The 115,343-nt window shown below is 70.4% G+C and carries 97 protein-coding genes, 1 tRNA gene and 3 pseudogenes (1 of these 101 cut by a window edge); 63 read left to right on the top strand and 38 right to left on the bottom strand.

Features of this window, described 5'->3' with window-relative positions; translation table 11 throughout:
• Positions 1 to 30 precede the first annotated feature (30 nt).
• The 15 genes from ACIRP2_RS30930 to ACIRP2_RS30860 all read left to right on the top strand — a co-directional run bounded on the left by ACIRP2_RS30930 (position 31) and on the right by ACIRP2_RS30860 (position 19,113).
• Complete coding sequence (locus ACIRP2_RS30930; protein WP_404256030.1) at positions 31 to 1,557, top strand: sugar ABC transporter ATP-binding protein; 1,527 nt, start codon at positions 31 to 33, stop codon at positions 1,555 to 1,557.
• Positions 1,554 to 2,603 carry an ABC transporter permease gene (locus ACIRP2_RS30925; RefSeq protein ID WP_404256028.1) on the top strand — a complete coding sequence of 350 codons (1,050 nt, stop codon included), beginning with the start codon at positions 1,554 to 1,556 and terminating at the stop codon, positions 2,601 to 2,603. The genes ACIRP2_RS30930 and ACIRP2_RS30925 overlap by 4 nt, the downstream gene beginning before the upstream one ends.
• Positions 2,604 to 2,726: 123 nt before the next feature.
• On the top strand, positions 2,727 to 3,764 hold the full coding sequence (locus ACIRP2_RS30920; RefSeq protein ID WP_404256026.1) for a substrate-binding domain-containing protein: 1,038 nt from the start codon (positions 2,727 to 2,729) through the stop codon (positions 3,762 to 3,764).
• 68 nt (positions 3,765 to 3,832) lie between these two features.
• The gene (locus ACIRP2_RS30915) at positions 3,833 to 5,071 is read left to right on the top strand and encodes a Gfo/Idh/MocA family protein (RefSeq protein ID WP_404256024.1); all 1,239 of its coding nucleotides are present in this window, start codon (positions 3,833 to 3,835) and stop codon (positions 5,069 to 5,071) included.
• 12 nt (positions 5,072 to 5,083) lie between these two features.
• Positions 5,084 to 6,088 carry a sugar phosphate isomerase/epimerase family protein gene (locus ACIRP2_RS30910; RefSeq protein WP_404256022.1) on the top strand — a complete coding sequence of 335 codons (1,005 nt, stop codon included), beginning with the start codon at positions 5,084 to 5,086 and terminating at the stop codon, positions 6,086 to 6,088.
• 349 nt (positions 6,089 to 6,437) lie between these two features.
• A complete protein-coding gene (locus tag ACIRP2_RS30905) occupies positions 6,438 to 10,166 on the top strand; it encodes a ThuA domain-containing protein (protein WP_404256020.1) in 3,729 nt (1,242 codons plus the stop codon).
• A 152-nt stretch (positions 10,167 to 10,318) separates the two neighbouring features.
• Positions 10,319 to 11,437, top strand: coding sequence for an inositol-3-phosphate synthase (locus tag ACIRP2_RS30900; protein ID WP_404256018.1), 1,119 nt, complete (start codon positions 10,319 to 10,321; stop codon positions 11,435 to 11,437).
• Entirely contained in the window at positions 11,434 to 12,429 is a 996-nt protein-coding gene (locus ACIRP2_RS30895; RefSeq protein WP_404256016.1) for an SCO3242 family prenyltransferase, read from the top strand. The genes ACIRP2_RS30900 and ACIRP2_RS30895 overlap by 4 nt, the downstream gene beginning before the upstream one ends.
• Positions 12,426 to 13,283: a sugar phosphate isomerase/epimerase family protein gene (locus ACIRP2_RS30890; protein WP_404256014.1), complete on the top strand. Its 858-nt coding sequence runs from the start codon at positions 12,426 to 12,428 to the stop codon at positions 13,281 to 13,283. The genes ACIRP2_RS30895 and ACIRP2_RS30890 overlap by 4 nt, the downstream gene beginning before the upstream one ends.
• A gap of 28 nt (positions 13,284 to 13,311) precedes the next feature.
• Positions 13,312 to 13,971 (top strand): EboA domain-containing protein, encoded by a 660-nt coding sequence (locus ACIRP2_RS30885; protein ID WP_404256260.1) that lies wholly within the window; start codon positions 13,312 to 13,314, stop codon positions 13,969 to 13,971.
• Positions 13,971 to 14,819, top strand: a complete 849-nt coding sequence (locus ACIRP2_RS30880) for a TatD family hydrolase (RefSeq protein ID WP_404256012.1) — start codon at positions 13,971 to 13,973, stop codon at positions 14,817 to 14,819. Before ACIRP2_RS30885 ends, ACIRP2_RS30880 begins: the two co-directional genes overlap by 1 nt.
• Before the next feature lie 4 nt (positions 14,820 to 14,823).
• Positions 14,824 to 15,999, top strand: coding sequence for a metabolite traffic protein EboE (gene eboE, locus ACIRP2_RS30875; protein WP_404256010.1), 1,176 nt, complete (start codon positions 14,824 to 14,826; stop codon positions 15,997 to 15,999).
• Positions 15,996 to 17,393: a nucleotide pyrophosphatase/phosphodiesterase family protein gene (locus ACIRP2_RS30870; RefSeq protein WP_404256008.1), complete on the top strand. Its 1,398-nt coding sequence runs from the start codon at positions 15,996 to 15,998 to the stop codon at positions 17,391 to 17,393. The genes eboE and ACIRP2_RS30870 overlap by 4 nt, the downstream gene beginning before the upstream one ends.
• 49 nt (positions 17,394 to 17,442) lie before the next feature.
• The gene (locus ACIRP2_RS30865; protein ID WP_404256006.1) at positions 17,443 to 18,594 is read left to right on the top strand and encodes a sugar phosphate isomerase/epimerase family protein; all 1,152 of its coding nucleotides are present in this window, start codon (positions 17,443 to 17,445) and stop codon (positions 18,592 to 18,594) included.
• Positions 18,595 to 19,028: 434 nt separating this feature from the next.
• Positions 19,029 to 19,113, top strand: a tRNA-Leu gene (locus tag ACIRP2_RS30860).
• A gap of 405 nt (positions 19,114 to 19,518) precedes the next feature.
• On the opposite strand, the gene sph is transcribed toward ACIRP2_RS30860, so the two are convergent.
• Positions 19,519 to 20,499 (bottom strand): sphingomyelin phosphodiesterase, encoded by a 981-nt coding sequence (sph, locus tag ACIRP2_RS30855; protein ID WP_404256004.1) that lies wholly within the window; start codon positions 20,497 to 20,499, stop codon positions 19,519 to 19,521.
• A 647-nt stretch (positions 20,500 to 21,146) separates the two neighbouring features.
• Here sph and ACIRP2_RS30850 point away from each other — a divergent pair.
• A complete protein-coding gene (locus ACIRP2_RS30850) occupies positions 21,147 to 22,109 on the top strand; it encodes a hypothetical protein (RefSeq protein WP_404256002.1) in 963 nt (320 codons plus the stop codon).
• Between the two features lie 62 nt (positions 22,110 to 22,171).
• The gene (locus ACIRP2_RS30845) at positions 22,172 to 24,289 is read left to right on the top strand and encodes a PQQ-dependent sugar dehydrogenase (RefSeq protein WP_404256000.1); all 2,118 of its coding nucleotides are present in this window, start codon (positions 22,172 to 22,174) and stop codon (positions 24,287 to 24,289) included.
• Between the two features lie 520 nt (positions 24,290 to 24,809).
• Here ACIRP2_RS30845 and ACIRP2_RS30840 read toward each other — a convergent pair.
• A complete protein-coding gene (locus ACIRP2_RS30840; RefSeq protein ID WP_404255998.1) occupies positions 24,810 to 25,133 on the bottom strand; it encodes a hypothetical protein in 324 nt (107 codons plus the stop codon).
• Between the two features lie 471 nt (positions 25,134 to 25,604).
• Between ACIRP2_RS30840 and ACIRP2_RS30835 the strand changes: the two genes are divergently transcribed.
• The 8 genes from ACIRP2_RS30835 to ACIRP2_RS30800 all read left to right on the top strand — a co-directional run bounded on the left by ACIRP2_RS30835 (position 25,605) and on the right by ACIRP2_RS30800 (position 35,998).
• A complete protein-coding gene (locus tag ACIRP2_RS30835; protein ID WP_404255996.1) occupies positions 25,605 to 26,621 on the top strand; it encodes a LacI family DNA-binding transcriptional regulator in 1,017 nt (338 codons plus the stop codon).
• Positions 26,618 to 28,192 (top strand): sugar ABC transporter ATP-binding protein, encoded by a 1,575-nt coding sequence (locus tag ACIRP2_RS30830; RefSeq protein WP_404255994.1) that lies wholly within the window; start codon positions 26,618 to 26,620, stop codon positions 28,190 to 28,192. The genes ACIRP2_RS30835 and ACIRP2_RS30830 overlap by 4 nt, the downstream gene beginning before the upstream one ends.
• Positions 28,182 to 30,155, top strand: a complete 1,974-nt coding sequence (locus tag ACIRP2_RS30825; RefSeq protein ID WP_404255992.1) for a substrate-binding domain-containing protein — start codon at positions 28,182 to 28,184, stop codon at positions 30,153 to 30,155. The genes ACIRP2_RS30830 and ACIRP2_RS30825 overlap by 11 nt, the downstream gene beginning before the upstream one ends.
• A gap of 40 nt (positions 30,156 to 30,195) precedes the next feature.
• Positions 30,196 to 31,116: a ribokinase gene (locus tag ACIRP2_RS30820; RefSeq protein ID WP_404256258.1), complete on the top strand. Its 921-nt coding sequence runs from the start codon at positions 30,196 to 30,198 to the stop codon at positions 31,114 to 31,116.
• The gene (gene rbsD, locus ACIRP2_RS30815; RefSeq protein WP_404255990.1) at positions 31,113 to 31,502 is read left to right on the top strand and encodes a D-ribose pyranase; all 390 of its coding nucleotides are present in this window, start codon (positions 31,113 to 31,115) and stop codon (positions 31,500 to 31,502) included. The genes ACIRP2_RS30820 and rbsD overlap by 4 nt, the downstream gene beginning before the upstream one ends.
• A gap of 249 nt (positions 31,503 to 31,751) precedes the next feature.
• Positions 31,752 to 33,065, top strand: a complete 1,314-nt coding sequence (locus ACIRP2_RS30810) for a sensor histidine kinase (RefSeq protein WP_404255988.1) — start codon at positions 31,752 to 31,754, stop codon at positions 33,063 to 33,065.
• Positions 33,005 to 33,649 carry a response regulator gene (locus ACIRP2_RS30805; RefSeq protein ID WP_404255986.1) on the top strand — a complete coding sequence of 215 codons (645 nt, stop codon included), beginning with the start codon at positions 33,005 to 33,007 and terminating at the stop codon, positions 33,647 to 33,649. The genes ACIRP2_RS30810 and ACIRP2_RS30805 overlap by 61 nt, the downstream gene beginning before the upstream one ends.
• Positions 33,650 to 33,826: 177 nt before the next feature.
• Positions 33,827 to 35,998, top strand: coding sequence for an MMPL family transporter (locus ACIRP2_RS30800; RefSeq protein WP_404255984.1), 2,172 nt, complete (start codon positions 33,827 to 33,829; stop codon positions 35,996 to 35,998).
• A gap of 272 nt (positions 35,999 to 36,270) precedes the next feature.
• On the opposite strand, the gene ACIRP2_RS30795 is transcribed toward ACIRP2_RS30800, so the two are convergent.
• From ACIRP2_RS30795 to ACIRP2_RS30775, 5 genes are all read right to left on the bottom strand, one after another.
• Positions 36,271 to 37,383 (bottom strand): ABC transporter substrate-binding protein, encoded by a 1,113-nt coding sequence (locus ACIRP2_RS30795; protein ID WP_404255982.1) that lies wholly within the window; start codon positions 37,381 to 37,383, stop codon positions 36,271 to 36,273.
• 374 nt (positions 37,384 to 37,757) lie between these two features.
• Positions 37,758 to 38,390: a class F sortase gene (locus ACIRP2_RS30790; protein ID WP_404255980.1), complete on the bottom strand. Its 633-nt coding sequence runs from the start codon at positions 38,388 to 38,390 to the stop codon at positions 37,758 to 37,760.
• 201 nt (positions 38,391 to 38,591) lie between these two features.
• Positions 38,592 to 38,999: a hypothetical protein gene (locus tag ACIRP2_RS30785; protein WP_404255978.1), complete on the bottom strand. Its 408-nt coding sequence runs from the start codon at positions 38,997 to 38,999 to the stop codon at positions 38,592 to 38,594.
• 123 nt (positions 39,000 to 39,122) lie between these two features.
• Positions 39,123 to 41,243, bottom strand: coding sequence for a sensor histidine kinase (locus ACIRP2_RS30780; protein WP_404255976.1), 2,121 nt, complete (start codon positions 41,241 to 41,243; stop codon positions 39,123 to 39,125).
• On the bottom strand, positions 41,230 to 41,955 hold the full coding sequence (locus ACIRP2_RS30775; protein WP_404255974.1) for a response regulator transcription factor: 726 nt from the start codon (positions 41,953 to 41,955) through the stop codon (positions 41,230 to 41,232). Before ACIRP2_RS30775 ends, ACIRP2_RS30780 begins: the two co-directional genes overlap by 14 nt.
• A gap of 357 nt (positions 41,956 to 42,312) precedes the next feature.
• Between ACIRP2_RS30775 and ACIRP2_RS30770 the strand changes: the two genes are divergently transcribed.
• Positions 42,313 to 43,131 (top strand): maleylpyruvate isomerase family mycothiol-dependent enzyme, encoded by an 819-nt coding sequence (locus ACIRP2_RS30770; protein WP_404255972.1) that lies wholly within the window; start codon positions 42,313 to 42,315, stop codon positions 43,129 to 43,131.
• 87 nt (positions 43,132 to 43,218) lie between these two features.
• Here ACIRP2_RS30770 and ACIRP2_RS30765 read toward each other — a convergent pair whose 3' ends face one another.
• From ACIRP2_RS30765 to ACIRP2_RS30755, 3 genes are all read right to left on the bottom strand, one after another.
• A complete protein-coding gene (locus ACIRP2_RS30765) occupies positions 43,219 to 44,091 on the bottom strand; it encodes a DUF4184 family protein (RefSeq protein ID WP_404255970.1) in 873 nt (290 codons plus the stop codon).
• Positions 44,092 to 44,203: 112 nt separating this feature from the next.
• A complete protein-coding gene (locus ACIRP2_RS30760) occupies positions 44,204 to 45,106 on the bottom strand; it encodes a hypothetical protein (protein ID WP_404255968.1) in 903 nt (300 codons plus the stop codon).
• A complete protein-coding gene (locus ACIRP2_RS30755; RefSeq protein ID WP_404255966.1) occupies positions 45,103 to 45,429 on the bottom strand; it encodes a PadR family transcriptional regulator in 327 nt (108 codons plus the stop codon). Before ACIRP2_RS30755 ends, ACIRP2_RS30760 begins: the two co-directional genes overlap by 4 nt.
• 423 nt (positions 45,430 to 45,852) lie before the next feature.
• Here ACIRP2_RS30755 and ACIRP2_RS30750 point away from each other — a divergent pair, with 423 nt between their 5' ends.
• Positions 45,853 to 47,988 carry a tetratricopeptide repeat protein gene (locus tag ACIRP2_RS30750; RefSeq protein ID WP_404255964.1) on the top strand — a complete coding sequence of 712 codons (2,136 nt, stop codon included), beginning with the start codon at positions 45,853 to 45,855 and terminating at the stop codon, positions 47,986 to 47,988.
• Positions 47,989 to 48,048: 60 nt separating this feature from the next.
• Here ACIRP2_RS30750 and ACIRP2_RS30745 read toward each other — a convergent pair whose 3' ends face one another.
• Together ACIRP2_RS30745 and ACIRP2_RS30740 are read right to left on the bottom strand one after the other, a co-directional pair.
• Positions 48,049 to 49,377: a hypothetical protein gene (locus ACIRP2_RS30745; protein WP_404255962.1), complete on the bottom strand. Its 1,329-nt coding sequence runs from the start codon at positions 49,375 to 49,377 to the stop codon at positions 48,049 to 48,051.
• Between the two features lie 554 nt (positions 49,378 to 49,931).
• Positions 49,932 to 50,081 (bottom strand): hypothetical protein, encoded by a 150-nt coding sequence (locus ACIRP2_RS30740; RefSeq protein ID WP_404255960.1) that lies wholly within the window; start codon positions 50,079 to 50,081, stop codon positions 49,932 to 49,934.
• Between the two features lie 274 nt (positions 50,082 to 50,355).
• Between ACIRP2_RS30740 and ACIRP2_RS30735 the strand changes: the two genes are divergently transcribed.
• Positions 50,356 to 52,005 (top strand): hypothetical protein, encoded by a 1,650-nt coding sequence (locus tag ACIRP2_RS30735; RefSeq protein ID WP_404255958.1) that lies wholly within the window; start codon positions 50,356 to 50,358, stop codon positions 52,003 to 52,005.
• Positions 52,006 to 52,058: 53 nt separating this feature from the next.
• Here ACIRP2_RS30735 and ACIRP2_RS30730 read toward each other — a convergent pair whose 3' ends face one another.
• Complete coding sequence (locus ACIRP2_RS30730) at positions 52,059 to 52,181, bottom strand: hypothetical protein (protein ID WP_404255956.1); 123 nt, start codon at positions 52,179 to 52,181, stop codon at positions 52,059 to 52,061.
• A gap of 270 nt (positions 52,182 to 52,451) precedes the next feature.
• On the opposite strand from ACIRP2_RS30730, the gene ACIRP2_RS30725 reads away from it, so the two are divergent.
• The 3 genes from ACIRP2_RS30725 (at position 52,452) to ACIRP2_RS30715 (ending at position 55,753) form a co-directional block, all read left to right on the top strand.
• A complete protein-coding gene (locus tag ACIRP2_RS30725) occupies positions 52,452 to 53,711 on the top strand; it encodes an esterase/lipase family protein (RefSeq protein WP_404255954.1) in 1,260 nt (419 codons plus the stop codon).
• Positions 53,712 to 53,735: 24 nt separating this feature from the next.
• Positions 53,736 to 54,797, top strand: a complete 1,062-nt coding sequence (locus ACIRP2_RS30720) for an alpha/beta fold hydrolase (RefSeq protein WP_404255952.1) — start codon at positions 53,736 to 53,738, stop codon at positions 54,795 to 54,797.
• Positions 54,798 to 54,928: 131 nt separating this feature from the next.
• On the top strand, positions 54,929 to 55,753 hold the full coding sequence (locus ACIRP2_RS30715; protein WP_404255950.1) for an SAM-dependent methyltransferase: 825 nt from the start codon (positions 54,929 to 54,931) through the stop codon (positions 55,751 to 55,753).
• 197 nt (positions 55,754 to 55,950) lie between these two features.
• Here ACIRP2_RS30715 and ACIRP2_RS30710 read toward each other — a convergent pair whose 3' ends face one another.
• Positions 55,951 to 56,484, bottom strand: coding sequence for a GNAT family N-acetyltransferase (locus ACIRP2_RS30710; protein ID WP_404255948.1), 534 nt, complete (start codon positions 56,482 to 56,484; stop codon positions 55,951 to 55,953).
• A gap of 77 nt (positions 56,485 to 56,561) precedes the next feature.
• Positions 56,562 to 56,894, bottom strand: a complete 333-nt coding sequence (locus ACIRP2_RS30705) for a hypothetical protein (protein WP_404255946.1) — start codon at positions 56,892 to 56,894, stop codon at positions 56,562 to 56,564.
• A gap of 435 nt (positions 56,895 to 57,329) precedes the next feature.
• On the opposite strand from ACIRP2_RS30705, the gene ACIRP2_RS30700 reads away from it, so the two are divergent.
• Entirely contained in the window at positions 57,330 to 57,878 is a 549-nt protein-coding gene (locus ACIRP2_RS30700) for a hypothetical protein (RefSeq protein WP_404255944.1), read from the top strand.
• A gap of 30 nt (positions 57,879 to 57,908) precedes the next feature.
• Here ACIRP2_RS30700 and ACIRP2_RS30695 read toward each other — a convergent pair whose 3' ends face one another.
• The gene (locus tag ACIRP2_RS30695) at positions 57,909 to 58,334 is read right to left on the bottom strand and encodes a transposase (RefSeq protein ID WP_404256256.1); all 426 of its coding nucleotides are present in this window, start codon (positions 58,332 to 58,334) and stop codon (positions 57,909 to 57,911) included.
• Here ACIRP2_RS30695 and ACIRP2_RS30690 point away from each other — a divergent pair.
• Positions 58,330 to 58,772 (top strand): annotated as a pseudogene (locus ACIRP2_RS30690) (transposase); the annotation flags it as partial. The gene ACIRP2_RS30695 and the pseudogene ACIRP2_RS30690 overlap by 5 nt on opposite strands.
• A gap of 72 nt (positions 58,773 to 58,844) precedes the next feature.
• Here ACIRP2_RS30690 and ACIRP2_RS30685 read toward each other — a convergent pair.
• From ACIRP2_RS30685 to xylB, 6 genes are all read right to left on the bottom strand, one after another.
• The gene (locus tag ACIRP2_RS30685; RefSeq protein WP_404255942.1) at positions 58,845 to 59,279 is read right to left on the bottom strand and encodes a VOC family protein; all 435 of its coding nucleotides are present in this window, start codon (positions 59,277 to 59,279) and stop codon (positions 58,845 to 58,847) included.
• A gap of 79 nt (positions 59,280 to 59,358) precedes the next feature.
• Positions 59,359 to 59,895: a DUF4232 domain-containing protein gene (locus ACIRP2_RS30680; RefSeq protein WP_404255940.1), complete on the bottom strand. Its 537-nt coding sequence runs from the start codon at positions 59,893 to 59,895 to the stop codon at positions 59,359 to 59,361.
• Positions 59,896 to 60,092: 197 nt separating this feature from the next.
• Positions 60,093 to 61,460, bottom strand: a complete 1,368-nt coding sequence (locus ACIRP2_RS30675; RefSeq protein ID WP_404255938.1) for a cytochrome P450 — start codon at positions 61,458 to 61,460, stop codon at positions 60,093 to 60,095.
• 262 nt (positions 61,461 to 61,722) lie between these two features.
• A complete protein-coding gene (locus ACIRP2_RS30670; RefSeq protein ID WP_404256254.1) occupies positions 61,723 to 62,577 on the bottom strand; it encodes a hypothetical protein in 855 nt (284 codons plus the stop codon).
• Positions 62,578 to 62,579: 2 nt separating this feature from the next.
• Positions 62,580 to 63,857: a VWA domain-containing protein gene (locus ACIRP2_RS30665; RefSeq protein WP_404255936.1), complete on the bottom strand. Its 1,278-nt coding sequence runs from the start codon at positions 63,855 to 63,857 to the stop codon at positions 62,580 to 62,582.
• Positions 63,858 to 63,991: 134 nt separating this feature from the next.
• On the bottom strand, positions 63,992 to 65,473 hold the full coding sequence (gene xylB / locus ACIRP2_RS30660; protein ID WP_404255934.1) for a xylulokinase: 1,482 nt from the start codon (positions 65,471 to 65,473) through the stop codon (positions 63,992 to 63,994).
• Between the two features lie 281 nt (positions 65,474 to 65,754).
• Here xylB and xylA point away from each other — a divergent pair, with 281 nt between their 5' ends.
• On the top strand, positions 65,755 to 66,924 hold the full coding sequence (xylA, locus tag ACIRP2_RS30655; RefSeq protein ID WP_404255932.1) for a xylose isomerase: 1,170 nt from the start codon (positions 65,755 to 65,757) through the stop codon (positions 66,922 to 66,924).
• 235 nt (positions 66,925 to 67,159) lie between these two features.
• Here the strand turns inward: xylA and ACIRP2_RS30650 are convergent, their stop codons facing one another.
• The 4 genes from ACIRP2_RS30650 to ACIRP2_RS30635 form a co-directional block, all read right to left on the bottom strand.
• Complete coding sequence (locus ACIRP2_RS30650; protein WP_404255930.1) at positions 67,160 to 68,407, bottom strand: ROK family protein; 1,248 nt, start codon at positions 68,405 to 68,407, stop codon at positions 67,160 to 67,162.
• Between the two features lie 198 nt (positions 68,408 to 68,605).
• A complete protein-coding gene (locus tag ACIRP2_RS30645; protein WP_404255928.1) occupies positions 68,606 to 69,247 on the bottom strand; it encodes a DUF305 domain-containing protein in 642 nt (213 codons plus the stop codon).
• Positions 69,247 to 69,894, bottom strand: coding sequence for a DUF3105 domain-containing protein (locus ACIRP2_RS30640; protein WP_404255926.1), 648 nt, complete (start codon positions 69,892 to 69,894; stop codon positions 69,247 to 69,249). The genes ACIRP2_RS30645 and ACIRP2_RS30640 overlap by 1 nt, the downstream gene beginning before the upstream one ends.
• 84 nt (positions 69,895 to 69,978) lie before the next feature.
• The gene (locus ACIRP2_RS30635) at positions 69,979 to 70,407 is read right to left on the bottom strand and encodes a hypothetical protein (RefSeq protein ID WP_404255924.1); all 429 of its coding nucleotides are present in this window, start codon (positions 70,405 to 70,407) and stop codon (positions 69,979 to 69,981) included.
• 141 nt (positions 70,408 to 70,548) lie between these two features.
• Here ACIRP2_RS30635 and ACIRP2_RS30630 point away from each other — a divergent pair, with 141 nt between their 5' ends.
• Entirely contained in the window at positions 70,549 to 71,157 is a 609-nt protein-coding gene (locus ACIRP2_RS30630) for a GNAT family N-acetyltransferase (protein ID WP_404255922.1), read from the top strand.
• A 154-nt stretch (positions 71,158 to 71,311) separates the two neighbouring features.
• On the opposite strand, the gene pcaB is transcribed toward ACIRP2_RS30630, so the two are convergent.
• Positions 71,312 to 72,694 (bottom strand): 3-carboxy-cis,cis-muconate cycloisomerase, encoded by a 1,383-nt coding sequence (gene pcaB, locus ACIRP2_RS30625; RefSeq protein WP_404255920.1) that lies wholly within the window; start codon positions 72,692 to 72,694, stop codon positions 71,312 to 71,314.
• 264 nt (positions 72,695 to 72,958) lie between these two features.
• The gene (locus ACIRP2_RS30620) at positions 72,959 to 73,726 is read right to left on the bottom strand and encodes a VOC family protein (protein WP_404255918.1); all 768 of its coding nucleotides are present in this window, start codon (positions 73,724 to 73,726) and stop codon (positions 72,959 to 72,961) included.
• Positions 73,727 to 73,899: 173 nt separating this feature from the next.
• Between ACIRP2_RS30620 and ACIRP2_RS30615 the strand changes: the two genes are divergently transcribed.
• The 10 genes and pseudogenes from ACIRP2_RS30615 (at position 73,900) to ACIRP2_RS30570 (ending at position 84,785) form a co-directional block, all read left to right on the top strand.
• On the top strand, positions 73,900 to 75,609 hold the full coding sequence (locus tag ACIRP2_RS30615; protein WP_404255916.1) for an FUSC family protein: 1,710 nt from the start codon (positions 73,900 to 73,902) through the stop codon (positions 75,607 to 75,609).
• On the top strand, positions 75,606 to 76,112 hold the full coding sequence (locus tag ACIRP2_RS30610; RefSeq protein WP_351085938.1) for a MarR family transcriptional regulator: 507 nt from the start codon (positions 75,606 to 75,608) through the stop codon (positions 76,110 to 76,112). Before ACIRP2_RS30615 ends, ACIRP2_RS30610 begins: the two co-directional genes overlap by 4 nt.
• Before the next feature lie 100 nt (positions 76,113 to 76,212).
• Positions 76,213 to 76,383 (top strand): annotated as a pseudogene (locus tag ACIRP2_RS30605) (Chromate resistance protein ChrB); the annotation flags it as partial.
• Between the two features lie 675 nt (positions 76,384 to 77,058).
• Positions 77,059 to 77,805 carry a DUF4344 domain-containing metallopeptidase gene (locus tag ACIRP2_RS30600; RefSeq protein ID WP_404255914.1) on the top strand — a complete coding sequence of 249 codons (747 nt, stop codon included), beginning with the start codon at positions 77,059 to 77,061 and terminating at the stop codon, positions 77,803 to 77,805.
• A gap of 864 nt (positions 77,806 to 78,669) precedes the next feature.
• Positions 78,670 to 80,289: an ATP-binding protein gene (locus ACIRP2_RS30595; RefSeq protein WP_404255912.1), complete on the top strand. Its 1,620-nt coding sequence runs from the start codon at positions 78,670 to 78,672 to the stop codon at positions 80,287 to 80,289.
• Entirely contained in the window at positions 80,286 to 80,693 is a 408-nt protein-coding gene (locus ACIRP2_RS30590) for a roadblock/LC7 domain-containing protein (protein WP_351085931.1), read from the top strand. The genes ACIRP2_RS30595 and ACIRP2_RS30590 overlap by 4 nt, the downstream gene beginning before the upstream one ends.
• Positions 80,690 to 81,061, top strand: a complete 372-nt coding sequence (locus ACIRP2_RS30585) for a DUF742 domain-containing protein (protein ID WP_404255910.1) — start codon at positions 80,690 to 80,692, stop codon at positions 81,059 to 81,061. Before ACIRP2_RS30590 ends, ACIRP2_RS30585 begins: the two co-directional genes overlap by 4 nt.
• Positions 81,042 to 81,656, top strand: a complete 615-nt coding sequence (locus ACIRP2_RS30580; RefSeq protein ID WP_351085927.1) for an ATP/GTP-binding protein — start codon at positions 81,042 to 81,044, stop codon at positions 81,654 to 81,656. Before ACIRP2_RS30585 ends, ACIRP2_RS30580 begins: the two co-directional genes overlap by 20 nt.
• Before the next feature lie 67 nt (positions 81,657 to 81,723).
• Positions 81,724 to 83,289, top strand: a complete 1,566-nt coding sequence (locus ACIRP2_RS30575; protein ID WP_404255907.1) for a cytochrome P450 — start codon at positions 81,724 to 81,726, stop codon at positions 83,287 to 83,289.
• Positions 83,290 to 83,438: 149 nt separating this feature from the next.
• Positions 83,439 to 84,785: a 6-phospho-beta-glucosidase gene (locus ACIRP2_RS30570; RefSeq protein ID WP_404255905.1), complete on the top strand. Its 1,347-nt coding sequence runs from the start codon at positions 83,439 to 83,441 to the stop codon at positions 84,783 to 84,785.
• 46 nt (positions 84,786 to 84,831) lie between these two features.
• Here the strand turns inward: ACIRP2_RS30570 and ACIRP2_RS30565 are convergent, their stop codons facing one another.
• The 4 genes from ACIRP2_RS30565 to ACIRP2_RS30550 all read right to left on the bottom strand — a co-directional run bounded on the left by ACIRP2_RS30565 (position 84,832) and on the right by ACIRP2_RS30550 (position 90,155).
• Positions 84,832 to 85,209 (bottom strand): hypothetical protein, encoded by a 378-nt coding sequence (locus ACIRP2_RS30565; protein WP_404255903.1) that lies wholly within the window; start codon positions 85,207 to 85,209, stop codon positions 84,832 to 84,834.
• A complete protein-coding gene (locus tag ACIRP2_RS30560; RefSeq protein WP_404255900.1) occupies positions 85,206 to 88,823 on the bottom strand; it encodes a DUF4132 domain-containing protein in 3,618 nt (1,205 codons plus the stop codon). The genes ACIRP2_RS30565 and ACIRP2_RS30560 overlap by 4 nt, the downstream gene beginning before the upstream one ends.
• A gap of 439 nt (positions 88,824 to 89,262) precedes the next feature.
• Positions 89,263 to 89,703: a hypothetical protein gene (locus tag ACIRP2_RS30555; RefSeq protein ID WP_404255898.1), complete on the bottom strand. Its 441-nt coding sequence runs from the start codon at positions 89,701 to 89,703 to the stop codon at positions 89,263 to 89,265.
• Entirely contained in the window at positions 89,697 to 90,155 is a 459-nt protein-coding gene (locus ACIRP2_RS30550; protein ID WP_404255896.1) for an ATP-binding protein, read from the bottom strand. Before ACIRP2_RS30550 ends, ACIRP2_RS30555 begins: the two co-directional genes overlap by 7 nt.
• A 207-nt stretch (positions 90,156 to 90,362) precedes the next feature.
• Between ACIRP2_RS30550 and ACIRP2_RS30545 the strand changes: the two genes are divergently transcribed.
• From ACIRP2_RS30545 to ACIRP2_RS30535, 3 genes are all read left to right on the top strand, one after another.
• Positions 90,363 to 91,223: a helix-turn-helix domain-containing protein gene (locus tag ACIRP2_RS30545; protein ID WP_404255894.1), complete on the top strand. Its 861-nt coding sequence runs from the start codon at positions 90,363 to 90,365 to the stop codon at positions 91,221 to 91,223.
• Complete coding sequence (locus ACIRP2_RS30540; RefSeq protein ID WP_351072796.1) at positions 91,223 to 91,459, top strand: DUF397 domain-containing protein; 237 nt, start codon at positions 91,223 to 91,225, stop codon at positions 91,457 to 91,459. The genes ACIRP2_RS30545 and ACIRP2_RS30540 overlap by 1 nt, the downstream gene beginning before the upstream one ends.
• 93 nt (positions 91,460 to 91,552) lie before the next feature.
• On the top strand, positions 91,553 to 92,362 hold the full coding sequence (locus ACIRP2_RS30535) for an SAM-dependent methyltransferase (RefSeq protein WP_404255892.1): 810 nt from the start codon (positions 91,553 to 91,555) through the stop codon (positions 92,360 to 92,362).
• A 371-nt stretch (positions 92,363 to 92,733) separates the two neighbouring features.
• On the opposite strand, the gene ACIRP2_RS30530 is transcribed toward ACIRP2_RS30535, so the two are convergent.
• On the bottom strand, positions 92,734 to 93,150 hold the full coding sequence (locus tag ACIRP2_RS30530) for a cupin domain-containing protein (protein WP_404255890.1): 417 nt from the start codon (positions 93,148 to 93,150) through the stop codon (positions 92,734 to 92,736).
• Positions 93,151 to 93,202: 52 nt separating this feature from the next.
• Here ACIRP2_RS30530 and ACIRP2_RS30525 point away from each other — a divergent pair, with 52 nt between their 5' ends.
• Together ACIRP2_RS30525 and ACIRP2_RS30520 are read left to right on the top strand one after the other, a co-directional pair.
• Complete coding sequence (locus tag ACIRP2_RS30525) at positions 93,203 to 94,168, top strand: GlxA family transcriptional regulator (protein WP_404255888.1); 966 nt, start codon at positions 93,203 to 93,205, stop codon at positions 94,166 to 94,168.
• Between the two features lie 29 nt (positions 94,169 to 94,197).
• Positions 94,198 to 94,653 (top strand): YchJ family protein, encoded by a 456-nt coding sequence (locus ACIRP2_RS30520; RefSeq protein WP_404255886.1) that lies wholly within the window; start codon positions 94,198 to 94,200, stop codon positions 94,651 to 94,653.
• Between the two features lie 25 nt (positions 94,654 to 94,678).
• Here the strand turns inward: ACIRP2_RS30520 and ACIRP2_RS30515 are convergent, their stop codons facing one another.
• Positions 94,679 to 96,754 (bottom strand): MDR family MFS transporter, encoded by a 2,076-nt coding sequence (locus ACIRP2_RS30515; protein ID WP_404255884.1) that lies wholly within the window; start codon positions 96,752 to 96,754, stop codon positions 94,679 to 94,681.
• A gap of 58 nt (positions 96,755 to 96,812) precedes the next feature.
• Complete coding sequence (locus tag ACIRP2_RS30510) at positions 96,813 to 97,640, bottom strand: hypothetical protein (protein ID WP_404255882.1); 828 nt, start codon at positions 97,638 to 97,640, stop codon at positions 96,813 to 96,815.
• Between the two features lie 79 nt (positions 97,641 to 97,719).
• Between ACIRP2_RS30510 and ACIRP2_RS30505 the strand changes: the two genes are divergently transcribed.
• Positions 97,720 to 98,973 (top strand): cytochrome P450, encoded by a 1,254-nt coding sequence (locus ACIRP2_RS30505; protein WP_404255880.1) that lies wholly within the window; start codon positions 97,720 to 97,722, stop codon positions 98,971 to 98,973.
• A gap of 36 nt (positions 98,974 to 99,009) precedes the next feature.
• Here the strand turns inward: ACIRP2_RS30505 and ACIRP2_RS30500 are convergent.
• The 3 genes and pseudogenes from ACIRP2_RS30500 to ACIRP2_RS30490 form a co-directional block, all read right to left on the bottom strand.
• A pseudogene (locus tag ACIRP2_RS30500) lies at positions 99,010 to 99,237 on the bottom strand (acyl-CoA dehydrogenase family protein); the annotation flags it as partial.
• A gap of 36 nt (positions 99,238 to 99,273) precedes the next feature.
• Entirely contained in the window at positions 99,274 to 99,537 is a 264-nt protein-coding gene (locus tag ACIRP2_RS30495) for a hypothetical protein (RefSeq protein WP_404255878.1), read from the bottom strand.
• 244 nt (positions 99,538 to 99,781) lie between these two features.
• Positions 99,782 to 100,996 carry a helix-turn-helix domain-containing protein gene (locus ACIRP2_RS30490; RefSeq protein WP_404255876.1) on the bottom strand — a complete coding sequence of 405 codons (1,215 nt, stop codon included), beginning with the start codon at positions 100,994 to 100,996 and terminating at the stop codon, positions 99,782 to 99,784.
• 1,023 nt (positions 100,997 to 102,019) lie between these two features.
• Here ACIRP2_RS30490 and ACIRP2_RS30485 point away from each other — a divergent pair.
• The 12 genes from ACIRP2_RS30485 to ACIRP2_RS30430 all read left to right on the top strand — a co-directional run.
• A complete protein-coding gene (locus tag ACIRP2_RS30485; protein ID WP_404255874.1) occupies positions 102,020 to 102,952 on the top strand; it encodes a hypothetical protein in 933 nt (310 codons plus the stop codon).
• Between the two features lie 508 nt (positions 102,953 to 103,460).
• Positions 103,461 to 104,129 (top strand): hypothetical protein, encoded by a 669-nt coding sequence (locus ACIRP2_RS30480; RefSeq protein WP_404255872.1) that lies wholly within the window; start codon positions 103,461 to 103,463, stop codon positions 104,127 to 104,129.
• Positions 104,130 to 104,622: 493 nt separating this feature from the next.
• Entirely contained in the window at positions 104,623 to 106,104 is a 1,482-nt protein-coding gene (locus ACIRP2_RS30475; RefSeq protein ID WP_404255870.1) for a DUF6801 domain-containing protein, read from the top strand.
• Between the two features lie 739 nt (positions 106,105 to 106,843).
• Positions 106,844 to 107,839 (top strand): ABC transporter ATP-binding protein, encoded by a 996-nt coding sequence (locus ACIRP2_RS30470; RefSeq protein WP_404255868.1) that lies wholly within the window; start codon positions 106,844 to 106,846, stop codon positions 107,837 to 107,839.
• Positions 107,836 to 108,696 carry an MlaE family ABC transporter permease gene (locus tag ACIRP2_RS30465; protein WP_404255866.1) on the top strand — a complete coding sequence of 287 codons (861 nt, stop codon included), beginning with the start codon at positions 107,836 to 107,838 and terminating at the stop codon, positions 108,694 to 108,696. The genes ACIRP2_RS30470 and ACIRP2_RS30465 overlap by 4 nt, the downstream gene beginning before the upstream one ends.
• A 3-nt stretch (positions 108,697 to 108,699) precedes the next feature.
• Entirely contained in the window at positions 108,700 to 109,503 is an 804-nt protein-coding gene (locus ACIRP2_RS30460) for an MlaE family ABC transporter permease (RefSeq protein ID WP_404255864.1), read from the top strand.
• A complete protein-coding gene (locus ACIRP2_RS30455) occupies positions 109,503 to 110,816 on the top strand; it encodes an MCE family protein (RefSeq protein WP_404255862.1) in 1,314 nt (437 codons plus the stop codon). Before ACIRP2_RS30460 ends, ACIRP2_RS30455 begins: the two co-directional genes overlap by 1 nt.
• The gene (locus ACIRP2_RS30450; RefSeq protein WP_404255860.1) at positions 110,813 to 111,844 is read left to right on the top strand and encodes an MCE family protein; all 1,032 of its coding nucleotides are present in this window, start codon (positions 110,813 to 110,815) and stop codon (positions 111,842 to 111,844) included. Before ACIRP2_RS30455 ends, ACIRP2_RS30450 begins: the two co-directional genes overlap by 4 nt.
• On the top strand, positions 111,841 to 112,860 hold the full coding sequence (locus tag ACIRP2_RS30445; RefSeq protein WP_404255858.1) for an MCE family protein: 1,020 nt from the start codon (positions 111,841 to 111,843) through the stop codon (positions 112,858 to 112,860). The genes ACIRP2_RS30450 and ACIRP2_RS30445 overlap by 4 nt, the downstream gene beginning before the upstream one ends.
• Position 112,861: 1 nt before the next feature.
• The gene (locus tag ACIRP2_RS30440; RefSeq protein ID WP_404255856.1) at positions 112,862 to 113,980 is read left to right on the top strand and encodes an MCE family protein; all 1,119 of its coding nucleotides are present in this window, start codon (positions 112,862 to 112,864) and stop codon (positions 113,978 to 113,980) included.
• A complete protein-coding gene (locus ACIRP2_RS30435; RefSeq protein ID WP_404255854.1) occupies positions 113,977 to 115,119 on the top strand; it encodes an MCE family protein in 1,143 nt (380 codons plus the stop codon). Before ACIRP2_RS30440 ends, ACIRP2_RS30435 begins: the two co-directional genes overlap by 4 nt.
• Positions 115,119 to 115,343 carry the beginning of an MCE family protein gene (locus ACIRP2_RS30430; RefSeq protein WP_404255852.1) on the top strand. Its footprint extends 1,038 nt past the window's final position, so the window shows 225 of its 1,263 coding nt (coding positions 1-225); it begins with the start codon at positions 115,119 to 115,121; the stop codon falls past the right edge of the window. Before ACIRP2_RS30435 ends, ACIRP2_RS30430 begins: the two co-directional genes overlap by 1 nt.

Below are 115,343 nucleotides of genomic sequence, written 5' to 3'. Positions count from 1 at the left end.
GGGAGAACCCACTCGCCGAGGGGATTCGCCATGGCACCAGAACCACCCCTGCTCACCATGTCCGGCATCACCAAGTCGTTCCCCGGAGTGCGCGCCCTCGACGGCGTGGACCTGGAGGTCCAGGCCGGCGAAGTCCACTGTCTCCTCGGGCAGAACGGCGCCGGCAAGTCCACTCTCATCAAGGTGCTCGCCGGGGCCCACCAGCCCGACGGCGGCGAGATCACCTGGCACGGCGCGCCGGCCGTGCTCAAGTCGCCCATGGCCGCGATGCGCCTGGGCATTGCCACCATCTACCAGGAACTCGACCTGGTCGAGGGCCTGTCGGTCGCCGAGAACGTCTTCCTCGGCCATGAACCCACCACCGCCCGTTTCGTCGTCCGCACCCGGGAGGGCCGCACCGCGGCGGCCGCGCTGCTGAGGCGTCTCGGTCATCCGGAGATCGACCCGGCCAGGGCCGTCGGCGAGCTGTCCGCAGCACAGCAGCAGATCGTCTCCATGGCGCGGGCGCTCTCCCACGACGTCCGGCTCATCGTGATGGACGAGCCGTCCGCCGCACTCGACCCCGACGAGGTCGACAACCTCTTCCGCATCGTCGCCTCCCTCACGGCCGACGGGGTGGCCGTCGTGTACATCTCGCACCGCCTGGAGGAGATCCGCAGGATCGGCGACCGGGTGACCGTGCTCAAGGACGGCCGCGCCGTCGCCGTGGGGCTGCCCGCCAAGTCCACGCCGACGCGCGACATCGTCGCGATGATGACCGGCCGCAATGTCGAGTACGTCTTCCCGCCGCGCACCACGGACGGCGCGGCAGCGGCGGCGACGGAGCCGGTACTGAAGGTCGTGGGGCTGACCAGGAAGGGGGAATTCGACCCGGTGGACCTGGAGCTCCGGCCCGGTGAGATCGTCGGCCTGGCCGGACTCGTGGGATCGGGGCGCTCCGAGATCCTGGAGACCGTCTACGGCGCCCGCAGGCCGAGCGCCGGACGTGTCACCGTGGCCGGCACACCGCTCAGGCCCGGCAGCGTGCGCGCGGCCGTCGCCGCCGGGATCGGACTCGCCCCCGAAGAACGCAAGGCGCAAGCCCTGCTGATGCTCGAATCGGTCACCCGCAACGTCTCCGTCTCCTCGATGTCGCGCTTCTCCCGGGCCGGCTGGATGGACCGCGGGGCCGAGCGCCGGGCGGCGCGCGCCGCCACCCGCGAACTCTCCTTGCGCCCCGACAACCCGGACACCCCCGTCCGCACGCTCTCCGGCGGCAACCAGCAGAAGGCGGTCCTGGCCCGCTGGCTGCTGCGGGGCTGCCGGGTCCTGCTCCTCGACGAACCGACCCGCGGTGTCGATGTCGGCGCCCGCGCCGAGCTCTACGCCGTGATCCGACGGCTGGCCGACGAAGGCCTCGCCGTCCTGCTCGTCTCCAGCGAGGTGCCCGAAGTGCTGGGCCTCGCCGACCGGGTGCTGGTGCTCCGCGAGGGCCGCGTCGTGCATGCGGCGGATGCCCGGGAGCTCGACGAGCACCGCGTACTCGACCTAGTGATGGAAGGGAGTCCGACGTCATGACGCAGCCCGTCTCCTCGACGCAGCAGGGCGGGCCGGACGGGGGAGCCGCCCCCGCCCCGGTCGCCGGACCACGGAGCAAGGACGGACCTTCGCGCGCGTTCGGCCTGCGCGCGGACGTCCGCAACCTCTCGCTCCTGGGCGTCCTCGCCGCACTGATCGTGGTCGGTGGAATCACCGAGCCCGATGCCTTCCTGGACACCGGGAACCTCCAGCTGATCCTCACGCAGTCGTCCGTCATCGGCGTCGTCACCGTGGGCATGACCTTCGTCATCACCAGCGGCGGCATCGACCTGTCGGTGGGGGCGATGGTCGCGCTCGCCTCCGTCTGGGCGACCACGCTCGCCACCCAGGAGTACGGTTTCGCCGGAATCCTGTTCACCGCGGTGATCGTCGGACTCGGTGCCGGGCTGGTGAACGGACTGCTCATCGCGTACGGCCGCATGGTGCCGTTCATCGCGACGCTGGCCATGCTCGCCTCGGCCCGCGGGCTCGCCCTGCAGATCACCGACGGCAAGACCCAGATCGTCACCGTCCAGTCCGTACTGGACCTGGGTCTGCCCGACTCCTACGTCCTCGGTATCCCGCCCCTGGTCATGATGTTCGCCGCGGTGACCGTCATCGGCTGGCTGGTGCTGAACCGCACGACCTTCGGACGGCGTACGGTCGCGGTCGGCGGCAACGCGGAAGCGGCCAGGCTCGCCGGCATCGACGTACGGCGGCAGCGGCTCTACCTCTATCTGCTCTCCGGGCTGTGCTGCGGCATCGCGGCCTTCATGCTGATCGTCCTGTCCGGCTCGGGGCAGAACACCAACGGCAATCTGTACGAACTCGACGCCATCGCCGCCGCGATCATCGGTGGGACGCTGCTCAGCGGCGGGCGCGGCACGATCGTCGGCTCCGTACTCGGCGTCCTCGTCTTCACCACCATCACCAACATCTTCGCGCTCAACAATCTGCAGAGCGATGTGCAGCAGATCGCCAAGGGCGCGATCATCGTCGCCGCCGTCCTGGTCCAGCGCCGCACCTCCGCGCACGGGGAGACCTGAGGCCCGGCGGATCAGGCCCGGACGGGCCGCACCCCGTCCCCGTCGGCTCCGCCACTCCGTCCCACGCACTGCCCCGAACGCCACCTGTGACATGTCACGCATCGGATGAAGGGTTTGACAGCCATGCCAGAAACCAGCCGCAGACGACTGCTCCTCGGCTCCGCGGCCGTCTCCGCGGGCGCCCTGCTCACCGCCTGCACCAGCAACGACCCCAAGACCAAGGACACCGCGCAGAGCAGCGTCCCCGTTGCCGACGACAAGCCCGGCAAGCCCGTCACCATCGGCTTCGCCGGCCCGCAGGCCGACCACGGCTGGCTCAACGCCATCAACGAGAACGCCAAGTCGCGAGCGGCGAAGTACTCCGAGGTGACGCTGGAGACCACCGAGGGCTCCAATGACACCGCCGCCCAGATCGGCCAGGTCAAGACCCTCATCAACAAGAAGGTCGACGTCCTCGTCATCCTTCCCGCCGACGGCAAGGCACTGACCCAGGTCGGCCTGGAGGCCATGCGGGCCGGCATCCCCGTCATCAATCTGGACCGGATCTTCGCCTCCCCGCAGGCCTACCGCTGCTGGGTCGGTGGCGACAACTACGGCATGGGTCTCAACGCCGGTACGTACATCGGTGAACAGCTCAAGGACAAGGCGGACGCCAAGGTCGTCGAGCTGGCCGGCATCGACAACCTGGAGCTCACCAAGCAGCGCAGCCAGGGCTTCGCCGACGCGTTGAAGAACTACCCCAACATCAAGCTGGTGGCACGTCAGGCCGCCGACTTCACCGTCGAGTCGGGCCAGGCCAAGATGGCCCAGCTGCTGCAGGCGCAGAAGAAGTTCGATGCCCTGTGGAACCACGACGACGACCAGGGTGTGGGCGCGCTGCGTGCCATCCAGCAGGCGGGCCGCGACGAGTTCCTGATGGTCGGCGGCGCCGGTGCCAAGTCCGCGATGGACGCCATCAAGGCCGACAACAGCGTGCTGAAGGCCACCGTGCTCTACCCGCCGACGATGGCCGCGTCCGCCATCGACCTGGCCCGCGCCCTCGGACAGGGCAAGGGCCTCGGTGGTCTGGCCGAGCTGGAGATCCCGACCAATCTCACCCTCTACTCGGCCGTGGTCACCAAGGAGAACATCGACCAGTACCTGCCGACGGGCTTCAACTGATCGGCCCCGCGGGAGGGCGCTGACCCTCCTGCCACCCCCATCGAACGACCGACGAGGAGGAAGCCCGGATGGCCCGTAGGGAAGATACGGATCAGGAGGCCGCAGCGCCGCCGACGGACCGGCCGACGACGAGTGTGCCGGTGCTCGGAGTCGGCATGGTCGGATACGCGTTCATGGGCGCCGCCCACTCACAGGGCTGGCGCACCGCGGGACACGTCTTCGAACTGCCCATGAAACCGGCTCTCGCCGCGATCTGCGGACGCGACCGGGCAGCGGTCGACGCGGCAGCGGCCCGCCATGGCTGGGCGGCGGCGGAGACCGACTGGCGGGCCCTGATCGACCGGGAGGACGTACAGCTCGTCGACATCTGCACCCCGGGCGACAGCCATGCCGAGATCGCCATCGCCGCCCTGGAGGCCGGCAAGCACGTGCTGTGCGAGAAGCCGCTCGCCAACACGGTCGCCGAGGCCGAGGCCATGGTCGAGGCCGCGGAACGCGCGGCGGCCCGCGGCCAGGTCGCGATGGTGGGCTTCAACTACCGCAGGGTGCCCGCGATCACCTATGCCAGGAAACTGATCGCCGACGGCCGGATCGGCACCCTGCGACATGTCCGCGCCACCTATCTCCAGGACTGGCTCGTCGATCCCGAATCACCGCTCACCTGGCGGCTGAAGCGGGAACACGCGGGCTCGGGAGCGCTCGGCGACCTGGGGGCGCACATCGTGGACCTCGCCCAGTTCCTGGCGGGGGAGCCGCTGGTCGGGGTGTCCGCGGTCAGCGAGACGTTCGTGCGCGAACGGCCGGTGCTCGCCGGGTCCGTGGCCGGGCTCTCCGGAGCCGCGGACCCGGGCGCGCGGGGCGCGGTGACCGTCGACGACGCGGCGCTGTTCACCGGCCGGCTCGCGTCCGGGGCGCTGGCCTCGTTCGAGGCGACCCGGATGGCGGCCGGACGGAAGAACGCGCTGCGACTGGAGATCAACGGGGAGCGCGGCTCGCTCGCCTTCGATCTGGAACGGCTCAACGAGCTGTCCTTCCACGACCACACCGAGGCCGCCACCACGGCGGGATTCCGGCGCATCCTCGTCACCGAGCCGCAGCACCCCTACCTGGAGGCGTGGTGGCCGCCGGGTCACGCCCTCGGCTACGAGCACACCTTCGTCCACCAGGCCCGTGACCTCGTGCGGACGATCGCCGAGGGGACCGCCCCCGCACCGTCGTTCGCCGACGGCCTGCAGGTGCAACGGGTGCTCGCCGCGGTGGAGGAGAGCGCCGAGAAGAACTCCGTACACACCCCCGTAGTCCTCTAGGAGGTCCCGCGCATGCCCCGTCCCTTCACACTCTTCACCGGTCAGTGGGCCGACCTGCCGCTGGAGGAGGTCTGCCGGCTCGCCCGGGACTTTGGCTACGACGGACTCGAACTCGCCTGCTGGGGCGACCACTTCGAGGTCGACAAGGCGCTGTCCGACCCCGGCTATCTGGACGGGCGGCGGCAGCTGCTCGACAAGTACGGGCTGAAGTGCTGGGCGATCTCCAACCACCTCGTAGGCCAGGCCGTCTGCGACAACCCGATCGACGAACGGCACCAGGGGATCCTGCCCGCGAGGATCTGGGGCGACGGCGACCCCGAAGGGGTACGTCGCCGGGCGGCCGAGGAGATCAAGAACACCGCCCGCGCGGCCGCCGCCTTCGGGGTGCGTACCGTCATCGGATTCACCGGTTCCTCGATCTGGCACCTGGTCGCGATGTTCCCGCCGGTCCCGCCGCACATGATCGAGCGGGGCTACGAGGACTTCGCCGAACGCTGGAACCCGATCCTGGACGTCTTCGACGCGGAGGGCGTGCGGTTCGCCCACGAGGTCCACCCGAGCGAGATCGCGTACGACTACTGGACCACGCACCGCGCCCTGGAGGCCGTCGGCCACCGGGCGGCGTTCGGGCTGAACTTCGACCCGAGCCACTTCGTCTGGCAGGACCTCGACCCGGTCAACTTCCTGTACGACTTCCGGGACCGGATCTACCACGTGGACTGCAAGGAGGCACGCAGGCGCCTGGACGGCCGGAACGGACGTCTCGGTTCCCACCTGCCGTGGGGCGACCCGAGGCGCGGCTGGGACTTCGTCTCCGCCGGACACGGCGACGTGCCCTGGGAGGACGTCTTCCGGATGCTCCGGTCCATCGCGTACGAGGGGCCGGTGTCCGTGGAGTGGGAGGACGCCGGGATGGACCGGCTGGCGGGTGCGCCGGAAGCGCTTGCCACGCTGAAGCGGTACGACTTCGAGCCACCGTCGGCGTCGTTCGACGCGGCGTTCGGGGGAGGGGACTGAGGGGTCCGTCCGGGGGCGCCGCCCCCGGACCCGGCTCCTTCGTCGTCGGAGGAGTCCGAATCCGGCCGAGCGCCGGTTCGGCAGGGGTGGGCCGGGAGCGGGAGCCCGCGGCCGTCCCGCGCTCAGCCCTGCCCTCATCCCACTTTGTCCTGGGGCAGGAAAAAGTTCGACACGACCGTTGCGCAAGGGCTTTCCGTCCCGGACGAACAGGTCTACCGTCCACAACGTGTACATGACATGACCTGGGTCACAGGCGCCCCATCGGCCCCGTATGACCTGCGCGGCAGTCCCCGCGCAGAACGGCACGGCAGCACCCGCCCGTACAACCGGCACTCTCCGGAGGACACTCGTGCACAGAACAAGAGCCAGAAGCAGGAACCGAACGCGGCTCCGCGCCCGCAAATCCCTCGCGCTGCTCACCGGCGGCCTGCTCGCGGCGGCGACCCTCGCCCTGGGCGCCTCGCCCGGAGCGGCTGCGACGGGACCGTCCTCGCCGGCCGCCGCCGACGCGGCGGCGGAGGAATTCCAGCAGGTCACCCTCGCCAAGGGCGCAGCCGAGACCGGCGAGCCCATGACCCTCGCCGTCCTTCCCGACCGCAGTGTGCTGCACACCTCGCGCACCGGCGAGCTGCGTCTCACCGACAGCGGCGGGAACACCCGCGTGGTGGGGTCCGTCCCCGTGTACTCGCACGACGAGGAGGGGCTCCAGGGCGTCGCCATCGACCCCGACTTCAGCAAGAACCGGGCCATCTACCTCTACTACGCGCCCCCGCTGGACACCCCCTCCGGGGACGCCCCCGAGAACGGCACGGCCGCCGACTTCGCCAAGTTCGACGGCGTGAACCGCCTGTCGCGCTTCGTCCTGAAGGACGACGGCACTCTCGACAACGCCAGCGAGAAGAAGATCCTCGACATCCCGACCTCGCGCGGCATGTGCTGCCACGTCGGCGGCGACATCGACTTCGACGCCCAGGGCAATCTGTACCTGTCGACCGGTGACGACACCAACCCGTTCGCCTCCGACGGCTACACCCCGATCGACCAGCGCCCCGACCGCAACCCGGCGTTCGACGCCCGGCGCAGCGCGGGCAACACCAACGACCTGCGCGGCAAGATCCTCCGGATCAAGGTCGCCGACGACGGCTCGTACACCATCCCCGACGGGAACCTCTTCGCACCCGGTACGGACAAGACCCGTCCCGAGATCTATGCGATGGGCTTCCGCAACCCGTTCCGCTTCTCCGTCGACAAGGCCACCGGCATCCTCTACGTCGGCGACTACGGGCCCGACGCGGGCGCGGCCGATCCCAAGCGGGGCCCGTCGGGCCAGGTCGAGTTCGCCCGGGTGACCGAGCCGGGCAACTTCGGCTGGCCGTTCTGCACCGGGAACAACGACGCGTACGTCGACTACGACTTCGCGACGAAGACGTCCGGCGCTTCCTTCGACTGCGCCGCCCCGAAGAACACCTCTCCGCACAACACCGGTCTCGTCGACCTCCCGCCCGCCCAGCCCGCCTGGATTCCCTACGACGGCGGATCCGTACCCGAGTTCGGCACCGGATCCGAGTCGCCCATGGGCGGACCCGTCTACCACTACGACGCCGACCTCGACTCGCCCGTGAAGTTCCCCGAGTCCTACGACGGCCAGTTCTTCGCCGGGGAGTTCGGCCGGCGCTGGATCAAGGCCATCGAGCACGACGCCGACGGCACCGTCCGGTCCATCAACCCCGTCCCGTGGACCGGGACCCAGGTGATGGACATGGCCTTCGGACCCGACGGGGCGCTGTACGTACTCGACTACGGCACCAGCTGGTTCGGCGGCGACGAGAACTCCGCCCTCTACCGCATCGAGAACGCCACCGGCGGGCGCTCTCCCAACGCGGTGGCATCGTCCGACAAGACCTCCGGCACGGCACCGCTCAAGGTGAACTTCTCCTCGGAGGGCACCGTCGACCCCGACGGCGATCCCCTGACGTACGCCTGGAACTTCGGTGACGGCGGCACCTCGACGGCCGCCAACCCCAGCTACACGTACAAGAAGAACGGCACCTACACGGCGACCGTCACCGCCAAGGACCCGACCGGTCGGACCGCCTCGGCGAGTGTCCATGTCACGGTCGGCAACACCGCGCCGAAGGTGGAGCTGAAACTCCCCGGTGACGGGCAGCTGTTCAGCTTCGGCGACGACATCCCGTTCAAGGTGACCGTCACCGATCCCGAGGACGGCACGATCGACTGCTCCAAGGTCGAGGTCCGCTTCGTCCTCGGCCACGACAGCCACGGCCACCCCATCACCACCGTCAACGGCTGCTCCGGCACGATCAAGACCGCCGTCGACGGCGGCCACGACCCGAACGCCAACATCTTCGGGGTCATCGACGCCTCCTACACGGACGGCGGAGGCGGCGGTCAGGCATCCCTGTCCGGCCACGACCAGGCCCAGCTCCAGCCGCGGCACCGCCAGGCCGAGCACTTCAGCGCCTCGTCGGGGATCAAGGTCTACGACAAGGCGACCGCCAACGGCGGCAAGACCGTCGGCGACATCCACAACGGCGACTGGATCTCCTTCAAGCCGTACATCCTCGGCGACTCCAACAAGCTCACCGCCCGCATCGCGTCCGGTGGCAGCGGAGGCTTCCTGGAAGTCCGGGCAGGCTCGGCGACCGGTACGCTCCTGGGCTCGACCCCGGTGCCGGTGACCGGCGGCTGGGAGAACTTCCAGGACGTCGACGTATCGTTGCGAAACGTTCCCAAGAAGGCCACCGAGCTCTTCCTCGTCTTCAAGGGAGGCGACGGGGCGCTGTACGACGTCGACGACTTCGAGCTCACCCACAGCACCACCGGCAAGGCCGCCAAGCGGGTCCTGGTCTTCTCGAAGACCGCCGGCTTCCGCCACGACGCGATCCCCGACGGCATCGCCGCGCTGAAGGAGCTCGGCAAGGGCAGCGACATCACCGTCGACGCGACCGAGGAGGCCCGCCAGTTCACCACCGCGAACCTGGCGCGCTACGACGCGGTCGTCTTCCTCTCGACGACCGGTGACGTGCTCGACGCCGATCAGCAGAAGGCGTTCGAGAACTACGTGGCCAACGGCGGCGGCTACATGGGCGTACACGCGGCGGCGGACACCGAGTACGACTGGCAGTTCTACGGCGGACTCGTCGGCGCGTACTTCTCCTCGCACCCCGCGATCCAGCCCGCCACCGTCCGCGTCGAGGACCACAAGCACCCGGCGACCGCCCACCTCGACGACGAGTGGAACCGCACCGACGAGTGGTACAACTACCGCACCAACCCGCGCGGTCAGGCCAAGGTCCTCGCCACACTCGACGAGACGACCTACACCGGCGGCACCATGAAGGGCGATCACCCGATCACCTGGTGCCAGAGCTACCAGGGCGGCCGCTCCTTCTACACCGGGCTCGGCCACACCAAGGAGTCCTACGCCGAACCGGCCTTCCGCCAACTCCTGCTCGGCGGCATGCGGTACGCGGCCGGCCAGGTGAAGGCCGACTGCAAGCCCGACACGGGCTACCGGTCGATCTTCAACGGCAAGACGCTCGAAGGGTGGAAGCAGGCCGGCCCCGGGAAGTTCGACATCGTCGACGGTGAACTGCGGTCCCAGGGCGGCATGGGCCTGCTCACCTACCAGGCCAAGGAACTCGGGTCCTACTCGCTCAAGCTCGACTGGAAGCTGGAGGGCGACGACAACTCCGGTGTCTTCGTCGGCTTCCCGGAGTCCGACGACCCCTGGTCCGCGGTGAACAACGGCTACGAGGTCCAGATCGACGCCACCGACGCACCCGACCGCACCACCGGCTCGATCTACACCTTCAAGGCGGCGGACATCCAGGCCCGGGACCGGGTCCTGCGACCGCCCGGCCAGTGGAACAGCTACGAGATCAAGGTCCAGGGAGAGCGGCTTCAGGTCTTCCTCAACGGGGTGAGGATCAACGACTTCACCAACACCGATCCGGTGCGGAGCCTGAAGAACGGATACATCGGCCTGCAGAACCACGGTGCCGACGACCACGTGTCCTTCCGCAACATCCAGTTGAAGGAGCTGCCCTCCGCGTAGGGCGGTGCACCCGGCCGACGGCGGGCGGGGAAGACCCTTCCTCCCCGCCCGCCGTCACCACGCGAGACCAAGAACCCTCGTCGATCCCGTCCCCTCGTCGCACAGCGCCACCCGCTCTGCCCAGCCAGGATCCCCAGCCAGGGAGGCAGCCAGTGACAGCACCCGCCGTTCGCACCGGAGTCTGGTTCATCGGAGCACGCGGCTCCGTCGCCACCACCGCCACGGCGGGGTGCGCGGCGGTCGCGGCGGGGCTCCATCCGGCGGCAGGCATGGTCACCGAGACCCCGCCGTTCGCGGCCAGCGGGCTGCCCGCCCTCACCTCACTGGTCTTCGGCGGGCACGACACCGTCGGCTGTCCGCTGCCCAAACGCGCCGAGGCACTGGCCGCCGGCGGAGTCCTGCCGTACGGCCTTCCCGCGGCCGTACGCTCCGAACTCGACGCCGCCGACGCCGAGATCCGGCCCGGCGGACCGCTGCCCGGCGACACCCGCGGCGACGAGGCGCTCATCACCGCCTTCGCCGCCGACCTCACCGACTTCGGACAGCGGCACGGCCTGGCCAGGACGGTCGTGGTCAATGTCGCCTCCACGGAACCCGTCCCGGCCCCCGGCGACGGGCGGCTGCCCGCCAGCTCGCTGTACGCCGCGGCGGCGCTCCGGGCCGGCTGTCCGTACATCAACTTCACCCCCTCCACCGGGCTGCGCACCCCCGCCCTCCAGGACACCGTCGCGGACTGCGGACTTCCTCACGCGGGCCGCGACGGCAAGACCGGTCAGACGCTGCTGCGCTCCGTGCTCGCCCCGATGTTCGTGCAACGGGCCCTGCCCGTACGGGCCTGGTCCGGCACCAACCTGCTGGGCGGCGGCGACGGAGCGGCACTGGCCGACCCGGGCGCGGCCGCGGCCAAGAACGCCGGCAAGGAACGCGTCCTCGCCGACACGCTGGGAACCGCGCCCGAGGGCGAGGTCCACATCGACGACGTGCCGGCACTCGGCGACTGGAAGACGGCCTGGGACCACATCGCGTTCGACGGATTCCTCGGGGCGCGCATGGTGCTCCAGACGACCTGGCAGGGCTGCGACTCCGCACTGGCCGCACCACTGGTCCTCGACCTGGCCAGACTGGTCGCCCGGGCCCACGAGAAGGGACTGACCGGCCCGCTGCCCCAGCTCGGCTTCTACTTCAAGGATCCGGACGGCGGGCCGGCCTCGCTCTTCGAGCAGTACACGGCGCTGCTCGCCTTCGCCGAGACGCTGCGGGGGGAGAAGTGACGGTACGGGCCTGGGCGGAACTGCTGCGGGTGTCGGCGCTGTTCACCGTCCCCGGGGACGCGCTGGCGGGGGCGGCGGCGACGGGCCTGCGTCCGGACCGCGGTACCGCGCTCGCCGTCGGCGCCTCGCTCTGTCTGTACGAGGCCGGCATGGCGCTCAACGACTGGGCCGACCGCGACGAGGACGCCGTCGACCGCCCGCACCGCCCGATCCCCTCGGGACGGATCGCTCCCGGCGCGGCCCTCGCGGCGGCGGGCACGCTGACGGCCGCGGGCCTGGGCCTCGCCGCCCGCGCGGGCCGCCCCGCCCTCGCCGTCGCCGCGGGACTGGCGGCGACGGTCTGGGCGTACGACCTCCGCCTCAAGCACACCCCGGCGGGACCGGCGGCGATGGCGGCGGCGCGAGGTCTGGATCTGCTGCTCGGTGCCACCGCCACCGCGGCGGCGACGACGGGGGCGCCGGGCCCGGCCTCCGCCGCGGATTCCGCATCGCGTGGCCTCGTTCGCGGTGCCTTCCCGGCGGCCGGTCTGCTCGGGGCACATACCTATGCCGTCACCGCCGTCTCACGGCACGAGGCGCAGGGCGGATCCACCATCACCCCCCTCACCGCGCTCGCGGCCACCGCGGCCGTGGGCGCCGCGGCCCTGCGAGGGCGGCGGGAGCCGCACGGATCCGACGGCGTGCCCACGGCCGCGGGACGCGGAAGTAGGGCAGCGACCACGCACCGGCCGTCGGTCACCCGCACCGCCCCCCGCCTCCTTCTCACCGGCCTCACCGGCGCCTACTTCCGCACCGCCGCAGGGCCCCTCCTCCACGCCGCCCTCAACCCGTCCCCACCGCTCACCCAGCGCGCCGTCGGCGGCGGCATCCGGGCGATGATCCCGCTCCAGGCCGCTCTGGCCGCCCGCGCCGGAGCAGCCGGAACAGGGCTCGCCGTCATGGGACTGGTCCCACTCGCCCGCACCCTCGCCCGGAAGGTGAGCCCCACATGACGATCCGCTTCGGCTACGGCACCAACGGGCTGACCGACCTCCGCCTGGACGACGCCCTCGGACTCCTTGCCGATCTCGGTTACGACGGGGTCGGCCTGACCCTCGACCACATGCACCTCGACCCCCTCGCCCCGGATCTCGCCGCCCGCACCCGCAAGGTGGCCTCCAGGCTCCGGGAGCTGGGCCTGGGCGTCACCGTCGAGACCGGTGCCCGCTACGTCCTCGACCCCCGTCGCAAACACGGTCCGTCCCTCCTCGACCCGGACCCGGAGGCCCGCGCCGCCCGCACACGGCTGCTCGTCCGCGCCGTCGACGTGGCCGCCGACCTCGGCGCCCACGCCGTGCACTGCTTCAGCGGCATCACCCCGCCGGACACCACCCCCGACATCGCGTGGCAGCGGCTCACCGACTCCCTCGCGCCCGTCCTGGACGCCGCCGACCGCTCCGGCATCCCCCTGGCGATCGAACCCGAACCCGGGCACCTCCTCGCCACCCTCGCCGACTTCCACCACCTGCGCGTCCTCAGCGGCGATCCACCGCCTCTCGGACTCACCCTCGACATCGGCCACTGCCAGTGCCTGGAACCGGCCGCGCCCGTCGACTGCGTCCGCGACGCCGCCCCCTGGCTGCGGCACGTCCAGATCGAGGACATGCGCCGGGGCGTCCATGAACACCTCCCGTTCGGCGAGGGCGAGATCGACTTCCCGCCCCTTCTCGAAGCGCTCGACGCCCTGCCGGACTCCGGCTACCGCGGCCTCGTCGTCGTCGAACTCCCCCGGCACTCCCACGCCGGTCCCGAACTCGCCCGCACCTCGATCGAGTTCCTCCGCAAGCACAGCCCGTCGAGCCGTTGAAACCGCCGAAGGGAGCAACGCCATGCCGATGACCCCGACGACCACCCCGCTGCTGACCCGCGAGGAACTCGACGCACAGCTCGGCGGAGCCACGCGCGCCTGGCTCGACGAGGCCTTCGCGGAGGCCGAGCACGCCGCCGCCCACGAGGGCACCGAACAGCCCGGCGGCCCGTACGCCGTACCGCCCTGGGAGCTGCGGTACGCCGCCGCCGGCCGCCACTGCGGACTCCAGCACGCCGATTCCGTACGGGTCCTCCTGCTCATCGAGGCCCGCGCCGCGCTGCCCGCCCTGACCAGACTCTACGAGCAGGGCACGGCCGCCGAACGACGTGCCGTCCTGCTCGCCCTGCACCGGCTCGACCTCGGCCCCACCGCCCTCCCGCTCGTCGAGGACGCACTGCGCACCAATGACACCCGGCTCGTCGCCGCGGCCGTCGGACCGTACGCCGCCGCCCATCTCGACACGCACAACTGGCGTCACGCCATTCTCAAATGCCTCTTCACCGGCGTCCCCGTCGACGCCGTCGATCAACTGGCACGCCGCTCCCGCGGCGACGCCGAACTCGCCCGGATGCTGGGCGACTTCGCGGCCGAACGCATCGCGGCGAACCGCGACGTCCCCGCCGATCTCACCCGCGTTCTCCACCTCACCACACCCGGCGCCGCCGCCCCCACGGAGGAGTCCTGATGCGTATCTTCGACCCCCACATCCACATGACCTCCCGCACCACGGACGACTACCGGGCGATGTACGACGCGGGCGTCCGCGCCCTCGTGGAACCCTCCTTCTGGCTCGGCCAGCCCCGCACCTCGCCCGCCAGCTTCTTCGACTACTTCGACGCCCTGCTCGGCTGGGAGCCCTTCCGTGCCGCGCAGTACGGCATCGCCCACCACTGCACGCTCGCCCTCAACCCCAAGGAGGCGAACGATCCCCGCTGCACCCCCGTCCTGGACGCGCTGCCGCGCTATCTCGTCAAGGACTCCGTCGTCGCCGTCGGCGAGATCGGCTACGACTCCATGACCCCCGCCGAGGACACCGCCCTGGCCGCCCAGCTCCAGCTCGCCGCCGACCACGGCCTGCCGGCGCTCGTGCACACCCCGCACCGCGACAAGCTCGCCGGTCTGCACCGCACCCTCGACGTGATCCGCGAATCCCACCTCCCCCCGGAGCGGGTCCTGCTCGATCACCTCAACGAGACGACCGTGAAGGACGCCACCGACAGCGGCTGCTGGGCCGGCTTCTCCATCTACCCCGACACCAAGATGGACGAGGACCGCATGATCGCGGTCCTCAGGACCCACGGCACCGAGAGGATCCTGGTCAACTCGGCCGCCGACTGGGGCAGGAGCGACCCGCTCAAGACCCGCAAGGTGGGCGACGCGATGCTCGCCGCCGGGTTCGACGAGGACGACGTCGACCAGGTGCTCTGGCGCAACCCCGTCGCCTTCTACGGGCAGAGCGGCCGGCTCCAGCTCGACATCGCCGCGCCGGAACCGCTCCACGAGGGCAACTCCATCCTGCGCGGCGGGGAGTGAGGCCATGCGCTTCCGCCACCCCGACGGCTCGACCGTCCACCTCTCGTACTGCACCAATGTCCACCCTGCGGAGACTCTCGAAGGGGTCCGCACCCAACTGCGCGACCACTGCGAACCGGTCCGCAAGCGCCTCGGCCGCGACCGGCTCGGCATCGGCCTGTGGCTCGCCGGGGACGCCGCCCGCAGCCTGATCAACGACCCGTCCCAGCTGCGCTCCCTGCGCGCCGAACTGGACCGCCGGGGCCTGGAAGTCGTCACCCTCAACGGCTTCCCGTACGAGGGCTTCGGCGCCGACGAGGTCAAGTACCGGGTGTACAAGCCGGACTGGACGGACCCGGAGCGGCTCGCCCACACCACCGACCTCGCCCGCCTCCTGGCAGGGCTGCTCCCCGACGACGTCACCGAAGGAACCATCTCCACCCTCCCGATCGCCTGGCGCACCCCGTTCGACTCCGACGCCGAGGCCGCCGGTCTCGCACACACCGCGCTCACCACCCTCGCGGAACGCCTCGACGCGCTGGCCGAGCTCACCGGCAGGTCCATCCGCATCGGCCTCGAACCCGAGCCCGGCTGCACCGTCGAGACCACCGCCGACGCCGTCGCACCGCTCACCGCCGTCGGACACCGGCGCATCGGCATCTGCATCGACACCTGTCACCTCGCGACCTCCTTCGAGGATCCCGACACCGCAGTCGACGCACTCGGTGCCGCCGGCGTCCCGGTCGTCAAGGCACAGCTCTCCGCCGCACTGCACGCCGAACACCCCCACCTCCCCGAGGTGCGCGCCGCGCTCGCCGCCTTCGCCGAACCCCGGTTCCTCCACCAGACCCGCACCAGCACCGCTGCCGGACTGCGCGGAACCGACGACCTCGACGAGGCGGTCACCGGGCGTGCCCTGCCCGACGGAGCCCCGTGGCGTGCCCACTTCCACGTCCCGCTGCACGCACCCCCCGCACCGCCGCTCACCTCCACCCTTCCGGTGCTCCGGTCCACGCTGACCCGACTGGTCGGCGGGGCCCGGCCCCTCACCAGGCACCTGGAGGTCGAGACGTACACCTGGCAGGCGCTGCCCGCCGAACTGCGCCCCCGTACCCGCCCCCAGCTCGCCGACGGCATCGCCGCCGAACTCACCCTCGCCCGCGACCTCCTGGTCGACCTCGGTCTCAAGGAGCTCCCATGACCCAAGCCGGGCAGCACACGACACCCACCCCCCTCCTCGTCCTCGACGTCGTCGGCCTCACCCCGCGGCTCCTCGACCACATGCCGCACCTCAAGGCCCTCGGGCGGTCCGGCACCCGCGCCCCCCTCGGCACCGTGCTGCCCGCCGTCACCTGCGCCGCCCAGTCCACCTTCCTCACCGGCACCACCCCCGCCGAGCACGGGATCGTTGCCAACGGCTGGTACTTCCGCGAACTCGGCGACGTGCTGCTCTGGCGACAGCACAACGGTCTGGTCGCCGGTGACAAACTCTGGGACGCCGCCCGCCGCGCCCACCCCGGCTACACCGTCGCCAACATCTGCTGGTGGTACGCGATGGGCGCCGACACCGACATCACCGTCACCCCCCGTCCCGTGTACTACGCCGACGGCCGCAAGGAACCCGACTGCTACACCCGGCCGCCCGCCCTGCACGACGAACTCACCGCGAAATTCGGCACCTTCCCCCTCTTCCACTTCTGGGGCCCCGGAGCCGACCTCGTCTCCTCGCAGTGGATCATCGACGCGACCCGGCACATCCTCGACACCCGCCACCCCGACCTGGCCCTGTGCTACCTCCCGCACCTCGACTACGACCTGCAGCGCTACGGCCCCGACGACCCCCGCTCGCACCGGGCCGCGGCCGATCTGGACCGGGCCGTGGCGCCGCTCCTGGACGACGCGCGCCGCGAAGGCCGCACCGTGGTCGCCCTCTCCGAGTACGGCATCACCCGCGTCGACCGGCCCGTCGACATCAACCGGGCCCTGCGCCGCGCCGGCCTCCTGGAGGTCCACACCCAGGACGGCATGGAGTACCTCGACCCGATGGCCTCCCGTGCCTTCGCCGTCGCCGACCACCAGCTCGCCCATGTCTACGTACGCCGTCCCGAGGACCTGGAAGCGACGCGCGACGCCCTCCAGGACCTCCCGGGGATCGAGCAGCTCCTGGACGACGAGGGAAAGAAGGCCCACGGCCTGGACCATCCGCGCTCCGGCGAACTGGTCGCCGTCGCGGACCCCGACGCCTGGTTCACGTACTACTACTGGCTCGACGACGCCCACGCGCCCGATTTCGCGCAGCTCGTCGAGATCCACCGCAAGCCCGGCTACGACCCGGTCGAACTGTTCCTGGATCCCCAGGACCCGTACGTCCGGGTCAAGGCCGCCGCGGCCGTCGCCCGCAAGAAGCTCGGGATGCGCTACCGCATGGCGGTCGTCCCGCTGGACCCCTCACCCATTCGCGGCAGCCACGGCCGCCTTCCCGCGAGCGACGAAGAAGGGCCGCTCATCCTGTGCTCCACCCCCCACGCGTTCACCGGACCCGTCCGGGCCACCGAGGTGAAGTCCCTGCTCCTCACGCTTGCCGGCCTCGCATGAGATCGGTCCGTGTACAGCGTTTCGAGCATCTTCGAGAAAGAGAGAGACCGTGACCGCGTACAACGACGAATCCGGAACGGACGGCGCCCTGCGCCGCAGCCTCGGCATCAGCCGCCGCCGCTTTCTGAGCACCTGCACGGCCGCCGCGACAGCGGCGATCGCCGCGCCCGCCTTCGGCGCGTCGCCGGCCCTGGCCCAGACCGCATCCGGCAAGGGGCAGGGCGTCGGCCAGGCGCTGGTCCCGGCGGAGAAGCGAGGAATCATCCTGTACACCGTGCGCGACGCCACGGGCCGGGATCCGCTCAGCACCGATCTCCCCTCGGGCTTCCGTGGGGTCTTCGGGGAGCTCGCCCGCTACGGCTACCGGCAGGTCGAGTTCGCCGGGTACGGTCAGCACGCCAACGCACCCGGCGGAAGCAACCTCGAATCGGTGGAGGGCGCGAAGCTGCTGCGCTCGTGGCTGGACGAGTACGGCCTGCGCGCCCAGGGCAACCACGGCTTCATCCCGTCGTCCTGGCCGCTGAGCCAGAGCGATCTGGACCAGTTCAAGCGCCACCTCGAAATAGCGAACATCCTCGGCATGGAGCACATGGGCACCGGTGGCGACCCCACCGGCAGCGCGTACCGTGCCGACTGGGACGTGGCCGCCGACAAGTGGAACACGCTGGGACGGATCGCTCAGGGCGCCGGCATCAAGCTGTACACCCACAACCACGACGCGGCCTACGGCTTCCTGCTCGACGGCGGTCCGCTGGACGCCCAGGACCGCCCCACCCGCAGCTCCGGCATCCGTAAGCTCGAATACTTCCTCCAGGTCACCGACCCGAAGACGGTATGGCTGGAGATGGACATCTTCTGGGCGCACGTCGCCCAGTACAAGTTCCACACCTACACCGCGCACGACGGATCCCAGCAGGAGAACATCTTCGATCCGGCGGCGCTGGTCCGCTGCAACAACAAGCGCTACCCGCTGTTCCACGCCAAGGACGGCATCGTCAACACGACCAACGGCCAGGGCTACGACATGGTCCCCTTCGGTACCGGCGTCATCGACTACCGGACGTTCTTCCGCCGCGTCGGGGCGAAGAACTACCACAACCCGATGGTCGAGCAGGACAACGCACCGAGCTCGACCGTCCCCGCGCAGTCCCTGAACCACGCGCGGACCGGCTACGACAACCTGGCCGCGCTGCGCAAGTAGGCCGACCGACGCCGCCGGAGGGGCGGTCCGCGGCTCACCCCGGTCTCCTGACGACCGAGGAGGAGAGCGAACGCCCGCCCGGTGACGTCGGGCACCGTACGCTCCACGGCGGCCATCAGGAGCGTACGGTGCCCGACCGGCACCCGGTACTGCGCGGCCGGATCCGGGGCCGCCGCCGGCCGGAGCACGGGCACCGTCGCAGCCCGACGCCTCGACCACCGTGGCACCGGGACCAGGCTCTGATGCCCTGCCCCTCTGCGACACCTTTCGTAGTCGGACCGCTACGGTGCGCGCATCCGGCGCGTCCATGTCCGCCGGATCGGTCCGACGGCGTCCGGCGCACCGCACTGACCACCGGAAACGCGGGTGAGAGGCACCCCGAACCCCTGGTATTGTTTTCCATGTCGCCGCGGGAAACCGGGGCCGACCACCTGGTCCGGGTGGCGGAATGGCAGACGCGCTAGCTTGAGGTGCTAGTGCCCTTTATCGGGCGTGGGGGTTCAAGTCCCCCCTCGGACACAAGCTGAGACCCCAGTGCATCTGGGGTCTTTTGCCGTTTCCGGACGGTGTGCGAACCGCACGCGTACGACGCCGGCGGAGCCGCTCGACGGCCGCGCGTCCCGGCGGCACCGGACATGGAATCGTGCCTCGTCGTCCAGCTCGATTCCACGTACGCACCTGCCGGGGGGTGCGGCGAGCCGAGTGCCGAGCATGCGGCAGGACCGACGAGGCGATTCCGTCGGGCAGCAGGCGAAACGGCTGGTGTGCGTGGACCAGGAGGGCCCCTTCGGGGCGGATCGTCGCCGGGTGCGTCGATGAGGCGGAGTGCCGGGCGTGCGGCACTCCGCCTCGCGACATCCGATGGTCCGCCGACGGTGTTCGAGTGGGACGATCGGGGTGACGGGTGTGCGGGGCTCGGATCCGCTACCGGGCGGAAGCGGCCAGCGGGTAGTGGTCGGAGAGGTTCGTGTACGTGTACTTCGTGCCCCAGCTGGAGACGGTCCAGGGCGCGCTCTGCTCCTTGACCACCTCGTTCGTCCAGCCGGACGGCTTCGCGTGCCCGGCGCGGTGCAGGACGTAGTCGAGGTCCTCGCGGGGGTCGTCGGGGTAGCGGTCGGCGGCGATCGAGTTGTCCCGGGTGTCGAAGGAGTAGGCGTGCCCGGTCCGGGCATCGGCTCCGGTCAGTCCGGCATCGGCGAGCATCGACGCGTACTCGGGGGAGTGGGAGTCGACGTTCATGTCGCCTGCCACGATGACCTGTTCGGAGGCCGGGATGTTCTTGGCGTCGAGGAAGGCGTCGATCTGCCTGAACTGCCGGCTGCGCATCTGCGCCGCCTCACCGGCCTTGCATCCGGAGTCGGTCGACTGCGCGTGGGTCCCCACCACATGGACCCTGGTGCCGTCGACGTTCAGTTCGGCGTAGACGAAACCCTTGTTGGACCACCAGTCGCTGCCGCAGGCGTCCTTGTAGATGTACTGCTCCTTGCGGACGATCGGCCACTTGCTCAGGACGGTGACCCCACCGTCCTCCGGAGTGGTGGCCGAGTAGGCGCCACCCGTGGCATCCCAGCCGTTCTTGCTCCTGCCCACCACCGGTGTCTGATAGGGGTATTGAGCCGAAGCGTTCCGTGCGAGTGCGTCGGAGGCGGAGTTGTCGAACGCCTCCTGGAGTACGACCACGTCATGGCCCTGGAAGAAGGACGCCTTCGGTATCTCGGCCGCTCGGTGGTCCTGTCCCCAGTTCGGGTAGAGGTTCTTGCTCATGAGGAACGTGTTGTACGTGAGCACCCGCAGGGACGGGGTGTCGGCCGCGGATGCCTGAGGGGCGTCGACGAGCAGTGTGACGGCGGCGAGCGCGGCGGACAGCGTCACGCCGGAGGTGCGGCGGAGCGCGGTGAACGGCATGGGGGTCTCCTGCTTCTGCTGATGGGGGTGGAACAGGCGACACACATCCAATCAGCGGGAGTTACCCGTGGGTAGACATCAGGTGCCGGGATTCTTTCCTTGGGCGTACCAACGAATCGGACCTGGTCCGTGCGTATGCATGCGTGCGGCTCACGGTCCGGCTGTGCGGGCGTGAAGGCATGGGCTGGAAGTCGTCGGTGGGCCGTGGTGGGGCGTCGGGGCGCCCGTTCGTCTCACCCGAGGCGCGCGTCCGGCCGGAGCGGTCGCGATCGGGTTTGCTGCCAACTGGCCTGTTCCCGTGCCGACGTGAGGCCGGAGAGTGATGTGGTCCGTCGTGCGCCTGCACCTGCGCGGTCGCGCATCGGGCTGCTTCGCGCACCTGCCGCACCCGCCCGCACCCGGGCGAGCAGCTCGTACGCCGCCGTGAGTCGGCGGCGTCCGCGCCCCGACGGGCCGCGCTCGGGCCGTTTCCTCGTTCGCGAGGAGGTCCGCGCCGCCGCGGAAGGGTGCTCGAAAAATTGGCGAGTACACGCCCATTGTCAGGGCCGTCGCGAGGGAGTTACATGGTCGTTGCACGCGGACGAAAGCGCTTTCTGTCGACCGGGAAACCCCGGTCGACCGTCCCTTCGCTGCCGCTGGGAGGCTGTATGAGACCGTCCCGCACCAGACGCCACTCACTCGCCGTCGCCGCACTCGCCGCGACCGCCTCGCTCGCCGCCGCCACGTTTCCGGCCCAGGCGGCCCGCCCCTCGACCGCTCACACATCGCTACGGTCCCAGGCCGTGGCGGCGTACGACTTCGGACACCCGGACCCCGCCGACCCCGGTCGCGAGCAGGACATCGGACGTTCCGGCACCACGCTCAGCCTGATCAACGGCGGCTCCGCGATGCGCGTGGCCGACGAGGCGTACCCGGGTGCTTCGCCCGCCCTGCAGGTACGCCAGCAGAATCCGGCCACCGCGGGCAACGACGACTGGAAGGCCGGGGCCTGGGACGCCGAGGGCATGACGTCCCTCGGGGCCTTCAACGGTGCCCGTGGCGCCACCGTCATGGGCTGGTTCAAGATGACGGGCGACAATCCCGCCCTCAACTCCAACACGGCCGACCCGGGCGACCGCTACAACGCGATCGGGCTGGCCGGCGTACTGTCCGGAACCTCTGACGGCCACGCGGTACGGGCACTGCTCGAACTCATCCAGGTCAAAGGTGAGTTGAAGCTGGTCGCGCTGGGCAGGCGCCTGGACGGCGGCGCCTCCCAGACCTTCGCCGCCGACGCCCCCTGGGAAGAACTGCTGCCCGTCGGTGAATGGGTCCACCTGGCCGCGACGTTCGACTTCCGTGACGGCACCCTCGCCCTCTACCGCGACGGCAAGCCCCTGGACGGGTTCTACGTCACTCCGGGCGACCCCTGGGAACTCGCCACCACGCCTGCTCCCCACCGCGCCTCGCCCACCGATCCCCGTGGCATCAAGATCGGCGGCAGCTTTCCCCAGAACACCCGTGAGGGCAATGCCTGCGACTGCCGCATGGACGACCTCCTGTTCCTGAACCGCCCGGTGCCGGCCGGAGCGGTGGCGGCGGAGTACCGGCGCATGACGCGGGGCCACTGACCGTTCTCGTCCCCGGACCGTCCTTTCCCACTTCCTTGTCGAGCCAGCCCGAAGGATTCCGCATGGCCTCACGACGTACCCATCGAAAGAGCTGGGCGGCCGTGGCCGTCGTCGCAGCCCTCGCTGTCGGCGGTCTCGCCGCGCCCTCCCATGCCGACGAGCCCGCCGCTACGACGGCCGCCCTGACCGACCCGATTCCGCAGCAGCCCGTCCAGTCCAGGACGGGCCTCGTCCTGCAGGAGTTCGCGCAGTTCCCCGAGTCGGAACCCGTCCCGGCGCCGACGGATCCGCGTCTGGTGCGCCACGCGCGGATCAACACCATCAATGAACTCCCCGACGGTTCGGGCCGGATGGCGACCCCCGACCTCAACGGCACCCTTTATCTCACCGACCCCGGCGCCGCGACGCGGAAAACAGGGGGCACCCCGCACCCCTACCTGGACGTCAAGGCGGCGTTCCCGCACTTCTTCTCGGGCCGCGGTCTCGGCCAGGGCCTCGGGTACGCCGCATTCCACCCGGAGTTCGCAGCGAACGGGCGGTTCTACACCGTCCACACCGAGCTCGCCTCGCAGGCCACCGAGACCCCCGATTACCAGCAGGCGGGCACGCTCACCTATCACGGCATCGTCACCGAGTGGACCGCCGACGACCCCTCCGCAGCCGTCTTCCACGGCACCCGTCGCGAGGTGCTGCGGATCGGATTCTCGGGCCAGGTCCACGGCATCCAGCAGATCGACTTCAATCCGACGGCCAAGCCCCACGACAAGGACTACGGCCTTCTCTACCTCGCGGTGGGCGACGGAGGGCAGGGCGTCGGCAACAGCGAGCCGCAGAACCTGACGCTCCCGCACGGCAAGCTTCTGCGGATCGACCCCGCAGGCCGTGACAGCGCCAACGGCCGGTACGGCATCCCCGCGTCCAACCCGTTCGTCGGTGAGCCCGGTTCCCTCGGGGAGATCTACGCCATAGGCATGCGGGACCCGCACCGCTTCAGTTGGGACACGGGCGGCAGCCACCGCATGTACCTCGGTCACATCGGCGAGCACGCCATCGAGTCGGTGTACGAGGTCAAGGCCGGTGACAACTTCGGCTGGAGCGAACGCGAGGGCCCCTTCGTGTTCGACAAGAAGACCACCGACCCGTGCGCCCGTATCCTCCCCCTCCCCGCCGACGACGCCCGGTACGGCTACACCTACCCGGTCGCCGCCTACGACCACGACCCGGGACCCGACTGGAACTGCCGGTCCGACGTGGGCCGCGCCATCGCCGGAGGCTCCGTCTACCGCGGCAAGGACGCGCCGGCGCTGCGCGGAAAGTACATCTTCGGCGACCTCGTGGATGGCCGGATCCTGGCCGCGGACACCCGGGACATGCGCCGCGGCGCCGGGCTCGCGCCGCTGGAGCAGCTGATGCTCTTCGACAAGTCCACCGGGAAGACGGTCACCATGCGCGACCTCGCCGGGGACCAACGTGTCGACCTGCGCTTCGGCTCCGACCGCAGCGGCGGCCTGTACATCGTCTCGAAGGCCAACGGCAAGGTCTGGAAGGTGACCGGGACCCGCACCTTCGCCGACTGCGAGGTCGGCAACACCCCCACCACCCACACCACCGGCCCCGACAACTGGGCGCCGTTCACCCCGGCCAAGTGGGCCTACACCGAACGCGAGACGATCCTGACCGAGCCGGGCGTCGCCCACCCCGGACCCCGGCGTCCCTTCGAGTACGCCGTCCTGACCGCCGGTCCGCGCTACTCCTCCGTCACCGTCGAGGCGGAGGTGCGCATCGACACTCCCGTCGAGATCACCAACCGTGACGTCATTCTCATCTGGGACTACCAGTCGGACACCCGGTACCAGTACGCGCACCTGTCGAGCGACAACAGCATCTACCCGCACAACGGTATGTTCACGGTCGACGACGCCGACCGGCTGCGCATCGACGACCAGTGGAACGGCTCCTTCGGCGCGCCTGCGGCGATCAAGGACGAAGGATGGCACAAGGTGCGCCTCACCCACTGCGCCGACACCGGTGAGACCGCCGTCTACATGGACGGCAGCCGCAACCCCCTGATCACCGCCACCGACCCGGTCTTCGCCTCGGGGCGGGTCGGCTTCGGATCCTTCGACAACACGGGCCGCGTCCGTCACCTGAAGGTGACGGGCACTCCGGCCGACGACTGAGCTCGGGGGAGCGGGCCGACGCCGTCGGTCCGCTCCTGCGCGTCACAACCGTCCGTATCCAGGGGGCGGACCCGACGCGCGACGACGCCCGGGCCGCCGGCCACACGCCACCGCCGGCCGTCGCCGTCGAGGTTCCATGCGGGATCGGCCCATTCGCCGGTGCCGGTACGGATGTCGGCGGAATCCAGGCCTCGGGTGCCACCGTGCTGTGGGCACCCGTGCGAGCCATGAGCCCGGACCGCACCATCGCGACCGCCCGACGGCCTTCGACCTGCTCGGGGGCGCGCGGTTGAAAGACTCGACACCGTCCCGGACCATGTGGCGGCCTGTCGGATCGAGAGAGACCGAGTCGTGGAAGCCCGTGATCCGGCAGAGGCCGTTTCGCATGGTGCGGTGCGACCGCCGCGTACGGATCCGAACAGCGGGCCGTGTCCCCGGATCACCCGGCTCCGGCGGAGTCATCGGCAGAGTTCGTCGCGGTCGCGATCAACGCCACCGGGATCCACCTGCGCAGTTGACGTCAGCCGACCAAAGCCCGGCGGACCGCGGCTGCCGCGGCAAGGACGACTGGTGGAACGAGCCACGCGCGTCCCATGGCGTGCCGCACCGAAGGAGGGACGACCGTGATGAGCAGCGCGACGGCACTGACGGCGATGGTGAAGAAACACGACAAGGCGATCGCGCCGTATGCGTCCTTGTCCCAGATTCCTGACGGACGGATGGTCAGCGCGTAGTAGCAGCAACCGGCGGCGATGGCATGGAGGATCAGCAGGGGGACGGCCATGACCCGTCGAAGGCAGCCTCGGTCCGCGGCCGTACGAATGGTCTCGGAGCGTTCGAGCATCAGCGCAGCGCGTTCCTCGCGTCGTCGAGGTCGTTGTCGAAGCCCTGGCCGTCGGCCCGGGCGCGTCGGCCTGTTCGCGGATCGTATCGGCGACATCGTCCGCGCTCACCGGCCGGCCGCCGATCTCCTGCCGGGCGATACCGGCGACCATGTCGGCAGGCGGCCCCCGAGTTCTTCGCCGCGGCCTGAATGATCTCCGTGTCGGCGGCCGCGTTCGCGAACGGGTCACTGCCGCCGGTGCGGCGGCTCCTCGGCCCCTCCCGGCCGGCATTTCGCGTCGCGTCACGCGACGGGGGCTGCCGCCGCCCGGCCATCACCCCGGTTCCCGCTTTGGTCACGATCCGGTCTCGGACACTCCTGAGGGGCTTGTTTTCAGCCATGTAATCGTTTCCAATCTTCGTTGTAATCGATTCCACGGCTCTGAGCTGCTGGTTTCGAGGCTCACGGAAACCACAAGGAGGTGGTCCGGAAATGGCGAGCATCAAGGATGTCGCGGCCGAGGCGGGAGTGTCCGTCGCCACGGTCTCCCGCGTTCTCAACAGCCATCCCTCCGTCAGCCCCGACGCGCGCAGACGCGTCCTCGCCGCTGTCGACTCCCTCGGATACCGGCCCAACGCCGTGGCCCGCTCGCTGCGCACCGATCAGACGCGCACCCTCGGCCTGGTCATCAGTGACGTACTCAACCCGTACTTCACCGAACTGGCCCGCTTCGTCGAGGAAGAGGCCCGCACGCTCGGCTACAGCGTCATCATCGGCAACGCCGACGAACGACCTGACCTGCAGGAACATCACGTCCGGACGCTCCTCGACCGCAGGATCGACGGACTCCTCGTCTCCCCGGCCGACGGAAGCTCCCCGCTCGCTTCGGGGCCGGGCGACAGCGGTACGCCGATGGTCTTCGTGGACCGCTGGATCCAGGGCGTGGACGTTCCCGTGGTGCGCGCCGACGGCCGCGAAGCCATCCGGGACCTGGTCGCCCACCTGCACCGTCTCGGTCACCGCAGGCTCGCCATCATCGCGGGTCCGGCAGCCACCACCACGGGCAACGAGCGGGTCGACGCCTTCCGCGAGGCGCTGCGCGAGCACGGGCTCGCCCTGCCCGACGCCTACATCGGGCAGGGCGACTTCCGGGCGGACAGCGGGCGCCGCGTCACCGAACGCTTCCTGGCCCTTCCCGAACCGCCCGAGGTCGTTTTCGCCGCCGACAACCTGATGGCACTCGGTGCGCTGGACGCGATCCGCGCACACGGGCTGAGCGTTCCGCAGGACATCGGACTGGCGGCCTTCGACGACATCCCGTGGTTCGTGCACACCGCCCCTCCGATCACGGCGATCGCCCAGCCGACCGGAGAGCTCGGCCGTTCCGCCGTGCGCGCCCTGGTCGACCTCATCGAGGGACGTACCCCGCAGTCCGTGACCCTTCCCGCCCGTCTCGTCGTACGCAGTTCCTGCGGCGAACACGCTTCGAACCGGAGGAGCAGCCTGTGAGCACCCAGGACGAGTTGCTGCGCATCGAAGGCGTACGCAAGACCTTTCCCGGCGTGGTCGCCCTCGACAGCGTCGACTTCGACCTGCGGAGCGGCGAAGTGCACGTCCTGCTCGGTGAGAACGGAGCGGGAAAGAGCACCCTCATCAAGATGCTCTCCGGTGCCTACCGCCCCGACAGCGGCCGGATCTTCGCCCAGGGGCGTGAGGTCCGCATCCACGGGGCACAGGACGCCGAACGGCTCGGAATCGCCACGATCTACCAGGAGTTCAACCTGGTGCCCGATCTCACCGTCGCCGAGAACATCTTCCTCGGCCGGCAGCCGCGCCGCCTCGGGATGATCGACCGGCGCCGCATGGAGGCGGACGCCGAGGTGTTGCTGCACCGTGTCGGCCTGCACGTCTCGCCGAAGGCCAAGGTGCGCGAGCTGGGTATCGCCCGGCTGCAGATGGTGGAGATCGCCAAGGCGCTCAGCCTCGACGCACGCGTGCTGATCATGGACGAGCCGACGGCGGTCCTCACCTCGGAGGAGGTCGAGAAGCTCTTCCGGATCGTGCGGCAGCTGCGCGAAGAGGGCGTGGGCATCATCTTCATCACCCACCACCTCGAAGAGATCGCGGCGCTCGGCGACCGGGTCACGGTGCTGCGCGACGGCCGCAGCATCGACCAGGTACCCGCCTCGACCCCCGAGGCGAAGCTCGTACAGCTCATGGTGGGCCGCAGCATCGAGCAGCAGTACCCGAGGGAGCGCCCGCAAGCGGGAGACCCCCTGCTCGCCGTGCGCGGACTGACCCGCAACGGCGTCTTCCACGACGTCAGTTTCGACGTGCGTGCGGGCGAGGTCGTCGGCCTCGCCGGTCTCGTCGGCGCCGGACGCACCGAGGTCGCCCGTGCCGTGTTCGGCGCGGACCCTTATGACGCGGGCACCGTCGACGTACGGGGCCGACGGCTGGCCAAGTACGACGTGACCGCGGCCATGGGCGCCGGGATCGGTCTCGTGCCCGAGGACCGCAAGGCCCAGGGACTGGTGCTCGACGCCTCCGTGCAGGAGAACCTCGGCCTGGTCACCCTGCGCTCGGCGAGCCGCTCCGGGCTCGTGGACCTCAAGGGACAGCGCACGGCCGCCGCCCGGATCGCCGAACAGCTCGGGGTACGGATGGCGGGCCTCGGCCAGCACGTCCGCACGCTCTCCGGCGGCAACCAGCAGAAGGTCGTCATCGGGAAGTGGCTGCTCGCCGACACCCGGGTGCTGATCCTCGACGAACCCACGCGCGGCATCGACGTCGGCGCCAAGGTCGAGATCTACCAGCTCATCAACGAGCTGACGGCCTCCGGCCACGCCGTTCTGATGATCTCCAGCGACCTGCCCGAAGTCCTCGGCATGAGCGACCGGGTGCTGGTCATGGCCCAGGGCCGCATCGCGGGAGAACTCCCCGCGCACGAAGCGACCCAGGACGCGGTGATGGCGCTCGCCGTCAGCGCCGCCCCCACAACGACTCCCACAGCAACTCCCGCAACAACTCCGGCAACGACGCCGGCTGTGAACGAAGAGGAGAGCCCCCGTGGCCACTGACACGCTCAAGAGCGATTCGGGCGCGAGTGGCGCCGCAGGACACACGATCCGCCGCCTCCTGCTCGACAACGGCGCCCTCAGCGCCCTGGTCGTCCTGCTGGTGGCGATGTCGCTGCTCTCCGGCGACTTCCTCACCACCCAGAACCTGCTGAACGTCGGTGTGCAGGCCGCCGTCACCGCGATCCTCGCGTTCGGTGTCACCTTCGTGATCGTCTCGGCCGGCATCGATCTGTCCGTGGGTTCGGTGGCCGCGCTCTCCGCGACCGTGCTGGCCTGGTCGGCGACCTCGGAAGGCGTACCGGTCTGGCTGGCGGTCGTCCTCGCCGTCGCGACGGGCATCGCCTGCGGATTCGTCAACGGAGCCCTCGTCTCGTACGGCAAACTGCCGCCGTTCATCGCGACACTGGCCATGCTCTCCATCGCGCGCGGTCTGTCCCTGGTCATCTCCCAGGGCAGCCCGATCGCCTTCCCCGATTCGGTCTCCGTGCTGGGCAACACGCTCGGCGGCTGGCTGCCCGTCCCGGTCCTCGTGATGATCGCGATGGGCCTGATCACGGCACTGATCCTGGCCCGTACCTACATCGGCCGTTCGATGTACGCGATCGGCGGCAACGAGGAGGCGGCCCGCCTCTCCGGACTGCGCGTCAAGCGCCAGAAGCTGGCCATCTACGCCCTGTCCGGCCTCTTCGCCGCGGTCGCGGGCATCGTCCTCGCGTCCCGTCTGACCTCCGCCCAGCCGCAGGCCGCGCAGGGGTACGAGCTCGACGCGATCGCCGCGGTCGTCATCGGCGGCGCCAGCCTGGCCGGCGGCGTCGGCAAGGCGTCCGGCACCCTGATCGGCGCGCTCATCCTCGCCGTGCTGCGCAACGGACTCAACCTCCTCTCCGTCTCCGCCTTCTGGCAGCAGGTCGTCATCGGTGTGGTCATCGCCCTCGCGGTGCTGCTCGACACGCTGCGCCGCAAGGCCGGGTCCAAGGCCGCCCCCTCGACGGGGGCCTCCGGCGCCCCGGGCTCGCCGGGATCCGGCCGCAAGGGAGCCGGAGCGGTGAAGTTCGGGATCGCCGCGCTCTGTGTGGCCGTCGTCGTGGGCGGGGTGTCGTACTTCAACCACGGCTCCTCCGGTGGGAACACCAAGGTGGGCATGTCGCTCTCCACGCTCAACAACCCGTTCTTCGTCCAGATGAAGGCGGGCGCGCAGGCGGAGGCGAAGGCGGACGGGGTCGACCTCACCGTCACCGACGCACAGAACGACGCGTCACAACAGGCCAACCAGTTGCAGAACTTCACGAGTTCCGGAGTGAAGTCCATCATCGTGAACCCCGTGGACTCCGACGCGGCGGGCCCCGCCGTCCGGAGCGCCAACCAGGCGGACATCCCGGTGATCGCCGCGGACCGGGGCGTCAACAAGGCGAAGACCGCGACGCTGGTGGCCTCCGACAACGTCGCGGGAGGCAGGCTCGCGGCGAAGACGCTGGCCGACAAGCTCGGTGGCAAGGGCGACATCGTCATCCTGCAGGGGACCGCGGGCACCTCGGCCAGCCGGGAGCGCGGCGCGGGCTTCGCCGAAGGGCTCAAGGCGTACCCCGGCATCAAGGTCGTGGCCAAGCAGCCCGCGGACTTCGACCGCACCAAGGGCCTGGACGTCATGACCAACCTGCTCCAGTCCCACCCCGACGTCACCGGTGTCTTCGCCGAGAACGACGAGATGGCGCTCGGCGCGGTCAAGGCGCTCGGCAGCAAGGCGGGAACGTCCGTGCCCGTCGTCGGGTTCGACGGAACCCCGGACGGCCTGAAGGCGGTCGCGGCGGGCACGCTGTACGCCTCCGTGGCCCAGCAGCCCAGGGAACTGGGCAGGATCGCCGTGCAGAACGCGGTGAAGGCCGCCGAGGGCAAGAAGGTCGACAGCATGGTGAAGGTGCCGGTCAAGGTCGTCACCGAGAAGAACGTCGCCGACTTCTCCTGAGCGGGACCCACGCACTGTCCGACCACGGAAAGCAGGAATGATGCACGAGAACGACCACGACCGGTACGACCTGCTGGTCGTGGGTTCGGCCAACGCCGACCTGGTCATCGGTGTCGAACGCCGCCCCGCCGCCGGTGAGACCGTGCTCGGCTCCGATCTGGCCGTCCACCCGGGCGGCAAGGGCGGGAACCAGGCGGTCGCCGCCGCCCGTCTCGGGGCCCGCACCGCCCTGCTCGCCCGGGTCGGCGACGACGCCCACGGCCGCCTGCTGCTGGACTCGCAGCGGGCGGCGGGAGTCGACACGAGTGGTGTCCTCGTGGGCGGGGCACCGACCGGAGTCGCGCTGATCACCGTGGACCCCTCGGGCGACAACAGCATCGTGGTGTCGCCCGGGGCCAACGGCCGGCTGACCCCCGAGGACATCCGGGCGGCCGGGCCCCTCTTCGAGGCGGCCCGGGTCGTCTCCGTACAGCTGGAGATCCCGCTGGACACCGTCGCCGAGGTGGCGGGTGCCATGTCACCCGGCACCCGGCTGGTACTGAACCCGTCCCCGCCCGCGCCCCTGCCCGACTCCGTGCTCGCCGTCTGCGACCCGTTGGTGGTCAACGAGCACGAGGCGCGCTACATCCTGGGAGAAGCGGCGGGCAGCACGGCCCAGGAGTGGGCGCGGGCGCTGCTCGAGTCCGGTCCGCGGTCCGTCGTGGTCACACTGGGGGCACGAGGCGCGTTCGTCGCCGACAGCCGTACGGGTGCGTTCGTCGCCGTCCCCAGCCCCGAGGTCGAGGCCGTGGACACGACCGGGGCGGGTGACGCGTTCACCGCCGCTCTGGCCTGGCGCCTGGGTCTGGGCGAGGAGCTCACCGAAGCCACGGCCTTCGCCGTCAGGGTGGGAGCTGCGGCCGTCACCAGGCAGGGCGCGCAGGCGTCGTTCCCGACCGCAGAGGAAGTCTCCGGGCCGTGAAGAAGAGGGGAATCCTCAATCGCCATCTCGCCGGGGCGCTCGCGGAGTTGGGCCACGGCGACGGGGTACTGATCTGCGACGTGGGCATGCCCGTTCCGGCCGGTCCCAGGGTGGTCGACCTGGCCTTCCGGGCCGGTGTCCCGTCGTTCGCCGAGGTACTCGACGGGCTGCTGGACGAACTGGTGGTGGAGGGCGCGACGGCGGCGCACGAGATCCGGAAGGCCAACCCGGAGGCCGCCCGGCTCCTGGACGAGCGCCTCCCGGAACTCGCCCACGTACCGCACGACGAACTCAAGGCGCTCTCGGCGGGCGCCCGGCTGGTGGTACGGACCGGGGAGGCGCGGCCGTACGCGAACGTGCTGCTGCGCTGCGGGGTCTTCTTCTGACAGAGGGGAGCGCGCCGACGGCTCCGACCGCTTTCGGTGGTGGGTCCGCACTGCTCCCGGCGCGAATGACCGCTTCCGGTGGCCGCGCACCCCGTGCCCCGGGTCGGGCCACCGTCTCCCCGGCGGGGGGCCGGGGGAGGGGGCCTAGGTCCCCCCTGGAATCGGGGTGGCAGACCCAATGCCTCCTGGGGCGACCTCGCGCAGACTCTTCTCCGACGGGATCGAGGGAGCCCGCAGGAGGAGGCCGGAATGAAATGGCGCGCATCACTCGCAGTGCGGCAGGCGCCGTTGCGGGGGCTCGCCCTGGTCGCGCAGAAGGTGCCTCAGGCGGCCCTCTTCGTGCTCATGGTGTTCTCGTCGGCCTCTCTGGGCCTCGGTGTCGGTGTTCTGCTCCTGCCCGTCGTCGTGACGGCCGTCCGCCGGCTGGCCGACCGCTCCCGCCGACTGGCCCGCGACTGGTCCGGGGTCACGATCGCGCGGCCCTACCGTGAACTGCCCGCACCGGAGCCGGGCCTCGCGGGACGCTGGGGTCACTGCCTGCGGCTGCTCCAGGACCCGGCGACCATGCGGGACACGCTGTGGACGATCACCGACCCGGTGATCGGCACCGTCCTCGCGCTGTTGCCCGCCGCCCTGCTGGTGTACGGACTCGAAGGTCTCGTTCTCCCGTTCGTCTGGGACCCCCTCGTCTCCGCCGGGTACCACGACCACTACGCCGGACTGATCGATGTGAGCGGCGAACGTGGGCTGCGCACCTGGCTGATGCCGCTGCTCGGTGCCGGCTTCATCGGGCTCGGGCTGCGGACCGGACCGCTGCTGCTCACTGTCCACGCCCGCTTCACCCGTAAGCTGCTCGGCCCGCGGATCGACGACCGACTCGCGTCACGTGTGGGCCATCTGACCCGCACCCGCGAAGAAGTGATGGACAGTCAGGTCTCCGAACTCCGCAGGATCGAACGCGATCTGCACGACGGCGCGCAAGCCAGGCTGGTCGCGATGGGAATGAACCTGAGCACCGTCGGCCGACTGCTGGACACCGATCCCGACGCCGCCCGCGCGCTGCTCCTGGAGACCAGGGAGTCCTCCTCCAAGGCGCTCGGTGAACTGCGTGATCTGGTAAGGGGAATCCACCCGCCGGTTCTCTCCGACCGGGGGCTCGGCGACGCCGTGCGCGCCTTGGCGCTGGACAGCCCACTGCCGGTCGAGGTCGTGGTCGAACTGCCGGGCGTCCTCGACGCACCCGTGGAATCGGCCGCCTACTTCGCGGTCGGTGAACTGCTCACCAACGTGGCGAAGCACGCCCGGGCGGAACATGTCTGGATCGACGTCCGCCACGAGCGCGAGGCCCTGCGCATCAGCGTGGGCGATGACGGCTGCGGTGGCGCGTCGGTGGCGGCGGGAACCGGGCTCGGTGGAATCGAGAGGCGCATCGCCGCGTTCGACGGCGTGCTTTCCGTCAGCAGCCCTCAGGGCGGACCGACCATGGCGACGATGGAGATCCCGTGCGCATTGTTCTCGCCGAAGACCTCTTCCTGCTCAGAGAAGGGCTCGTCCGGCTTCTGACGGCCCATGGTTTCGAGATCGCGGCCGCCGTGGACGACGGGCAGGAACTCCTCGACGCACTGGTCGAGCACCGGCCCGACATCGCGCTGGTGGATGTGCGGCTCCCGCCCACCTTCACCGACGAGGGGCTGCGTGCCGCGATCGAGGCACGGCGCCGGATCCCCGCACTCCCGGTTCTGGTTCTCTCGCAGTACGTCGAGCAGCTGTACGCCCGTGAGCTGCTGGCGGACGGCACGGGCGGTGTCGGCTATCTGCTCAAGGACCGGGTCTTCGACAGCGGCCACTTCGTCGACGCGGTCCGCCGGGTCGCTGCGGGCGGCAGTGCGATGGACCCCGAGGTCGTCGCGAAACTGCTCAGGAGCAACGCTCGCGACGAACCGCTCACCCGGCTCACCCCACGGGAGCACGAGGTTCTCGGACTCGTGGCGGAAGGACGTTCCAACGCCGCCATCGCCGGCCGGCTCGGCATGAGCGAGAAGGTCGTCACCAAACACACGTCGAGCGTCTTCACCAAACTCGATCTCGTGCCGTCGGACGACGACAACCGCCGGGTGCTCGCCGTACTCGCCTATCTGAACTCCTGACACCCTGCCGGGTCGGCAGCGAACGGACGCAGTGGTCGCGGCATCACGATGCCGCGGTCATGCCATTCGCCGAACAGGCGCCGCACAACCGCAACGGCGTGCTGCGCCCGACGAGTCATGCCCGCACCGGCCCGGAACGCACGGCACCAGTTCCCACTCACGGACGAGGAATCTCCCATGACAGGACCGCGCAATCGGGCCGACCGGCTCCTGAGACTGCCGAGCGGACGAAGGGGCAAGTGGCTGGTGCTCATCGTCTGGCTGATCGTCGCGGTGGCTTCGGTGCCGCTCGCCGGACAGCTGTCGGAGACCGAGAAGGACAGCCTCACCGTCGAACTTCCCCGCGGCGCCGAGTCCACCGAGGTGGCCGGGCTCGCCGACCGCTTCGACAAGGGCAGGATCTCGCCCGGCATCGTCGTCTACGTCCGCGACAGCGGAATCACCGCACAGGACCGGGCCAAAGTCGATTCCGACCTCGCGGAGTTCGCGACCCTGGCGGCAGGAGGCGTCGAACCGGCCCGCCCCTCCGAGGACGGCAAGGCCCTGACCGTGTTCGTCCCCCTCGACAAACGGAACAGCAACACGCTGACGGACAATGCAGAGAAGGTACGCGACCGGGCCACCCGCAACCGGCCCGACGGCCTGGAAGCCCGGCTGACCGGACCCGCGGGCAACTCCCTCGACGCCGCCGACGCCCGGAAGACCACCGGTCGCGCGCTCACGCTCATCACGGTCGTCGTGGTCGCCGTCCTGCTGCTCATCACGTACCGCAGCGCGATCCTGTGGCTCGTTCCCCTCCTCGTCGTGGGTGTCTCCTTCCTCACCACCCGGGCGGTCTCCGTCCTGCTCGCCAAGGGGTTCGGCCTGACCGTCGGCGGTGGGAACGAGATCGTCGTCACGGCCCTGCTCTTCGGCGTGGGCACCGATTACGCGATGCTGCTGCTCGCCCGCTACCGCGAGGAACTGCGCGTCCACGAGGACCGGCACCGCGCCATGCGGTCCGCGCTGCGCGGGGCCGTACCGGCCATCGCCGCCTCGGCCGCGACCGTATGCGTCGGCCTGCTCTGCCTCACCCGGGCCGATGTCGGGTTCAACCACACGCTGGGGCCGAGCGGTGCCGTCGCGATCGTCTGCGGACTCGCGGCGATGACCACGCTGTTCCCGGCCGTGCTCGTCCTGCTGGGCCGCTGGGTGTTCTGGCCACGGGTGCCGCGGGCCGGGGTCGTCCCGCAGATGGCCGACCGTCGTCCGTGGGACCGGGTCGGCGGCCTGATCACCCGACGCCCGCGGCTGGTGTGGTCGGGGTCCGTTCTCGTCCTCGCCGTGCTGGCCCTCGGCTGCCTGGGCCTGCGGACCGGGCTGGACGACGAGCACCTGGTCATCGGCAGGCCCGGCTCGATCGCGGGACAGGAGTTGCTCGCCGCCCACTATCCGGCCGGGCAGAGCCGGCCGGCCGAGGTGATCAGCCGGGCCGAGGCGGCACCGGCGGTCGCCGAGGCGCTGAAGCACGTCGACGGGATCGCCGAGGTCACGCCCGCCATCGTTTCCACCGACGGCGAACTCGCCGAGACCAAGGTCGTGTTGGTGGCGGAAGCGGACAGCGTGACCGCCGCTCGCACCGTGGACCGGATCCGGGTCGCCGTCCACGGCATCCCCGAAGCCCACGCCCGGGTCGGCGGTCCCACCGCCCTGGCCCAGGAGAAGGCCCAGGCGCAGGCACACGACCGCAGGGTGGTCATCCCGCTGGTGCTCGTCGTGGTCCTCGTCGTCCTGATCACCCTGTTCAGGGCGGTGGTCGCCCCGATACTCCTGGTGCTGACCGTGGTGCTCTCCTACTTCGCCGCACTCGGCATCAGTTGGCAGCTGTTCCAGCACGTCCTGGGCCTTCCCGCCGTCGACGTCCAGGTCATGTTGATCGGCTTCCTGTTCCTGGTCGCCCTCGGTGTCGACTACAACATCTTTCTCGTCCACCGCATCCGTGAGGATGTCGGGCATCACGGCCACCGGGCCGGTGTCCTGTCCGGACTCACCGCCACGGGCGGGGTCATCACCAGTGCGGGCGCGGTCCTCGCGGCGACGTTCGCCGCCCTCACCAGCGCTCCGCAGGTGGCCTTCATCGAGATCGGCGTCGTGGTGGCGATCGGCGTGCTGATCGACACCTTTCTGGTCCGCTCCGTCCTCGTCCCGGCCCTCGCCCTCGACGTGGGCCCCGCCTTCTGGTGGCCGGGGCGGCCGGCGGGCCGGGGTGCCGCGGAGCCGGCCGCCGGCGACCGGCCGGGCGGGGCGGTCCCGGGTGCGAGTGGTCGAGGCGCGGAGAATGCCGGTGGGATCGACCGACGACGACCGTGATCCGATCGCGCTGAGAGGCGCGGATCCGCGCCGGCCGGGCATGGCGGTGCGGATCCGCACGGTCCGCTGTGTCGGCCGGTTCCGGGGCGAGGGCCCACTCGCGGCGCCCTGGAAGCCCGTTGAGTTCTCCGGGCAGGCGCCGCTCGGCCGTCGCGCGACAGTCCGAGAAGCGGTCGGGCCCCAACCGCGAAGCCACAAGCCCGTATCGGCATGCGGACCGGGGGACGGCCTCAAGTTCGCACAGGTCTGGGCAGTCGGGCCCCCGTGCTCTCTCAGCCGGTGCGAAGGACCCGGAAGCGATCGGGTTCCGACGGGTCTCGATCAACGACTTGGACCGGCGGCCAAGCCCACTGCCGAACGTCGATGCCCGGCGTGCGGGAGAACCGGATCTGCCCGCGGGTGCCCTGGACCTCGACGCGCGGCCAGGACCGGGCGATGCTCGCCCGGTCCTCGCCGTGGATACGCAGCACTTCGGCGAGGACGGCGACCGTGTCGTAGCCCTCGAAGGCGACGAAGGAGGGCGCTTCGGCCAGCCGCTCGCGCAGGGCCGTCCCGACTCGTGCACCGAGTGGGCCGAGGCGCTCGGGCAGGTAGCGCAGGAACGGGATCGCGGCGCTGTCGTCGCCCAGCAGCCTCGCCCATTCGGCGAACTCCGGTTGTCCGGCCGGAGCGCCGATCATTGTCCCGGCGAGGCGCCGGTCGCGGCGGACGGACTTGACGATCGTCACCGCCGGCTCCGGGTGGCCGACCAGAAGGAGGAGGGCTGTCGCGCGATGGTCGACGAGTTCGTCGCACACGGCCCTGGGGGTGAGCGCACTCATGTCGAGTTCGACGACGGTGCCGCCGCGCGGAGCGAGGTGGTCCCGCAGAATGCGGGCCCCGGATGTCCAGTAGACACTCGACTCCGCTGCTACGGCGATCCGGCTGTGGCCCGCGCCGAGGAGGAAGTCCGCGTAGATCCTCCACCCGTGGGACTGCGCCGGGGCGAGGCGCGCGACCCACTCCGTCGGCTGTTCGGTGAGTGCGTCGAGGACCGCCGACGAGCAGAGGAAGGGCAGGCCCAGGGCGTCGGCCCTGGTGGCGGCGGTGCGAGCGACGACGCTGTGATACTCACCCACCAGGGCGGCCACACCGAGACCGGCCAATTCGTCCACGGCCGCCGCGGCCCTCTGCGGGTCGGCCGCGGTGTCTCGGACCACCAGCTCAAGGGGTCTTCCGGCGATCCCACCGGCGCCATTGACTTCGTGAACGGCCAGTTCGAGTCCGGCGAGCAAGTGGTGGCCTGCCTCGACCCAGCCGGGCCGGGACAGTGGAACGAGCGCACCGATCCGGACGGAGGATCCGTCGGTCCGTTCCGCACCAGGGGGTGATGGTGGAGTGTTCATGCGTTGGCGTCTCCCGTGTGGCGATTCGGTTGCGGTCCGCCCGGGTCGCGGTGTGGCAGGGCCCGGTGGTACGCGTCCCTCTCGTCCCGCCGTGGCGGGCGCACCCGGGTGACCCTGCCGGACATTGCATCCATCACCATCGCCGACAGGCAACCGATTATTTGTTCGCTGAGCCGCCAGGCTTCGAGCAGCCTTGGCGCGCTCGAGCGATCAACGCATCACCGCTGTTCAGAAGGTGGAACCGGCGAAGGAGGCGGTGGGTGTTCTCCCCGGCGCCGCACCACCGGGGACTGCGGGGTTGCACAGGTGGACCGGCATCCCCGTGCCGGCGCAGATGGCCTTGTGCCCGGCCTTCTCCCGGGTACCGGTCGCCGTCAGCTCCGTGTGGCGTACACGATGAGGTTGTCGACGGGGTGGCCCTGCGCGTCGAAAGCGCCGTCGCAGGTGATGAGACGCAGCGCGCGTTCGTCGGTGGCGCCGTAGACCTTCTTGGTCGGGAAGGCCCTCTTGCTGACGGTCTCGGTGCCGGTGACCCGGAAGTGGAGCTCCGCTCCCCGGTCGTTGCGGATCGCGATGTCCGCACCCTTGCCGATCTTCTTCAGATCGTGGAAGACAGCTTTGCCGAAACGGGTGTCGTTGTGTCCGATGAGGACCGCGGCGCCACGCTCGCCCGGGGTGGCGCCACCGGTGTACCAGCCGGCCGTCATGCCCTTCTCGGCGGGCGGGACCTGGACGGTGCCGTCCTCGTTCAGACCCAGCCGCATCAGCTGACTGTTCACCCCGAGCGAAGCGATGCTGAGCTGGACGGGGGCCGCCGCGGGCTCGGGTCCTCCGGGCTTCCCGGCGTTGTCGGGACCGGCGTCCTTCGCGGCGTCGCGAGGAGCATGCACCTTGCCGCCCGGTGTGTCGGACGCGGCGTCCACGGCGTCGGAGGAGCAACCGGTGAGGACGAGACAGATGACCACGGGAAGTGCGGCGCGCCAGAACGGGGGAGGCGTGGGGGACATGGGGGCTCCAGATCGGGACGGAGATCGGCAGTGGCGCCGCCCGGGAGGGGCGGCGCCACCATGGGGAGGTGCGGCCGTTGCCGACCGATCGACGTGCGGCCGGTTGACGTGTGGTCAACTGCCGCACGTCGTCATCCGCACGTCGTCAACGGCCGTGCCTCGCGGTCGGTTGCCGTGAAGACCGTTGCGTGACAGGCGGTTTCAGCCGTTGCGCCGCGCGGCGGAGCGTCGGCGCAGCACCACCGTGCCCGCTCCCGCGACGAGCAGGGCGGCGGCGGCCGAACCGGCGAGGGCGGTGGTGCTGTCGCCCGAGGAACCGGCCGGCCGCTCGCCCGCGGCGACGCCACCGCGCGGAGTGACGGCGGGCGAGCCCTTGGCGGCGCCGGCTCGCTCGACGGACGGCACCGGAGTGGGACGGTCGCCCGCGGCGACGCCGCCGCGGGGTACCGCCGACGGCTGAGCCGCCCGCGCGGCCGCGGCGGACCGCTCGACGGACGGGGCCGACGGCGAAGGAGTGGCGTCGGCGAAGGCCGCGGCGGACGGGACGAGTACCGCGCCGGCCGCCACGGCGGCGAGGACTGCGGTACGCAGGGACAGGCGGTGGGACATGGGATGGCTCCATTCCAGGTCGGCCTCGGAGGTGCCCGGTCATCGGTTCGCACCGGGCGCGAGGCATGCCGACAGGCTGGCGTGAAGTTATGAAGAAGCTGTCAGAACACTGTGGTCATCGCATCAGGCCGAGTCCGGCCCGCGCTCCGCGGTGCCCCCGGCCGCGGACGCCGAGCCGTACTCTTCCGGCCCCGTACGCACGGGACCCGTCGGCAACCGGAGCGTGAACACCGAGCCCCGGTGCTCGACGCTCACCGCGCTCACCGAGCCGCCATGCGCCTCGACCAGTTTCCTTACGATCGCCAGGCCCAGCCCGCTGCCACCGGTGCGGCGGCTGCGGGATTTCTCGGCACGCCAGAAGCGGTCGAACACATGGGGCAGATCATCGGCCGAGATGCCGCTGCCGGTGTCGGAGACGTCCACGATCACGTCGCCGGTCACCGCGTCGCTCACCGCGCAGTCCGCCGTCACGACTTCGCCCGTCCCGGCTTCACGCGCCGTCAGCTCGTCCGTCGCGGGTCCGGAGACGTAGGCGTGCAAGGTGACATTTCCACCCGCCGGGGTGTGACGTATCGCGTTGGAGACCAGATTGCCGATGGCCTGACGAAGCCGGACCGGGTCGGCCATCAGCTCGGCAGCGGGCGTACCGGCCTTCGGCGTGAGGACCGTCAGCGTGACTCCCGCGGTATCGGCCCGTGCCTGGTGGGCCGCGGCGACCTGGCTCAGCACCTCCTCGGCACGCACCGGCTCGGGGTGCAGCCGCAATGCACCCGCGTCGGCCGCGGCCAGATCCTGGAGGTCGTCGATGATGTGCTGCAACTGCACCGCCTCCGTGTGCAGCGACGAGATGAACGCCGGGTCGGGTTCCGCCAGTCCGTCCTGAGCGGCCTCCAGCCAACCGCGAATGTTGCTCAGCGGGGTGCGCAGTTCATGGGCGACGTCGCTGACCATGTCCTTGCGCTGCCCTTCGAGTCGGGCACGGTGGGCGGCCATGTCGTTGAACGCCGCGGCGAGCCGTCCGATCTCGTTGTCGTCGGTGACCCGCACGGGCGCGGAGTCGTCCCCGTCCCGCATCCGCTGCGCCGCGCCGGTGAGGGCGCGCAGCGGCCGCACCAGCCGGGCCCCGGCCAGTACCGTGGCCCCGACCGTGAGCGCCAGGACGAGCGCCGCGGCACCCGCGATCTTCGCGGTGTTCGCCGGGGAGAGATCGAAGCCGGGCACGGTCGTACTGCTCTCGTCGCCGATGAACAGCAGCGCGGGCGAGGCGACATAGGAACTGAGCTGTTCGCGGCGGGCCGTGCCCACACAGGAGGCGGTGGCCCGGTCGTCGTCACCGGTCCGGACGCTCGGTACGGGGGCGACCGCTTGGGTATTCGTATGCGCGGCCGGCATCGGTTCGGGGCGTGCACCCCAGGACAGGTCCAGATTGAGCTGTACGCCCTCGCGGCCCTGACGTTTCAGGCAGGCGTTGGCCAGCTGGTTGAGTTCCCTCAGCGCCTTGCGCTCGGTGGCTGTCGGGTCGGCCAGGTCGTCGCTCGCGCACCGGGTGCCGTCCATCCGGTCGGGATCGTTGCCGACGACCTCGATGCGCGGGCGACCGCTCGGTCCTTCGACCGCGTCAGCCGCCACCCCGGACCGGCTCAGGCACGCCACACTCCGCTGGGCGGCACGCCTCAACGCCGTACGTTCGGCGGCGGGCAGCCGGAACGGACCGACCGCGCGCGGGTCGACGCGGTCGGCCGTCGCGCCCGTCCGGCCCACCGTCTGGGACAGCGCCGTGTCCATGGACAGCGGATCGACGATCGCCGACGCCTGGGGCGGCAGCGCGGGCGCGGGCGGGGACGGCCGGTCGGCGGAGTCGGCGAGGGGCCGCCGCTGCTCGGTGGTGAGGGCGATCCTCCGGCCGGACCGCCGCGCCAGATCACGCACGGTGCTCTCGACGCCGTCCCAGGTGGGATGGGTCGCCGCGTATCCGAGCAGCGTGTTGTAGATCCGCGCGTCGGCGGTGAGGTTCTGCCCCTGCTCCTGCTTGATGGCGCCGGAGGTGGTCTGTACGGCTATCCAGGCGGTCGCGGCCACCGAACATGCCGCCACCAGCGCCGACACCGCGAGCAGACGGCCGAACAGACTCTTGCGGAGCGGCAGTCGGGCCCGCTCCTGACGACCGGTCCGATGCTCGTCGCGACGCCGCGCCCGCCGTTCACGGCGAGGGGACACGTCGTCCACCCCGCTACGACGACGCACGCGCGGAGTTCCTCGCCGGGTCCGTCAGCTTGTAACCCACACCGAAGACGGTGAGGAGCCGGGCTGGCCGACGCGGCGCGGGCTCGATCTTCTTCCGCAGGTTCATGATGTGTACGTCGACGGTGCGGAAACTGACATACCGGTCGAACCCGTGCAACTCCTCCAGCAGTCGCTGCCGCGTGAAGACCCGCTCGGGCTCGGCCGCCATGGCGGCGAGAATGCGGAACTCACCGGGGGTGCACTCCACGGACCGGCCCTCGACCGCCACCTCGTGCCGTACGGGGTCGACCGTCAGCGCGCCGACCCTCAGTGCCTGGTCCTCGGCGGCTTCGGCGGTCGCGACCCGTCTGGTGCGGCGCAGCAGCGTCCGTACGCGCGCCATCAACTCGCGCGGACTGTAAGGCTTCGTCATGTAGTCGTCCGCGCCCAGATCCAGACCGAGCAGCAGATCGTCCTCGGTGCTGCGGGCCGTCAGCATCAGCACCGGCACATCCCGCCGCTCGGCACGCAGTACCCGTACCACGTCCAGGCCGTCGGCCCGCGGCATCATCACATCGAGCACCAACAGATCGGGCTCCCGGTGCCGGACCTCGGCGAGAACCGCCAGTCCGTCCCCGACGACCGTGACCGTGTGACCCTCGTGTTCGAGGTAACGGCGTACGAGTTCGGCCTGTTTCTCGTCGTCTTCGGCGACTATGACGTTTGCGCACACGCGGACGATCGTAGAGGAGGGCCGCGCGGGCAACCGGTGTCGCCGGACCGCCGGGTTCACCGTGGAGCGGACCACCGGCCCCTGGGCCGGACCCGCGGGCGCCGGACCGGGAAGGGAACACGGCCGAGCGGCAACGGCGGTGCCGAGGACGAGGGGCGCCGTCCTTCGGGGCGTGTCCGGCTTCGGTCCGCCGTGTCCGCGCGAGGGAGGACGCGGACGGCTTCGGTGGCTCCGATCTTGCCGTGGGCCCCGTCGACTGGTCTCGTGTACCGCGGGCGCCGTGGGGCGTCCGTGACGACGAGGTCCACCGGCGGCAGGCGCGCAGACGCGGTCCCGGTGGGGAGAAGTGGTGGGTCGGTGACCGGACAGGACACACGGGGCACGCTGCCCGAGGGGCTCGGCGCGGCGATACGCGGCACCGCCGAGGACATCGCCGCACTGCTGCGCGGGGTTGCCGACACGAGCGTTCCCGTGCCCCGCTCGGAGTGGACCGTCGGGCAGGCGGCGGCGCATCTGGCGCAGGCCAACGAGCTGATGGCGGACATCGCGGGCGGGCAGGAGCGCAGTTACGGGGACGGAACGCCGCAGAGTCTGGCCGCGGCCAACGAGCGCGCGCTCGCCGCCTTCGGGGAACGGGACGCCGATCCGCTGGCCGGGTTGATCGTGACGCACGCCGAGGCGTACCTCTCGGCGGTGGACCGGTGCGGGGCGGACGGCGACGGGAGCGTGGTCACCCCGTTGGGTCCGATGAGCCGGGCAGTGCTGGGCTCGTACCTGCTGACACACATGCTCGGCCACGGTTACGACCTGGCCCGTGCGCTGGGCCGCCCGCACATGATCGACCGCACCCGCGTCGAGCTCTCGCTCCCCTTCCTGATCACCGCGATGCCCCGGGTGATCGATGCCGCGGCCACCGCCGGGCTGACCGCCCGCTACACCGTCCGCCTGCGGGGCGGTGCCCGTTTCGGCGTCACGTTCACCGAGGGCGCCGTAACCGTCTCCCCGCAGCCGACGACCCGCCCGGACTGCACCATCCTCACCGAGCCGGTCGCCTTCCTCCTGATGGCACTGGGCCGCAGTGGTCCCTGGGGAGCCATGGCCCGCGGCCATGTCCTCGCCTGGGGCCGCAAGCCCTGGCTCGCCCCGCGTTTCCCGAGGCTGTTCACGGCGCCCTGAGAGCTGTCCCCGAGCTCCAGGTGTGTCCGGGCTCCACAGGGCGACGAGGCCCTGGGCACAGCGGCACGGGGCCTCGACGGTGGCGAGTCAGACGGTGGTGCTCGCCTGCGGGGCCTCTCCGTGAACGGCACCGGATCCGCTCCTGCGGGCGCGGATCGCCGTGACGGCGCGCCGGATCCACCACGCGATGACGTACAGGGCCAGGGTGCCGATCAGAGTGGCACCCGCGCCCTTCGCCGCGTCGGACATCACCCCTTCGATCACCATGCTCAGCGGCTGCCCGGTTGTCGCCGCTTCCGGACCGGCGAGCCACCACCCGGCGTGGGCGACGGCTCCGACGACCGTGAACAGGGCCATGGCGAGGAGGGCACCGCGCCGCGTGGCGCTGCTGGGCCCGGTGCGGCCCTCACCGGCAAGGAGACGGGCTCGACCGCGCCGCACGTACACCGCGGTGGCGGCCAGGCCGCCGATCGTGCTCGCGTGCTGCAGCGCCCGTGCCCAGGTGAGGCTGCCCACCATCGCTGAGGTGAGCCAGGGCGCATGGGTGACCACGAAGCCGTCGTGGTGGGTGAAGGCATCCCAGACCAGGTGCGTGGCGATGCCGATCAGTGCGGACAGCGTGATCCACCCGGCTCGCCGTATCAGCGTGCCGACCGTCCGGGGCGGCGACGGGGTGACGGGTATGGGCAGCAGGGACGCCAGCGGGCGACGGCCGGCTCGGAACATTCCCCACAGCACGAGGGCGTACGGCAGGGTGACGGTGACAGCGCCGAGAGCGGTGTGCGAGGTGGTGGCGTTGACGAAGGGCTCGTACCAGGACTGCGCGCTGACGGGCGGGCCCGTAGCGACCACGAAGTAGGGCATGTCCGGTGCGACGGCTCCGGAGACGAGCGCGGTCCGGCTGAAGGGCCGTCGCATCAACGGGAGTACGGCCGCGGGGTGGGACAGGGTGAACGGCATGAGCATCCTCTCGCAGGGCCCAATAGTCCGTTGAACGGAATGCTACGTCAAACGGACTACTGGCCACGGAGCCCGCTGTGCCCCGTTCGGATGCTCGGCCGTGATGGGCCGTTCAGAGGGTGGTGCGTCCGGTTCGCCCCGGGCGACCGGCGAGAAGGGTGATCGCGGCGGTGGCCGGCAATGCGGCTGCCAGACATGCGACAGCGGCCGCTCCGCCCCACACCGTGGTGCAGGCGTGGGCGAGCAGAGGCGGGGATGCCAGGACCATCGCCCCCGGCTCGCGGACGCCTCGTGATCGGTTGTGCCAGGTCAGCGCGGCGCCGGTCGCGGCGAGGACCAGCAGCGGCCAGCACCCGTAGTCGGTGCTGACCCACGGCACCGCGTGCGCGTCGACGGCCGCCCGCGGCACGACCACGAGCGCGATCACGGCACCGGCCACCCCTGACCGCCCCGCCGCGGTGCTCTCCAGGCGCCGGTCCGGCGGGCATGCGAGCACCACGGCCGCCATCAGGACCATCGCGGCCGGGGTGACGACCGGGTCACCGAACGCCGGCCCGCTGACCACCGCGGCCGCCGCGAAGGAGAGCAGCCCGGCGACCGTGCAGGGCACCCCCACGCGCCAACGGCCGGACAACGCCGACGCCGCTCCCGCGAACACGATCAGCGACGAGACGAGCAACACGCCCCACGCCCCCGACAGGTCGACTCCGAGCTGCACCCACAACGGGGTGGGTGAGGAGACGAGGCCGATGTACCAGCGCAGAAGGTGCAGGCCGCAAGCGGCGGCCGAGGTGGCCAGGGCGAAGGGATACGCCGGAGCGAGAACCCGCGAGACAGGAGCGGCCGACCCCAGTCCCATCCGCATCCTCAAAGCGTGCGCCGCCAGATCTGCGCCTTCGTGCAGCCGCGATCTCAGCGGCGCGCCCGCGGTCATCTCGCGATAGGTCGCGGCGATCTCCTCGCCGTGGGCCCGTCGGTAAGCGGCGGGGTACAGCCGCAGCACGTGCTGGATCACGTGGCGGCCGCAGAAGGCCGCGTGACGGACAGGCGGCGTGTGGCCTCCCTTGCCGTCGCGGCCAGGCGTTCGGCCTCCACCGCCAGCCGCTCCCGCCCCGACGAGGACAAGGTGAAGATCCGCCGGGCCCGGCCGGCGACGACCTCCTCGCGCTCGACGTCGACCAGGCCGTCGGCCAGCAGGCGGTCCAGGGCCCCGTAGAGGGCGCCCGTCCGCAGCACGACACGGCCGCCGGTCATCGCCTTGACCTCCTGCGCGATGGCGTATCCGTGCCGGGGTGCGTCCGCGAGGGCTGTCAACACCATCACGGTGGGCTCTTGCATCACGCGCTCACTCACCCCACGAAGATAGTCACTCCGCCGGACCATCTCAATGCGGTCAGCCATGTCATGGGCCTCTGCACCCGCGGCCGAGGCCGTTCGACGGATGTGCCCGCCGTGCGAGACGCCGGCCGCTTTCGCCAGGACATCATCATGCTCCATGACGCCGGGACCTGCGGGAAGGAGAGGTGACAACGCCTCCTCGGGACGGACCGACGCGCCACCTGCGGCCCAGCCGCCCGGACCTTCCCCACATGTACGTCCTCGGGCGTGTGTGTGCGTTCCCCGTGTCGGACCGAAACGGTCATCCTCCCCGTGTTCAGGGGATATTGACCCTTCTGACGCTAACGTTGATCCGCACGGTGGCAGCGGCGGTGCCGGGGAGGGCGCACCGCGCGGAACACCCGGGAACGAGGAGTGCGCGACATGCTGGATCCCACTTCGGTGGCGGCCATTTCGGCGGTACTCGGCGCGGTTGGCTCGGGGATGGCCAACGAGGCCGGCAAGTGGGCCTGGGAATCGACCGGCGGTGTCGTACGGCGCATCATCGGCCGGGAGGTCCCCGCCCCCGTCGGTCCGGGTGAACAGGACGACGTGGCCCGCATGGTCCATGAGCAGCTCCGCGCGAACCCGCAACTGGCGGCAACCTGGACTGCGTTCGCGTCACGATTGCCAGGCGGACCCGCTCCGGCCCGAGCCGCGCAGTCACACCTCCCCGCCTCCATCAGGTTCTTCACGGACCGCAAAGAGGCGATGAGGCGGCTGCGGCGCGAGGCGTCCCGGCGCCCGGACGGGCGCCCCCGGCTGGCTCTGGTGCACGGCCCTGACGGCATGGGGTCCAGCACCCTCGCCGTGCACTTCGGATCCACGCCGACCCGGCTCTTCCCCGACGGTCGGATCTATGCCGACCTCGGCGGTCGGGGTGCCGGGAGCGCACGCGACGTCGGAACCGCGCTTCGGGCACTGCTCCGCCAACTCGGAGTGCGGGACGAGGAGATGCCGCCCGCGACCGACCGCCTCGGTGAGTTCTTCCGGCAGTGCGTGTCGGACCGTCGGCTCCTGGTCGTGCTCGACCACGCGCATTCGGCGGCCCAGGTGAGACCGTTCCTCACGTCGGCGCCGGGTGTGTTCACCATCGTCGTCGCCCGAAGCCCGTTCTCCGGCCTCGACGCCGTACGGGTCCCGGTCGGGCCGCTCACGGACCGGGACGCGGTGCGTCTGCTCACCGACATCACCGACAAGTCGACCGTTGCCGCGGCCCGTGCCGCGCTGCCGTCGCTGCTCGCACGCTGTGGCGGTTCGCCGTATGCCCTGCGCGCAGCGGCGGACCGGCTGTCCGCCCCGGCGCCTGCGCTCCACCGGACCGGGACGGACGACGACCCGGTACGCGGGGCGGCGGAGGACAACTACCGGCTCCTGGAGCCGGAAGCCGCCAGGCTGTACCGGCTGATGGCGCTGCGCGGCTGGCCCGCCTTCGACGCCGCGACGGCCGGGCGGACCACGGGCCAGGACCCGTCGGTCGTCGCCGGGCTCCTCGAGGACCTCGCCGACCTGATGCTTCTCGAACGCGGCCGTGACGGGACCGGTGACGGGCGCTACCACTACCGCCCGGCCGTCCGCGCACACGCCGAGGCGACAGCGATCCGCGAGGACGGAATCGCGGCCTGTTCCGCGGCTCTCACCCGCACCCTGCTCGCCTACACGGACCTGGCGACTTCTGCGGCGCATCAGGCGCTCCCGGAGAGCTGGCGCGTTCCGGCCCCCGTCGACGACCGCACCGGGCAGAGCCACGAGGACCGGGGCGCGGCCCTGGAGGTGCTGCTCGCGGAGTCCGGCAACCTCGTCGAGGCCGTTCGTTGCGCCGAGGAGTCGGGCGACCCGGACACCGCCCTGCGTCTGTGCCGTTCCCTGTGGCCGTTGCAGCTCAAGGCGGGCCATCACGAGATGCTGGTACCGGCGCTCCGCGTCGGAGTCCGCCTCGCCGACGCTCATCGGCCGGGAAGCCGCGACGCCGGAGCTCTGCACGCCCAACTCGCTCATTCCTTGACCGAGTTGGGGAGCTGGGAAGAAGCGGCGGCGGAGGCCCTCGCGGCGGCGCGGTCCGAGCGGGCGGCGGGCCACACGCGAGGCCACGCCTCGGCCGTGGAGTTCCTGGGGCTGCTCAGGCTGCGGCAGTGGCGATACCGGGAGGCCTACGAGTGCTTCGACGAAGCGGGCGGCATCCTGGACACGATGGGCGCACACGAGGACGGGACCGCCGACCTGCCGCGCGCGGAGGCGCTGTTGCAACGCCATCGTGGGCGGGCCCTGCGCGGTCTCGGTGAGCCGGAGGAGGCCCGGGAGAGGCTGGGGACCGCACTGCGCCACTTCCGGGCGAGCGGCGACACGTACAACACGGCCCGGACGCTCACCGATCTGGCCGAGACGTGGCTGGACGGTGAGGACACCGGGGCGGCGCTGCCCCTGATCGACGAGGCGATCGCGACGCTCGACGGCCAGCGTGCGGACTACCATCTGTCGCACCTGCTGCGCATGCGGGAGCGCTGCCTGGCTGCCCCGTAACCCCCGGCGGGCGCACGAGGGGCGCCAGGACACGCCTTGGGGCCTCGTCGCAGGCGTCGTTCACCGCGCCGACTCCGGAGGGGGCAGCGGAACGACCCGCACGCCGTACAGGCCGGCACCCGTCCGCACGCGGAGCCCGTCGGTCACCGCCCGTGCGAGCCGCTCGTCGGTCGTGACCGTGTCGTGGCTGCCGGTGGCGAGCCACGCGTACAGGGCTGAGGCGAGGGCTGCGGGGTCCACGCCGGACCCCCCTTCCGTACCTGTGGCGGGCACGGCCACCAATCGGAGCGGCTCCTCACCACGCACCCGGACCACGCACTCGGACGGCCCGGTCACATAGGCCGCCAGGGAACAGCCCTGATGGCGGCGGAGCACCTCGGCGGTCCAGACCGACGGGGACCCGAAACGGGGATCGTCGGGTGCCCCGTCCCGGAAGATGACATCGGCCAGATCCAACTGGTCCACGTCACGGGTGTCCTCGTGCACGGCGACATGCGCGTCCCCGGCCTCGTCCGAACGCACTCCCGGCGGCTCCGTCCAGCGGGCGAGCGCGATCCTTCCCGGTCCGAGCACCTGCGTCAGAACATGCAGGGGAACGGTGACCGTGCCGGGTTCGTAATCGGGAAGCGGGAGCGGTTCGAGCGAGGCCGGCCGACCGGGTTCGGGCGCGCCCATCATCGAGTAGAAGAGTCTGCGCAACCGGACCGCGGATTCGCCCGGCACGGAGGTGGTGAACACGGCCGGCCCCGCCAACGGTCTGTGACGGCTGATGAGTTCCTCGATCTGTGCCGCCAGTGAGGCGGTGGGATCGAGGCGCGGTGCCTCCCGCATGAACGTGGAGATCGGCGCATCGGGATCGAGGGCGTCGAGCGGCGCTGCTCCCAGGAGCACAGGGGTGCCGAGGGCGGCCGCGTAGTAGGTGACGGAACCGTGGTCCCCGATCACGGCATCGGCAGCCAGCAAGGCCTGCCGCCACCCCTTCAGCGGATCGACCAGCGTCAGCCCGCCACGCCGCGCGCGATCGAGCCAGGCGCGGATCTGACCGGGCCCGTGGCCGTGCCAGACATTGGGGTGCAGTACGGCGGCGAATCGATACTCGTCCACGGGGAACTCGGCAGCCACGCGATCCAGTAGCGCGGCCACGGCATCACTCCCGTTGCCGCCCCTGCCTTCTCCGCCGTCACCGAGGAGCGAATCCGAGTTCCAGGTCGAATTGAGCAGGACGAGCCGCTGTCCCGGTCGCACGGCCAGCGCACGGCGGAAGCGCTCGCGGTAGGGCCGGGCGGCGAGCATCCGGTCGAAGCACGGGTCCCCCGCGAGAACGGCGGTCGGTGCCGCCTCGGGGCACGCGGCACTCAGGCGTTCGTACTGCTCGGGGTGGGAGAGCACGAGCGCGTCCGCGACAGGACTGCCCCGCGACAGAAGCCACTCCGGCGCAAGCCCGAAGACGGGCGCGGGCGCCGCCCCCGACCCCGACCCGGTGTCCGGTGTCCGGTGTCCGGTGTCCGGTGTCCGGTGCTGCCAGCCTCTTAGTGTATCCAACGCCGTGCGAGAGAATGGCCAACCTCCCTGAGAGAAGCTCCAGTTGACCGCCAAAGCTCGCGGAGACGACGAGATCCACCGGAGTCTCGACTGCCTGTTCCCACGGCAGGACCGGCACCCCGGTGCCTGCCAGCAACTCGGTCGTGCCGGCGGTGAACGCCGAGGAGCCCGTACAGGTCACCAACAACTGGACGCGCAGGTCGTCGTCGAACAGCGGAAGCACATCGAGCAACCGGGTCGCGGCGGTCACGTTGTGCACGACGACGAGGACCCGCAGGCACTCGGCCCGGGTGGCCCACCGTGCCGCGTCGTCCCCCACCGGCACACGCACCCACTCCGCCCGTCCGTACCCCATCCGTCCACTCCCTGCCCGCCCCGGCCCGCTCGCGGGATCACGATAGTCAACCGGCGCGACCACCGGGCACGACGCGGGGCCGCGCCTCGCCCGCCTCCTGGGCGCGGAGCGGCGGCGCTCCATCCACGAGTCTCTGCTCGAAGTCGTCGCGCGGTACGCCTCCGATGCCACTCGCGGCCAGGGTGTCGAGGTGCAAGTCGCTTACCGGGCAAAGGACTTGATCCTCGCGGAGTGCAGCCGCACGGCTGCCGCCGGGCTTACCCTGGACAACCCCCGGCCGACGGCGGGAACCAGGGTGTTTCGTCCGTATCGAGCCCGGCACGGTCCCCGAGTGAGAAGCCCCAGGTCTCCACCCTCACCGCCCCGGGCCACGGCGCCCGCCACCGCCCCGAGAACCGATCCACCGAACCTCACGGTTCAGAGCCCAGGCGACCCGTCGAAGGCGACCGGCCGCCATGAAAGGATTGCCGATGGAACCTCGCGGCTACCGCATGGTCATATCGACCCGGCAGGATTTCGTCACCACCTCCGCCCATGCCGAGCGCCAGCTCTACACCTGGCTCGAGAAGCAGAAGCGCTACGACGCCTCGGCGCTGGACGAGGGCCGCAACGACATCGCCCCCAACGTCACCCTGGACCGGGATTCGTCGTCCGGCCGGCACGGTGCGTACACCCGTTGGCGGATGCGCGAGACACCATCGCCGCAGCACGGTACGTGGCAGTCCACTCTCGTCGTCCGGGACGACCCGCAGGACGACGAGCGCCGCACCTGGATCCAGGTCGATGTCGAGCACCGGCCCACCTCTGCGGACCAGCACCCCACACGTGCCAAGACCCCCGGCATCGCGCGTCTGCTTCTGGACTCGCTCGACGCCCGGGACGGCCTGGCCGAGGTCAAGGCCAAGCCCGCCTTCATCGAGCCCGAGGACGTTCCCGAGGTCATCGAGGAACTCTGCGATGCGGAGCGCCGACTGCCGATCGTCGTCGCCAGCGTTCCCTACGGCGCCGACCCCGACGTCTGGGCCGATTCGACGGTGGAGAAGGCGTACAGCCATCTCTCCGGCCTCGCCGTGCTGTACGTCCTGTCTCCCGAGGCCCAGCCCTCCTTCAACCAAGCCCTTGAGTTCCACCCGGTGTTCGGCGGCGGCATCCGCACGTACGTCCCGGGAATCGACCCCGCCTGGAAACCCGACGCACAGCGGCACCCCGTGATGTCCCGGCGGACCATCGAGGCCGACGTACGCCGAGCCGCCTCCACGCTCGCCTCGCTCCCGCAGCGTCTGGCCCTGTACCAGCCGTTACCGGGCGCCCTGGATTCGCTGCCCATCCTGCGGACGAGGCCGCGCCCGCAGGAGCACGGCACGAACGTCGAGAAGCTCACCGGCGAGAACGCGACCCTGAACGCGATGCTTGCCGAGGCCGAGGAGACGGAGAGTTCGCAGGCGCAGAAGATCAGTGAACTCAAATCGGACCTGGGCAAGGCGGACCGTGTCGCGCACGAGCTCCGCGGTGAGAACGAGGAGCTGTACGAACAGTTCCGGTCCGCACAACGCCAGGTCCGCTTCCTCCAGGACAGGCTCGCGGAAGCCGGTCAGTACGAGGCTGCCTACTCCACTCCCGAGACTCTTGATCTCGACTATCCGGGGACCTTCTCCGATCTGCTCGACCGGCTCGGCGAGCTGCCGCATCTCTCCTTCACCGGCAAGGCGAAGATCACCCGTGATCTGGACAGCCAGTCCGTGGACAGCTGGCTTCGCGTGGCATGGGACGCGCTGCGCGCCCTGAACTGCTACGCCGAAGCGTCTGCGAACGGCTCGGCCGGCGGCGACTTTCTCAGCTGGTGCAAAGGGGAGGAGTCGCGCGACCATCCCTTCCCGGCGGCCAAGGTCGCGATGCGGGAGTCGGACACCGTCGCCCGCAAGGACAAACTCCGGCGCGAGCGCATGCTTCCCGTGCCGAAGGAGGTGCATCCCGACGAGGTGGTCTTCATGCAGGCGCACCTGCGTATCGGCTCCGGCAACACCATCGCGCCCCGGCTGCACTTCTACGACGACGGGCCCCAGACCGGCCTGGTGTACGTCGGGTACCTCGGCCCTCATCTGCGCAACACTCTGACCTGAGACCCGACCCGACCGTCCCGGTCCCGCTCGGACCGGGCCGGTTCCACACACCGTCAGGCCTCCGCCGCGTACCGCACGAACCGGCGCCGGCCTTTGGGGCCGACCGCGAACACCGAGCGGCTCACCCCTCCGGAGTCCGCGACATGGACGGCCTGTTCGGTGGCAGCGACCTCCACGCTGTCGTCGCCCCGGCTGCGATCGCAGCCCGACTCCCCTGTCCCGTCGCCCCGATGTCGAGGCTGAGGACTCGGCGGAGTCCCTGATGCGTATCCACGAAGGTGTGAAGCGGACGGATGCGGCGACCCGGGTTCCGACACCCGGCACATGGCGATACGACACACCCCTGCGCCCCATGCCTATGGGTGCCCACCCCATGGGAAGGTCTCCGGCACCGTCCTACCGTGGCGGACCTTGACCACCGAGCCCACCCCGGACGGAGAGCCGCGATGCGCAGAGCGACGAGCACCTTGCTCGGCATGCTCCTCACCCTGCTGAGCCTCGGAGCAGCCACCACACCGGCCCACGCCGCTCCCCCCGGCCACCTCAGCCTCGAAGCCACCTACACCACCGTCGCCAACGGATGGGACCGTGTCGACCGCTACCTCGACACCACCAGCGGCTTCCATGCCGAGCAGTACCCCCAGGACGGCCGTGGCGACCAGGACGGTCAGCGACGCACCTTCTTCGGCGGTGTCAAGCAGCCCTACTCGGGCCGCTTCCTCCTCTACTCCGCCCCCGGCTGGAACAGCGGCAGTCACCAGACCCCCGTTCTCCTCGTCCACGGCGCCAACGACAACGCCGACCGGGCCTGGGCCAACCCCGGCGAAGCCGGTGGCTACGGCTGCGGGGCCGTCTCCTGCCCCAGCACCGGACTCATGCAGTACCTCGCCGCCCGCGGATACCGGGTCTTCGCCGTCAACTTCGCCCACAAGCAGGGTGACAACCTGATGCAGGCCCAGCAGGTCGGCGACGCCATCGCCGTCATCAAGGACCGGCTCGGCGTCAGCCAGGTGGACCTCGTCGGCTGGAGCAAGGGGGAGATGTCCACCCGCGCCTACGTCTCCTCACTGCGACCCACCTGGGGACGCCCCTACGCCTCAGACGTACGCCGCCTCATCACCCTCGGCGGCCCCAACGGCGGCTACGACTACCCCTTCGCCCACGGCTGGGCCCACGACTTCAGCATCTGGCCGCAGTGCGGCGGCAGCGTCAACGCCCCCTCGCCCCACCTCTACATGACCTGCTACGGCACCTACACCGCCCATCCCGAATTCGCCTTCGCCCCCACCGACGGCTACGACGTCTATCCGGGCCAGCGGCAGATGCTCGCCCGCTGGGATGCCACCTACGGCATCGACATGACCCAACAGGACTGGTACACCACCTACCACGGCGGCCAGGGCTTCTACACCTCCGGCACCGGTATCCAGACCGCGATCGACGCCGGCTCCCTGATCGCCCCCCTCCACAAGGCAGGCATCCCCGGGACCGTCGCCACCTACCTTCTCGCCGGTGGCTCTCCCACCGTCCTCGGCATCTACAACGAGAACCGTGGCCCCAGCGACGGCGTGGTATTCGTCGACAGCGCACTCGACCGTACCGGCATCGCCAACGTCGCAGGCACCGCCCTCATCTCCACCGCCAACCACCTCCAACTCGGCTGGCACTCCTCCGCCTGCGCCCAGATCGCCGCCTGGCTCGGCTGACCCCGCCACACCGAAGGACGGACCATGACCTCGCCCGCACTCCTCCCCGGCGTCCACGCCCGACGCGTCACCACCCCCCGACTCACGGTCAATCTCCTCGAACTCCAGGACCGGACCGGCGAACCCGTCCTCTTCGTCCACGGCAACGTCTCCGCCGCCACCTTCTGGCAGCAGACCATGCTCGACCTTCCCGACGCCTACCGGCCCCTCGCCGTCGACCTCCGCGGCTTCGGCGACACCGATCCCCTCCCCGTCGACGCCACCCGCGGCGTCCGGGACTACAGCGACGACCTCAGCGCGTTGCGTGACACACTCGGGCTCGACCGCGTCCACCTCGTCGGCTGGAGCATGGGCGGGGGCATCGCCCTCCAGCACCTCCGCGATCACCCCACCGCCGTCCGCAGCCTCACCCTTGTCAACCCCGTCTCCCCCTACGGCTTCGGCGGCACCCACGGTCCGGACGGCCGACTCAACCACTCCGACGGCGCCGGTTCCGGCGCGGGTACCGCCAACCCCGAATTCGTCCAGCGCCTCAAAGACGGAGACCGCAGCGAGGACTCACCACTCTCCCCCCGCTCCGTCCTCGGCTCCAGCTACGTCAAACCGCCGCTCCGCCACGCACTTGAGGACGTCTTTGTCGATGCCATGCTCTCCACCCGCACCGGAGGCGACCACTACCCCGGCGACACCCGTCCCAGCGACCACTGGCCCGGCACCGCTCCCGGCTCCCGAGGTGTCCTCAACGCCATGGCCCCCAACCACTTCCGCATCGACGACCTGCACCGGATCGACCCCAAACCGCCCGTCGGCTGGATCCGTGGCACCGACGACCTGATCGTCTCCGACACCTCCCTCTTCGACCTCGCCCACCTCGGTGCCCTGGGCGCCGTCCCCGGCTGGCCCGGTGCCGAGCACTGCCCGGCCCAGCCCATGGTCGCCCAGACCCGCCACGCACTCGATCACTACGCCGCCACGGGCGGCCCCGTCCGCGAAACCGCCATCCCGGACGCCGGCCACGCCGTTCACATCGACAGGCCCGAGGAGTTCGCCGCCGCACTCCTGGACACCCTCGCCGCGGGCCGGTGAGGCGGCCGGGCAGTGGGTCGGCGTACTCGATCGTGGCGACGCCTGCGCGGCGACGTACACGGAGCGTAATTGCTCTGACGTCCAGGTAGGTTGAGGCCACAATGTGATCGCTTTCGCGTTCGGAGGTCTCCATGAGTGAGCAGCAGTCATCCGTCACCCCTCCCTCCGGGCCGATGTCGGACCGGATCGATACCACCAGGCCTCATTCCGCCCGCTTCTGGAACTACTTCGTGGGCGGCAAGGACAACTACGAGGTCGACCGTGAGATCGGCGACCAGATCAAGGAGTTCTTCCCGGGCCTTGTCGACGTGGCGGTGGCGGGGCGGCAGTTTCTTCGACGTTCGGTGAGTCATCTGGTGGAGGAGCGGGGAATCCGGCAGTTCCTCGACATCGGGACCGGGCTGCCCACAGCGGACAACACCCATCAGGTGGCCCAGAGCCTCGCCCCCGAGGCGCGCATCGTGTACGTGGACAACGACCCGCTCGTGCTGGCGCACGCTCGCACCCTGCTCACCAGCACACCCGAGGGGGTCACCGACTACATCGACGTGGACCTCTACCAGCCGGACGCCATCCTCGCCGAGGCCGCGAAGACGCTCGACCTCGACCGGCCGGTGGCCCTGATGCTGCTCGGCATACTCGGCCACGCGGGCGACTTCGCGCGGGCCCGTGAGGTGGTGGGCGAGCTGATGGCGGGCCTGCCGACGGGCAGCCATCTCGTGGTGTACGACGGCACACGCACCAGCGAGGGGATGATCGCCGCGGAGAAGGCGTACATCGAGAGCGGTGCGGTGCCGTACTACGTTCGCGAGCCCGGCGAGATCGTCACGCTCTTCGACGGGTTGCGGCTGCTCGACCCCGGTTTCGTCCGGCTCAGTGAGTGGCGGCCCGACGCCGACAGCGCGACTGTCTCTGCGGACGTCGACGCCTTCGGCGGAATCGGCGTCAAGGAGTGACGCGAGGCGGGTTGTCGGCGGCTGCCGAATCCTCGGATGTCCGTGCTGCGTGGGCTTGCCTCGCAACTGTCCACGCTCGCACCGATGTCGATGGTGGTGTCGCCTTCCCTGCCATGGGCCGGTGCCTCGGCCCGCACGCGCCGGGGGCAGAGGCGCCCACCGTGAACCGTCGCGCCGCTCAAGACCGTGCACGACTACTACGCGAAGTGGACGCCGAACCACTGCTCGGCGCCCCACGCCTCGAACCGTTCCAGTTCGGTGAACCCGAGCTTCGCCGCGAGGCGCATCGAGCCGGCGTTGGCGGTCTGGGTGTAGAGCACCACCGGCTCACCGGGCAGCGCGCCGGCAAACCAGTCGAGTGCCGCTGTGCACGCCTCGGTGGCATACCCCCGGCCCCACGCCTGCGGCAGGAACAAGTAGCCGAGCTCGGTCCCGCCGGCCGCCAGACGGTGGTTGCTCGGACTCTCGGGGGCATGCGGTTTGAGCTGGATCGTGCCGATCACTGCTCCGTCGAGCTCGACCGCGAACCAGCCACGGCGCTGCCCGGGCACGTCGGGCACCGTGCGTTCGAGCTCGGCGCGCGGTCGAGGGCCACCGAGGTAGGTGTTCACCTCTGGCGAGGCGTTCAGCTCGATGACCGCCGCACGGTCCCGGGCCTCGGACTCGCGGAGTACGAGCCGCTCGGTCTTGATCGGGGCAGGTGGCCAGGCGAGGGCTCCGTGGTCGGTCATGCCGGCCAACCTAACCAGCAGACTCAGAAGCGATCAAGACTCGCCGACCGATCAACCCACCGACCCCGGCCTCGCCCTCACCAACGGGGCCGGTCCCTACAGGCCACGACTGTCGGCCACCTGCCGTTCCAGCGTCGGCAGGTACGAAGGATCGGGGGGTAGAAGTCGCACCCGGCGCACTGGAAGCGGATGCGGCAGTGCTGACCACCGGCCTTGACGTTGCTGGGCTCGCTGCATCCACCGTGGGGAACTGCGGCCGTTTGTCCCTCGTAGGCCGGCGCGTCACTGAAACCACGACCGTTGCCGTGCCGGTCGGTGGTCATCCGGGCCACCGTCTCGCCGGTCGTGCGCTTCCGTTCCAGGGAGACCTTGTAGTAGCCCAACGTGGTGTCGGTTTCGCGGTGATCCATCAGTTCTCGAAGGTGGTCCACGTGGACGCCGGCGTCGGCGCCCTGTTGCCCGTAGGCGTGCCGAAGGCCGTGGAGGATGTGAGGCGAAGAGTCAACAGGCGGGTCCCGAGAGGCGAGATCGACCGACTACTCCGCCGACCTGCCGGACTTTCCCCGTCCAAGCTTCCTTTCTACGTTGATGACTACGTCTGGGAGTACGTCCACAGAAGAGTGACGCGACGGAGCGCGCCAGCGGCCGTGGACCTGGAACAACAACTGCCCGCAGCGCCAAGAGAGGCTGTTATGGCGAGAGAGGATGGCCCCGAGCCTATGTGCTGACTTGCGTCAACAGGGCGGGCCGTCGCGGGCTGTATTCGGACAGGTTTGCTGTCTCATATCGCCAGATCCAGATTCCGCCACCCATAGGGACGGAAGGGCGCGTCTAGGCTCGCTGCTGTGGATGCCGAAGTTGCGGGGCTCGTCGGGGCGCTCGGCGGGGGAGTGATCGGTGCCGCCGGAGCTTCGTTCGCTGCGCTTGTCGCCTTTCGGGGTGCGCGCTATCAGTCGGACCGTCAGGCGGAGGCTACTCGTGAGCAGTGGTTGCGTCAGATCCGGCGTGACTTGTACGTCGAGTTCATCGCTGCTTGCAGGATCTGCTACAAGGAGATGCAATCAGCGGTCGCAGACTCCGGAGCGGTCGATGCGGCAGGAGTCCAGCGATGGACCGAAGCGGCACTGACCGTAACCAACGCATATCGAGCGATGGAGCTTGAAGCCCCGGACCCTCTGGTCCGGCTCGCTGAGAGGCTGCAACTCATGAGCGCCCCGCCGGGGGCGGTACTCGACGCCGCAGTGAACGGCAGCTCTCTCGTCCACGCGGACAACCTGAGGGCTGAGCAGGTGTTGATCACCTTTTACGAACTGCTACGGGTCTTCGTCGTGGATTGCAGGAACTCGCTTCAGGGCGATCAGCCGCCCGGTTCCTTCGCACCGGTCCGGGTTTAGGAAGCCTGCTCCAGGAGGCGTCGGGGATGTTCAGTGTCGGCAGGCGACCTGTGGCCGTACCAGACGCCGGCTCATCCGCGTGACCATCGACCGCCGGAACACCGCCTCGCTGCTGGCCGGCAACGTCTCGTAGTCCCGGGCCGGGCGGCGGGAGTTCATCAGCCACGCGAACGTGCGATCTGCCACCCGGCGTCTGGGGAGCACCACGAACCCTGCCATGGCGTCGGTGTGCTTGACGATCTCCAAGGTCAGGGCGAGTTCGTCCCGGCACCAGTCGACGAGGCCGCTGGTGTGGCCGCCGTCTGCCCACACGAGGGTGATGTCACGGTGCAGGCGGCGCAGCCGCTGCAGCAGGCCCGAGGCGGCGTCCCGGTCGCCGATGTTCGCGGCGGTGACCGTGACGACCAGGAGCAGACCGAGGGTGTCGGTCAGGATGTGCCGTTTGCGGCCCGGCACCTTCGTCCTCACGAGGGATCATACGGTTGCCGAGCAGTCGAAGAACTGCCGGTACTCGACCAATCACCAGGTCGTCATCGATGCTGACCCCCGGCTCGTCGTCGCCGTCGGTCGGCCGCTGCCCGGCAACCGCAATGATTGCAAGGCGTGGGAGCTTTGCGGCGCGAAGGCCGCCGTCGGCCGGGCCACAGCCATCGCGGACGGCGGCTACCGGGACATCGGCCTGCTCATCCCGCACCGCCGTGAACGCGGCCGGACCGAATTGCCGGCTCGGAAGGAGGAGCACAACACCTCCCACCGCAAGGTCCGGGCCCGCGTCGAGCATGTCTTCGCGCGGATGAAGGCCCGGAGAACCTTCGCGACCGCCGTCTGAAAGGCGACGGCGTTCACACCGCCGTGCTCGGCATCGCCCGGCTGCCCAACCTCGCCCTCACGGGACAGCTCTCGCCCCGTGCGAGACCGGAGAGGTCCGGGACAGGCGGCTCCCCAGATCTTCGGCTCGGAGGATGCTCAGTCGATACAGAACTCGTTGCCCTCGATGTCCTGCATCGGGATGCACGACTCGTTCTCGTCATCGGCCAGCAGCGTTTGCACGTGTACCGCACCGAGCGGGACCAGTCGTGCGCATTCGGCCTCAAGTGCGGCGAGGCGCTCCTTGCCCACGAGACCGGTGCCGACCCGCACATCAAGATGCAGCCGGTTCTTGGCGGCCTTCCCTTCAGGAACGCGCTGGAAGTACAGTCGCGGGCCCACACCCGAGGGATCCATGCAGGCGAACCATGAATCCCGCTGCTCAGGCGGCTGTGAACGCTTGAAATCATCCCAAGTGGCAAAACCCTCCGGTGGTGGCGGTACGACGTACCCCAACACCTCGCACCAGAAACGAGCGAGACGCTCAGGTTCTGCGCAGTCGAAGGTGACTTGGAACTTCTTGATCGCTGACATCGGTGCACCGTACCAAGGGACTTGAGGCTCTGCCGTTCATTTCTCCCGTCTGCCCGGCGGCGCCCGTCCGTCCCGCCCGTCAGCCCGGCGCGTCCGACAGGGCCTTGTCCGCCGCGCCGCCCGACGCGTGCCACAGCGTGGTGACCGGAACCCATACATGGACTCCCGCGGGCATGCCCACGGTGGCCGCGCGGAAGGTGACTCCCTGGTGGGAGGGGTCGGCCGCCACGGACAGGCTGCCGACGACATGTCCTTCGGTCGCCCCGGGGGCCGCCGTGCGTACGGCGGCGTACGCACGCTCGCCCGCGGTGAGGACGTATCCGCCGCTCCCGGCGGGGGGTACGGGCTCGGCGGAGCCGTCCAGGCTTCTGAAGGTGACCGTCGGGATCCGGTCCACGGCACAGGTCCGGTCGCCGTGGTTGGTGACGCTGATCCGGGCGACATTCCGCTGTCCGCCGGGTGCGGCATGCACCTCCAGGGCCCGCTCCGGGCAGATCCCGGGACGGCTGTCGGTCCGGGCAAGAGCCGTGCCGGTCGTGGCCGACACCAGGGCGGCGGTCAACGTCAGGGCGGCCGTGGCGGTGCGTGCGAGGGCGAGGGAGGAGTGGAGACGCATGGTGTTTCTCCTGTTGGATCGACGGCCTGCGGGCGCGACCGGACGGCCCGGCGGCCCGGTGGGCCGCCATGGACAGTGTGACCCGAGTCTCTCGAACCTTGCGATATATCGGACGTATCGGTCGGTGTATCCGGATGCCGGCGGCGGAGTCGATCTCGGAGCCCGCGCCCACGCCCGTCCTCCTGCCCCGTGCACCGCTACCGTGCCCGGAGCGTCGCCGTCACTTCGCGGTCGGGCTGGAGCGTCAGCGCCGGTACGGGGTTGACGACGCCCGGGTCCACGTCCAGTCGGAACCGGCGGGCCAGCACCGCCAGGATCAGCACCGCCTCGACCATCGCGAACCGCGTCCCCAGGCAGACCCGGGGGCCGCCGCCGAACGGGAACCAGGCGTACTCCGCGATCTCGTCGCCCGTCTCCGGGTCCCAACGTTCGGGGCGGAACTTCTCCGGCTCGGGAAACCAGCGTTCATCACGGTGCGTCGCCCACTGGCTCGTCCACACCCTGGTGCCGCGCGGCATCGGGACACCGCCGATCCGCGCGCCCTCCTTGGCGACGCCGGTGACCAGCCAGATCGTCGGGTAGAGACGCAGGGTCTCCTTGACCACGCACTGGGTGTACGTCAGCCGGGCGTAGTCGTCGAACTCCGGCTCCCGGTCGCCCAGGACCCGGTCCAGCTCTTCGTCGAGCGCGGCGCGCGCCCGGGGATCGCGGGACAGCAGATACCAGGCCCAGACCAGCGTCGAACTGGTCGTCTCGTGTCCGCCGATGTACAAGGTGACCGTCTCGTCGCGTATCTCCTGGTCCGTGAGGCTCGCGCCTGTCTCGTCCACCGCGGTCAGGAGCCGGCTCAGCAGGTCGGGGCGGTCGTCCCCGCCGTCGCGGTGCCGGGCGACCACCCGCCCCACCTCGGCGTCGATGACCGCGGCCGCCTTCCTGATCCTGGCCCGGCCCGGCGTCGGCACCCAGTCCGGCAGGAGCGCGCCGATACCGGCGAACTCCTTGCCGATCTCCTGCTGTGCCACATCCATGGCCCGGCCCATCGCCTCGGCGTCGGCCGGGGTGTCCACACCGAAGATCGTGCGGACCGCGATCCTCTGCGTCAGCGCGGCCATCTCCCGCTTGACGTCCACGCGTTCACCGACGGACCAGGTGTCCGCCAGCTCCACCGCGCTGCTCGCCATCGTCGCCGCGTACGAGCGCACCTGCTTGGGCCGTACGGAGGGCTGCACCAGCGACCGCTTCCGTCGCCAGTCCGTACCGCGGGCCACCACCACGCCGTTGCCCATCACCGTGCGGAAGGCGATGCCGAGTGCAGGCTGGTCGAAGGTGCGTTCCGTCTCGGTGAGCAGTTCGCCGATGCACTCGGGATCGGCCACGTACACGCACGAGTTGGGGCCGAATCGCCAGCCGACCATGTCCCCGTGACCGCGCAGCCGCTCGAAGAAGGCAAGGGGGTTCCTCGCGAACCACGGCAGGTTGCCGAGAAACGGCAACCCCTTCGGGCCGGGGACGATCGTGTGGCCTCGCGGTTCGGCGCCGACGGCCGGTCCGGTCTCCGTGGACATGAAAGTCTCCGCTCCCTTGTGGCGCACCCGACGGGGTGCGCAGCGACCTGGCCTCAGAGGTCCCGCACGGCGCGGACGACGTCATCGGCCTTGTGCGGTACGTGAGTTGTCGAGGGTAGCCGTCGTGGTGCCCGGAGCGCGCGGGTGGCGGGGCGGCGGAGGGGGATCTGCGCGCCGTCGCCGGACGGACTCGGTTCCTGAGCCCGTCCGGCGACACCTGTCGGGGGGCTCCCGGTCCGGAGCCCGTCCCGCGACAGGTGGGTCAGACGCCCGGCGGAACCCGGGACGGGCGGCCGCTGCCGCGGGTGAGGGAGTAGCCGAAGACCGCCGCGATCGCCCCCAGGACGCCACCGCCGACCGTCCACAGCCAGCGGTCGGTCCACCAGCCGGAGGCCCAGCCGTCCTCGGGCTCGCTGCCGAGCGAGACCTTGGTCGACGTGTCCTCACCACCGGTGGCAGGTGAGTCCGACGCGTCCGAGGCCGGTGAGACGACGGACGTACCGGGGACCAGCGGCCGGGCGAGCGTGCCGTCGACGTCCGCGGCGCCGCCCGTGTCGGCCGACGTGACCTCGACCTCGGTCTGCACCGGAAGACCGAGGTCCGCCGAGGGCAGATCGACGACCGTGAGGCGCACGTAATAGCTGCCCGGCAGCGGGTCGTTGGCCCACGGCTCGGACCAGGCGCGGACGGTTCGCAGCACACAGGTCAGCTCGACGGTCGACGCGTCGGCCGCCGCCTTCCCGGTCTGACGGCCGTACATGCAGGCCTGACGGCGCCGCAGTCCGTCGTACACGTCGACCTGCCAGGTCGACGCGCCGTGCCGGGTGGCGGTCTCCGGCAGGGTGATCTTGGCCTTGATGGTGGAGCGCTGGCCCGCGTCGGCGGGGAACACCCAGTACAGGTAGTCACCCGTGGAGGCACCGGCGGTGGCGCGCTGGTTCTGCTGGATCGCCGTGGCCGTACGGAAAGTGGTGCCGGCCTCGGTGGGGCCGGACGCGCTCTCGGAGGCGCTCGGGTCCGGGCTCGCCGACGGGTCGTCGGCCGAGGCGGCTCCCGCCGACGTCAGCAGGGCGAGGCCGGTCAGCAGCGCGCCCGCGAGCACACGTGTCGTACGCATCATCAGTTGGTCCTCCAGACGGCGACGCGCCAGCGCGAGATCCAGCCGGTCAGCAGGCCCGCGACCAGCCCGGTCAGCACCAGTACGCCGAGCAGCCACCAGCCGTGGCCGAGACCGAACGCGGCGACATCCGCCGCGTCGTCCGGGGCGTCCACCAGGTCCACGGTCAGCTCGACCGGCATGCCGGGCTCGGTCTTCACCGAGGCCGGCGCCGAGAAGGAGTTGCTCAGCTGGAGGCACACCGTCTCGGCAGGAGGTTCGGTGCCGTCGTCCGCGGCGTCCTGCTCCGGCTTCGGGTAGCGCAGGCCGGAGGAGATCGCGTCGGTGCGGCCGGTGCCCGACTCCGAGCCCCGGACGATCTCCCGCCCGTGCACGGTCACCGCGCGCAGCAGCACACCGTAGTCGTCGTTCACGGCACGGTCCGCCGAGACGCTGACCGAGGCGCGCAGTTCCTGGCCGGGGCGCACGTCCACCCGGTACCAGCGGTGCTCGCCGATCTTCTCCCGGTCGGTGTACAGACCCGCCTTGAGCTCGGGAGCCTTGGAGCAGCGGTCCGCTCCCTCGGTCGCCACCGGCGTGACGACGGGCTCGGCCGCCCGGTCGACCAACTGCTTGACGCGGCTGGAGAGTTCATCGCTGTGCTGGACGGCGGTGTAGGTGCCGCCGGTGGCCTCGGCGATGCAGGTCAGCTGCTCACGGATCTTCGCGTTCGGCACCAGGCCCAGCGTGTCGATGACGAGGTGGATGCCGCGGGCCGCGATGTCACGTGCCACCTCGCACGGGTCGAGCGGGCCGCAGGTGTCCTCGCCGTCGCTGATCAGCACGATCCGGCGGGTGGAGTCACCGCCTTCGAGGTCGTCGGCGGCGCCCAGCAGGGCCGGGCCGATCGGGGTCCAGCCGGTGGGTGCCAGGGTGGCGACGGCGGTCTTCGCCTCGGTGCGGTCCAGCGGACCGACCGGATACAACTGCTTGGTGTCCTTGCAGCCGACCTTCCGGTCATTGCCGGGGTAGTCGGCGCCGAGCGTCCGGATGCCGAGCTCCACCTGCTCGGGCACCGCGTCCAGGACCTCGTTGAACGCGTGCTTCGCCGCGGCCATCCGGGACTGGCCGTCGATGTCACGGGTCCGCATCGAACCACTGACGTCGAGCACCAACTCGACCTTGGGGGCGGCTTTGGTGGGGGTCTCGTCGGCTGCGGCGGGAAGTGCCGTACCGAGCCCGGCGGTCAGGGTGGCGAGCAGAATGCCCACCCCGACCGTCAGCCTTCTTCTTATGATCATCGCCGGATACTATTGAAGATCGCTTCGCTTCCCCAAACCGGTCCGACGGTGGCCGCGGGGCCGCCGCCCGGGGCGGCTCGGACGAAGTGGCAGCCGGTCGGCGCCCCTTGCCGGGTGTGTCGGGTGTACGGGAATCAGGCTCCGCCCAGCAAGGGGGCCGCGGCCCGGTCCAGAACCGATCCGACCCGCTCCCAGGCGTTCGAGTCCCTTTGTGTGGCGGGGAGTTGAGATTCCTTTCCGGTGTCCCAGCCGGTGCTGATCGAGACCGGGTCGTCGCCGGTGGCCGCGGCGGCGGCGAGTGCGGCCGCGCCCAGGGCCACCAGTTCGCCACTGTCCGGAACGATCAACGGGCGCCCGGAGAGCCGCCGTACCGTCTCCACCCAGGCGTGCCCCCGGGCGCCGCCGCCGATCAGGCGCAGCGGCCGGGCGGCGACCTCGGGGTCGGCGGGGTCGAGGCCACAGGCCCGGAGAAGTTCGTCGAGTGCACGCAGCACGGTGACCACCGCGCCCTCGTAGGCGGCGCCGAGGAGTTGCTGCGGGGTGGTGTCGTGCCGGAGTCCGGTGAGCAGACCGGCGGCGGTGGGCAGATCGGGGGTCCGCTCGCCGTCGAGGTAGGGGAGGAGCACCGCTTCGCCGCCGGGGACCGCGTCCTCGCGGTCCAGGCCGAGCAGCGCGGCGATCTTGTCCACGGCGAGAGTGCAGTTGAGGGTGCAGGCCAGCGGGAGATACGTACCGTCGGTGGCGGCGAAACCGGAGAGCGCCGTCGAGGCGGGCCGGGTCCGGGAGGCGGCGAAGACCGTTCCCGAGGTGCCGAGGCTGAGGACGGGGTGGTCCAGCAGTCCGGCGCCGCCGAGTCCGAGGCCGACGGCGGCACTCATGTTGTCCCCGGTGCCCGCTGCCACGGCGATCGAGGCGGGCAGGCCGAGCGCATCGGCGGCCTCGGACGTCAGCGAGCCGATGCGGGTCGCTCCCGTCCGAGCAACCTCGGGAAGCAACGAGGCGTCCAGGCCGAGGAGTTCGAGCAGCCCGGGGTCGTAGGCGCCGGTCGCGGTGGAGTACCAGCCGGTGCCGGAGGCGTCGCCGGGGTCGGTGACGGCGGCACCCGTGAGGCGTTCGGTCAGGAAGTCGTGGGGGAGACGGACGGCCGCGGCCCCGGCGGCGTTCTCCGGCTCGTTCTCCCGCAGCCACTGCCACTTGGACGCGGTGATGGCGGCCACCGGCACCGACCCGGTCCGTGCGGTCCAGGCCGCGGCCCCGCCCAGTGCCGCGGTGAGTGCGGCGGCCTGCGGGGCGGAACGGGTGTCGTTCCAGAGCATGGCGGGGCGCAGGGAGCGTCCGTCGGGGCCGAGGACGACAAGGCCGTGCTGCTGTCCGGCGACCGCGATGCCGGTCACGGCGGAGGCGGCGACGCCGGACTCCTTCAGGCCGGCGGCGACCGCGTCGCACAGCGCCCGCCACCACACCTCCGGGTCGCTCTCCCGAGCCCCCGCCTCGCCGGTGACGACATGCGGTGCGCGGCCGACGGAGAGCAGCCGGCCGGTCCCGGCGTCGACGAAGGCGGCTTTGGTGGACTGCGTGGAGCTGTCCACGCCGATGACGACGGTGCCTGGCGGCATGGGCGGCCTCATTCCTGTGCTGCGGGCGACGGGGAACCGGGGCGACGGCTGCGGAGCGTACCTCGCCGAGGGGGCGGCTGCGGGAACCCACCCGTTGATTTGATCGTACGGAAAACAAATTACGTGATCGATCTCGCCGGGAACAGTGATCGATCGGCTGTTTCGCCGATGAGGGGTTACGCGTCCAGGGGGTCGCGTGCATGATTAGTCATGACAGTGAACAAATAGGGTTTGGTCACCTCGACCAGCCATGGAACCCCTCAGTACCGAAGGCGGAGACGATGACGGAACGCTTCACGCCCACCCCTGACGACAAGTTCACCTTCGGACTGTGGACCGTGGGCTGGCAGGGCCGTGACCCCTTCGGTGACGCGACCCGTACGGCGATCGACCCGGTCGACTCCGTCCGGCGGCTCGCGGAGCTCGGTGCGTACGGTGTGACATTCCACGACGACGACCTGATTCCGTTCGGCTCGACGGACAGCGCGCGCGAAGGGATCGTGAAGCGGTTCCGGCAGGCGCTGGACGCGGCCGGACTCGTCGTCCCCATGGCGACGACGAACCTCTTCACCCACCCGGTGTTCAAGGACGGCGCGTTCACCGCCAACGACCGGGACGTGCGCCGTTACGCCCTGCGCAAGACCCTGCGCAACATCGACCTCGCCGTCGAGCTCGGCGCGACCACCTACGTGGCCTGGGGAGGTCGCGAGGGCTCCGAATCCGGTGCCGCCAAGGACATCCGGGTCGCCCTCGACCGTATGAAGGAAGCCTTCGACCTGCTCGGCGACTACGTCACCGAGCAGGGGTACGACCTGAGGTTCGCCATCGAGCCCAAGCCGAACGAGCCGCGCGGCGACATCCTGCTGCCGACCATCGGACACGCCCTCGCCTTCATCGAGCGCCTTGAGCGCCCGGAGCTGGTCGGCGTCAACCCGGAGACCGGGCATGAGCAGATGGCCGGGCTGAACTTCCCGCACGGCATCGCGCAGGCGCTCTGGGCGGGAAAGCTGTTCCACATCGACCTGAACGGCCAGTCCGGCATCAAGTACGACCAGGACCTGCGCTTCGGCGCGGGCGATCTGCGCCAGGCGTTCTGGCTGGTCGACCTGTTGGAGACGGCCGGGTACCAGGGACCGCGGCACTTCGACTTCAAGCCGCCGCGGACCGAGGACTACGCCGGTGTCTGGGCGTCGGCCGCGGGCTGCATGCGCAACTACCTGATCCTCAAGGAGCGTGCCGCCGCCTTCCGGGCCGACCCCGAGGTGCAGGAGGCGCTGCGCGCGTCCCGGCTCGACGAGCTGGCCCGTCCGACCGCACAGGACGGCGTGGCCGGGCTGCTGGCCGACCGGTCGGCGTTCGAGGAGTTCGACGTGAACGCGGCGGCGGAACGAGGGATGGCGTTCGAGGCCCTGGACCAGCTGGCGATGGACCACCTGCTCGGGGTCCGCTGACCTCCGCCGCGGCGACGCGGGTCCATGGGGGTGGGCCGGACACCCGGCCCACCCCCATGGCACGGCCGGCCGGGACGCAGGGGCGGTCGGACCGGCCGGCCGGCCCGGTCGCGGATCGGGGGAGGGGAGGCGGATCGGCCCGTACCCGGCCGATCCCGGCGGGACCCGGGCGGCCCGGTGGCCCGTCCGTCCGGTGGTGGGCCGTACGCGCCGCGCGTCCGCGGTCGAAGGCGTGTCAGCCGGGTTCCCGGCTCCTCGCGTGCGCCACCGGGTCGGCCAGTACCCCCGTCATCACCAGCGCGGCAGCACCCCGTGCCGCGTCGCCCGCGACGGACGAGGCGCGCAGTCGACCGCTCCCGGGGGACCAGAGCCCCGACACCACACGGCCGGTCAGCTCCTCGTCGGCGGGCGGTGACAGCCACGGCATCAGGTTCCGGTAGACACCGCCGAGCACCACCGCGTCCGGGTCGAGCAGATTCACCGCCCCGGACAGCACCCGCCCCAGCATCCGGCCGGCCCCCGCGACAGCGGCCACCGCCCGCTCGTCCCCGGCGCGGGCGCGTCGCTCCAGCTCGGCGACGCCGCCTTTCTTGCCGGACTCCTCGATCCCGGCGGCCCGCAGGAGCGCCGCCTGCCCCGCGTACTGTTCCAGACAGCCGCGCGAGCCGCACCGGCACTCCGGGCCCGCCGCGTCCACCACCACATGCCCGATCTCCCCGGCGAATCCGTGCGCCCCGCGCAGGAGTTCACCGTCGATGACCAGCGCGCCACCGACACCGATCTCGCCCGTCAGATAGAGGAAGCTGCGGAGGGCGTCGAGTCCGCCGAACCAGAGCTCGGCCAGCGCCGCCAGATTTGCCTCGTTCTCCGAACCCACCGGCAGCGCCCGGTGACCGGGGCGTTCGGCTGCGAACGACGCGGCGAAGAGCTCCTCGGCCGGAACCCGGTTCCAGCCCAGGTTGGGGGCCTGGCGCACCGTGCCGCCGGAGACCAGACCGGGAAGCGCGAGGGTCACTCCGACCGGGAACAGTTCCTGTTCGCGTGCCGACTCCAGGGTGCGCGCGGCGATTCTGGCCGCCCGCGCCAGCACCTCCGCAGGAGGCGCGCCGCGGTTGTCCAGGTGCTCGGTGAGCCGCACCCGGCCGGTGCCCGCCAGATCGACGACACACACCGACACATAGTCGATGTTCACCTCCACGCCGAGCCCGGCGGGCCCCGTGCGCGCCACCTTGAGCGCGGTCCCGGGGCGCCCCGCCTGTCCGCTGAAGGTCTTGCCGGATTCGGTGAGGAATCCGATGTCGAGGAGCTGCTCGACGAGCGAGGACACCGCCGCCCGGGTCAGTCCCACTCGCGCGGCGACCCCGGCCCTGGTCGCCTCGCCCTCGTCCTCGTCGCGGACGGCACGCAGCACCAGGCTCAGATTGCTCCGACGCACGGTGTCCTTGTCGGCCTTGGGCCCCAGCGGAGTGAGGTTGTTCTTCATATCGGATCCGAGCCTATGCGATGGGCCGTGCGCTCCGTCCGGTGAGCCGGTGCGCCTCCAGGGCCCTTGGTACCGGCGGTCGCCCGTCGCGTTCCCGGCCGGGACGGCCCGCCCGCGGGGGTGAGGAACCATCGCGAACGGGCCGCCGCCGACCCCGTGAGCGCACCTGGCCGCACGGGGCGTCGGCACGTCGGATGCTCAGGCCGTCGAACCACGCTCCTTGAGCATGTCCGCCATCAGCCCGATCTCCGACTGCTGGCCCCGGACCATGCCCGCGGCCAGATTCCTGATCTCCTTGGTGCCGGCCGCGTCGGCCGCCGCCTGTGCCATCTCCGCACCGGCGCGGTGATGGGTGGTCATCAGCTTCAGGTACAGCACCTCGGCGGCCCTGCCCTTCGCCGCGCGCAAGGCGTCGAGTTCGCTGTCCGTCGCCATGCCCGGCATCAGTGAACCGTCACCCCTGGGCGTGAAGGTGTGCCCCATCCACTTCATGGGAGGAGCATCGGACGACTTCGCCCGGCCCCACATCTCCAGCCAGCCGAGCATCATGCCGCGCTGGTTGGCCTGGGTGTTGATGATGTCGTACGCGAGTCGGCGCACCGCCACGTCGGACGTACGGTCCCGCACGACGAACGACATCTCGACCGCCTGCTGATGGTGGATCGACATGTCGCGGGCGAACCCGACGTCGACCGACGTGTCCGCGGGGGCGGGCGCCGATGAGGCGGAGCCCGCGGACGAGGACGGCCGTACGAGCATCAGTGCGACCAGGCCCAGGGCCAGCAGCAGCACCACCCCGCCCGCCGCCGTCATCGGGCGCGAGGAGCGGGTCGTCGACATCACTGGGCGACTCCGCCGGTGCAGGCGGCGCCCGGCTCCGGGGTCTGCGGCCCCTGCACGTACTTGGTGAAGAACTGCGCCACGCGCGGGTCGGCGGCACTCGTCACCGTCACCTGCTTGCCCCACGCGCTGAGCATGAGCGGGGCGGCCTGGTCCTCGACGGGGCTCATCAGCGAGTAGGGCGTGGTTTTGACCCGCTCACCGAACTTCTCGATGTCGGCAGGTTTCGCCTTGCTCGTGTACGTGACCCAGACCGCGCCGTGCTCAAGGGAGTGGACGGCGTTCTCCTTCGGTATCGCCTTCGTGTAGACATCGCCGTTGCAGTTCATCCACACCGGATCGTGGTCGCCGCCGACCGGCGGGTTCATCGGGTAGTCGACCGTCTTCTCGACATGGTTCTGCGCGAGCTTGTCCCAGGTCCGCTCGCCGCTCACGGGCGAGGACTTGGCCTCGGCGTCGGCCTTCTCCTTCTTGTCGGCGGCGGACATGAGATAGCCGCCGCCCGCGACCAGTGCGGCCACCACGGCCACGGAGGCGGTGAGGACGATGACGCGGCTGCGCCGCTCGCGGGCCCGCTCCTTGCGGCGGGCCTCCTCCAGCTTGGCGCGGCGCGCGGCGGCAGGGGTCTTCTTCTTGGCTGCAGACATGGCAGTCCTTCGGTTCAACGTGATCGATGGAGTCGAGGGCATGTGGGAGTACGTCCTCGGTGTCCCGAGGAACGGGCCCTGCCTCTAGATCCGTTGAACCTGCAGAAGGAGATGGTCGACTTCCCCCACGGCGTCGTTGGACGGGCCGCGGATCGCGGCAGCGCCGGTGAGCGGGGCGACGGGGGCGGTGGCGGTCGTGCGGGGAAGGGCTGCGGGTGCGCTCTGGCCGGGCAGCACGACCGGTGTCGCGTGCTCGGAGGTCCCGTGGCAGGAACTGCCCGTGCCCCGGTCGTCCGGGGCCAGGGCGACCACGGCCTGAACGGCCACCTGATGGATCGGAGTCATGCCCCGGGCTTCGGCCGTGACGTGTGTGCCGGCCCCGTGGGCCGTCGAGCCCGGGGCCGCCATCGAGCAGCACGAGACCACGGCGAGCAGTACGAACAGCCAGCCGAGAACGGCCGACGCGCGGACGCTCTGCCGTCGTCGGCGCGTCCCTTCGCTCGGCGTGTTCATCCCGCCATCCTACGTGGTGTGTGAAGTTTCAATGAGGGGTGGGAGGGGTTCGGACGGGGGAGTGGGCCCCCGCGGTCGGCGGGCCGCGCCCGTGCGCCGCGGCGGGCGGGGCGGCTCCCCGTACCGTGCGATGATGCGCCCATGCCGTACCTGGTGCCGCCCCATATTCCTCCCGGGCGCCTCGCGGAGTCCGTGCAACCCGCTCTCCCCGTCGACGAAGACGTGCTCCTGCGACCGTGGCGGTCCGGGGACGCGCCGGCCGTTCTCGTCGCCTTCGCCGACCCGGCCATCCAGCGCTGGCATCTGCGCCGCGCGGACACCGAGGACGAGGCACGGGACTGGATCGATCAGTGGCGCGACGCCTGGTACTGCGAGACCGGGGCCCATTGGGCCGTCGTCCGCCCCGGGGGCGCGGCCGACGGTGCCGAGGAACTGCTGGGCCGGATCTCGCTCCGTTCGCTGACACCGGCCGTCGGTCAGGCCGAGTGCGCCTACTGGATGCTGCCGGCGGCCCGAGGACGGGGCATCGCGCCCCGGGCCCTCGCGACGCTGACACGCTGGTCCTTCGACGAGATCGGGTTCGAGCGCCTCGAACTCCACCATTCCGTGCTGAACGAGGCGTCCTGCCGGGTGGCGGCCAAAGCGGGCTTCGCCCTGGAGGGCACCCGGCGCCGGGGCCACCTGCACGCCGACGGCTGGCACGACATGCACGTCCATGCCCGGATCCGCGGGGACGGCGTCCCGGAGTGACCCCGGTCGCGGCCGGTCGCCCTCGACCCGTCCCTTCTCCACCGTCGAGGCCGGCGACGCGCGACGACCGGACCCGTTCCGCGACCCTCCCGGAGCGGCCCGGACCCGGTGCGGCGCAGGCGCGGCGCCACCCCGTCACGAACCGCGCGTGAGGTCATCCGCGGTCCAGCGCACGGTCGGTGAGAGGGCCCGCACAGCCGGTGTACCGGGCGGGCTCGGTCAGTTCCGACAGATCGAGACCGGAGAGTTCGGGCTCCTCGTCGAGCACATCGGCGAGTACGTCGGCCAGATCCGTGGTCTCCGCACGGGCCCGAGCGGCCGCGTTCACCAGTACCTCCTTGGCGCGCGTGCGACCGATCCGCTCGGCGAACACGGCGGCGAGCCGTTCCGAGACGATCAGGCCGTCCGTGAGCTGGAGATTCTCCCGCATGGCGTACGGGACGACGCGCAGTCCCTCGGTGAGTTCGGCGGCATCGCGCGCGGCCCCGCCGACGAGCCGCAGCAGTTCACGCAGCGGCTCCCATTCGGCGTGCCACGCCCCGGCCGGCCGCTCGTCCCCGGCGGCGAGCGAGCCGTACAGCGTCGCCGCCAGGCCGGGGGCGCGACGGGCCGCCGCCGCGATCAGCGTGGCGCGCACCGGGTTCGCCTTCTGCGGCATGGTGGACGAACCGCCGCCCTGGCCCTCGGTGACCTCGCCGATCTCGGTGCGGGACAGAATGAGCACATCGGCCGCGAGCTTGCCGAGCGCGCCCGCGGTGAAGGCCAGCGCACCCGCCAGGTCGGCGACCGGGGTACGCAGGCTGAGCCACGGCAACAGAGGCTCGGCCAGACCGAGTTCGTTCGCGAACGCCTGGAGCACGGCCAGCCCACGACGGTCTTCGTCGGCGACGGGATCGTCGGCCGCGTCGGCCTCGTCGACCGGGGCGAAGGCGTTGAAGGCGGCCAGCGTCCCCGCCGCACCGCCGAGTTGTACGGGCAGCGACTCCCGCACGGCCGACAGCCGGTCCCGTGCGTCGAGGACGAGCGCCCGCCAGCCCGCTGCCTTCAGTCCGAAGGTGGTCGGCACGGCGTGCTGGGTGAGTGTGCGGCCGGCCATCGGAGTGCTGCGGTGCGCGACGGCGAGGCGTGCCACGGCGTCCGCGGCCCGCACCAGGTCGTCGAGCACCGGGGCCAGGGTCCGCGCGGCGACCAGCATGGCGGCGGTGTCGAGGATGTCCTGGCTGGTGGCGCCCCGGTGGACATAGGGCCGGGCGTCCGGTTCCACGAGGGCGACCAGGTCGGAGACCAGGGGGGTGACCGGATTGCCGCTCGCGCGTGCGCGCAGGGCCAGGTCCCGTACGTCGAACCGGCGCGCGTCGGCCGACGCGGTCACCGCCCGCCCGGCCCCGGCGGGGGCGAGCCCGCAGCGTGACTGGGCACGGGTCAGCGCGGCTTCGGCGTCGAGCATCGCCTGCAGAAAGGCGCTGTCGCCGCCGGCCGTCTCGGCGGGGGAGCCTGCCCGCCCGGGGGCGAGCAGTCCGGCATCGCACTCGTACATGAGCTGAACTCCAGGAAGACCGTTCGCCGTCCCCCTGCGGGCGGCTGTCGAAACGGTGGGCACGCGGGCTCGTGGGTGTCGCGATCGGTGTGGCCCGGTGTGGTCCGGACGAGAGGCCATGGGCAGCGTTCCAGGCCAGGGCCTCCCGTCCGGATCGGGCCGGGCTCGCGCGCCCCTCGCTGTTCCGGCCCGATCCGGACGAAAGACCCCGGGATGTTCCTTCGAACCGGCGTCGCACGGCAGACGACGGTTCGAAGACACGGCCTAGCCCTCGTCGGACGCCCGGTGGATGCCGAACACCGCGCCCTGCGGATCACGTACCACCGCGATACGCGGCCCGTCCGGAATGCTCGTCGGCGGCATCAGCAGTTCGCCCCCTGCCCCCTGTGCGGTGGCCGCCGTCGCGTCCACGTCCGTCACGGCGAAGTAGGGCAGCCAGTTCGGTGGCGCGTCCGGCGGGAACTTCTCGTCCATGATCAGCATGCCGCCGAAGTCCGCTCCCGCCACACCCCACTGCGTGTAGCTCTCCGACGCGGCGTTCGCCGTCCACCCGAAGACCGCCGGATAGAAGGCGAGCGCGGGACCGGCCTCGCGGGTGACGAGTTCGACCCAGCCGAGCGCGCCCGGTTCGTTCAGCCGCTCCGCACCGGCGAAGGCGCGCCCCTGCCACAGCGAGAACACCGCACCCGAGGGATCCGCGACCACCGCGAACCTGCCCTGGTCGAACACGTCCAGCGGCCCGACCAGGAGCGACCCGCCCGCCGCCTTCACCTTCTCGACCGTCGCGTCCGTGTCCGTGCTGGCGAACGAGACCGTCCAGGCGGGCGGCTGCCCCGGCTGGTAGAGCGGGCTGAGCGCGGCCACGCGGGCGTCACCGAGGTGCGCCATGGTGTAGCCGCCCGCCTCCTCTCGCGGATCGGTCTCGGAGCGCCAGCCGAACAGCGCCGCGTAGAACGATTTGGCGGCCGGAATGTCGGGGGTGCTCAGCTCGATCCAGCAGGGACCGCTGGGCACCGGTTCGGTGAGCTTCATTCGGTTTCCTCCGTGGACGCGGGGGCACGTGGGCGCATGGCTGTCCGTCGGTCGGAGTGTCCCCGTGCAGTCGCACGCTATGTCCTCGTGGCCGGGGCGGCCATCCGTGCCGCGACGAACGTGTGGGCGGGGAGGAACTGTTTTACGGGTGTAATACCTGCTAAAGTATTTGAGTGAGCGATACAACCATTCTGTCCAGGCAGCCCTCCGTCCGCAGACTCCCGCTGGCGGCGCCCCTGCGCCTCGCCCGGCCCTCGGACATGTGGTTCAAGCCGGCTCTGAGCGTCGTCGTCGCCACCGCGATACCGGATCTCGTGCTGTTCGCCATGGACCGGCTGGACCTCGTGATGTACACGATGGCCGGTTCGCTCTGCGCGCTGTACGGCCACAATCTGCCGTACGTCCGCCGTGCCCGAGCTGTCGCCGGAGTCGTCGTCTCCATGGTCATCGGCATGGCGATATCCCTTGTCGCGGCCTCGCTCACCGGCTCGACCGCCGTTCTGATCGCGGTGGGTGCCCTGCTCGCGGCGGGGCAGAAGACGCTGTGCGACGCCACCCGCATCGGTCCGCCAGGACCGGTGATCTTCACGTTCGTCACCTCGGCCGCTCTCTTCGCCCCGCAGCGCCTCGGTCAGGTGCCCGGCCATCTCGCGCTCACGCTGGCGGCGGGCGTGATCTCCTGGCTGGTGACGGCCGGTCCCGCGGCCATCCGCAGGGAGGGCCCCGAGCGCCGGGCGACGGCCCGCGCCCTCGACGCGGCCGCGGCCTACGCCGACGCCCCCGGTCACCGCACCCGGCGCGCCGCGGTCGCCGCCGTGCACGCGGCCTGGCAGACCCTGCTCGCCGCCGGGCGTCCCACTCCCGTACGGGCGGCGCTCGAACGCCTCGTCGTCCACGCCGAAGCCGTCCTTGCCGGGGGCGCCCCCGGCACCTCTGCTGCCGCCTCCGCCGGCGTCGAACCCGAACGGCTCCGTGCCTGGGCCCGGCAGGCCCGTGCCCGCGGTCCCGTACCCACCCCGCCGCCCGCCCCGGGCGCGTCCGACGAGCTGTTCGGCATCGACGCCGAACGGGCCGCCCGGCGCGCCGGAAGCCGCCGCGACGGCCGCCGCGCACTCCTGCGCGGCTTCGCCCCCGGCTCCCCGCTGCTGCCCATCGGCGCCCGTGTCCTCATCGGTTGCGCCCTCGCCGGATATGTCTCCCAGGCGGTCGGCGTCGGCCGCCCCTACTGGGCGATCGTCACCGCGGCCTCCCTCTACCAGGCCAATGTGACCTTGTCCTGGAACCGGGCTCTCCAGCGCACCCTGGGCAATCTGATCGGCGTCCTCGTCTTCGCCGCGGTCCTTCCGGTCACCCGTACCGGGCCGCTGGCCCTGATCGGCTTCTGTCTCCTCTTCGGCTTCGCGGCCGAGGCCCTGATCACCCGCAACTACTGGCTCGGCTCCATCGCGGTCACCCCGATGGCCCTGCTGGTCCTGGAGTTCGGCGGCACCCATCCGGCCGGTGAACTCATCGGTGACCGCGTCCTGGACACTCTCATCGGTGCCGGGGTGGGCATGCTCGCCGCGATGCTGGTCACCAACCGACGGGCCGCCGGGCGCCTCGAAAAGGCCCTGGACGCCACCGACCGGGCCCGCGCCCACGCCGTGCACGCGCTCGCCGCACCGCAGCCCACCCCGGCCGCCCTCGACGCCGCGCGTCGCAGGCTGACGGGATCGCTCGTCGAGCTGCGCGAGGCCGATGACACCGCGGCGGGCGAATGGTGGCAGCGCGCCCTGCCCCAGGAGCAGGTCCTCGCGGCCGAGCAGGCCGGACACCGTACGCTCGCGGCGACAGCGAAACGGCAGGGGCTGATCGCCTCCGCCCAGGAGAACGGAGCGGTGTGACCGACGACATCGTCGCCTCGGTGGTACGGCAGTGGCAGGCCGTCAACCCGGAGCTGGACACCGGCCCGATGGAACTCATCGGCCGCATCAACCGCTGCGCGGCCCTGCTCCAGCAGGCGGAGGACGCGCCCCTGCGAGCCGCCGGCCTGACCCGCGCCGAGTTCGACCTGCTCGGTGCCGTGCGCCGCACTGACCGCGAGCTCACCCCCGGCGAGCTGGCCAGGGAGACCTTCTCGTCCGGTGCCGCCGTCACCAAGCGCCTGCGGGTCCTTCAGGAACGCGGTCTGGTCGACCGCCGCAGCGACGACCGCGACCGTCGTGTCGCCCATGTCCGCCTGACCGAGGAGGGCCGTGAGCTGGTCGACCGGCTGCTGCCGAGGCAGCTGGCGTACGAACGGGCGGTGCTGTCCGGCCTCGACGAACAGTCCCGCACGCGGCTCAGCGCTCAGCTCAGCGAACTGCTGGTGCAGCTGGAGGGCCGTATCGGCGGCGCCCGGCACTGAACCGGGACCCGGCGGGACGGTCCGGGACCGGGCTCGCGGCGCGCGAGAGCCCTGCGCTGCGCCGCTCTCCCGAAGTCTCGTCCACGCAGAGCTCCTCCGGGGCCGCCGCCGGCACCGCGACCTGAGGGTCCGCGACGTGTTCGGCGCCCCGGGTGCCGACGGCGCCGACCGGCGACTGGTCGAGTGCGCAAGGCGGTTCGACGAATACGGCGAGCGGGTCTTCGCCCACCTGCACGCGTTCTCCGTCGGTGGTGAGGAGGGGGCGCGGTGAGGGGGCGGACCGACGCCGGGGCCGCCACGACATCCGCCCCGGACAGACGGCGGATGTGGCCGCTGTACGCGGCCGGATTCACCACCGCCTTCGGCGCGCACGGTATCGCCGCCGGTCTCGGCGCCGGCGATGCGACCTGGTGCGGTCCGTGTTGTACCTCGGGGTGCTGCCGGCGCCGCACGACGGCGCGGAGGCCCTCCGCGAGCCGGTGTTCGGCACGCTCGCCGACCGCGTCGGCGCCCGCCCCATCCTGCTGGGCGGGCTGGTCGCGTCCGCCGCCGCCTCCGCGCCGTTCGTCGCCGTGCGGGACCCGGGCGGGCCGAGGGCTCGACGAGGGGCGGCTGACCGCGCGGACGGCCTGTCCGCGGGGCCTGCCCGTGGAAGCGCGCAGGGTTCTTGTCCGCTCGCTTGCGGCACGTCGCGCGCAGCGGGCCGGCCTGCCGTCCCGTGAACATGGAATTCCGCCTGTATGAGAGGCCGTCACACGCCGACGAGGTCCGGAATGCGTGAAAGAACGGGAAATTCTCGCCGAAACCGGATATGTGGTAAATACTGGCTGTCCCGTCAATCCCCGACGCCGGGGCAGGATGACGGTGACGGCGATATGCGGGGAAGCGGGTGGGGGTGATGCGGTCGGTGGGCCGGTTCCGCACGTGCCTCGGGGGGATGGTTCTGGTGGCGGTCGCCGGTGCGTCCGGCTGCCAGAAGCCGGATGTCTCCCGTACCGATGCGGACGGCTCGGGCATCGCGATCCGGTACGAGGCGCCGACGGGCTCCGACCGGGCCGACGCCGCTTTCCTGCGAAGGCGGAAGGTGGTCGAGGAGGCTGTGTCGGCGGTCGCCGCTCTGGTCGAGGTGGATCGGCCGGTATCCATCGGCGTGGTCTCGTGCGACGGCGAAGGGTCCTCGTACGATCCCGAGTCGGACCACGTGGAGGTCTGCTACGGCGAAGTCTCCGAAACACGGGAGCTTTTCGGGCGGGCCGGACCCCGTCGGGCGGAGGACGACGTGGCGGCCGTCATGCTGGAGACTGTGTTCCACGAGACGGCGCACGCCCTCGTGGACGTCCTCGAACTGCGCGTGCACGGCCGGGAAGAGGATTTCGCCGACCAGTTCGCCGCCCTGATGATGCTGCGCAAGGGCGCCGTCGGCGAAGAACAGTTGCTCGCGGCCGCCGAGGCCTGGCATCTGTCCGAGGTCACGAACGAGAATGTCGACGACGGGCCCGACGACCACTCCCCGGACGGCCGGCGTGCGGTCAACCACCGCTGCTACGTCTACGGCGCCGCTACCGGCCGCCACCGGAGTCTCGTGGGCCCGAACGCTCTGCCCGCCGGGCGGGCGAAGGGGTGCGCCGAGGAGTGGAGGGCCGTACGCGCCTCGTGGATGACAGCACTCGCGCCGCACCTGCGGGAGGGCTGAACTCGGACCGCGCCCAGCAGCGCCACGCAGCGGCGCGGTTCATCGGCGCGGCGGACGGGCTCGGCGGGAGAGCAGCAGCCTGCCGCCCGAGGTGGCGTGGGTGGGGTACGTGCGACAGGTCTCCGGTGCGACCCGCACCGGATGCGGTGATTCCCGGCCGTCGGTGATGGTGATCCCGTCAGCGCCGCACTCCGCACGCTCTCTCCGGTGCGGCGCACCGCGTCGTCCGGTACGGCCCCGAGCCGTTCGCGGACGGCCGTGCCGAAACCCGCCGGGCGGCCGAGCCGGACCGGTTCGGGTCCGGCCGCACGGCCGCGGCCGGAGGAGTCCCGGGGCGCGAAGCCGCGCCGCTCCAGGGCGCTGAGCACTCCGAAGCCGCGCCGCTCCGGGGTGCTGAGCACCCGATGGGTGGTGGACCGGCCGACGGAGAGAAGCTCGGCGACCCCCCTTCGATCGCATGTGCGCATGTTCCGTTCTGGGGGCGTTCTGTTGGGTGGGACAACCGTTGCTCGGTGTCGAGCTGTCAGGTTCCGCTCGGGCTGCGGCCCCGTTCGGGTGAGCGGGGGCGGAGCGTGCCTTCTCGGTGGCTGCAGTCGTGCACTCCTCCGCGGTATGCGAGACGAACCCGGCCGCCCGCCCCTTGATCGTCACTCCTTGTGCACGCGTGGAGGCGGTGCGTGCAAAATCTCGTGAGTGTATATCCGCGGGATCGCTCGCGCAGGGGCTTGGGTGAATGTGCCGAAGCGCTGATTCGATCTGACTAAGCTCACGCGCAGCGCAGTCGAGTTGATATGAATTCGAGCGCTTGTTCCTGAGTGTCTTGTACGCGCGTATACCTCCCGAATCAACCGCCAGAGGTTCTAGATGGTTCGTGTTGAATCACCGCCGATCGAACGAGGAATCCCCGTCGTTCGCGCCATGTTGCTGCCCGTGCTGCTGACAGGCGGAGCGACCGCAGCCGCGGTGGCACTGGTCTCCCCGGCCGCGCGGATACCAGTCGTCTGGTGCGGTGCCCTCGCCGCCGTCGTGGTCGTCGCACTCACTGTTCAACTCGCGCGCAGGGCACGCGATCTGCGTACCCAGCGCACGGTGTACGAACGGCGCTTCGCCGACCTGGAGCGGCGCATCGCCACCCACGACGACGAGACCGTGCGGATCAGCAAGGAGCTGCTGCCCGCCGCCATCCATCGGCTGCGCGTGGGCAATTCGCCCGAAGAGGTGCTCCGGGACGTGGTGGACGCGGACGAGATGTACCGCGACCTGCCGGACGCCCAGCGCACCCTCGTCTACACCGTGCTGAACATCATCGACAACGAAGAGGCGATGCGTGACTCCGCGCAGCGCGCCTTCGTCAACGTCGCGCGGCGCGTCCAGGCGATCGTCCACCGACAGGCCAGCGAACTGCGGGAGATGGAGGAGCACCACGGGCGCAACCCCGACGTCTTCGACGACCTGCTCCGCATCGACCACGGCACCGCGCTGATCGGCCGGCTCGCCGACTCCATCGCGGTGCTCGGCGGCGCCCGGCCCAGTCGCCAGTGGCCCAAGCCCGTACCGCTGTTCAGCGTCCTGCGCGGGGCCATGTCGCGGATCCTGGAGTACCCGCGGGTCGATCTGCACTCGATCGCCAAGGTCGCCATCATCGGCACGGCCGTCGAACCGCTCATCCACGCCTGCGCCGAACTCCTCGACAACGCCACGCGCTACTCCCCGCCGCAGACCCGGGTGCACGTCACCGCCGTCGAGGTGCAGACCGGCATCGCCATCGAGATCGAGGACGGCGGCGTCTCGCTCAGCGAGGAGGCTCGCGCGCGGGCCGAGAACATGCTGGCCAGGGCCCAGGCCGGATCCAGCATGAACGACCTCGGCGAGTCCCCGCGTCTCGGCATGGCCGTCGTCGGACGACTCTCTCGGATGTACGACCTCCAGGTCTCGCTGCGGCAGTCCGCGTACGGCGGCGTCCGTGCCGTACTCATCGTGCCCCGAGCCATGATCACCACCGGACCCGCTCCCGGCATCGCCCACGGCATCGGAGCCACGTCGAGGCCCACCAGCGACATCGACCAGGAGGCGATGAAGCACGTCGTGCCCGCACGTCGCAAGCCCCGCCCCGTGGCCGAACGCCCCGCCACCGGACCGGTCGCACCCGTCACCCGGCCGGTCATCTCCGCGGCGGCCATGGAGGACGACGTCCCCGTGGTGACCGAGTGGACCGCGGGCGGACTCCCGCAACGCCGCAGCCGCGGCCGCGCGCCCCTGGGCTCGCACAACCTTCCCGCACAGCCGGCCGCCCCCGCCGCGGGACAGCGCAACGGCTACACCAACGGCCACCCCGCCGGCCACGGCCAGGGGCACGACGGCGGAAAGGAGCAGCCCCCGGGTCTCTGGCTGGAGGCCTTCACCAACGCCGTCAACGGGGTGCCGCAGGAGCCGAAGACCGACGAAGACTCCGATGACGCGTGGGACAAGGGAGACCTGAAGTGATCCAGCAGCGGGGAAACATGGACTGGATGCTCAAGGAACTGGCCGACGACGTGCCGGACATCCATCAGATCGTGGTGCTCTCCGCCGACGGCCTGCGCATCGCCCGGCACGGCGGCGACCCCGATGTCGCCGACCGTCTCGCGGCGGCCTGTGCCGGACTGCAGAGCCTGGCCGCCGCCGTCGCCTCCGAGATCCCGTACAGCGACGGCCTCATGCGGCTGGTCGTCATCGAAGTCACCGGCGGGTTCTTCTACCTGATGGCCGCCGGAACCGGCGCGTACCTCGCGGTCCTGGCCGGAGAGACGGTCGACGCGGGGCTCGTCGGGTCACGGATGCGGGACATGGTCGTCAGGATCGGCGCCCATCTGACGAGTCCGCCCCGCCACGACGGGCAGACCGGATGAGTTCTCCCCGACGAGAACGCCGCGAAGCCGATCCGGCGCTGAACGATCCGGAACGGCTGTACGTGCTCACCGGCGATCCCGACGGCAGCGAGCGGGCGCCGCTCGACCTGGTGACGATGGTCGTCGCGAAGGCACAGCCGTCGCCGACGGTCCAGCCCGAGCAGGCCGTGATCCTGAGGCTCTGCCGGGCGCCCTTGTCCGTCGCCGAGATCTCGGCGTACCTGGGTCTGCCCTTCAGCGTGGTGACGTCGCTCCTCACGGAACTCCTCGCGACCGGACTCATCGAATCGCGCGCGCCCGTCGCCCGCGCCACTCTTCCGGACAGGTCCCTTCTCGAAGCGGTGATGCATGGACTTCAGAAACTCTGACACGATCACCGGCCCCCGGCGCGAGGACGTCCTGCCCACCACGGCGACCGCCGCGGTGAAGGTCGTGATCGTCGGCGGCTTCGGGGTCGGCAAGACCACCATGGTCGGATCCGTCAGCGAGATCCGGCCGCTGACCACCGAAGAGACCATGACCCAGGCCGGTGTCGGCGTGGACGACAACTTCGGGGTGGAGAGCAAGACCGCCACCACCGTCGCCATGGACTTCGGCCGGATCTCCGTCAGTGAGGAACTGATCCTCTATCTGTTCGGAACCCCGGGCCAGGAGCGGTTCTGGTTCCTGTGGAACGGCCTGTTCGAAGGCGCCCTCGGCGCGGTGGTCCTCATCGACACCCGCCGCCTCGAAGTCAGCTTCGACGTCATCGGGCGGCTGGAGGAGCGCGGCGTGCCGTTCGTCGTCGCCGTCAACACCTTTCCCGACGCACCGAAACACCCTGTCGAGGCGCTCCGCAGCGCCCTGGACCTCCCCGAAGAGGTTCCGATGATCGACTGCGACGCCCGGCTGCGCGCCTCCAGCCGCGACGTACTGATGACCCTGATGCGCTATCTGCACAGTCTGGCCCTGCCGCTCGCCTGACCGCAGTACACACCCCCCCGCGCGTCCCATCCGTCTGGTCCTTGGAATCCTCATCCCTGGAGCGATCGTGACAACCCCATTCCCCTACGAGTCCGGAGCGGCCCGGGGGCCGGTCCCGCCCCCCGGGTGCCCGGCCCACGGTCTCGGTACCGGCCCCGGCGGCGTGCGCCGCTTGTACGGCCCGGAGGCCGAGCGCGACCCCCACGGGCTGTACGACAGACTGCGCGCCGAGCACGGCACCGTGGCCCCCGTACTGCTGCACGGCGACGTACCCGCCTGGCTGGTCCTCGGGCACAGCGAGAACCTGCACATGACCCGTACCCCCTCGCAGTTCTCCCGCGACTCCCGGCGGTGGCGGGCCCTGCAGGACGGCACCGTCGCCCCCGACCACCCCCTGGCACCGATCTTCACCTGGCAGCCGATCTGTGTCTTCGCCGACGGCGCCACCCATGAACGCCAGCGTGGCGCGGTCACCGACAGCATGAGCCGCATCGACACCCGCGGGGTGCGCCGCCACGTCAACCGCTACAGCAACCGGCTCGTCAACGACTTCTGTCAGGAAGGCCGCGTCGATCTGGTCAGCCAGTTCGCGGAGCGGCTGCCGATGATGGTGATGTGCGCGATCCTCGGCATGCCGGAGGAGTACAACGACCGGATGGTCCAGGCCGCCCGCGACATGACCCGGGGCACGGCGACCGCCGTCGCGAGCAACGCCTATGTCCTCGAAGCGCTGACCCGGCTCGTCCGGCGCCGCCGCCGCGAACCGGCGGACGACTTCGCCACCTGGCTCGTCGAGCATCCCGCGGCGTTGAACGACCAGGAGGTCAGTGAGCATCTGCGGCTGCTCCTCATCGCCGCCTACGAGTCGACCGCCAACCTGATCGCCAACGTCCTGCGCATGGTGCTCACCGACCCCCGCTTCCGGGCCAGGCTCAGCGGCGGCCACATGACGGTGCCGGAGGCGGTCGAGCAGACACTGTGGGACGAGCCGCCGTTCACCGCGGTCTTCGGCCGCTGGGCGGTCGGCGACACGGAACTGGGCGGCAAGCACATCAAGGCGGGTGACGCCCTGATCGTGGGCATCGCGCCGGCCAACAGCGATCCGGTCGTACGGCCCGACCTCGGTGCCGACATGGCGGGCAACCGGGCCCACCTCGCCTTCAGCGGCGGCCCCCATGAATGCCCCGGGCAGGACATCGGACGTGCCATCGCGGACGTCGGCGTCGATGCCCTGCTGATGCGGCTGCCCGACCTCGAACTCGCCGTCGACGAGAGCGAACTGAGATGGATCGGCAACATCATGAGCCGGCATCTGGTGCAGCTCCCGGCGGACTTCGCCGCACGTCTGCCGCAGGACGACAAGGAACCGCCGTCCATGGGGAGGCCGAACCCGCAGCGTCAGGACCGGGATGTGCAGTCGACGGTCAGGCACACCGCCCCCACGCCCGGACGCGCACCCGGTCCGGTCCCGGCCCCCGCCGCGACCGGCGCGATGCCCATGGCGACGGCCACCGACGAGTCCCGGGCAGCCTCCGCCGAGCCGTCCGCCGTCGGCCGGATTCCGCAGCAGCGCGGCAGAACCGCGCCCGCGAGGCTGTGGCGTGCCGTCTCGCGCTGGTGGAGCGGCGACTGACCCGACACGCCCGTCGGCGCGAAGACAGGTCCGCCCGGTGGCCGTGGCCCGACGGCCACCGGATGCCCGGATGCCCGGATGCCCGGCGGGACCGGCCGTGCGGAGTCGCTCGGACCCCGTCCCGGCCGGTCCCCGTACCATGCGGAAGCGTGAAGCTGACAATTCTGGGCGGCGGCGGATTCCGGGTTCCCCTCGTGTACGGAGCGCTGCTCGCCGATCATGCCGAGGGCCGCGTGTCCGCGGTCACCCTCTACGACACCGACGCCGACCGGCTCACCACCGTCGCCCGGGTGCTCGGCGAACAGGCCGAGAACGTACCGGACGCCCCCGCCGTCACCGCCACCACCGAGCTCGACGAGGCACTGCGCGGCGCCGACTTCGTCTTCTCGGCGATCCGCGTCGGCGGTCTCGAAGGCCGGGCCGCCGACGAACGGGTCGCCCTCGACGAAGGTGTGCTCGGCCAGGAGACGGTCGGGGCGGGCGGGATCGCGTACGGGCTGCGCACCGTACCCGTCGCCGTCGACCTCGCACAGCGCATCGCCCGGCTCGCCCCGCGGGCCTGGGTCATCAACTTCACCAACCCGGCCGGCCTGGTCACCGAGGCCATGTCCCGCCACCTGGGCGACCGGGTCATCGGCATCTGCGACTCGCCGGTGGGCCTCGGCCGCCGTATCGCCGCAGTGCTGGGCGCCGACCCCGACCGGGCCCGGATCGACTACGTCGGCCTCAACCACCTGGGCTGGGTCCGCGCACTGCACGTCGACGGCCGGGACGAGCTCCCGCGCCTGCTGGCGGACCCGGCCCTGCTCGGCTCCTTCGAGGAAGGCCGGCTCTTCGGAGCCGACTGGCTGCGGTCGCTGGGCGCCATTCCCAACGAGTACCTGCACTACTACTACTTCAACCGGGAAGCCGTACGCGCCTACCAGGAGGCCGACCAGACCCGCGGCGCCTTCCTCCGCGAGCAGCAGCAGGGCTTCTACACCCGGATGAAGGACCCGGCCGCGCCCGCCCTGCGGTCCTGGGACCGAACCCGCGCCGAGCGCGAAGCCACCTACATGTCGGAGAACCGGGAGGTCGCCGGGGTTGGCGAGCGGGACGAGAGCGATCTGGAATCCGGTGGCTACGAGAAGGTGGCGCTCGCCCTCATGCGGGCCGTGGCCCGGAACGAAAGGACCTCGCTCATCCTCAACGTCCGCAACCGCACGACGCTTTCCGTGCTCGACGCGGACGCCGTCGTCGAGGTGCCGTGCCTGGTCGACGCCAACGGCGCCCGTCCCGTCGCCGTCGACCCGCTTCCGTACCATGCCGTCGGACTGGTCACCGCGGTCAAGGCCGTCGAACGCGCGGTGCTGGACGCGGCGGAAAGCGGCTCGCGCGCCACCGCCGTGAAGGCCTTCGCGCTCCACCCGCTGGTCGACTCCGTGACGGTGGCCGAACGTCTCCTCGACGGGTACCTGAAGGTGCATCCCGGCCTCGCCTATCTGAGCCGGGCCTGAGGGTCGTTCGTGAACTCGGGTCGGCAGGAGCGCACTTCACTGCCGATCAGGAGGTGGAGCTGGGCGTCCAGCCAGGCGCCGGAAGCGGCGGCGAGACCCTCCCCGTCCAGCGCGGCTCTGCCGTCCAGGGCGTCGAGGAATCGCCGACCAGCATCGGCCCACGGTTCGTCGCCAGCGTCACCAGCGCCCGGTCCACCAGCGAGGGGTTGCCGACGAACTTCCGGCTGATTCCCGCCTCCGCGTCGCCGATCACGAAACGGCGGGCCGCGCGCAGGCTCGACTCCCAGCCCGGCGGTCGCGGATCGCGGTCGTCGGACCGAAGCGCGGCCAGCTCCTCGGCGTACCGCACCTCGGCCGGTGGCCGCTGCATCGCGGCCGGGCCGCCGTCCGGCGTCCCCACACGTGTTTCGTTCCGTGCGGTCATGAGGCGGCACCCTCGGTGAGTTCCTCCAGGTCGGCGAGGAGCTCGGACACGGTCACCACGTCCAGATCGGTGAATCGGTGCGGGTGGGTGTGGTGGCCCCAGTGATCGCCGGGCCGGTTGTCGAGCCACACCGTTTCGAGGAGCTGGTCGGGGAACATGTCGACCACCCCGACCGCGATGCCCTCGTGCAGCGCGATGACCAGATAGCAGTCGTCGGCCAGCCGCTTGGAGATCCAGCGCTCCACTCCGGCGTCCTGCGGTGTCCCGCGTTCCCAGCCGCGCCGCTCCAGCCCGAGCACCTTTCCGGTCGGCACCTTGAGCCCCTCGAACCGGGTGAGCCGGTAACCCGCGCTCTCCTCCTCGGACAGTTCGTGGACGGCGCGCCCCAGCTGCGCGAACGGCTGCACGATCTCGCAGTCGGCGAACACCTCTGACCAGAAGGTCAGTTCGTCCCCGAGGTCCAGTGGGTGCGCGAGCCGCACGATCGCGTCGTCGGCCAGGGCGAAGGCATCGTCCTGGGCGTTCGCGAACGTCCGGTTCTCGGCGACCCGGAAGGCGGTGCGCACACCGTCGTCCGCCTCGCCGAGCCACACCAGTCGACGCACCAGATGCCACAGCAGCGGATGACCGACGAACAACTCCTGGAATTCCTGGGCCGTCCAGGGACGCCCGGACACCATCGCGGCCTCCAGCCTGCGCACCTGGTCGGAGGCGATCGTCCGGACGTCCTTCTTCAGTGCCATGAACCGCTTGCGCTCGGCCTGGGCGAGCTCCGCGTCGTCCCGGACGCCCGGCTGCGGCAGATCCTTGCGACGCTTGCCGTCACCGTCCAGCACATAGGGCCGCAACTGCTCGTCGAAGCCGACCGTGAACGAACGGGTGCCGTAGTCCACGACCGTCGAACCGTCCTCGTCGAGGCCGAGGTCCGGCACCAGACGGTCGGAGAGCTGCTCCCCGGTCAGCCCCAGCCCCGCGGCGACCTCGGCGATCTTCTCCTGGGCCCGCGCCTTCAGCGCCTTGAACTTCACCCGCTGCGAGATGCCGTGCAGATGCAGGAGGGCGACATCGGTACCGATGGACGCCAGCACATCGAGTCCCTCCACGGCCCGGTGGTGCGCGCCTTCACCGGGCCAGGACCGGATCACGGGGGTGAGCCGACGGACCGTCCCGTCGTCGCCCAGCACTCCCAGCGCGTGCAGCGCCCACGACTCCTTCGCGGGCATATTGGCCAGCTGCCACTGCTCGAACAGGGCCCAGGCGAAACCGGCGAGCGAGGCGGCATCGGCCGTCTCCACGAGTCGGGCGACCCCGCGGTACACCTCGCCGGGCTTCGACAGCGCCAGCATCGTCAGGACATGGCGCACCGACTGCGCCGGCAACGCACCGCCGGACCGGACCACGATCTGGGGCAGCACGGCAGGCTCCGCCCAGCCCGGCAGCACCGGCATCCTGGCCGGCAGCCCACGCTCCAGCGGGTCCACGGACAGCAGCATCTCCACTGCGGCCTCTGTCTGCGCCCCGTACACCCGCGCGGCATCGCGCACCACGGTGTCGCCGTGCATCGCGGCGATCAGCGTCAGCGCCTGCTCGGCGGCGCGCCGCGACGTGCCCTTCCTGCCCACGGCGTCCGGCACCAGGAGCGGCGCGGCCGCGACACCGTGCCGGGTGAACCAGGTACGAGCCGTCGCCGCGGTGGACTTGAGCCGTACCGCCCAGTCCGCCATGTGCCGGGCGACCTGCACGTCGACGAACGGGAGCAGCAGCGGGGCGAGCGCGCTGGGCTGCCGGGGCACGGCGCGCAACAGCAGCGGCAACGCGGCGAGCCCGAACCGTGCGACGACCGGCTTGAGGGTGTCCAGGCCGTCCCACAGATCGGTCGGATCCCAGGCGGACAGGAGCGGAGCGACCACCTCCTCGGGCCCGTGGACGAAGACCCGGGCCGGCCGCAGATCGTCCAGGCCCACTTCGTGGCGCAGGGCGGGGGTGTCCTTCTCCCCGTCGTCGCGGTCGTGGGCGGCCGTGTACCAGGAGGAGGTGGCCGCCCACGCGGCCCGCTCCTCGGGCAGCCACTCCAGCGAGGGCTCGGACACGGCGGCCGGACCTGTCACGACCATGTCCTTCACCGCGGTGCGGGGCCGGGACCACGGCGGCGCCGTCAGTACGGCGGGCAGGGCGTCCACGGGCGCGTCGGCGATCAGATCCTCAGGGTTGAGCAGGGGCTCGACGATCTCCACGACCTCGGCGTCCAGACCCCCGAGTGCGAGTGAGACCAGTTCGTGATGGGCGCCGACATGACTGCGGAGCAGTTGCAGCGTCCGACCGGACGACGCGGTCGAAGCGCCGTGCAGATCGGCGGCCAGGAGCCGCACCGCACGCACCGGGTAGCGGCGCATGGCGTCGAGGAGAGCGGGACGTACATGCTTCGAGTCCGCATGGGCCAGCAGGCCGAGGAACGCCTCGTCGGTGGGAAACTCCACCAGGGAGTCGGCGGCGAGCTTCACCCTGTCGGAGGAGTAGTGCTTGCCGTCGAGGGATTCGGCCAGCGGGGTGGCGACGGCCGGTCCGATGCCCTCGGCGACCGTCGCGATGAACGCGGCGCCGTCGGTGAAGTCCGGCCGGTGGGGGAACCGCTCCATCTGGGCGGCCGAGTTCAGAGAGCTGAACACCATGGCGCGCAGGGTGTGGTCCCGTTCCGCACCCACTCCAAGATCCGCGCAGAGGTCCTCGACCCAGTCGGTCTCACTCGGCACCAGATAGGAGACGATGATCTTGCGCAGCGCATCGGTGCGGCATCCGGCCAGCACCTCGACCGTCTGCCGGTACGTCTCCTCGTCGGCTGCGGCGAGCAGCGCGCGGACCCGGTCCATCGGCGGTCGCCGATCCCTCGCCCAGTACGCGTGGCGCGGCCCTGCCGGCTTCTCCAGCCAGGGGTCGCTCCGCCGAGCGCCGCTCTGCCACCAGTTGGCATCGACCGAGAACAGCTCGACCGCGGCCCGCGCGGCGAACGGCAGACCGTAGTGCTCGGACCAGTGGTCCGCCCACGCGGAGTCGGGCACGGGAAGTGCGACGACCCCCGCCAGAGCGGCCGCTCCCGCCGGCGAGGGGCTTCCGGCCACGTGCGACCGCAGGTGATCGGCGAGCACGGCATCCGAGCGCGGCGCGTCCAGGAACTCCTGGATCCAGGCGCTCTCTTCGGCGATCCGGTCCGCCACCCTGTCGAGCGTCTCCCGTCGCGTCCTGCCGGGCACCCGCTGCACGCCGCCGCGCCGGGGGTGGAGCGTGCGCCGCCAGTTGGCGGGGAGCACGAAGGTGTCCTCGTCGGGCAGGACAGGGGCCTCGGCCCCGGGCTGCGCGCAAGGGCCCGCTTCCGGAGCCGCCGTCACAGTTTCTGCGGCGCCCGAGGCCGAGGCCCCCACCTCCCGGTACCCCTTCCTCTCCTTCTCCGCGATCGATGTGCGGACCTGCGCCGACGCTGCCTCGGCAGACACGTACTCCTTCGTCTGCGTACGCCCGTCGCTCCCGCACCGTCCGTAGCGCACCGTCACCACGACGCCCTGGGCCTCGGTCTCCCAGAACTTCGACGCACTGCCCTCGACGTACTCCCAGCGGCGCACGGTCCCGCCCCCTTCACACCCGGACAGCCCGCGCTGCGGCGGGCTTTTCGATCAGTCGTGCCACAGTAGAACGGGCCACTGACAACACAGCGTGACCAAGGTGCCCGAAGAGGGAAACAGCAGGTCAGCCGCTGCGCGAGAGCTCGTCCCCATGCACGGGGCGAGCGAAGGGCGGCCCCGGGACGGGCCGTTCCACTTCGTCCACCGCCGCGCCCCGGATCCGTTCCAGCTCATTGCCCCACGAGCCCGCCGGAGGCGGTGCCGGGAAGGCGCCCGGCAGGTCGAGAGGCCGACTGTCCGACCGGTTCGCCTTCCGCAGCGTGCGGTTCGGCGCGGGGATCTCCCGGCTGACGGCCCGTCTCGCAGCGGCCGGGCACGGCCGCACCGGGGTGCTCCGGGTGCGCCTGGACGGCCCGAACCGTCCCCTCGCCCGGCCGTGTCAGGGAGCGGAGACGGCGCGCGCGTCGCCGGACGGTGCCCACGACGGCGTCACGCCGGTCACCTGGCACACCATCAGGAAGAGCGGGATGGGCGGGGTGTACGGCGTGCGGCTGTCGGGCTGGTGGATGAGCCGGGGCCGTACGGCAGGAACGAAGGCCCCCTTCGCGTAGGCGGCCTGCGCGGGCCAGTCCAGGTCGAGATCGGAACCCGCCGGCACGATCCACCACCAGCGGTCGGCGTCCGCGAAGACACAACCGGTACGCGGCAGATGAGACATCAGCCGGAAGCCGTACCGGGCGGGCACGCCCACCGCGTCGCAGCCCAGGCTCGCCGACAGGGTGGGCGGCAGCGGCAGTCGCACTGTGCCCGCGCCGGTGGCGCCCAGGGACTGCCGGGAGCGTCGCGCTCCGAGCAGATGGGACATCGCGTTCTTCAGCATGACCGCTCCGAGCCGTGCGGCAGTTCCGCCCAGACGATGCGGCCCGAGCCGTTGCCCGTGTCGCGGGAACCCCAGGAACTGCTCATCGCGTCGACGAGCAGCAGGCCGCGTCCGTGCTCGTCGTCCGAGGTGCGGCAGAGCCGCGGTCCGCCGGGCTGGTGCCCCTGGTCCTGCACCGCTATGCGCAGCCGTCTGTCAAGGCAGTGCAGTTCGCACACGACGCGAGCGCTCATGGTGTGCACCACCGCGTTGGTGACCAGTTCCGAGACGATCAGGACGGCCGCCTCGTGCGTGTCCTCGTCCAGCCGCCACTCGCCGAGCCGGGCCCGTGTCAGCCGCCGTGCACCGGCCACCGATTCGGGGTGCGCCGGCAGCGCGAAGCAGTACCGGAGCGCTTCCGTCCCAGGGCTGAGATCCATGACCCGGGGGATAAGCGCACTGCCAGGTGCCACAACCGATTCCTCACAGTGGGGGCTGCGTCACACTCCGCGATCCAAGGTGAATGAGCACGGTCGTGACTAAGTGAACTGGTTCACTCGCCAACTCTCCCCCTGTCGAGAACACTTGGCAAGGGGCACTCTGAAAATTCCAGAGTGGCTGTGTCTTGGGAGCCCCGCGCATGGCACACTGCTGGCAAACAGCGCATCGGGAGGTCTGAAGTGAGCGAACCGCGGTCCGCCCCGACCGTGGGTCAGGTCGTTCTCGGCAAGCGCCTGCAGGATCTGCGGGAGCGGGTCGGCCTGAGCCGTGACCAGGCTGCGAAGGTGCTGCGGGTCGCGCCTGCGACGATACGCAGGATGGAGACCGCCGAGGTCGCTCTCAAGATCCCCTATGTCCAGATGCTGTTGAAGGCGTACGGGATCGCCGACGACGAGGCCGACGCGTTCGTGGAACTCGCCGAGGAGGCGAACAAGCCGGGTTGGTGGCAGCGCTACCACGATGTGCTGCCCGACTGGTTCAGCATGTACGTCAGCCTGGAAGGCGCCGCCAGCCTGCTGCGCATGTACGAGCCGCACTTCGTCCCCGGCCTGCTGCAGACCGAGGACTACGCGCGTTCGGTGATGCGCACCGGAGCCGTGGGCCAGACCAGACCCGAGGACATAGAGCGTCATGTGGCGCTGCGGATGCAGCGCCAGTCCCTGCTCTCCCGGCCGGACGCCCCGAAGCTCTGGGTGGTGATGGACGAGACGGTGCTGCGCCGCCCGGTCGGCAGCGTCGACGCCATGCGGGGGCAGATCGACTGGCTGCTGGAAGCGACCGAGATGCCGCATGTGACGCTGCAGATCGCGGAATTCTCGACCGGACACCACCCGGGAACCTACGGCCCGTTCGTCCTCTTCCGTTTCGGCGTCCCCGAACTGCCCGACATGGTTTACAGCGAGTACCTGACCGGTGCCGTCTACTTCGACGCGCGCCCCGAGGTGGCCTCCTACCTCGAAGTCATGGACCGCATGGCGGCTCAGGCCGCAACTGCACAACGCACGAAGGAAATCCTCCGGGACTTCCGCAAGGAGCTGTGATGGATCCCATATACAACGGCATGCCGGCCGCCGAACTCGGCTCCGAGGGCTGGTACAAGCCGTGGAGCGGCGGGAACGGGGGCAATTGCGTCGAAGCCATGAAGCTGTCCGACGGGAGAGTCGCCGTACGCCAGTCCGCGGATCCCGACGGCCCCGCCCTGATCTATTCCCACGGTGAGATCGCCGCCTTCATCCAGGGTGCCAAGTCCGGCCAGGCGGATTTCCTCCTCACCTGATTCCACGGCCTTCTCACCGGATCCGCCCTTCCCGGGCCCGTCCCCGTCCCACACTGTTGTTGTCCGCCGACCTATGGACCCATGGAGCGTGCTATGACCGGGCAGGATCCCCGAGCCGTCGAGATCGACACCAGCAAGCCGCATCCCGCCCGGATGTACGACTGGTTCCTCGGCGGCAAGGACAACTACCCGGTCGACGAACAGATGGCCCGACAGCTGCTGGCTGTCGACGCCAGGGGGCGCGACATGGCCCGGGTCAACCGCGCCTTCATGCAGCGGGCCACCCGGTGGCTGGCCGAGAACGGGGTCCGTCAGTTCCTCGACATCGGGACCGGCATACCCACCGAGCCGAACCTCCATCAGATCGCCCAGCGGACCGCCTCCGAATCCCGCGTCGTCTACTGCGACAACGACCCGATCGTTCTCGCGCACGCGGCGGCCCTGTTGCGCTCCACCCCCCAGGGCGCCACGGAGTACATCCAGGCCGACGCCCGCAAGCCCGAGGTCATCCTGGAAGAGGCCGGCACGGTCCTCGACTTCGACAAGCCGATCGCGCTGTCGCTGCTGGCCCTGCTGCACTTCCTGGGCGACGAGGACGGCGCCGCCGAACTCGTCGACCGGCTGGTCGAACGGCTCCCCTCCGGCAGCTATCTGGTGCTCTCGCACACCACCGGGGACTTCGATCCCGAGGGCGCGGCGCAGGCATCGGCCATGTACAAGGCGCGCGGGATGACGCTGCGCCTGCGTTCCCACGCCGAAGTCACCGCATTCTTCGACGGACTCGAACTCGTCGAGCCGGGCGTCGCGCTCTCCGCGGACTGGCACCCGGAGCTCGGCGAGTCCATCGAGGTGTCGGGCGACGAGCCGATCCCGGGCTACGCGGGCGTCGCCCGCAAGCCCTGACCGGCCGCCCGTCCGTCGTCCTCGACGGTCGTGCGGTCGAGCCGGAGGACCGTCCCGTCTCGTCGTGGTGAGCCGTCGGTGTCCCGCCGATCGGGGTGCGGTCGAGGAACGGCGTTCCCGTGACCTTCGGTCCGCCGAGCCGGACGGGGCAGGAGATCCCGCAGGACCTCCCCGCGTACGGTGCGCTCCGGCGCCCGGCCCGGTCGCCGGGTCGTCCTCGGTCTCCACGCCCGTTCGGAAATCGAAGGGAACGCCGCTCGGGAGGGCATCGTGTACGCGGCGTTCGGCAGGGGTCGGTTCGGTGAACTCCATCGCCGGGACTCCGACCCGCGGCCCGTCGTGGTGTCGACCCCGTCGATCCAGCGGCGCTTTCAGCTTCCGAGCGCGTGTCCGGTCGTCGCGTCCACGTGATCGGGGACCTCGTCGTGCCGGTCGCCCACCGACGGCGTACCGGAAGGCTCGAAGAACAGCACCGAGGCGTTGCCGGAGGCGGACGGCTTGTGCCACGTCCCGCGCGGCACGACGAACACGGCGCCGGGGTCGAGGGTGACCGAACGTTCCCCGCCCGACTCGCGCAGCCGGATCTCCAGCGCGCCGTCGAGCACCAGGAAGAACTCGTCGGTGTCCTCGTGGACGTGCCACACGTGCTCTCCGCGGACCTTCGAGATCCGCACGTCGTAGTCGTTGACGCGGGTCACGATCCGGGGGCTCCACAGCGCCTCGAACGTCTTGAGCGCGTCGCTCAGCAGTATCGGGTCGGCCGCGGTCTTCGTCGTCTGATCGCTCATGATCCCCATCCTCGGCCTTGGCTCCCGTCCCGGCGAGTGCTAGGAATCGCACATGGCGAAAGAATCCTCGCACCGGGTCGCAATGATCGTCTCCGCCGGCTCCAACCCCTTCGAGATGGGCGTGGCCACCGAACTCTTCGGGCTGCGCCGCCCCGAACTGCCGGTGCCCTGGTACGAGTTCGAGCTCTGCGCCGAGACCCCGACCGTGCGTGTGCACCACGGTTTCTTCCAGCTCTCCGGTGTCGCCGGGCTCGATGCCGTCGACCGGGCCGACACCGTCGTCGTGCCCAACCGCCCCGACCCGGAGGCCGAACCCGATCCGGCCGTCCTCGACGCGATCAGGCGCGCACACGCCCGAGGAGCCAGACTGGTCAGCTTCTGCACGGGGACGTTCACACTGGCCGCGGCGGGGGTGCTGGACGGCCGGCGGGCCACCACCCACTGGCGCTGGGCCGACGCCTTCACCGCCCGCCACCCGCAGGTCCGCCTTGACCCCGATGTGCTGTTCGTCGACGACGGCCGGGTGATCACCGCGGCCGGCAGCGCCGCCGCCCTCGACACCGGCCTCCACATCATCCGTTCCGACCACGGAGCCGAGATCGCGGCCGCCGTGAGCCGTCGTCTGGTCTTCGCCGCCCACCGCGACGGCGGCCAGCGCCAGTTCGTCGAGCACCCCCTGCCCGACGTCCCCGACACCTCGCTCGGCCCGCTTCTGGCCTGGGCCGAGGAGCACCTCGGCACCGGACTCACCGTGACCGGCCTCGCCGCCCGCGCCGCCGTCAGCCCGGCCACCCTGCACCGCCGCTTCCGCGCCCAGCTCGGCACGACCCCGCACGGCTGGCTGACCGAACGCCGGATCACCCTCGCCTGCCGACTGATGGAGCGCGGCGAGGAGCGCCTCGACGTGGTCGCCCGTGCCAGCGGGCTGGGTACGGCGACGAACCTGCGGACCCAGCTCCGCCGCCGTACCGGACTGACCCCCGGCGAGTACCGTCGCCGCTTCACCCCGACCCGCTGAGTCTTTGGTCCCCGGGTGACAATGGAGTCATGTCACGACGCACCGGACGACCGGGACGGCCCGCACCCACCACCGCCGGCGCGCGGAAGTCCGCGTATCCCGCGGACTCGCCGTGCCCCTGCGGCCTGCCCGCCGTGTACGGGGAATGCTGCGGACGCCTGCACGCCGGGACCGCCGCCGCACCGACCTGCGAGGCGCTCATGCGCTCCCGGTACGCCGCGTTCGTCGTCCGGGACGAGGCGTACCTGCTGCGCACCTGGCACCCGGACACCCGGCCGCCGGCCGTCGACTTCGACCCCGGTATGCGATGGGTGCGCCTGGAGATCCTGGAGACGACGGACGGCAGCCCGTTCCACACGACCGGTACGGTCACCTTCCGCGCGCACTACACGGACCGCGGGCGGCCGGACTCCCTCCACGAGAAGAGCCGCTTCGTGCGTTCCGGGGGCGCCTGGGTGTACTCGGCGGCGGACTTCGTCGACTGAACCGGCGGGCCGGCGACGGGGGCCTTCAGAGAGCGGCCCCGACCCGGGCCTTCTCCGGCGAGAGCTCCTGCGTCAGATCCTCCGCCAGCAGCCGTTTGGCGATCGCGTCCACCGCGGCCCGCAGTTGCCGGTCGTCGGGGCGCGACCCGTGTTCGTCCAGGCGTTCGTTGAGCCACCGCGCCCACGCGACACCGATCGCCGCCGCCTCCCGGCGCCCCGCGGCCGTATGCGTGAACAGGTGGCCGTCGCCGGTGAGATAGCCCTCCTCGATCATCCGGTCGAAGACCGGGACCAGTACCTCCGGCGGTACCCGGTGCCGGGTCGCGATCAGGCCGAGTCCCGCGTGACCGACCATCCGGGTGAACAGCTCGACCTGCATCACCGCCCAGGCCCCCGCCATGTCCAGCCGGGTGTCCGACTCCGCGACGATCCGCCGTGCCGTGTCCGGACCCGCGCCGCGAAGGATCTTGGCCACGGAGAATTCCAGGAGCCGGGCCGAGTCGCCCGCGCTGGGCTGGGCGAAGCCCTCGCCCATGTCCGTCGACCCGACCCGCGCGGTGTCCCGCAGCTTCACCTCCTTCAGGAAGAGCGCCACGACCAACCCCAGGACCGCGACCGGCACCGTCCACAGGAACACGGTGTGGAGGGTGTCGGCATACGCCTGGGCCAGCGGCGCGGACTGCGCGGGGGGCAGGGCGTGCAGCCCCTGCGGGCTCGTCGCGGCCTTCGCCAGCACCGCGGGGTCGCCGCCCGCCCGGGCCGCCGCGGCGATGCCGTCGGTCAGATTCGGTTTCAGCGCGTTGGCGTAGATCGTGCCGAAGACCGCGGTGCCGAAGGAACTGCCGAGCGTACGGAAGAACGTCACGCCCGACGTCGCCGTACCCAGGTCCGAGTAGTCGACCGTGTTCTGCACGGCAATGGTCAGCACCTGCATGGACAGACCGATACCGACGCCGAGCACCAGCATGTAGAGCGATTCGAGCCAGACCCCGCTGTCCGGGCCCATCCGGGAGAGCAGATACAGCCCGACCGCCATGACCAGCGAGCCCACGATGGGGAAGATCCGGTACCGGCCCGTCTTGGAGACCACGTTGCCGCTGAAGATCGAGGCGACGAGCAGCCCGACGACCATCGGCAGCGTCCGTACCCCCGACAGGGTCGCCGAGTCGCCGTCGACGTACTGCAGATACGTCGGCAGGAAGGTCATCGCGCCGAGCATCGCGAATCCCACGACGAAGCTCAGGATCGAGCAGACGGTGAACACCGGATTCCGGAACAGCCGCATCGGCAGCATCGGTTCCTTCGCCCGGAACTCCACCAGGCAGAAGAGCGCCAGCGCCACGACGCCACCCACGAAGAGAGCGATGATGACGGGCGAGCCCCACGCGTACTGGTTGCCGCCCCAGCTGGTCGCCAGGATCAGCGCGCTCGCGCCGACCGTGACCATGGCGATGCCCAGATAGTCGATCACGGGCCGCCCCGCGGCCCGCACCGACGGGATCGTCCGGGCGGCTGCGACGACCACCACGATCGCGATCGGCACATTGACGTAGAACGCCCAACGCCAGCTCAGATGATCGGTGAAGAGCCCGCCGAGCAGCGGCCCGATCACCGTCGACACCCCGAAGACGGCACCCAGCGCACCCTGGTACTTGCCCCGCTCGCGCAACGGGATCACATCGGCGATCAGTGCCATCGAGGTGACCATCAGCCCGCCGGCGCCGATGCCCTGCAGCCCTCGCCAGACGATCAGCAACGTCATGTCGGTCGCGAGGCCGCAGAGGAAGGATCCGGTGATGAAGATGATCGCGGACAGCTGGAAAATGATCTTCCGGCCGAACAGGTCACCGAACTTGCCCACCAGGACCGTCGCCACCGTCTCGGCGAGCAGATAGGCCGTGACGACCCAGGACATGTGGGCGGCGCCGCCCAGATCCGAGACGATCGTCGGCAGTGCGGTGCCGACGATCGTCTGGTCCAGAGCGGCCAGGAGAAGCCCCAGCACGATCGTCGCGAAGACGATGTTCCGGCGGCGCGGATCGAGCACGGGCGGCGCGGCGGCACTCTGCGCGGCGGGGGCCGTCTCGCTGGCAGTGGTCACGCTTGCACCCTCACACCGGCCCCCGTCAGCCGCATGTGGGGGACGGCCGGACGTGTCGTCAGGCCAGCAGATCGCGCAGGGACGCCTTCAGCCGGGTCACGAAAGCCTCCCGTACCGGCTCCGTCACCCGGTCCAGCGAGAGATACGGATTGAGGTCCTCCAACTCGACGAGCAGCAGCTCACCCTGCGCGGTCCGGCAGGCGTCGACCCGCTGGATGCCATGGTCGAGACCGTTCCACTCCACGAAGGAGGCCGCGAACTCCAGATCCGCGGCACTCGGCGTGTACGGCTCCAGCACCCACCGCTGCTCCGGACGCGGCGCGTACAGCGCGTACTGGAAGTCCCGGTCGACGAAGTAGAACGACACCTCGTACCGGAAGTCGATCCGCGGCTGGACGAGCACGAGGCCGTCGTCGCCCTCCGGCAGTGCGGCCTGCGGTACGAACCGCAGACCGACCGAATCCGCTCCCAGCTTCGGCTTGACCACGTATTCCGGGGCCTCGGGCAGCAGCCTCAGATCAGCCGCGCGGTCCACCGTGGGGATCACCGGACGTCCTGCCCGGCTCAGATCGACCAGATACTGCTTGCCCGCCATGTCCCCACGACCGTGCAGCGGGTTGTAGACGGGTACGCCCAGCTCCAGCGCCCGCGCGCGGAACGCGTCGTAGGCCTCCCGGTGGTGCAGCACCGGACCGCTGTTGCGTATGACGACCATGTCGAAGCCGTCGAGCAACGCGGCGGAGTCCCGAGGATGACAGAGCGCGACATCGAAATCCTCCCGCAGCCGCGACGACAGATGGATGTCCTCGTCGCAGTAGCGGCGGCCACGGGCCTCGTAGGAGAGGTCGGTGACGAAGAGCAGGGACGGGCGCTGGCCCTCGGACATGGTGTCCCCCAGGGGGTGTGTCTGCGGACGGCGGATCAATAACCTTGATGGCGTCGCCCGTCAACGACCCTGGAGCGTCATGACGTCAGCCCCGCACGAGTCGACCGCAAAGCAAGCGGCGCCACTTCCGGACATTCTCTCCCCCGCCTTCGCGGCCGATCCCTACGGGGCCTACCGGATCATGCGCGAGAGCGCCCCGCTGATCCGGCACGAGGCCACGAACAGCTACCTCGTCTCCCGGTACGAGGACGTGGAGCGGATCTTCAAGGACAAGTCCGGCGAGTTCACCACCGAGAACTACGACTGGCAGATCGAACCGGTGCACGGCCGGACGATCCTCCAGCTCGGCGGCCGTGAGCACGCCGTGCGCCGGGCCCTGGTCGCCCCCGCCTTCCGGGGCGCGGACCTCCAGGAGAAGGTGCTGCCGATCATCGAGCGCAACGCACGCGAGTTGATCAACGCCTTCCGGCACACCGGCGAGGCCGACCTCGTCGACGCGTTCGCAACCCGCTTCCCGGTCCTCGTCATCGCCGACATGCTCGGCCTGGACAGGGCGGACCACGACCGCTTCCACGGCTGGTACTCCACCGTCATCGCCTTCCTCGGCAATCTCGCGGGCGACCCGGAGGTGGCGGCGGCCGGTCAGCGGACCCGGCGGGAATTCGCCGAGTACATGATCCCGATCATCCGGCAGCGCCGGAGCGCGCCCGGCGACGATCTGCTCTCCGCGCTCTGCGCCGCAGAGGTCGACGGGGTGCGGATGAGCGACGAGGACATCAAGGCGTTCTGCAGTCTGCTGCTCGCGGCGGGCGGCGAGACCACCGACAAAGCCATCGCCTCCCTCTTCGCCAATCTGCTCGCCCACCCCGAACAGCTCGCCGCGGTGCGGGAGGACCGTTCCCTCATCGAGAGGGCCTTCGCCGAGACGCTGCGCCACAGCCCGCCGGTCCATATGATCATGCGCCAGACGGCGACCGAGGTGGAGCTCAGCGGCGGCACGGTGCCCGCCGGAGCCACCGTCACCTGTCTGATCGGTTCGGCAAACCGTGACGAGTCCCGCTACAGGGAGCCCGACCGCTTCGACATCTTCCGCTCCGATCTGACCGGCACCACCGCGTTCTCGGCGGCGGCCGACCACCTGGCGTTCGCGCTCGGCCGGCACTTCTGCGTGGGCGCCCTGCTGGCTCGGGCGGAGGTGGTGACGGGGGTGAACCAGCTGCTCGACGCACTGGGGGAGCTGCGGCTCGCGGACGACTTCACCCCCTTCGAACAGGGCGTGTTCACTCGGGGCCCGCGATCGCTGCCGGTTCGGTTCACCCCGGTCCCCGGCTGACCGCGACGAGCGAGCGAGCGACCGGCCGGGGCCGGTTCAGCGGATGTGGCGCCCGGAGATCGCCCATGCGATCACCAGTCGCTGGATCTCGCTCGTCCCCCCGAAGGTCGTGCAGATCTCGGCGTCGCGGGACATCCGCTCCACCGGATGCTCCCGGCTGTGTCCGGCGCCCCCGAGGATCTGGACGGCCTTCTCCGTTGCCGCGACGGCCGGTTCAGCGGCCCGCAGCTCGGACATGGAGCCCCGCGCCGCGTCGTCGACCCTCCGCAAGTGGGGTGTGCGGTGGGCGGCGAGGGGGTGTCACCAGGAGCTGCCGGGGCGCACCGGCAGTCGTGGGTGGTGGGCGGCGAGGAACTTGTTCGCGCGCGCCAGCTCGGAGAGTGCCTGTTCCCGGTCGGCGTGGTCCTCGGCGCAGAGTCGTGGGCCACGGAACCTGCGCACCTCGCGTGCGGCGCATTCGGCGTCGAACTCCGCCTGCAGGATGTGCGGCGGGATGCAGGACCCGATCAGCGCGGCGACCCGGTCCGGGATCGGCACGGGGACGAGGAGGTGTGAGGCGGTCATGAGGGGTGCCCTCTCGGATGGTTGGCCAGGAGGTGGTTCTCGGTGCGGCCGCCGGGTGGGCGGCCGACTCCTCCATGTGTACGGGACGCAGTTCCGGGTTTCTTGTTGAGAACGTCTCCGTGTGGCAACCGTTTGAGTGTGATCGGGTATTTCCCCTTACCCATAAGTAAGTTGACTCATCGTGACGTACGTGCTGCGTGATCTGGACGAGAGGCCCTCACTTGATCTTTGACCTCGGCAGCCCTCAGAGGGACACGTCGGTGCCGCGCTCGCGCAGCTGGAGTGCCCGTAGTACGGCCTCGGTCGAGAACCGGCTTTCCGGATCGACCAGTTGTGCACCGAAGATGGTCTCCAGATTGCGCATCCGGTAGCGGACGGTCTGAGGATGCACATCCAGCAGCTCACCCATGTGGGCCGCGGTCCCCCTGGTTTCGAGCCAGACACGGAGCGTTTCGATCAGTCGCTCGCGCCGGTTGGTGCTGATCCCCGCGATCGGAGCCAGTTCGCGTCGGGCGAGTTGGTCGAGGAGGGCCGTGTCGGAGAGGAGCCACAGCGTGATGAGGTGGTCCTCGCACCGTAAGAGCGGTGCGTCCGCGATGATCCCGGCGTCGACGAGTTCGAGGACCCGGCGGGCCCAGCGGATCGAGTCCGAGGCGAGTGCCGTGGGGACGGTCAGGCCGATGGCAACCCGGGTGCCGAGGAGGGCGCGCTCAAGCATCTGTCTTCGCGCCTCGTCGAGCGGCCCCGGGACGAGTAAGTGGGGCTGCGGATCACTGAGGTCGACCAGGACGTCGCGGTCCAGGCCGGCCCGGTCGAGCCCGGCCGGGGCGCGGGCGGCGACCAGGGTCACCTGTTCCGGCAGCGTCCAGCCGGTCTGCTCGCAGAGTTCGGCGATGGCGGTCCGGGGCACCGGCCGCCCGGCGAGGACCAGATGCAGCAGACGGCGGCGCATGGCCTCGCTCTGCTCGCCGGACTGCGACTGCACCTCCAGGAAACCCTCGCGGGAGAGCGACTCCAGTTCGTCGATGTACGCGAACAGCGCGTCGGCGAAACTGAGCATCAGGGTGGGGGAGAAGCTGTAGCTCCGGCCGACCTTCTTGGCCCGGCGCAGCGCCACCCGGGCGCCGAGCCGATAGGCCCCCTGCAGCGTCTCCATGCTGCGTCCCTCATATGCCTCGAATCGTCCGAAACGACGGCACATGTCGTCGCGAAGCGTGGTGGGGGTGGACGGTTCGGCGACCAGGTCGACGAATGACGAGAGGCTCTGTTCCACGCCTACGCGAATGGCCTGACCGTTCGGGCCGTTGAGCAGACGCGCGTATTCCGGATAGGCCCGGGTGACCTCGACGCCGATTTCCTTGATCAGGCTCGGCAGTTCGGGCCGCATGATTGCGGCGAATTCCTGAGGGAGCGGACCCAGGGGGTCTCCGGTGTCCGACGGCTGTACTGGTTCTCGCATGACTGTCCCCTTGCTCTCCGGCGCCCGGTGGGGGTGAGGCGGTGGGGGGAAAGCGCTCCCATCAACCGGCAGGTGCGTACCAAGTTCGCGATGAAGATAGACCAAGTCAGCTACCGTGCACACCACTTGCGCAAGATCGGAGTGCAAGGGGCACGTATCTTCGCCGCGTTGTGGGGCTTCCGTGCAGGTAGAACGGCAATGCTCACTTCCGGACAACGTATTTCGGCCGTTTGTATCCCGGCGACAAGAAAACCGGTGTCGGCGAAGCGGTGCGGTGGGTGGCGGGAGCGGGGCGGTCGACGACGTCCTGCCGTGCCCGGTCCCCTCGGCGGCGGCCTTCCGGGTGAGGTCGCTCCTGTATGCAGGTCGCGGGTGGGACGGGCCGACCGGGATCTTGCCGCGCGGAGTGGCGTGTTCATCGCGTCCGGGGGACCGCCATCGGGGCAGCCCTGCTCAGGGCTGTCCCGTAATCCCTGGTGGGCGCGCGACGACGGCTACGGCACCTCGCTGCGTTGTCGGAACATCCACATACATCCAGTATGTGGACGTCCCTCCGCCTTGCGATGCACCGCATCCGACGCCGCGCGCTGATCCACCAGGGATTACGGGACAGCCCTTAGTGCGGGAGAGGTCTCGCACCCCCGAGCCCATCCGTCGCGCCTTCGAATGCGCATCCGTTGACAAGCCTTCAGGGTCCGTCTGCTCATTTCTGGATCAAAAATCGGCTGACACAAAAGATCTTAACCGGCAGGATTGTGTCGCCGTGTTTCCCGCGAGTAACATCACGGCTCGGCCAATTAAGGCATGCAATTCGCCGGTAAATGATTGCTCGGTCTCCGGGCTCCGGATCCATCCGCGACGCACCACTGAAACCGGGCCGTCGGCGTTCACCTGACGTGGCCGTGCCCCAGAAAGTCCCGCACGCAACGCATGCAGTCACTCTTGGCGCCGATGCCGCCTGCGTTGAAACCGGCCAACTCCATGTACGACGCCGTCCAGAGACGGCAGTCAAGAGGGGACGACATGAGAATCGCTTCGACCGGAGCGCGCATGGGGCTGCTGGCAGCCTGTACCGCGTTCGTCACCGCGTTGTCCACCACAACGGCCACCGCGGCCACTCAACTGAACGGGCACTGGGCGCCGTTCAACCGGTGCCCGGTGGACGCGCCTGCCATGCTGGCGGCCGACGGCGTGACGAACATCGCGACCTGCATCTCCTCGCATTCGGCCGGCGGGTCGATCAAACTCGGTAATTCGCAGGTGCCGACCGGCAACACCGACCTCCAGCTCGGAGTGATCCAGCACAGCGACGGCACCGTGTCGCTGGTCGCCCCTGCGGAGGGTGCGCTCGTGGCCGACTCCGCGGACCTCCCGGGTGGTCTGCTCGGTCTCATGTGCCCGAGCGGTATCCCGGTCGTCTCGGGAATCTGCAACCAGATCACCAACAGCACCCTCAACAAGGTGACCGCGACGATCGAACCGGCGGGTGCCCCGAGGGACTTCAACATGGCGGCGAGCTTCGGCTCCGGCCGGCCGATCCTGTCGATTCCTGTCCGCATCCATCTGCGGAACCCGTTCCTCGGCGACAAGTGCTACATCGGAACCACCTCGGACCCGATCGTGCTGAAGCCCCAGAACAACACCGCCCCCTCTCTCTCGCTGCAGCAGTTCGACGGCAACGGGACGCCCAATGACTCGGGCGAGATGGGGCGCTACACCTTCGGCGGCGCCGATCAGGGGGATTCCACCTACGCGGTCCCGGGAGCCAGCGGCTGCGGCGCCGGACTGCTGGACTGGGCCGTCAATCTGAAGACCGGTCTTCCGTCGGCCTCGGGCAAGAACAACGTGGTCCTGAACCAGGCCTCCACATACTTCGCGAGCCCCTACGACCCTGCGGGTCTGGCCCCGGACGAAGGAAAGGCCCTTTCGCAGTACTGGCACTCCGCCGTCCGGTAGGAGAAGGCGCACTGCCACAGGTTTCCCCTCGTCCTGGCGAGCCGTGCCGCGGCGGCACACCGGGGCAGGGCGACGGCCGGTCGGGACGATTGCCCTGAACGGGACGGCGGCGGATGGGCGTCGCCACGCCCACCCGTGCACCGGCCTGATACGGAATGGGTCGCCCCTGTGGCCGGAGTCCCCTTTCGCGCGCTTGAATTCATCCTTCGATTATTTCCGAGCGCCACGGAATTGAAGAAGGCAAATGAATGGAGACGCGGGCTCTTCTGGATTCCTGATCGATGGAGTAGCGTACCGTTCGGCGGCCTCCCATACGCCACAATGATCAGCACCACGCCCGGATCGCATCGCGTGAATTCCGCGCCCGAAAGATTCACGGGCCCAGTTGCAACCCGCCCCGTACGTCGGCGGGAGTACTTCCCCGAAAGAAATCCGCTGTCGGGCCGCGACGGTCGTTTCGTCCGAGTCCGACTCATTCCCCAACGGGACAGGAAAAGGGAGAAGTTCCATGCGTAAGAAGACGAGAATCCTGACCGCAGTCGGTGCCGCGGCCGCCGCGGTGGCCCTCGCCACCCCGTCGGCGTTCGCCGGTCCGACCGCCCCGTGGACCATCACGCCGGCCGGCGACTTCAACGGGACCGCCGGCGTCACGGTGCTGACGGACAACAACGGCAACAAGATCCAGTGCGCCACGTCCGCCGCGGCGGGGAACGCCCCGACCTCCCCGGTCAGCGGCAGCCCGGCGAAGCTGGCGAACATCACGTCCATCTCGTTCAACTCGCCCTGCACCGGGCCGTTCAGCTCCACCTGGACCGTCACCACCAAGGTCACGCCCCCGTGGGAGATCTGGGGCAACACCTACGCGGCGGGCGCCGGCACCAACTCCACCGGCCAGACCACCGGTCAGATCAAGGCGATCAGCGCGACGGTGAGCGGCAGCAGCGTCCTCGGACCCTGCACCTTCGACGTCACCGGCAGCGTCGCCGCGAAGTACAACAACCCCAGCGCGGGCGGCTCCAACGGCACCCTCGACACCTCGGGCGGCGGCCTCACGCTGACCATCGCCAACAAGGTCGGCGGCGGCTGCGGAATCGTCGGCACCACGGCGAGCTTCGCGGGCCTGTACACGATCAAGAGCACGGCCACCGGCACGCCCTCGCCGGTCATCGTCGGCTGACGATCTCCCGGTGGGACCGGAGGAACGTGTACGGGCAGTCACACTCCTGGTGACTGAGGGCTGTCCCGTATTCCCCGGCGGGCGCGCGGCGTCGGCTACGGCACCTCGCCGCGTTGTCGGGACGTCCGCATACATCCAGTATGCGGACGTCCCTCCTCCTTGCGGCGTACCGCATCCGACGCCGCGCGCTGATCCACCAGGGATTGCGGGACAGCCCTTGGGCACCCGTGCGACACATGATGTCCGGCCCCGGCCCCGATGTCCTTTCGCGCAGGAGGCGACAATTCCACGCCGCCGCTTTGTCATCGAATGACAAGAATCCCCTGCTGTCGCTCGAATCGAAACCCGACTCTTCCCAGCCGCGACCGGTGTGCGTAGCGTACCCATCGGTAGGGACCGATTTCGGCTGCTCGAAGGCCCGCTACCCATCAGTGGACCCACATCCGCAACCATGTGGCATTCATGTCCACCCATGCTGGAAGGACTCATGCGCATGACCGTCGACGCACGCGTCTCGGCACGGCGACCGCTCCACTTCGCCGTGGGTGGGGCACTCGTCGTCGCCACCGCATTCATTCCGGGCGCCGAATCGATGGCAGCCGACCAGAATTCCGAGGTCGCGCTCGCTTACAGATGCGAATTCCCCTCGGGTGCCGTGGGCATCGATGTCACCGTCTCCGCCTCGTTGCCCGCGTCGGTGGGAACGGGTGAGGCGGTTCGGCCGGACCATGTCTCGGTCGTGGTGAAACTGCCTCGGGCGGCCCTCGAACAGTTCACCGGCCAGGAGGCGACGAGTCTGTCGGCCGACGCGCAGCTCACGGTGCGGCACCGCAGCGGTGACCGGTCGGCCGATGCCGCCTGGGCGAATCTCGACGCGCCGTCGGTGCCGATCCCGGCCGAGGGCGGACTGGAGCTGACCGCGACCGGCGACGTGCCCACGGCGACATTCGGCTCCCCGGGGAAGGCCACCCTCTCGCCCGCCGGTCTCGGCCTGGCGCTCACTCCCCGCAAGGCCGACAACTCCCCGACGTCGCCTCCCAGTCTCCAGGTCGTGTGCGAGCCCGCACCGGACCAGGACACCACGCTCGCGACCGTGCTCGTCGAGGGCTCCCGCTCCGGTTCCACCCCCGAGCCCGAGGTGACCACCCCGAAGCCGGCCACGACGGACACCAGGCCGGGAGCCGGGTTCTCCTCGGACACCCGTAAGAAGATCAAGGCCCTCACCGACAGGACGCTGGACGGCGAGGACGACCCGGGCGGCAGCTGTCCCATCGTGATCCCGCCCGAATGGGTGATGACGACGGCGGACACCTATGTGGCGGGCTATGCCAACGCCGCCAAGATGGACGGTGCCGTGGCCCTGGGGCCCGCACACATGAAGGTGACGCTGAACAAGGTCTACATCAACGACTCGTGCGCCTCCACGGTCGATGTGACGTCCGAGGCGGAATTCGAGTACCAGGGCCGGCGACAGCTGCCACCGGCCAGATCCACCTTTCTGACGTACGGGTTCATGCCCACCACGGCCGTCGTGGAACTGGAGCAGGTGGGCCCGCCGGCCGTCGTGCAGACGCACACGGTCACCAACACGCCCGAGTATCCGGAGAGCACGACGGTCACCACCCAGCTCTCCATGCGGATACACGACGTCAAGGTGAACGGCGTTCCGCTGGACGTCGGCGACAACTGCCGGACGGCCGAGCCCTTCGAGCAGGTCCTGAAGGCATGGGGCCAGAGCTATCCGCGCGCCGGCTACCTCGTCGCGTACGGCGGAACCCTGTCCGGCTACGCGCACATACCGCCGTTCAAGGGCTGCGGGGTGGACGAGAACCTGGACGCGGTCTTCACCTCCGCGATCTCCAGCGTGGGCAAGGAGGCCGACAACTACACGAAGATGACGCAGGCCGCGCTGTGCGTGGCGACGAACCCGGACGGCCCCGACTGCCCGCCGAAGATCCCCACCCCCGAACGGTGAGGTGCACCTGAGGCGTTTCGCGTCGGCACATGGGCTCTTCCGGTCCACGGGACCGGGAGGGCCCATGTGCTTGTGGCATCCGTGACCCCGTGACCGAAGGCCGGTCCGCGGCCGGGGCGACCGGAACCCCGTCCCTGCCTCAGGGCTTTCCCGTCATCCCTGGCGGGCGCCAGGGATGACGGGACAGCCCTTCGCCGTCGGCGGAATTCCTCACTTTCCGACAGGTTTATCGCGGCCATTACTCACATGGAAACAAGGAATCGGGGTCGCGCGACCGACGTGAAGAAAGTTCAGTGTCCAGTATTGCGAAGTCAGGTTACCGAGCCGTAGCGTCCCACCTGAGCAGGTCGGAAAGACGTCCGCACCTGGTTGTTCGATGCACCTGGAGTCCTGGTCGCGCCCTTTTGCGGCCGGCAGTTCCCATCGGGCGGCCCGTCGCCCGAACCCTCGGTTCCGGGGTGGTGCGCCCCTCATCGGGATCGCGGTCCGGACCCCGGTCCGCGCACAGGAGCGCTTGCGCAGTTTTCGACAAGGTCGGGGGACGCCTTTGTCAAAGAGTGACAAGTGATCCACATCCAGCACATTGTTCGTCGGTTTCCGCTGTTCAACGGCTTGCCCTGGCGGTTTCGGCGGACATACCGTGCGCCTCCCGGTGCATGGGTGACGAGCCGTCATTGGATTTCTCAGAGCCGGAGCGCTGACAGATGACTTCGTTCACAACAAATTCGAAGGAGGGCCGATGGGAATCGAAGTAGTCGTCGAGGGCCTCACGAAGTCCTTCGGAAAGCAGAACATCTGGCAGGACGTCACCCTCACACTGCCCGCCGGCGAGGTGAGCGTCATGCTCGGTCCTTCCGGCACCGGAAAGACCGTGTTCCTGAAATCCATCATCGGTCTGCTGAAGCCCGAGCAGGGGCGCGTCCTCATCAACGGCGTGGACATGGTGAACAGTCCTGAGCGCGACATCATGGAGACCCGGAAGCTCTTCGGGCTCATGTTCCAGGACGGCGCGCTCTTCGGCTCGATGTCCCTCTTCGACAACATCGCCTTCCCGCTGCGCGAGCACACCCGCAAGAAGGAATCGGAAATCCGCCGGATCGTCATGGAGCGGATCGACATCGTCGGCCTGCTCGGCGCCGAGGAAAAGCTCCCCGGCGAGATATCCGGCGGTATGCGCAAACGTGCCGGACTGGCCCGAGCCCTCGTCCTGGACCCGCAGATCATTCTCTGCGACGAACCGGACTCCGGGCTGGACCCGGTCCGCACCGCCTATATCTCCCAGCTGCTCATCGATCTCAACGCACAGATCGACGCGACGATGCTCATCGTCACCCACAACCTCGACATCGCGGCCACCGTCCCGGACAACATGGGCATGCTCTTCTGCCGCAATCTCGTCACCTTCGGGCCGCGCGAGGTGCTGCTCACCAGCGACGTGCCGGTCGTCTCCCAGTTCCTCGCAGGACGCCGCGAGGGCCCCATCGGGATGGCCGAGGAGAAGGACGCCGCGACGCTCGCCGCCGAAGAGGTGAACGGCTACGGCGTCGGCATCAGTTCCGCCAACGGCCCGCGCACCGTCGTACCGCAGCTGGAGCCGTCGCCCGGCATGCCCGTACGGCAGGCCGCCCTGCGCCGCCGGGAACGGGTGCTGTCGATGATGGGCCAACTGCCCGAGGCCGCTCGCACGGCCATCATGAACAGCTACTCCCCGGCCGCGGGCGGTGGACGCCCATGACGGCGCCCATGCCGGTGAGACCCCCCGAGCCGACCGGGGCCGACACGGCCGGTGCGGACGGGCCGAAGACACCGGAGCGGCGGTCCCCGACGCGGCTGCTCGCCCCGCTGCGCGAGACCGGGAAGCTGTTCTCCCTCGCCGGGACCGTGAGCCGGGACATCTTCCGCAGGCCCTTCCAGGTACGGGAGCTCATCGAACAGTTCTGGTTCGTCGCCAGCGTCACCATCCTGCCCGCGGCCCTCGTCTCCATCCCGTTCGGCGCGGTCATCGCACTCCAGGTCGGCTCGCTGACCCAGCAGCTCGGCGCCCAGTCGTTCACCGGCGGCGCCAGTGTCCTCGCCGTCATCCAGCAGGCCAGCCCGATCATCGTGGCACTGCTGATCTCCGGTGCGGCGGGCTCGGCCATCTGCGCGGACCTCGGTTCGCGGAAGATCCGCGAGGAACTGGACGCGATGGAGGTCATGGGCGTCTCGCCCGTCCAGCGGCTCGTCGTCCCGCGCGTCCTGGCCACGATGCTGGTGGCCGTCCTGCTCAACGGCCTGGTCTCCGTCGTCGGGACGCTCGGCGGCTACTTCTTCAACGTGATGCTGCAGCACGGCACCCCCGGGGCCTATCTCGCCAGCTTCTCCGCCCTCGCCCAGCTCCCCGACCTGTACATCAGCGAGGTCAAGGCGCTGATCTTCGGTTTCATCGCGGGCATCGTCGCCGCCTACCGCGGACTCAACCCGCGCGGCGGCCCCAAGGGCGTCGGTGACGCGGTCAACCAGTCCGTCGTCATCACCTTCATGCTGCTGTTCTTCGTGAACATGGTTCTCACGGCGATCTACCTCCAGATCGTCCCCGCGAAGGGGAGCTGACCGATGTCGATGCTCAGCTGGCTCGATCGATCGGGTGAGCAACTCACCTTCTACGTAAGGGCACTGATCTGGGTCCCGCGGACGCTGCGCCGCTATCTCCGCGAGGTCCAGCGGCTGCTGGCCGAGGTGGCCTTCGGCAGCGGCGGTCTCGGAGTCATCGGCGGAACCGTCGGGGTGATGATCGCGATGACCCTGGCCACCGGCACGGTCGTCGGCCTCCAGGGGTACGCGGCCCTCGACCAGATCGGCACCTCCGCCTTCACGGGCTTCATCTCCGCCTACTTCAACACCCGTGAGATCGCCCCCCTCGTGGCCGGACTGGCGCTCTCCGCGACCGTCGGCGCCGGTTTCACCGCCCAGCTCGGCGCGATGCGGATCAACGAGGAGGTCGACGCGCTGGAGGCGATGGGCGTGCGGTCCATGCCCTACCTCGTCACCACCCGGATCATCGCCGGCGTCGTCGCGATCATCCCGCTGTACGCGATCGGGCTGCTCTCCTCCTACCTCGCGTCCCGATACGTCACCGTCCTGTTCAACGGACAGTCCGCGGGCACCTACGACCACTACTTCAATCTCTTCCTCTCCCCGGACGATGTGCTGCTCTCGGTGCTCAAGGTGCTGATATTCAGCGTGATGGTGATCCTCGCCCATTGCTACTACGGCTTCCACGCCACGGGCGGGCCCGCCGGGGTGGGCGTGGCGGTCGGCCGGTCGGTGCGCAACGCCATCGTGCTGATCAGTCTCACCGACTTCTTCCTCTCCCTCGCCATCTGGGGCGCCACGACGACGGTGAAGGTGGCCGGCTGATGAACGCTCACCGCACGCAGACCGTCCGCCGCAGACTCGCCGGAGTCGCCTTCCTCCTCGTACCCGCCGTGCTCGTGTGGGTGTCGGTCTCGGTGTACAGGAAGGACTTCACCCAGGACGCCACCGTGACCGTACGCACCGGGAGCGTCGGCAACGAGATGCACGACAACGCGGACGTGAAGCTCCGCGGTGTCGTCGTCGGGCAGGTCCGTTCCATCTCGGCCGACGGGGACGGGGCCCGGCTGACCCTCGCCATCGAGCCCGACAAGCTCGACCGCATCCCGGCCGACGTGACCGCCCAGATGCTGCCCACCACGCTCTTCGGGGAGCGGTTCGTGGCGCTCGTACCGCCCCAGGTGCCGTCCGCACGGACACTGCGGGCGGGGGCCGTCATCCCGCAGGACCGCTCCAGCAACGCCATCGAGCTGGAGGAAGTCCTGGACAACGTCCTGCCGCTGCTGACCGCGGTGAAGCCGGAGAAGCTCGCCGCCACCCTGGGCGCGGTCTCCCAGGCGCTCGAAGGACGCGGCGAGAAGCTCGGCGACACACTGCGTACCCTCGACGCCCACCTGGCCCGGTTCAACCCCCAACTCCCGACGCTCAATGCCGACATCAAGGAACTCGTCAAGGTGAGCAAGGTCTACGAGGACGCCGCTCCCGACGTTCTCGACGCACTCACCGACTTCACCACCACCAGCGGCACGATCGCCGCACAAGAGGCGGAACTGGCCGACCTGTACGGGGCCACCACCGCCTCCGCGCAGGACCTCACCTCCTTCCTGCGGGAGAACAAGGACAACCTGATCCACCTCTCCGCCACCAGCAGGCCGACACTGGAACTGCTCGCGCGGTACTCCGACGAATTCCCCTGCACCCTGCGGACCATGGCCGGCTTCGTCCCGGCCATGGACAAGGCGCTCGGCAAGGGCACCGACCGGCCCGGACTCCACGTCACCGTCAAGAGCGTGAAGTCCAAGGGCAAGTACGTGCCCGGCCGGGACACCCCGGTCTACGACGCGACCGGCGGACCGCACTGCTACTCCGTGCCGTACATGGGCCGGACCGTTCCGACCGCCGACGCCCGTACGGCCGGGGCGGTCGAACCCGCCGCCGGCCGGCGCGGCGGCGAACCCGCCGTCACCACACCCTCGGACCGGGACTCCGCCCTCGGCATGCCCAACTCCCCGCAGGAGAGCCGACTCGTCAACGAACTGGTCGCTCCCTCACTGAAAGTCCAGCCGCAGACCCTGCCCGACTGGAGCAGCGTGCTCATCGGTCCGGCCTTCCGCGGTGCGGAGGTGAAGCTCAAGTGAAGCGCCGCTCCCTCGCGGGACCGCTCGCGAAATCGATCGTCTTCATTCTGGTGACCGTTCTGGCCACCTCCGTCCTGGCGCTGTCCATCGCCAACACGGGGGTCGGCGGAACCACGACGTACAAGGCGAGGTTCACCGATGTCACCGGGCTGATCGTCGGCGACAGCGTGCGGATCGCCGGGGTCGAGGTCGGGCAGGTCGAGTCCATCGAGGTGGCCGACAGACGGCTGGCCGAGGTCGGCTTCGCCGTCCGCAAGGGACGTAGGCTCCCCGCCTCGGTGACCGCCTCGATCAAGTACCTCAACATGGTCGGTCAGCGGTACATCGACCTCGACCGGGGTGCGGGACCGGTCGGCCGCAGTTTCGCGGCCGGAGCGACCATTCCGCTCTCCCGCACGACCCCGGCGCTCGATCTCACCCAGCTCTTCAACGGCTTCCAGCCGCTCTTCGAGGGGCTCTCGCCGCCGGACGTCAACCAGCTCGCGGGCTCCATCGTCCAGGTGCTCCAGGGCGAGGGCGGCACCGTCGACAGCATCCTCCAGCACGTCGGCTCGCTGACCGGAACGGTCGCCGCCAAGGACGAGGTGATCGGCGAGGTGATCAAGAACCTCAACACGGTCCTGAAGACCGTCAACGACCGTGAGGCAGGCTTCGACGACCTCGTCGTCACCCTCCAGAAACTCGTCACCGGATTCTCCGGCGACCGCAAACCGCTCGGCCAGGCGGTGACCGCGATGGGGGCGCTCACCACCGTCACCGCGGACCTCCTCGACGACGGCCGCAAGCCGCTCAAGGACGACATCAAGCAACTCGGCCGCCTGTCGGACCAGTTGGGAGAGGGAACACCGCAGATCGAGAACTTCCTGCGGAAGACCCCGGCCAAGATGGAAGCGATCGGCCGCCTCGCCTCGTACGGCTCGTGGCTCAACCTCTACCTCTGCGAGGCCAGGGTCAGCGGTGTGACGACCTCGGACGGCAGCGCCCCGCCCACCGGCATCGTGGTCACGAAACCGAGGTGCCGGGCATGAAAATCAAACCCGTACGGGAACGCAACCCCGTCGCCGTGGCCGTCGTCGGACTGATCGTCCTCGCCCTCGTCGGCCTGGCCGCCTACCGTGCCGACTCGCTGCCCTTCATCGGCGGCGGAACCACCTACCACGCCGACTTCACCGAGTCCGCCGGACTCGGCGAGGGCGACGAGGTACGGGTCGCCGGAGTGAAGGTCGGCGAGGTCACCGGGGTCTCGCTCGACGGCGCCAAGGTGAAGGTCGGCTTCAGGGTGAAGGACGTCTGGATCGGCAACTCCTCGACCGTGGGCATCGCCATCAAGACGCTGCTGGGGGAGAAGTACCTCGCCGTCGACCCGCTGGGCGACGCCCCGCAGGACCCGCACGAGCGCATCACGGTGAGCCGCACCACCTCCCCCTACGACGTCACCCAGGCGTTCAACGGACTCGGCGAGACCATCGGGGAGATCGACACGCAGCAGCTCGCCAAGAGCTTCGAGACGATCTCCGCCACCTTCAAGGACTCTCCGCCGGACGTGAAGAGCGCCGCCGACGGGCTCTCCGCCCTGTCGAGGACGGTCTCCGAACGGGACGCCCAGCTCGCCACTCTCCTCAAGGGCAGCAAGCAGCTCACCAAGACGCTCGCCGACAAGAAGAGCAGCTTCGAAACCCTGCTGGAGGACGGCAATCTGCTGCTCGGCGAGATCCAGGCGCGCCGCGACTCCATCCATCTGCTGCTCACCGGCACCCGGAATCTGGGAACACAGCTCACCGGCCTCGTCGAGGACAACAACAAGCAGCTGAGGCCCACCCTGGACTCGCTCGGCCGGGTCACGGCGGTGCTGGTGAAGAACCGCAAGAGCCTCGACAAGGTGCTGTCGCTCGCCGGCTCGTACAACCGCCTCGTCGGCAACACCCTCGGCAGCGGACGGTGGTTCGACAACTACGTCTGTGGGGTCGTCCCGAAGAACTACCTTCCCGCCGGCACACCCGCGGGACCCGAATGCAAGCCACCCGAGCAGCAAGGCGGCCGATGAGATGAGAATGACGCGCATCGTCGGCATCGGCGCCGGACTCGTCGTGGTGGCCGTCGCGGCCACCACCGGGGTGAGGGCCATGGACGACGAAGGAACGACGACCATCACCGCCTACTTCGACCAGGCCACCGGTGTGTACGCCGGATCGGACCTGCGGATCCTCGGCGTCAAGGTCGGCAGGGTCGAGTCGGTCACGCCGCGCGGCGAAGAGGTCAGGGTCACCCTGCGGGTCGACAAGGGCGTCAAGGTTCCCGAGGGCGCTCATGCCGTGGTCGTCGCCCCCAGCCTCGTCGCCGACCGCTACGTCCAGCTCGCTCCCGCGTACGACGGGGGACCGCTGATCGCGGACCACGCCGTGCTCCCCGCCGCGAACAACGCCACGCCGGTCGAGGTCGACCAGTTGTACGCATCCATCACGAAGCTGTCCAAGGCCCTGGGCCCCGAGGGAGCCAACGTCGACGGAGCGCTCTCCGGACTCCTGGACACCGGTGCCAAGAACCTCGACGGCAACGGAAAGGCCATCGGGAACTCCATCGAGCAGTTCGGCAAGGCCACCAAGACCCTCGACCGGAGCAGCGGAAACCTCTTCGACACGCTGTCCTACCTGCAGACCTTCACCACCATGCTGAAGGAGAACGACGGCGATGTGCGCGCCGCCGAACAGCAGCTCAACTCGGTCACCGGATTCCTCGCCGACGACAAGGAGAACCTCAGCGCCGCCCTGAAGGAGCTGGGCACCGCCCTGGGCCAGGTCAAGACCTTCATCCAGAAGAACCGCGGCGCCCTGAAGGCGAACGTGGACGCCCTGGTGCCGCTCACCCAGACCCTGGTGGACCAGCGTGCCTCACTCGCCGAGTCGATGGACACGCTGCCTCTCGCCGCCGCCAACGTGGTCAACGCCTACGACCCGGTGAACCGCACCCTCAACGGCCGCACGAACCTCAACGAGCTCTCCATGGGCGGACCGCTCACCGAGGGCCCGGCCACCGGACTGGCCGGCCTCGCACCGGTGGACGCCACACGGCAGAAGGCGCTGCCCGCCCTGCCGCTGCCGACCGTCGGCACCGTCTACGGGACTCCGGCGAAGACCACCACGGACAAGAAGGGGGCGAACCGATGAGCCCGGCCCTGCGCAGACCCGGACCCCGCACGACCGGCGTCGTCGCGGTGCTGGCCGTGGGGGTCGGCCTCGCCCTGGTCGTCACCGGCGCCGGCCTGCCGACGTTCACCGGCATCGACCAGCTGCCGCTGCCCGGTGGCGCCGACCTCGGTGACCATCCCTACGAGATCACCGCGGAATTCGCGGATGTGCTCAGCCTCTCCCCGCAGTCCTCGGTCAAGGTCAACGACGTCGCCGTCGGCCGCGTCACCAAGATCTCGCTGGGCTCGGACAGCTGGAACGCCAAGGTCACCATGCGGGTCAACGGCAAGGTCGAGCTGCCCAGGAACGCCTACGCCCACCTCGAACAGTCCAGTCTCCTCGGCGAGAAGTACATCCAGCTGTCGCCGCCCGCGAGCGGCACCGCCCGCGGCCGGCTCGCCGACGGAGACGGGATCCCGCTGACCCGGACCAACCGCAACCCCGAGGTCGAAGAGGTCTTCGGCGCCCTGTCGATGCTCCTCAACGGCGGCGGCATCAACCAGCTCAAAACCATCACCACCGAGCTCAACAAGGCACTCGCCGGACAGGAACCCCAGGTCCGCTCCATGCTGAACCGGATCGACACCCTCGTCACGAACCTGGACGGCCACAAGCAGGACATCACGGACGCACTCGACGGCGTCAACCGGCTGGCCGCCACCCTCGCCACCCGCAAACAGGACGTGGGCACGGTCCTCACCGGACTCAGCCCGGGCCTGAAGGTCCTGGAGAAGCAGCGCGGTTCGCTCCTCACCATGCTGCGCTCGCTCGACACCCTCTCGACCGTCGCCGTCGACACGATCAACAAGAGCAAGGCCGACATGATCGCCGACCTCAAGGCCATCGCCCCCAGCCTCAAGGCGCTCGCCGACTCCGGCAGAGACCTGCCGGACTCCCTCCAGGTGCTGCTCACCTACCCCTTCACGGACGAGGTGCTGCGCGGGGTGAAGGGCGACTACCTCAATGTCTACCTGGATGTGACGGCCATGCCCGGCACCCAGGTCATCCCCGCACTGGACCCGGACGCCACGCCGGCACCCACGGACGCGAAATTCGGCTCGGCGCTGCCGCTGCCGCTGCCCTCGGTCGCCCCGTCGGGCACGAAGGGGACCAGCTGATGATCACCCTCGCCATCCGGCTGAAGAACATCGCCTTCCTGATCACCGCGGTGCTCGTCCTCGGTTACCTCGGGGTGCGCTACGCCGACCTCGGCCACTACATCGGCCTGCGCGGCTACTACACCGTCACAGTGCAACTCCCGCGGACCGGCGGGCTGTACACCCACTCCAACGTCACCTACCGAGGCGTTTCGGTGGGCCGGGTCGGGCCGATCGAACTCACC

It is taken from the genome of Streptomyces sp. NPDC101194 (assembly GCF_044767885.1).
GTDB lineage: Bacteria > Actinomycetota > Actinomycetes > Streptomycetales > Streptomycetaceae > Streptomyces.
This window is presented reverse-complemented; position numbering and strand designations above follow the sequence as displayed.

Excerpts from the sequence above, each read along its gene's own strand:
- ACIRP2_RS30930 (WP_404256030.1), top strand. The coding sequence starts at position 31 with ATGGCACCAGAACCACCCCTGCTCACCATGTCCGGCATCACCAAGTCG.
- ACIRP2_RS30925 (WP_404256028.1), top strand. The coding sequence starts at position 1,554 with ATGACGCAGCCCGTCTCCTCGACGCAGCAGGGCGGGCCGGACGGGGGA.
- ACIRP2_RS30920 (WP_404256026.1), top strand. The coding sequence starts at position 2,727 with ATGCCAGAAACCAGCCGCAGACGACTGCTCCTCGGCTCCGCGGCCGTC.
- ACIRP2_RS30915 (WP_404256024.1), top strand. The coding sequence starts at position 3,833 with ATGGCCCGTAGGGAAGATACGGATCAGGAGGCCGCAGCGCCGCCGACG.
- ACIRP2_RS30910 (WP_404256022.1), top strand. The coding sequence starts at position 5,084 with ATGCCCCGTCCCTTCACACTCTTCACCGGTCAGTGGGCCGACCTGCCG.
- ACIRP2_RS30890 (WP_404256014.1), top strand. The coding sequence starts at position 12,426 with ATGACGATCCGCTTCGGCTACGGCACCAACGGGCTGACCGACCTCCGC.
- ACIRP2_RS30885 (WP_404256260.1), top strand. The coding sequence starts at position 13,312 with ATGACCCCGACGACCACCCCGCTGCTGACCCGCGAGGAACTCGACGCA.
- ACIRP2_RS30880 (WP_404256012.1), top strand. The coding sequence starts at position 13,971 with ATGCGTATCTTCGACCCCCACATCCACATGACCTCCCGCACCACGGAC.
- eboE (WP_404256010.1), top strand. The coding sequence starts at position 14,824 with ATGCGCTTCCGCCACCCCGACGGCTCGACCGTCCACCTCTCGTACTGC.
- ACIRP2_RS30870 (WP_404256008.1), top strand. The coding sequence starts at position 15,996 with ATGACCCAAGCCGGGCAGCACACGACACCCACCCCCCTCCTCGTCCTC.
- sph (WP_404256004.1), bottom strand. The coding sequence starts at position 20,499 with ATGCCGTTCACCGCGCTCCGCCGCACCTCCGGCGTGACGCTGTCCGCC.
- ACIRP2_RS30850 (WP_404256002.1), top strand. The coding sequence starts at position 21,147 with ATGAGACCGTCCCGCACCAGACGCCACTCACTCGCCGTCGCCGCACTC.
- ACIRP2_RS30845 (WP_404256000.1), top strand. The coding sequence starts at position 22,172 with ATGGCCTCACGACGTACCCATCGAAAGAGCTGGGCGGCCGTGGCCGTC.
- ACIRP2_RS30840 (WP_404255998.1), bottom strand. The coding sequence starts at position 25,133 with ATGCTCGAACGCTCCGAGACCATTCGTACGGCCGCGGACCGAGGCTGC.
- ACIRP2_RS30835 (WP_404255996.1), top strand. The coding sequence starts at position 25,605 with ATGGCGAGCATCAAGGATGTCGCGGCCGAGGCGGGAGTGTCCGTCGCC.
- ACIRP2_RS30820 (WP_404256258.1), top strand. The coding sequence starts at position 30,196 with ATGCACGAGAACGACCACGACCGGTACGACCTGCTGGTCGTGGGTTCG.
- ACIRP2_RS30810 (WP_404255988.1), top strand. The coding sequence starts at position 31,752 with ATGAAATGGCGCGCATCACTCGCAGTGCGGCAGGCGCCGTTGCGGGGG.
- ACIRP2_RS30800 (WP_404255984.1), top strand. The coding sequence starts at position 33,827 with ATGACAGGACCGCGCAATCGGGCCGACCGGCTCCTGAGACTGCCGAGC.
- ACIRP2_RS30795 (WP_404255982.1), bottom strand. The coding sequence starts at position 37,383 with ATGAACACTCCACCATCACCCCCTGGTGCGGAACGGACCGACGGATCC.
- ACIRP2_RS30790 (WP_404255980.1), bottom strand. The coding sequence starts at position 38,390 with ATGTCCCCCACGCCTCCCCCGTTCTGGCGCGCCGCACTTCCCGTGGTC.
- ACIRP2_RS30785 (WP_404255978.1), bottom strand. The coding sequence starts at position 38,999 with ATGTCCCACCGCCTGTCCCTGCGTACCGCAGTCCTCGCCGCCGTGGCG.
- ACIRP2_RS30765 (WP_404255970.1), bottom strand. The coding sequence starts at position 44,091 with ATGCCGTTCACCCTGTCCCACCCCGCGGCCGTACTCCCGTTGATGCGA.
- ACIRP2_RS30755 (WP_404255966.1), bottom strand. The coding sequence starts at position 45,429 with ATGCAAGAGCCCACCGTGATGGTGTTGACAGCCCTCGCGGACGCACCC.
- ACIRP2_RS30750 (WP_404255964.1), top strand. The coding sequence starts at position 45,853 with ATGCTGGATCCCACTTCGGTGGCGGCCATTTCGGCGGTACTCGGCGCG.
- ACIRP2_RS30735 (WP_404255958.1), top strand. The coding sequence starts at position 50,356 with ATGGAACCTCGCGGCTACCGCATGGTCATATCGACCCGGCAGGATTTC.
- ACIRP2_RS30725 (WP_404255954.1), top strand. The coding sequence starts at position 52,452 with ATGCGCAGAGCGACGAGCACCTTGCTCGGCATGCTCCTCACCCTGCTG.
- ACIRP2_RS30720 (WP_404255952.1), top strand. The coding sequence starts at position 53,736 with ATGACCTCGCCCGCACTCCTCCCCGGCGTCCACGCCCGACGCGTCACC.
- ACIRP2_RS30715 (WP_404255950.1), top strand. The coding sequence starts at position 54,929 with ATGAGTGAGCAGCAGTCATCCGTCACCCCTCCCTCCGGGCCGATGTCG.
- ACIRP2_RS30710 (WP_404255948.1), bottom strand. The coding sequence starts at position 56,484 with ATGACCGACCACGGAGCCCTCGCCTGGCCACCTGCCCCGATCAAGACC.
- ACIRP2_RS30705 (WP_404255946.1), bottom strand. The coding sequence starts at position 56,894 with ATGGATCACCGCGAAACCGACACCACGTTGGGCTACTACAAGGTCTCC.
- ACIRP2_RS30685 (WP_404255942.1), bottom strand. The coding sequence starts at position 59,279 with ATGTCAGCGATCAAGAAGTTCCAAGTCACCTTCGACTGCGCAGAACCT.
- ACIRP2_RS30680 (WP_404255940.1), bottom strand. The coding sequence starts at position 59,895 with ATGCGTCTCCACTCCTCCCTCGCCCTCGCACGCACCGCCACGGCCGCC.
- ACIRP2_RS30675 (WP_404255938.1), bottom strand. The coding sequence starts at position 61,460 with ATGTCCACGGAGACCGGACCGGCCGTCGGCGCCGAACCGCGAGGCCAC.
- ACIRP2_RS30670 (WP_404256254.1), bottom strand. The coding sequence starts at position 62,577 with ATGCGTACGACACGTGTGCTCGCGGGCGCGCTGCTGACCGGCCTCGCC.
- ACIRP2_RS30665 (WP_404255936.1), bottom strand. The coding sequence starts at position 63,857 with ATGATCATAAGAAGAAGGCTGACGGTCGGGGTGGGCATTCTGCTCGCC.
- xylB (WP_404255934.1), bottom strand. The coding sequence starts at position 65,473 with ATGCCGCCAGGCACCGTCGTCATCGGCGTGGACAGCTCCACGCAGTCC.
- xylA (WP_404255932.1), top strand. The coding sequence starts at position 65,755 with ATGACGGAACGCTTCACGCCCACCCCTGACGACAAGTTCACCTTCGGA.
- ACIRP2_RS30650 (WP_404255930.1), bottom strand. The coding sequence starts at position 68,407 with ATGAAGAACAACCTCACTCCGCTGGGGCCCAAGGCCGACAAGGACACC.
- ACIRP2_RS30645 (WP_404255928.1), bottom strand. The coding sequence starts at position 69,247 with ATGTCGACGACCCGCTCCTCGCGCCCGATGACGGCGGCGGGCGGGGTG.
- ACIRP2_RS30640 (WP_404255926.1), bottom strand. The coding sequence starts at position 69,894 with ATGTCTGCAGCCAAGAAGAAGACCCCTGCCGCCGCGCGCCGCGCCAAG.
- ACIRP2_RS30635 (WP_404255924.1), bottom strand. The coding sequence starts at position 70,407 with ATGAACACGCCGAGCGAAGGGACGCGCCGACGACGGCAGAGCGTCCGC.
- ACIRP2_RS30630 (WP_404255922.1), top strand. The coding sequence starts at position 70,549 with ATGCCGTACCTGGTGCCGCCCCATATTCCTCCCGGGCGCCTCGCGGAG.
- pcaB (WP_404255920.1), bottom strand. The coding sequence starts at position 72,694 with ATGTACGAGTGCGATGCCGGACTGCTCGCCCCCGGGCGGGCAGGCTCC.
- ACIRP2_RS30620 (WP_404255918.1), bottom strand. The coding sequence starts at position 73,726 with ATGAAGCTCACCGAACCGGTGCCCAGCGGTCCCTGCTGGATCGAGCTG.
- ACIRP2_RS30595 (WP_404255912.1), top strand. The coding sequence starts at position 78,670 with ATGGTTCGTGTTGAATCACCGCCGATCGAACGAGGAATCCCCGTCGTT.
- ACIRP2_RS30585 (WP_404255910.1), top strand. The coding sequence starts at position 80,690 with ATGAGTTCTCCCCGACGAGAACGCCGCGAAGCCGATCCGGCGCTGAAC.
- ACIRP2_RS30580 (WP_351085927.1), top strand. The coding sequence starts at position 81,042 with ATGGACTTCAGAAACTCTGACACGATCACCGGCCCCCGGCGCGAGGAC.
- ACIRP2_RS30565 (WP_404255903.1), bottom strand. The coding sequence starts at position 85,209 with ATGACCGCACGGAACGAAACACGTGTGGGGACGCCGGACGGCGGCCCG.
- ACIRP2_RS30555 (WP_404255898.1), bottom strand. The coding sequence starts at position 89,703 with ATGCTGAAGAACGCGATGTCCCATCTGCTCGGAGCGCGACGCTCCCGG.
- ACIRP2_RS30540 (WP_351072796.1), top strand. The coding sequence starts at position 91,223 with ATGGATCCCATATACAACGGCATGCCGGCCGCCGAACTCGGCTCCGAG.
- ACIRP2_RS30535 (WP_404255892.1), top strand. The coding sequence starts at position 91,553 with ATGACCGGGCAGGATCCCCGAGCCGTCGAGATCGACACCAGCAAGCCG.
- ACIRP2_RS30530 (WP_404255890.1), bottom strand. The coding sequence starts at position 93,150 with ATGAGCGATCAGACGACGAAGACCGCGGCCGACCCGATACTGCTGAGC.
- ACIRP2_RS30525 (WP_404255888.1), top strand. The coding sequence starts at position 93,203 with ATGGCGAAAGAATCCTCGCACCGGGTCGCAATGATCGTCTCCGCCGGC.
- ACIRP2_RS30520 (WP_404255886.1), top strand. The coding sequence starts at position 94,198 with ATGTCACGACGCACCGGACGACCGGGACGGCCCGCACCCACCACCGCC.
- ACIRP2_RS30510 (WP_404255882.1), bottom strand. The coding sequence starts at position 97,640 with ATGTCCGAGGGCCAGCGCCCGTCCCTGCTCTTCGTCACCGACCTCTCC.
- ACIRP2_RS30505 (WP_404255880.1), top strand. The coding sequence starts at position 97,720 with ATGACGTCAGCCCCGCACGAGTCGACCGCAAAGCAAGCGGCGCCACTT.
- ACIRP2_RS30495 (WP_404255878.1), bottom strand. The coding sequence starts at position 99,537 with ATGACCGCCTCACACCTCCTCGTCCCCGTGCCGATCCCGGACCGGGTC.
- ACIRP2_RS30490 (WP_404255876.1), bottom strand. The coding sequence starts at position 100,996 with ATGCGAGAACCAGTACAGCCGTCGGACACCGGAGACCCCCTGGGTCCG.
- ACIRP2_RS30485 (WP_404255874.1), top strand. The coding sequence starts at position 102,020 with ATGAGAATCGCTTCGACCGGAGCGCGCATGGGGCTGCTGGCAGCCTGT.
- ACIRP2_RS30480 (WP_404255872.1), top strand. The coding sequence starts at position 103,461 with ATGCGTAAGAAGACGAGAATCCTGACCGCAGTCGGTGCCGCGGCCGCC.
- ACIRP2_RS30475 (WP_404255870.1), top strand. The coding sequence starts at position 104,623 with ATGACCGTCGACGCACGCGTCTCGGCACGGCGACCGCTCCACTTCGCC.
- ACIRP2_RS30470 (WP_404255868.1), top strand. The coding sequence starts at position 106,844 with ATGGGAATCGAAGTAGTCGTCGAGGGCCTCACGAAGTCCTTCGGAAAG.
- ACIRP2_RS30465 (WP_404255866.1), top strand. The coding sequence starts at position 107,836 with ATGACGGCGCCCATGCCGGTGAGACCCCCCGAGCCGACCGGGGCCGAC.
- ACIRP2_RS30460 (WP_404255864.1), top strand. The coding sequence starts at position 108,700 with ATGTCGATGCTCAGCTGGCTCGATCGATCGGGTGAGCAACTCACCTTC.
- ACIRP2_RS30455 (WP_404255862.1), top strand. The coding sequence starts at position 109,503 with ATGAACGCTCACCGCACGCAGACCGTCCGCCGCAGACTCGCCGGAGTC.
- ACIRP2_RS30445 (WP_404255858.1), top strand. The coding sequence starts at position 111,841 with ATGAAAATCAAACCCGTACGGGAACGCAACCCCGTCGCCGTGGCCGTC.
- ACIRP2_RS30440 (WP_404255856.1), top strand. The coding sequence starts at position 112,862 with ATGAGAATGACGCGCATCGTCGGCATCGGCGCCGGACTCGTCGTGGTG.
- ACIRP2_RS30435 (WP_404255854.1), top strand. The coding sequence starts at position 113,977 with ATGAGCCCGGCCCTGCGCAGACCCGGACCCCGCACGACCGGCGTCGTC.